General features: G+C 64.1%; 106 protein-coding genes, 2 tRNA genes and 6 pseudogenes (2 of these 114 cut by a window edge). 51 read left to right on the top strand and 63 right to left on the bottom strand.

What is annotated here, in order from left to right:
* Window positions 1-100: the 3' end of a THUMP domain-containing class I SAM-dependent RNA methyltransferase gene (locus A7A09_RS03705; protein WP_106690142.1), read on the top strand. Its footprint begins 1,007 nt before the window's first position; only the last 100 of its 1,107 coding nucleotides appear in the window; its start codon lies off the left edge, out of view; it ends in the stop codon at window positions 98-100.
* Window positions 101-212: 112 nt separating this feature from the next.
* On the opposite strand, the gene A7A09_RS03710 is transcribed toward A7A09_RS03705, so the two are convergent.
* From A7A09_RS03710 to A7A09_RS03740, 7 genes and pseudogenes are all read right to left on the bottom strand, one after another.
* The gene (locus tag A7A09_RS03710; protein ID WP_106690143.1) at window positions 213-1,280 is read right to left on the bottom strand and encodes a 2'-deoxycytidine 5'-triphosphate deaminase; all 1,068 of its coding nucleotides are present in this window, start codon (window positions 1,278-1,280) and stop codon (window positions 213-215) included.
* Between the two features lie 69 nt (window positions 1,281-1,349).
* Window positions 1,350-1,427 (bottom strand) — tRNA-Pro (locus tag A7A09_RS03715).
* A 90-nt stretch (window positions 1,428-1,517) separates the two neighbouring features.
* Window positions 1,518-2,138, bottom strand: a complete 621-nt coding sequence (locus A7A09_RS03720; protein WP_106690144.1) for a MerR family transcriptional regulator — start codon at window positions 2,136-2,138, stop codon at window positions 1,518-1,520.
* A 16-nt stretch (window positions 2,139-2,154) separates the two neighbouring features.
* Entirely contained in the window at window positions 2,155-2,457 is a 303-nt protein-coding gene (gene ihfA / locus A7A09_RS03725; protein ID WP_106690145.1) for an integration host factor subunit alpha, read from the bottom strand.
* Between the two features lie 48 nt (window positions 2,458-2,505).
* The gene (locus A7A09_RS03730; protein ID WP_366465386.1) at window positions 2,506-3,654 is read right to left on the bottom strand and encodes a type 2 periplasmic-binding domain-containing protein; all 1,149 of its coding nucleotides are present in this window, start codon (window positions 3,652-3,654) and stop codon (window positions 2,506-2,508) included.
* 39 nt (window positions 3,655-3,693) lie between these two features.
* Window positions 3,694-5,018, bottom strand: a pseudogene (locus tag A7A09_RS03735) (TRAP transporter large permease).
* Window positions 5,008-5,529 (bottom strand): TRAP transporter small permease subunit, encoded by a 522-nt coding sequence (locus tag A7A09_RS03740; protein WP_245999123.1) that lies wholly within the window; start codon window positions 5,527-5,529, stop codon window positions 5,008-5,010. The pseudogene A7A09_RS03735 and the gene A7A09_RS03740 overlap by 11 nt, the downstream one beginning before the upstream one ends.
* 162 nt (window positions 5,530-5,691) lie before the next feature.
* Between A7A09_RS03740 and A7A09_RS03745 the strand changes: the two genes are divergently transcribed.
* Window positions 5,692-5,970, top strand: a complete 279-nt coding sequence (locus A7A09_RS03745; RefSeq protein WP_106690147.1) for a DksA/TraR family C4-type zinc finger protein — start codon at window positions 5,692-5,694, stop codon at window positions 5,968-5,970.
* A 74-nt stretch (window positions 5,971-6,044) separates the two neighbouring features.
* Here A7A09_RS03745 and A7A09_RS03750 read toward each other — a convergent pair whose 3' ends face one another.
* The 4 genes from A7A09_RS03750 to A7A09_RS03765 form a co-directional block, all read right to left on the bottom strand.
* Complete coding sequence (locus tag A7A09_RS03750) at window positions 6,045-7,019, bottom strand: beta-ketoacyl-ACP synthase III (protein ID WP_106690148.1); 975 nt, start codon at window positions 7,017-7,019, stop codon at window positions 6,045-6,047.
* Complete coding sequence (gene plsX, locus A7A09_RS03755; protein ID WP_106690149.1) at window positions 7,016-8,125, bottom strand: phosphate acyltransferase PlsX; 1,110 nt, start codon at window positions 8,123-8,125, stop codon at window positions 7,016-7,018. Before plsX ends, A7A09_RS03750 begins: the two co-directional genes overlap by 4 nt.
* Window positions 8,126-8,147: 22 nt before the next feature.
* Window positions 8,148-8,354, bottom strand: a complete 207-nt coding sequence (gene rpmF / locus A7A09_RS03760; RefSeq protein WP_106690150.1) for a 50S ribosomal protein L32 — start codon at window positions 8,352-8,354, stop codon at window positions 8,148-8,150.
* 239 nt (window positions 8,355-8,593) lie between these two features.
* Window positions 8,594-9,124 carry a YceD family protein gene (locus tag A7A09_RS03765; RefSeq protein WP_106690431.1) on the bottom strand — a complete coding sequence of 177 codons (531 nt, stop codon included), beginning with the start codon at window positions 9,122-9,124 and terminating at the stop codon, window positions 8,594-8,596.
* A gap of 160 nt (window positions 9,125-9,284) precedes the next feature.
* Between A7A09_RS03765 and A7A09_RS21985 the strand changes: the two genes are divergently transcribed.
* The 4 genes from A7A09_RS21985 (at window position 9,285) to A7A09_RS03785 (ending at window position 13,072) form a co-directional block, all read left to right on the top strand.
* The gene (locus A7A09_RS21985) at window positions 9,285-9,542 is read left to right on the top strand and encodes an outer membrane protein assembly factor BamE (RefSeq protein ID WP_366465390.1); all 258 of its coding nucleotides are present in this window, start codon (window positions 9,285-9,287) and stop codon (window positions 9,540-9,542) included.
* Window positions 9,543-9,952: 410 nt separating this feature from the next.
* Window positions 9,953-10,690: an SseB family protein gene (locus tag A7A09_RS03775; RefSeq protein ID WP_106690151.1), complete on the top strand. Its 738-nt coding sequence runs from the start codon at window positions 9,953-9,955 to the stop codon at window positions 10,688-10,690.
* 48 nt (window positions 10,691-10,738) lie between these two features.
* Window positions 10,739-11,431 (top strand): CDP-alcohol phosphatidyltransferase family protein, encoded by a 693-nt coding sequence (locus A7A09_RS03780; RefSeq protein ID WP_106690152.1) that lies wholly within the window; start codon window positions 10,739-10,741, stop codon window positions 11,429-11,431.
* A 171-nt stretch (window positions 11,432-11,602) separates the two neighbouring features.
* Window positions 11,603-13,072 carry an ABC transporter substrate-binding protein gene (locus tag A7A09_RS03785; RefSeq protein ID WP_106690153.1) on the top strand — a complete coding sequence of 490 codons (1,470 nt, stop codon included), beginning with the start codon at window positions 11,603-11,605 and terminating at the stop codon, window positions 13,070-13,072.
* A gap of 81 nt (window positions 13,073-13,153) precedes the next feature.
* Here A7A09_RS03785 and A7A09_RS03790 read toward each other — a convergent pair whose 3' ends face one another.
* Window positions 13,154-14,707 (bottom strand): alanine/glycine:cation symporter family protein, encoded by a 1,554-nt coding sequence (locus tag A7A09_RS03790; protein WP_106690154.1) that lies wholly within the window; start codon window positions 14,705-14,707, stop codon window positions 13,154-13,156.
* A gap of 19 nt (window positions 14,708-14,726) precedes the next feature.
* Window positions 14,727-15,161 (bottom strand): universal stress protein, encoded by a 435-nt coding sequence (locus A7A09_RS03795; protein ID WP_106690155.1) that lies wholly within the window; start codon window positions 15,159-15,161, stop codon window positions 14,727-14,729.
* A 400-nt stretch (window positions 15,162-15,561) separates the two neighbouring features.
* Between A7A09_RS03795 and A7A09_RS03800 the strand changes: the two genes are divergently transcribed.
* Entirely contained in the window at window positions 15,562-17,124 is a 1,563-nt protein-coding gene (locus tag A7A09_RS03800) for a 2-isopropylmalate synthase (protein ID WP_106690432.1), read from the top strand.
* A gap of 44 nt (window positions 17,125-17,168) precedes the next feature.
* On the opposite strand, the gene A7A09_RS03805 is transcribed toward A7A09_RS03800, so the two are convergent.
* Complete coding sequence (locus A7A09_RS03805; RefSeq protein WP_106690156.1) at window positions 17,169-18,005, bottom strand: glycosyltransferase; 837 nt, start codon at window positions 18,003-18,005, stop codon at window positions 17,169-17,171.
* A 318-nt stretch (window positions 18,006-18,323) separates the two neighbouring features.
* Between A7A09_RS03805 and A7A09_RS03810 the strand changes: the two genes are divergently transcribed.
* From A7A09_RS03810 to A7A09_RS03835, 6 genes are read left to right on the top strand one after another with little or no spacing between them, the layout of a single operon-like run.
* The gene (locus A7A09_RS03810) at window positions 18,324-19,358 is read left to right on the top strand and encodes a rod shape-determining protein (protein ID WP_076523121.1); all 1,035 of its coding nucleotides are present in this window, start codon (window positions 18,324-18,326) and stop codon (window positions 19,356-19,358) included.
* Between the two features lie 23 nt (window positions 19,359-19,381).
* On the top strand, window positions 19,382-20,326 hold the full coding sequence (mreC, locus tag A7A09_RS03815; protein ID WP_106690157.1) for a rod shape-determining protein MreC: 945 nt from the start codon (window positions 19,382-19,384) through the stop codon (window positions 20,324-20,326).
* A gap of 8 nt (window positions 20,327-20,334) precedes the next feature.
* On the top strand, window positions 20,335-20,862 hold the full coding sequence (locus A7A09_RS03820) for a rod shape-determining protein MreD (protein WP_106690433.1): 528 nt from the start codon (window positions 20,335-20,337) through the stop codon (window positions 20,860-20,862).
* Window positions 20,859-22,805, top strand: coding sequence for a penicillin-binding protein 2 (gene mrdA / locus A7A09_RS03825; RefSeq protein WP_106690158.1), 1,947 nt, complete (start codon window positions 20,859-20,861; stop codon window positions 22,803-22,805). Before A7A09_RS03820 ends, mrdA begins: the two co-directional genes overlap by 4 nt.
* 12 nt (window positions 22,806-22,817) lie before the next feature.
* Window positions 22,818-23,957, top strand: coding sequence for a rod shape-determining protein RodA (gene rodA, locus A7A09_RS03830; RefSeq protein WP_106690159.1), 1,140 nt, complete (start codon window positions 22,818-22,820; stop codon window positions 23,955-23,957).
* A 4-nt stretch (window positions 23,958-23,961) separates the two neighbouring features.
* Window positions 23,962-24,870 carry a 2-hydroxyacid dehydrogenase gene (locus A7A09_RS03835; RefSeq protein ID WP_106690160.1) on the top strand — a complete coding sequence of 303 codons (909 nt, stop codon included), beginning with the start codon at window positions 23,962-23,964 and terminating at the stop codon, window positions 24,868-24,870.
* 13 nt (window positions 24,871-24,883) lie between these two features.
* Here the strand turns inward: A7A09_RS03835 and A7A09_RS03840 are convergent, their stop codons facing one another.
* From A7A09_RS03840 to folK, 4 genes are all read right to left on the bottom strand, one after another.
* Window positions 24,884-25,585, bottom strand: a complete 702-nt coding sequence (locus A7A09_RS03840; RefSeq protein WP_245999124.1) for a DUF2062 domain-containing protein — start codon at window positions 25,583-25,585, stop codon at window positions 24,884-24,886.
* A gap of 67 nt (window positions 25,586-25,652) precedes the next feature.
* On the bottom strand, window positions 25,653-27,767 hold the full coding sequence (locus A7A09_RS03845; RefSeq protein WP_106690161.1) for a RelA/SpoT family protein: 2,115 nt from the start codon (window positions 27,765-27,767) through the stop codon (window positions 25,653-25,655).
* Between the two features lie 28 nt (window positions 27,768-27,795).
* On the bottom strand, window positions 27,796-28,152 hold the full coding sequence (gene rpoZ, locus A7A09_RS03850) for a DNA-directed RNA polymerase subunit omega (RefSeq protein ID WP_076523109.1): 357 nt from the start codon (window positions 28,150-28,152) through the stop codon (window positions 27,796-27,798).
* 71 nt (window positions 28,153-28,223) lie between these two features.
* Complete coding sequence (folK, locus tag A7A09_RS03855; RefSeq protein ID WP_106690162.1) at window positions 28,224-28,823, bottom strand: 2-amino-4-hydroxy-6-hydroxymethyldihydropteridine diphosphokinase; 600 nt, start codon at window positions 28,821-28,823, stop codon at window positions 28,224-28,226.
* 116 nt (window positions 28,824-28,939) lie between these two features.
* On the opposite strand from folK, the gene A7A09_RS03860 reads away from it, so the two are divergent.
* Complete coding sequence (locus tag A7A09_RS03860) at window positions 28,940-29,500, top strand: LabA-like NYN domain-containing protein (protein ID WP_106690163.1); 561 nt, start codon at window positions 28,940-28,942, stop codon at window positions 29,498-29,500.
* 65 nt (window positions 29,501-29,565) lie between these two features.
* Window positions 29,566-30,723 carry an MFS transporter gene (locus tag A7A09_RS03865; RefSeq protein ID WP_281277374.1) on the top strand — a complete coding sequence of 386 codons (1,158 nt, stop codon included), beginning with the start codon at window positions 29,566-29,568 and terminating at the stop codon, window positions 30,721-30,723.
* 1 nt (window position 30,724) lies between these two features.
* Here the strand turns inward: A7A09_RS03865 and A7A09_RS03870 are convergent, their stop codons facing one another.
* Both A7A09_RS03870 and A7A09_RS03875 read right to left on the bottom strand, forming a co-directional pair.
* Entirely contained in the window at window positions 30,725-32,095 is a 1,371-nt protein-coding gene (locus A7A09_RS03870; RefSeq protein WP_106690165.1) for a DEAD/DEAH box helicase, read from the bottom strand.
* Window positions 32,096-32,484: 389 nt separating this feature from the next.
* Window positions 32,485-33,870 carry a dipeptidase gene (locus tag A7A09_RS03875; RefSeq protein ID WP_106690166.1) on the bottom strand — a complete coding sequence of 462 codons (1,386 nt, stop codon included), beginning with the start codon at window positions 33,868-33,870 and terminating at the stop codon, window positions 32,485-32,487.
* A gap of 164 nt (window positions 33,871-34,034) precedes the next feature.
* On the opposite strand from A7A09_RS03875, the gene hemA reads away from it, so the two are divergent.
* Window positions 34,035-35,264, top strand: a complete 1,230-nt coding sequence (gene hemA / locus A7A09_RS03880; protein WP_106690434.1) for a 5-aminolevulinate synthase — start codon at window positions 34,035-34,037, stop codon at window positions 35,262-35,264.
* A 154-nt stretch (window positions 35,265-35,418) separates the two neighbouring features.
* Window positions 35,419-36,657, top strand: coding sequence for a helix-turn-helix domain-containing protein (locus A7A09_RS03885; protein ID WP_436277778.1), 1,239 nt, complete (start codon window positions 35,419-35,421; stop codon window positions 36,655-36,657).
* A 64-nt stretch (window positions 36,658-36,721) separates the two neighbouring features.
* On the opposite strand, the gene A7A09_RS03890 is transcribed toward A7A09_RS03885, so the two are convergent.
* On the bottom strand, window positions 36,722-37,771 hold the full coding sequence (locus A7A09_RS03890; protein WP_106690435.1) for a dipeptidase: 1,050 nt from the start codon (window positions 37,769-37,771) through the stop codon (window positions 36,722-36,724).
* Between the two features lie 134 nt (window positions 37,772-37,905).
* On the opposite strand from A7A09_RS03890, the gene A7A09_RS03895 reads away from it, so the two are divergent.
* The gene (locus tag A7A09_RS03895) at window positions 37,906-38,229 is read left to right on the top strand and encodes an antibiotic biosynthesis monooxygenase family protein (protein WP_106690168.1); all 324 of its coding nucleotides are present in this window, start codon (window positions 37,906-37,908) and stop codon (window positions 38,227-38,229) included.
* A 78-nt stretch (window positions 38,230-38,307) separates the two neighbouring features.
* Window positions 38,308-38,943 (top strand): ParA family partition ATPase, encoded by a 636-nt coding sequence (parA, locus tag A7A09_RS03900; protein ID WP_106690169.1) that lies wholly within the window; start codon window positions 38,308-38,310, stop codon window positions 38,941-38,943.
* A gap of 106 nt (window positions 38,944-39,049) precedes the next feature.
* Here the strand turns inward: parA and A7A09_RS03905 are convergent, their stop codons facing one another.
* The 7 genes and pseudogenes from A7A09_RS03905 to A7A09_RS03935 form a co-directional block, all read right to left on the bottom strand.
* A complete protein-coding gene (locus A7A09_RS03905) occupies window positions 39,050-40,021 on the bottom strand; it encodes an ABC transporter substrate-binding protein (RefSeq protein ID WP_436277779.1) in 972 nt (323 codons plus the stop codon).
* Window positions 40,022-40,060: 39 nt separating this feature from the next.
* The gene (locus A7A09_RS03910; protein ID WP_106690171.1) at window positions 40,061-40,906 is read right to left on the bottom strand and encodes an ABC transporter permease; all 846 of its coding nucleotides are present in this window, start codon (window positions 40,904-40,906) and stop codon (window positions 40,061-40,063) included.
* A pseudogene (locus A7A09_RS03915) lies at window positions 40,903-41,765 on the bottom strand (ABC transporter permease). Before A7A09_RS03915 ends, A7A09_RS03910 begins: the two are co-directional and overlap by 4 nt.
* Window positions 41,766-41,795: 30 nt before the next feature.
* Complete coding sequence (locus tag A7A09_RS03920; RefSeq protein WP_106690172.1) at window positions 41,796-42,578, bottom strand: ABC transporter ATP-binding protein; 783 nt, start codon at window positions 42,576-42,578, stop codon at window positions 41,796-41,798.
* Window positions 42,575-43,273, bottom strand: a complete 699-nt coding sequence (locus A7A09_RS03925; RefSeq protein ID WP_106690173.1) for an SDR family oxidoreductase — start codon at window positions 43,271-43,273, stop codon at window positions 42,575-42,577. Before A7A09_RS03925 ends, A7A09_RS03920 begins: the two co-directional genes overlap by 4 nt.
* A 1-nt stretch (window position 43,274) precedes the next feature.
* Window positions 43,275-44,726, bottom strand: coding sequence for a dihydropyrimidinase (gene hydA / locus A7A09_RS03930; RefSeq protein ID WP_106690174.1), 1,452 nt, complete (start codon window positions 44,724-44,726; stop codon window positions 43,275-43,277).
* 75 nt (window positions 44,727-44,801) lie between these two features.
* Window positions 44,802-46,067, bottom strand: coding sequence for a Zn-dependent hydrolase (locus A7A09_RS03935; RefSeq protein WP_106690175.1), 1,266 nt, complete (start codon window positions 46,065-46,067; stop codon window positions 44,802-44,804).
* Between the two features lie 190 nt (window positions 46,068-46,257).
* On the opposite strand from A7A09_RS03935, the gene A7A09_RS03940 reads away from it, so the two are divergent.
* On the top strand, window positions 46,258-46,902 hold the full coding sequence (locus tag A7A09_RS03940; protein WP_245999125.1) for a TetR family transcriptional regulator C-terminal domain-containing protein: 645 nt from the start codon (window positions 46,258-46,260) through the stop codon (window positions 46,900-46,902).
* Window positions 46,903-47,227: 325 nt separating this feature from the next.
* On the opposite strand, the gene A7A09_RS03945 is transcribed toward A7A09_RS03940, so the two are convergent.
* A tRNA-Glu gene (locus A7A09_RS03945) sits at window positions 47,228-47,302 on the bottom strand.
* A gap of 114 nt (window positions 47,303-47,416) precedes the next feature.
* Entirely contained in the window at window positions 47,417-48,367 is a 951-nt protein-coding gene (locus A7A09_RS03950; RefSeq protein ID WP_170167009.1) for an AEC family transporter, read from the bottom strand.
* Window positions 48,368-48,452: 85 nt separating this feature from the next.
* Between A7A09_RS03950 and gatC the strand changes: the two genes are divergently transcribed.
* The 11 genes and pseudogenes from gatC to pgi all read left to right on the top strand — a co-directional run bounded on the left by gatC (window position 48,453) and on the right by pgi (window position 58,494).
* Entirely contained in the window at window positions 48,453-48,740 is a 288-nt protein-coding gene (gatC, locus tag A7A09_RS03955) for an Asp-tRNA(Asn)/Glu-tRNA(Gln) amidotransferase subunit GatC (protein WP_106690177.1), read from the top strand.
* Window positions 48,737-50,221: an Asp-tRNA(Asn)/Glu-tRNA(Gln) amidotransferase subunit GatA gene (gene gatA, locus A7A09_RS03960; RefSeq protein WP_106690178.1), complete on the top strand. Its 1,485-nt coding sequence runs from the start codon at window positions 48,737-48,739 to the stop codon at window positions 50,219-50,221. The genes gatC and gatA overlap by 4 nt, the downstream gene beginning before the upstream one ends.
* 35 nt (window positions 50,222-50,256) lie before the next feature.
* Window positions 50,257-50,838, top strand: a complete 582-nt coding sequence (locus tag A7A09_RS03965; RefSeq protein ID WP_106690179.1) for a hypothetical protein — start codon at window positions 50,257-50,259, stop codon at window positions 50,836-50,838.
* Window positions 50,802-51,500 carry an N-acetylmuramoyl-L-alanine amidase gene (locus A7A09_RS03970; RefSeq protein WP_106690180.1) on the top strand — a complete coding sequence of 233 codons (699 nt, stop codon included), beginning with the start codon at window positions 50,802-50,804 and terminating at the stop codon, window positions 51,498-51,500. The genes A7A09_RS03965 and A7A09_RS03970 overlap by 37 nt, the downstream gene beginning before the upstream one ends.
* Entirely contained in the window at window positions 51,490-51,918 is a 429-nt protein-coding gene (locus A7A09_RS03975) for a GFA family protein (RefSeq protein WP_106690181.1), read from the top strand. The genes A7A09_RS03970 and A7A09_RS03975 overlap by 11 nt, the downstream gene beginning before the upstream one ends.
* Window positions 51,919-52,081: 163 nt before the next feature.
* Window positions 52,082-52,891 (top strand): sulfite exporter TauE/SafE family protein, encoded by an 810-nt coding sequence (locus tag A7A09_RS03980; protein WP_106690182.1) that lies wholly within the window; start codon window positions 52,082-52,084, stop codon window positions 52,889-52,891.
* 59 nt (window positions 52,892-52,950) lie between these two features.
* Window positions 52,951-54,147, top strand: coding sequence for an RSP_2647 family RNA methyltransferase (locus A7A09_RS03985; RefSeq protein ID WP_106690183.1), 1,197 nt, complete (start codon window positions 52,951-52,953; stop codon window positions 54,145-54,147).
* The gene (locus A7A09_RS03990) at window positions 54,144-54,683 is read left to right on the top strand and encodes an RSP_2648 family PIN domain-containing protein (protein ID WP_106690184.1); all 540 of its coding nucleotides are present in this window, start codon (window positions 54,144-54,146) and stop codon (window positions 54,681-54,683) included. The genes A7A09_RS03985 and A7A09_RS03990 overlap by 4 nt, the downstream gene beginning before the upstream one ends.
* A gap of 60 nt (window positions 54,684-54,743) precedes the next feature.
* Window positions 54,744-56,194, top strand: a pseudogene (gene zwf / locus A7A09_RS03995) (glucose-6-phosphate dehydrogenase).
* Window positions 56,195-56,196: 2 nt separating this feature from the next.
* Window positions 56,197-56,868, top strand: a complete 672-nt coding sequence (gene pgl, locus A7A09_RS04000) for a 6-phosphogluconolactonase (protein WP_106690185.1) — start codon at window positions 56,197-56,199, stop codon at window positions 56,866-56,868.
* A gap of 15 nt (window positions 56,869-56,883) precedes the next feature.
* Window positions 56,884-58,494, top strand: a complete 1,611-nt coding sequence (gene pgi / locus A7A09_RS04005; RefSeq protein ID WP_106690186.1) for a glucose-6-phosphate isomerase — start codon at window positions 56,884-56,886, stop codon at window positions 58,492-58,494.
* 18 nt (window positions 58,495-58,512) lie between these two features.
* Here the strand turns inward: pgi and A7A09_RS04010 are convergent, their stop codons facing one another.
* Complete coding sequence (locus A7A09_RS04010; protein ID WP_106690187.1) at window positions 58,513-59,307, bottom strand: bifunctional sulfate adenylyltransferase/adenylylsulfate kinase; 795 nt, start codon at window positions 59,305-59,307, stop codon at window positions 58,513-58,515.
* Between the two features lie 298 nt (window positions 59,308-59,605).
* Here A7A09_RS04010 and A7A09_RS04015 point away from each other — a divergent pair, with 298 nt between their 5' ends.
* On the top strand, window positions 59,606-60,505 hold the full coding sequence (locus A7A09_RS04015) for a LysR substrate-binding domain-containing protein (RefSeq protein WP_106690188.1): 900 nt from the start codon (window positions 59,606-59,608) through the stop codon (window positions 60,503-60,505).
* A 28-nt stretch (window positions 60,506-60,533) separates the two neighbouring features.
* Here the strand turns inward: A7A09_RS04015 and trxB are convergent, their stop codons facing one another.
* Window positions 60,534-61,526 carry a thioredoxin-disulfide reductase gene (trxB, locus tag A7A09_RS04020; protein WP_106690189.1) on the bottom strand — a complete coding sequence of 331 codons (993 nt, stop codon included), beginning with the start codon at window positions 61,524-61,526 and terminating at the stop codon, window positions 60,534-60,536.
* Between the two features lie 147 nt (window positions 61,527-61,673).
* Here trxB and A7A09_RS04025 point away from each other — a divergent pair, with 147 nt between their 5' ends.
* Complete coding sequence (locus A7A09_RS04025) at window positions 61,674-62,174, top strand: Lrp/AsnC family transcriptional regulator (RefSeq protein ID WP_106690190.1); 501 nt, start codon at window positions 61,674-61,676, stop codon at window positions 62,172-62,174.
* A gap of 81 nt (window positions 62,175-62,255) precedes the next feature.
* Here the strand turns inward: A7A09_RS04025 and ftsY are convergent, their stop codons facing one another.
* Window positions 62,256-63,338 (bottom strand): signal recognition particle-docking protein FtsY, encoded by a 1,083-nt coding sequence (gene ftsY, locus A7A09_RS04030; RefSeq protein ID WP_106690191.1) that lies wholly within the window; start codon window positions 63,336-63,338, stop codon window positions 62,256-62,258.
* 214 nt (window positions 63,339-63,552) lie between these two features.
* Here ftsY and xth point away from each other — a divergent pair, with 214 nt between their 5' ends.
* Entirely contained in the window at window positions 63,553-64,338 is a 786-nt protein-coding gene (xth, locus tag A7A09_RS04035; protein WP_106690192.1) for an exodeoxyribonuclease III, read from the top strand.
* Window positions 64,339-64,435: 97 nt separating this feature from the next.
* On the opposite strand, the gene A7A09_RS04040 is transcribed toward xth, so the two are convergent.
* Window positions 64,436-65,323, bottom strand: a complete 888-nt coding sequence (locus tag A7A09_RS04040; RefSeq protein WP_106690193.1) for a cation diffusion facilitator family transporter — start codon at window positions 65,321-65,323, stop codon at window positions 64,436-64,438.
* 233 nt (window positions 65,324-65,556) lie between these two features.
* On the opposite strand from A7A09_RS04040, the gene A7A09_RS04045 reads away from it, so the two are divergent.
* On the top strand, window positions 65,557-66,705 hold the full coding sequence (locus A7A09_RS04045) for a choline transporter (protein ID WP_106690194.1): 1,149 nt from the start codon (window positions 65,557-65,559) through the stop codon (window positions 66,703-66,705).
* 56 nt (window positions 66,706-66,761) lie between these two features.
* On the opposite strand, the gene A7A09_RS04050 is transcribed toward A7A09_RS04045, so the two are convergent.
* The 3 genes and pseudogenes from A7A09_RS04050 to A7A09_RS04055 all read right to left on the bottom strand — a co-directional run bounded on the left by A7A09_RS04050 (window position 66,762) and on the right by A7A09_RS04055 (window position 69,077).
* Window positions 66,762-67,085: a hypothetical protein gene (locus A7A09_RS04050; RefSeq protein WP_106690195.1), complete on the bottom strand. Its 324-nt coding sequence runs from the start codon at window positions 67,083-67,085 to the stop codon at window positions 66,762-66,764.
* The gene (locus A7A09_RS21770) at window positions 67,085-67,213 is read right to left on the bottom strand and encodes a hypothetical protein (RefSeq protein ID WP_281277375.1); all 129 of its coding nucleotides are present in this window, start codon (window positions 67,211-67,213) and stop codon (window positions 67,085-67,087) included. The genes A7A09_RS04050 and A7A09_RS21770 overlap by 1 nt, the downstream gene beginning before the upstream one ends.
* Window positions 67,210-69,077 (bottom strand): annotated as a pseudogene (locus A7A09_RS04055) (extracellular solute-binding protein). Before A7A09_RS04055 ends, A7A09_RS21770 begins: the two are co-directional and overlap by 4 nt.
* A gap of 401 nt (window positions 69,078-69,478) precedes the next feature.
* Here A7A09_RS04055 and A7A09_RS04060 point away from each other — a divergent pair.
* A complete protein-coding gene (locus tag A7A09_RS04060; protein ID WP_106690196.1) occupies window positions 69,479-70,261 on the top strand; it encodes a 3-hydroxybutyrate dehydrogenase in 783 nt (260 codons plus the stop codon).
* Window positions 70,262-70,490: 229 nt separating this feature from the next.
* Here the strand turns inward: A7A09_RS04060 and A7A09_RS04065 are convergent, their stop codons facing one another.
* Entirely contained in the window at window positions 70,491-71,693 is a 1,203-nt protein-coding gene (locus tag A7A09_RS04065; protein ID WP_106690197.1) for a pyridoxal phosphate-dependent aminotransferase, read from the bottom strand.
* A 94-nt stretch (window positions 71,694-71,787) separates the two neighbouring features.
* Here A7A09_RS04065 and A7A09_RS04070 point away from each other — a divergent pair, with 94 nt between their 5' ends.
* Window positions 71,788-72,093 (top strand): FAD assembly factor SdhE, encoded by a 306-nt coding sequence (locus A7A09_RS04070; protein WP_366465409.1) that lies wholly within the window; start codon window positions 71,788-71,790, stop codon window positions 72,091-72,093.
* A 166-nt stretch (window positions 72,094-72,259) separates the two neighbouring features.
* Window positions 72,260-72,745 carry a MarR family winged helix-turn-helix transcriptional regulator gene (locus tag A7A09_RS04075; protein WP_106690438.1) on the top strand — a complete coding sequence of 162 codons (486 nt, stop codon included), beginning with the start codon at window positions 72,260-72,262 and terminating at the stop codon, window positions 72,743-72,745.
* Between the two features lie 49 nt (window positions 72,746-72,794).
* On the opposite strand, the gene A7A09_RS04080 is transcribed toward A7A09_RS04075, so the two are convergent.
* Window positions 72,795-73,223 (bottom strand): VOC family protein, encoded by a 429-nt coding sequence (locus A7A09_RS04080; RefSeq protein ID WP_106690198.1) that lies wholly within the window; start codon window positions 73,221-73,223, stop codon window positions 72,795-72,797.
* Between the two features lie 147 nt (window positions 73,224-73,370).
* On the opposite strand from A7A09_RS04080, the gene thyX reads away from it, so the two are divergent.
* Window positions 73,371-74,282, top strand: coding sequence for an FAD-dependent thymidylate synthase (thyX, locus tag A7A09_RS04085; protein ID WP_106690199.1), 912 nt, complete (start codon window positions 73,371-73,373; stop codon window positions 74,280-74,282).
* A gap of 39 nt (window positions 74,283-74,321) precedes the next feature.
* Here thyX and A7A09_RS04090 read toward each other — a convergent pair whose 3' ends face one another.
* The 3 genes from A7A09_RS04090 to A7A09_RS04100 are packed head-to-tail and all read right to left on the bottom strand — an operon-like array spanning window position 74,322 to window position 76,640.
* A complete protein-coding gene (locus tag A7A09_RS04090; protein WP_106690200.1) occupies window positions 74,322-75,617 on the bottom strand; it encodes a sensor histidine kinase in 1,296 nt (431 codons plus the stop codon).
* Window positions 75,617-76,279 (bottom strand): response regulator transcription factor, encoded by a 663-nt coding sequence (locus tag A7A09_RS04095; protein WP_106690201.1) that lies wholly within the window; start codon window positions 76,277-76,279, stop codon window positions 75,617-75,619. Before A7A09_RS04095 ends, A7A09_RS04090 begins: the two co-directional genes overlap by 1 nt.
* A 7-nt stretch (window positions 76,280-76,286) precedes the next feature.
* Window positions 76,287-76,640: a PepSY domain-containing protein gene (locus A7A09_RS04100; protein ID WP_106690202.1), complete on the bottom strand. Its 354-nt coding sequence runs from the start codon at window positions 76,638-76,640 to the stop codon at window positions 76,287-76,289.
* A 133-nt stretch (window positions 76,641-76,773) separates the two neighbouring features.
* On the opposite strand from A7A09_RS04100, the gene A7A09_RS04105 reads away from it, so the two are divergent.
* Window positions 76,774-77,592: a hypothetical protein gene (locus tag A7A09_RS04105; protein ID WP_106690203.1), complete on the top strand. Its 819-nt coding sequence runs from the start codon at window positions 76,774-76,776 to the stop codon at window positions 77,590-77,592.
* 128 nt (window positions 77,593-77,720) lie between these two features.
* Here A7A09_RS04105 and A7A09_RS04110 read toward each other — a convergent pair whose 3' ends face one another.
* Window positions 77,721-78,893 carry a pyridoxal-phosphate-dependent aminotransferase family protein gene (locus A7A09_RS04110; RefSeq protein ID WP_106690204.1) on the bottom strand — a complete coding sequence of 391 codons (1,173 nt, stop codon included), beginning with the start codon at window positions 78,891-78,893 and terminating at the stop codon, window positions 77,721-77,723.
* A gap of 291 nt (window positions 78,894-79,184) precedes the next feature.
* Here A7A09_RS04110 and A7A09_RS04120 point away from each other — a divergent pair, with 291 nt between their 5' ends.
* The 3 genes from A7A09_RS04120 to dinB are packed head-to-tail and all read left to right on the top strand — an operon-like array spanning window position 79,185 to window position 82,659.
* The gene (locus A7A09_RS04120) at window positions 79,185-80,831 is read left to right on the top strand and encodes an ABC transporter ATP-binding protein (protein WP_106690206.1); all 1,647 of its coding nucleotides are present in this window, start codon (window positions 79,185-79,187) and stop codon (window positions 80,829-80,831) included.
* Entirely contained in the window at window positions 80,828-81,547 is a 720-nt protein-coding gene (gene ygfZ, locus A7A09_RS04125; protein WP_106690207.1) for a CAF17-like 4Fe-4S cluster assembly/insertion protein YgfZ, read from the top strand. Before A7A09_RS04120 ends, ygfZ begins: the two co-directional genes overlap by 4 nt.
* Window positions 81,544-82,659 (top strand): DNA polymerase IV, encoded by a 1,116-nt coding sequence (dinB, locus tag A7A09_RS04130; RefSeq protein WP_106690208.1) that lies wholly within the window; start codon window positions 81,544-81,546, stop codon window positions 82,657-82,659. Before ygfZ ends, dinB begins: the two co-directional genes overlap by 4 nt.
* A 235-nt stretch (window positions 82,660-82,894) precedes the next feature.
* Here the strand turns inward: dinB and A7A09_RS04135 are convergent, their stop codons facing one another.
* The 5 genes from A7A09_RS04135 to secA all read right to left on the bottom strand — a co-directional run bounded on the left by A7A09_RS04135 (window position 82,895) and on the right by secA (window position 90,357).
* Entirely contained in the window at window positions 82,895-83,812 is a 918-nt protein-coding gene (locus A7A09_RS04135; RefSeq protein ID WP_281277377.1) for a short-chain fatty acid transporter, read from the bottom strand.
* Window positions 83,767-84,207 (bottom strand): TIGR00366 family protein, encoded by a 441-nt coding sequence (locus A7A09_RS21775; protein WP_281277378.1) that lies wholly within the window; start codon window positions 84,205-84,207, stop codon window positions 83,767-83,769. The genes A7A09_RS04135 and A7A09_RS21775 overlap by 46 nt, the downstream gene beginning before the upstream one ends.
* An 82-nt stretch (window positions 84,208-84,289) precedes the next feature.
* Window positions 84,290-85,618: an HlyD family type I secretion periplasmic adaptor subunit gene (locus A7A09_RS04140; RefSeq protein WP_106690209.1), complete on the bottom strand. Its 1,329-nt coding sequence runs from the start codon at window positions 85,616-85,618 to the stop codon at window positions 84,290-84,292.
* The gene (locus A7A09_RS04145; protein WP_106690210.1) at window positions 85,615-87,366 is read right to left on the bottom strand and encodes a type I secretion system permease/ATPase; all 1,752 of its coding nucleotides are present in this window, start codon (window positions 87,364-87,366) and stop codon (window positions 85,615-85,617) included. The genes A7A09_RS04140 and A7A09_RS04145 overlap by 4 nt, the downstream gene beginning before the upstream one ends.
* A 273-nt stretch (window positions 87,367-87,639) precedes the next feature.
* A complete protein-coding gene (gene secA, locus A7A09_RS04150; protein ID WP_106690211.1) occupies window positions 87,640-90,357 on the bottom strand; it encodes a preprotein translocase subunit SecA in 2,718 nt (905 codons plus the stop codon).
* A gap of 205 nt (window positions 90,358-90,562) precedes the next feature.
* Here secA and A7A09_RS04155 point away from each other — a divergent pair, with 205 nt between their 5' ends.
* From A7A09_RS04155 to A7A09_RS21780, 4 genes are all read left to right on the top strand, one after another.
* Window positions 90,563-91,408, top strand: a complete 846-nt coding sequence (locus A7A09_RS04155; protein ID WP_106690212.1) for a peptidylprolyl isomerase — start codon at window positions 90,563-90,565, stop codon at window positions 91,406-91,408.
* Window positions 91,409-91,410: 2 nt separating this feature from the next.
* Entirely contained in the window at window positions 91,411-92,664 is a 1,254-nt protein-coding gene (gene argJ / locus A7A09_RS04160) for a bifunctional glutamate N-acetyltransferase/amino-acid acetyltransferase ArgJ (protein WP_106690213.1), read from the top strand.
* Window positions 92,664-93,062: a (deoxy)nucleoside triphosphate pyrophosphohydrolase gene (locus A7A09_RS04165; RefSeq protein ID WP_106690214.1), complete on the top strand. Its 399-nt coding sequence runs from the start codon at window positions 92,664-92,666 to the stop codon at window positions 93,060-93,062. The genes argJ and A7A09_RS04165 overlap by 1 nt, the downstream gene beginning before the upstream one ends.
* Window positions 93,063-93,168: 106 nt before the next feature.
* Window positions 93,169-93,297: a hypothetical protein gene (locus A7A09_RS21780; protein WP_281277379.1), complete on the top strand. Its 129-nt coding sequence runs from the start codon at window positions 93,169-93,171 to the stop codon at window positions 93,295-93,297.
* A gap of 88 nt (window positions 93,298-93,385) precedes the next feature.
* Here the strand turns inward: A7A09_RS21780 and infB are convergent, their stop codons facing one another.
* The 5 genes and pseudogenes from infB to pip form a co-directional block, all read right to left on the bottom strand.
* A complete protein-coding gene (gene infB / locus A7A09_RS04170; RefSeq protein WP_106690439.1) occupies window positions 93,386-95,956 on the bottom strand; it encodes a translation initiation factor IF-2 in 2,571 nt (856 codons plus the stop codon).
* A gap of 8 nt (window positions 95,957-95,964) precedes the next feature.
* Window positions 95,965-96,585 (bottom strand): RNA-binding protein, encoded by a 621-nt coding sequence (locus tag A7A09_RS04175; RefSeq protein WP_106690215.1) that lies wholly within the window; start codon window positions 96,583-96,585, stop codon window positions 95,965-95,967.
* Between the two features lie 22 nt (window positions 96,586-96,607).
* Window positions 96,608-98,226: pseudogene (gene nusA, locus A7A09_RS04180) on the bottom strand (transcription termination factor NusA).
* Complete coding sequence (gene rimP / locus A7A09_RS04185; protein WP_106690216.1) at window positions 98,226-98,849, bottom strand: ribosome maturation factor RimP; 624 nt, start codon at window positions 98,847-98,849, stop codon at window positions 98,226-98,228. Before rimP ends, nusA begins: the two are co-directional and overlap by 1 nt.
* Before the next feature lie 145 nt (window positions 98,850-98,994).
* Entirely contained in the window at window positions 98,995-99,990 is a 996-nt protein-coding gene (gene pip / locus A7A09_RS04190; protein ID WP_106690217.1) for a prolyl aminopeptidase, read from the bottom strand.
* A 47-nt stretch (window positions 99,991-100,037) separates the two neighbouring features.
* Between pip and ubiG the strand changes: the two genes are divergently transcribed.
* Window positions 100,038-100,772, top strand: coding sequence for a bifunctional 2-polyprenyl-6-hydroxyphenol methylase/3-demethylubiquinol 3-O-methyltransferase UbiG (gene ubiG, locus A7A09_RS04195; RefSeq protein ID WP_106690218.1), 735 nt, complete (start codon window positions 100,038-100,040; stop codon window positions 100,770-100,772).
* On the opposite strand, the gene A7A09_RS04200 is transcribed toward ubiG, so the two are convergent.
* The 4 genes and pseudogenes from A7A09_RS04200 to A7A09_RS04215 form a co-directional block, all read right to left on the bottom strand.
* Window positions 100,769-101,239 carry a MarR family winged helix-turn-helix transcriptional regulator gene (locus A7A09_RS04200; RefSeq protein WP_106690219.1) on the bottom strand — a complete coding sequence of 157 codons (471 nt, stop codon included), beginning with the start codon at window positions 101,237-101,239 and terminating at the stop codon, window positions 100,769-100,771. The two genes, ubiG and A7A09_RS04200, sit on opposite strands and share 4 nt — an antisense overlap.
* Window positions 101,240-101,243: 4 nt before the next feature.
* Window positions 101,244-102,085: pseudogene (locus A7A09_RS04205) on the bottom strand (carbon-nitrogen hydrolase family protein).
* Window positions 102,086-102,105: 20 nt separating this feature from the next.
* Window positions 102,106-102,381 carry a glutaredoxin 3 gene (gene grxC / locus A7A09_RS04210; RefSeq protein WP_106690220.1) on the bottom strand — a complete coding sequence of 92 codons (276 nt, stop codon included), beginning with the start codon at window positions 102,379-102,381 and terminating at the stop codon, window positions 102,106-102,108.
* A gap of 31 nt (window positions 102,382-102,412) precedes the next feature.
* The gene (locus A7A09_RS04215) at window positions 102,413-103,213 is read right to left on the bottom strand and encodes a ComF family protein (RefSeq protein ID WP_106690440.1); all 801 of its coding nucleotides are present in this window, start codon (window positions 103,211-103,213) and stop codon (window positions 102,413-102,415) included.
* Window positions 103,214-103,298: 85 nt separating this feature from the next.
* Between A7A09_RS04215 and A7A09_RS04220 the strand changes: the two genes are divergently transcribed.
* Together A7A09_RS04220 and hemH are read left to right on the top strand one after the other, a co-directional pair.
* The gene (locus A7A09_RS04220) at window positions 103,299-104,063 is read left to right on the top strand and encodes a methyltransferase domain-containing protein (protein WP_245999129.1); all 765 of its coding nucleotides are present in this window, start codon (window positions 103,299-103,301) and stop codon (window positions 104,061-104,063) included.
* Window positions 104,060-105,088 carry a ferrochelatase gene (hemH, locus tag A7A09_RS04225; RefSeq protein WP_106690222.1) on the top strand — a complete coding sequence of 343 codons (1,029 nt, stop codon included), beginning with the start codon at window positions 104,060-104,062 and terminating at the stop codon, window positions 105,086-105,088. Before A7A09_RS04220 ends, hemH begins: the two co-directional genes overlap by 4 nt.
* Here hemH and A7A09_RS04230 read toward each other — a convergent pair.
* Window positions 105,085-105,978, bottom strand: a complete 894-nt coding sequence (locus A7A09_RS04230; RefSeq protein WP_106690223.1) for a DMT family transporter — start codon at window positions 105,976-105,978, stop codon at window positions 105,085-105,087. The two genes, hemH and A7A09_RS04230, sit on opposite strands and share 4 nt — an antisense overlap.
* Window positions 105,979-106,087: 109 nt before the next feature.
* Window positions 106,088-106,744, bottom strand: a complete 657-nt coding sequence (locus A7A09_RS04235; RefSeq protein WP_436277775.1) for a L,D-transpeptidase — start codon at window positions 106,742-106,744, stop codon at window positions 106,088-106,090.
* A 215-nt stretch (window positions 106,745-106,959) separates the two neighbouring features.
* On the opposite strand from A7A09_RS04235, the gene dalA reads away from it, so the two are divergent.
* Complete coding sequence (gene dalA, locus A7A09_RS04240) at window positions 106,960-107,475, top strand: divisome-associated lipoprotein DalA (RefSeq protein WP_106690225.1); 516 nt, start codon at window positions 106,960-106,962, stop codon at window positions 107,473-107,475.
* A gap of 84 nt (window positions 107,476-107,559) precedes the next feature.
* Here the strand turns inward: dalA and A7A09_RS04245 are convergent, their stop codons facing one another.
* The 4 genes from A7A09_RS04245 to A7A09_RS04260 form a co-directional block, all read right to left on the bottom strand.
* Window positions 107,560-108,075, bottom strand: a complete 516-nt coding sequence (locus A7A09_RS04245) for a L,D-transpeptidase family protein (protein ID WP_106690226.1) — start codon at window positions 108,073-108,075, stop codon at window positions 107,560-107,562.
* A 61-nt stretch (window positions 108,076-108,136) separates the two neighbouring features.
* Window positions 108,137-109,360 carry a class I SAM-dependent RNA methyltransferase gene (locus A7A09_RS04250; protein ID WP_106690227.1) on the bottom strand — a complete coding sequence of 408 codons (1,224 nt, stop codon included), beginning with the start codon at window positions 109,358-109,360 and terminating at the stop codon, window positions 108,137-108,139.
* On the bottom strand, window positions 109,357-111,201 hold the full coding sequence (locus A7A09_RS04255; RefSeq protein ID WP_106690228.1) for an ABC transporter ATP-binding protein: 1,845 nt from the start codon (window positions 111,199-111,201) through the stop codon (window positions 109,357-109,359). Before A7A09_RS04255 ends, A7A09_RS04250 begins: the two co-directional genes overlap by 4 nt.
* On the bottom strand, window positions 111,198-111,917 hold the 3' portion of the coding sequence (locus A7A09_RS04260) for a CCA tRNA nucleotidyltransferase (RefSeq protein ID WP_106690229.1). 450 nt of this gene lie beyond the right edge of the window; the window shows 720 of its 1,170 coding nt (coding positions 451-1,170); its start codon lies off the right edge, out of view — the gene reads right to left on this strand; the stop codon is at window positions 111,198-111,200. The genes A7A09_RS04255 and A7A09_RS04260 overlap by 4 nt, the downstream gene beginning before the upstream one ends.

Raw genomic sequence — 111,917 nt, forward strand, 5'->3', positions numbered from 1 at the left:
GGGCCTTGCCAAGGCAACCGGGCTGGCCTGGCAAGCGCCGGGGCCGATCGTGGCGCATGGCGGGCTGAAGATCCGGTTGTGGCAGACGGGGCCGCTATAGATCGTTTGCGTCCCGCGAAGGCCGGGGCTCTGCCCCGCCGCCGTTCCGGCGACTCCCCGGGATATTTGCATGAAGAAGAAATATGGCTCGGTTGAGCGTATCGCCCGAAGCTTCAGCGGAATTGCTTGGCCAGTTTCAGGCCCTGGCCCTGGTAGTTCGACTTGATTCCCGCCCCGTAAAGCCGTTCGGGGCGTGCGGCCATGCGTTCATAGACCAGCCGGCCCACAACCTGTCCATGTTCGAGCACGAAGGGGGCTTCGTGGCAACGGACTTCGAGCACGCCACGGGCGCCCGCGCCGGTGCTGCCGATGCCGAATCCGGGATCGAAGAAACCCGCGTAATGAACACGGAACTCGCCCACCATGGCCAGGTAAGGCGCCATCTCGGCGGCGTAATCGGCGGGGATCGCCACCGATTCGCGGCTGACCAGGATATAGAAGGCGCCGGGATCGAGGATCAGCCGGCCTTCCGAGCTGCGCAATTCGTCCCAGAACTCGGCCGAGGGATATTCGCCGATCCGGTCCAGATCGATCACGCCGCTATGCGGGCGGGCGCGGTAGCCGACCAGATCGCCCTGACCGGGCCGCAGATCGACCGAGAAGCCAAGCCCCTGATCGATCAGCGCCTTGTCGCCCGTCAGCGGCTCGCGCGCGTTCAACTCGCGCAGTTCCGTGTCGCTCAGCACCGCCTGGCCGCGCCGCAGCCGAAGCTGGTTCAGGCGCATGCCGGGACGGACAAGGACCGAGAAGGAGCGCGGGCAGATCTCGGCATAGAGCGGGCCGTCATAGCCTTCGGGCAGGCGGTCGAACTCGGTGCCGTCATCGCTGACCAGCCGGGTCAGCAGGTCCAGCCTCCCGGTCGAGGATTTCGCATTCGCCACCGCCGTCAGGCCCGCGGGAAGGCGCAGCCTTTCCATCAGCGGAACCAGGTAGACGCAGCCGCGTTCAAGCACCGCGCCGCTGCTCAGATCCATCTGGTGCATTTGCAGATCGGCCAGCCGATCTGCGATGCGATTGCCCTTGCCGGCCAGGAAGCTGGCGCGCAGGCGATAGGCCGTGTCGCCAAGGCGCAGGTCGAGGCTGGCGGGCTGGATCTGTTCCGGGATGATCCGGGGCTCGGCTGCGATCACGCCTGATTCGATCAGGCGGCGGATTTCGCTGTCAGGCAGAACACCGTTCATGACTCTCCCCGAAAATCTGCGGTGGATATGGAAACGCCCACCCCGGTGAAGGGGTGGGCGGTTTCGGAATGGTCGGGCCGGCGAGATTCGAACTCGCGGCCTTCCGCCCCCCAGACGGACGCGCTAACCAGGCTGCGCCACGGCCCGACGCCGGCCATATAGAGCGAAGAAAGAGGGCTGCACAAGGGCTGCGACGGGGAAATTTTCACCAATTCGCCATGAAGGATGCGAAAGCTGTCAGTAATGCCGCATGATGGCATCGCGAAGCCGCTTGCATTGCCGATATGCCGCAACGGTCAGGCGGTCCGCGCGACGCAGCCGGGTAGCCGTGCTGACCAGGCGGGTCAACCAGATGCCGTCCCGATCGTCGGAAGCGGCCACGAGATCCGGAAAGAGCGGCAGGGCCGGGGCCTCGCCATCGGGTTTCTGCTTGCGCGGGCGTGCCCCGGAACGCCGATTGGCCATTTTTCGTGGCTCCTCTCTGGCAAGCCGGTCCGGTTTGGAGGGGGCGGGGTCTGGCATGTCACCGGCCGGAGAGGCGGTGATTTCCGGCGTGGCCGGGATTTGCAGGGCGTCGCCGCCCAAACGCGCTGTTCCGCGGGCGCGGACGCTTTCGCCGCGGTCGCGGGCCAGAATTTTCTTGGCGCCGCGGATCGTCAGCCCTTCCTCTCGCAATATCTCGCACAGTCCGGCGGCGAGTTGCACATCCTCGGGCCGGTAATAGCGCCTGCCATCCGGGCGTTTCATCGGCTTGAGCTGGGAGAATTGCGTTTCCCAATAGCGCAGCACATGCGGGGCAACCCCGATCATCTTGGCGACCTCGCCAATGGATCGAAATGCATCGGCCCGCTTCTTCATCTGTCAGCAGCCATCCTCAGCGCTTGTTGCCGGCGGATACGCGATCCTTCATCAGATGCGAAGGCCGGAAGGAGAGAACCCTGCGCGGGGTAATCGGGACTTCCTCGCCCGTCTTCGGATTCCGGCCGATCCGCTCATTCTTGTCGCGGATGCTGAATGTGCCGAAGGATGAAATCTTCACCTGCTCACCGCGCACGAGCGCATCGGAGATATGGTCAAGCACCGATTCGACCAACTGAGCAGATTCATGCCGGGATAGTCCGACATCCCTGAAAACCGCTTCGGCCAGATCCATCCGAGTCAGCGTTTTGTCACCCATGATCTTCCCTCTTTTATCGCATCAGGATGGTTTGCTTTGTCTGACCTGTCAATGCAATGGGCGGAGAAATCGTTCCCCGCCCGTGACTTGTCGCTGTGATTTGCGCGAATTACTGCGCACATTCCTCGAGTTTGGCCAGATCGGGGCCTTGTGGCGTGCGGCCGAGATTGAACGGCGCCGATGCGTCGCGCCAGGTCGCGTAATCCTGCAGATAGGAGATCTGGCTGGCATAGACCTTGGCCGAGAGCGGGTTCTCGCAGGCGACCTCTTCGATGGTTTCATTCGCCATCTTCTGGATCTGCTCAAGCGCGGCATCATCCAGCCGGTTGATCTCGGTCCCGGCTTCCTTGAACTGGGCAAAGGCCTCGGTCGCGCGTTTCTCGGTGAAGGAGAGGCTCCACAGCAGGTTGCTTCCGCCGCGATCTTGAGCTTGTTCTGGGTGTCCTCGTCAAGCGCGTCCCATGCGCCCTTGTTGATCATCACCCCGAAGACGGATGAGGACTGGTGCCAGCCCGGCGTCGACCAGTATTTCGTTACCTGCTGGAAGCCGCCCGAGAAATCGACATTCGGGGTCGAGAATTCGGCGCCATCGATCACGCCGCGTTCCAGCGACTGGTAGATCTCGCCGCCGGCCATGCTGACCTGGTTGCCGCCCAGCTTTTCAAGCAGCTTGCCCTGTTCCAGCCCCGAGAGGCGGAGGCGCAGCCCGTTCAGATCCTCGATGGTCTTCACCGGCTTGTCGACGGTGCGGAAACCCGATTCGTTATTGGTCACGCCATAGGGCAGGTAGACCATGCCGAATTTGCCATAGACCTCGTTATAGAGATCGGCGCCGCCCCATTCCTGGATCCAGTTCACGTAATCCACGGCGTTGAACAGGCTGGCGGTCGTGGACAGCGGGGAAAACGCGCTGTCGCGCCCGGCCCAATAGCCCGGCCAGTCGCCTCCGGCCTGGACCGTGCCCGATTCGACCGCGCCGAACACCTCGCCCGCGGGCACCAGGCTGCCGCCATCGTAGAACTCGATCGTCAGCTTGTCGTCATCGACAAGCTGATCCACCAGTTCGACCCAGTGCTTGTCGATCTCGATCAGTTCCAGGCTGGACGGCCAGGTCGTGGTCATCGTCCAGTTCTCGGCCATGGCCGGCGCAGCAGTGGCCAGCGCGAGCGCGGCGGTTGTCGTCAATCGCTTCAACATCGTTACCTCCTTGTTGATCCTGGTTGGTTGTCTCGGGAATCAGCCGCCATACAGGCTGGTCGGCAACCAGGTTACCATTCCCGGGAATATGATGATCATGGCGCAGATCAGGATGATCAGCCCGATAAAGGGAAGCACGCCCTTGATGATATCGCCCGTCGTCACCTCGGGCGGAGCGATGGCCCGCATGTAGAACAGCGCATATCCGAATGGCGGCGACAGGAAGCTGGTTTGCAGCACCACCGCCATCAGCACCACGAACCAGAGCGGATCGATGCCCATCTCGCTGACCAGCGGCAGGAAGATCGGGAAGGACAGCAGGACGATCCCCGTCCAGTCGAGGAACATGCCAAGGATGAAGACCGCGACCAGCATCACTGCGACCAGCATGTAGGGATCGCTCGCCAGCCCGCGAATCACGTCCTGGCTGGCGCGCAATCCGCCGGTGATGTTGAACACCCCGGTGAATGCCGTCGCGCCGATGACGATGAACAGGATCATGGCCGAGGTCCGTCCGGTCTCCAGCAGCGCCGAATAGAAGGTCTTCCATTCGAAGCGCCCGCGCAGGATGACGATTGCCAGCGCGCAGAGCGTGCCGATGGCGCTGGCCTCGGTTGCGGTGGCGATGCCGGCCAGGAGCGAGCCCAGGATCCCGAGGATCAGCAGCAGTGGAGGCACCGCCTCGACGATGAGCATCCGCCACATGGCGCCACGGCTGATCTGTTCCGCCTCGGCGATGGCAGGGGCCCAGTCCGGCCTGATCCGGGCGATGATGGCGACATAGATCGCGTAGAGCAGGCCGAGCACCATGCCGGGGACCATGGCACCTGCGAAAAGCTGCCCCACCGACAGGCCCGGCGCATAGGAGGACATCAGGATCAGCATGATCGAGGGCGGGATCAGGATCCCCAGACAGCCCGAGGCCGCGATCAGCCCCGTCGCCAGCTTGCGGTCATAGCCATATTGCAGCATCGGGCGCAGCGCCATCATCCCCATCACTGTGATCGAGGCACCGATGATGCCGGTCGTTGCCGCCAGCAGGATCGAGATGAATACCACGCGAGCCCCAGCCCGCCGGTCACCCGCGCCATCAGGTGGCGCAGCGCCTCGAACATCTTGTCGGTCACACCGCTGTCGGACAGGAAGCGCGCCATCAGCACGAAGAGCGGGATGGCAATCAGGACGTAATTGTCCAGCACATCGCCGAAGATCCGGTTGATGACGATGCCAAGCACCATCGGTTTGCCTGCGATCACCGCGCCAAGCACGGCGGTTCCGCCCAGCACGAGCGCCAGCGGGTGTCCCATGAACAGGCCAAGCAAGAGCAGGCCCGACATGATCAGCGCAATCGATTCACCTGACATCCAGCGGCTCCATGGGTTCCAGGTGGTCGGTCTTGTTCAGCACCAGTTTCAGGAATTCGCTGATCCCCTGGATCAGCAGCAGGACGGCGGCCACGAACATCGCGATCTTCAACGGATAGACCGGCAGTTGCACCGCCCCATAGGTCACCTCGCGCTGCCCATATGAGGTCATGGCGAAATCCCAGCTGCGGCGGGCAAAGACCCAGGCAAAGGGAAAGAAGAAGATCACGTAGCCCGCCGCCTCGACCCATCGGCGCGCATTGCGCCCGAGCCGGGAGGTGAGCAGATCGACCCGCACATGCGCCTGGTGACGCAGGGCGTAACCCCCGAGCATGATGAAATAGAAGCCATAAAGCTGCTTGGTCAGATCAAAGGCCCACCGGGTCGGCTCGCCATAGAAATTCCGCATGAAGACGTCGTAGATTATGATGGCCGCAAACAAGATCGCGACGACGGATATGATCCGGCCGACGACCTCGTTGATGCCGTCGATCATCCGAATGATCGGCAAGATATGGACCCTCCCAAAAGGTCGGCGGCGCCCTCGGCGCCTGAATTCGGGCTTCAGTCTTCGCCAATGCCGCGCGGGGTGTCAACCGAAAGCAGGGCAGGGTCATGCAATTGAAACATCTGGCAAGCCTGCCTATCTTCGAGGGGCCGAAAGGAGAGGATCATGGCCGGAGGATGGGCCCGCGACGACGCGGTGAACGAACAGATCGAGATCAGCACCGCCGAGGCCATTGCCCGCGCGAAAGCGCGCGCCGCCCGTCCCGAGGGCGCGGCCCCTTCCGCCGAATTCTGCGCCGAATGCGACGAGCCGATCCCGCAAGCCCGGCGCGAGGCCATTCCGGGCGTGCAACTTTGCGTCACCTGCCAATCCGGCCGCGACAAGTCCCGCCGCCCCGCAGCAGGGATCAATCGCCGCGCCAGCAAGGATTCCCTGCTGAAATAACGGCCTGCAGATTCTTCTTCATGCAAATATCCCGGGGGAGCCCCGTCAGGGGCGGGGGCAGAGCCCCCTGGGGATTACCAGCGCAGAACCGCCGAACCCCAGCTCAATCCGCCACCGATGGCCTCGGTCACCAGGACATCGCCCGGCTTGAAGCGGCCCTCGCCATCCGCCACCGACAGCGCCAGCGGGATCGAGGCTGCCGAGGTATTGCCGTGATCGGCGACGGTGAGGACGACTTTCTCCATCGGCAGGCCCATCTTTTGCGCCGTGGCCGAGATGATACGCAGATTCGCCTGGTGCGGCACCAGCCAATCGACCTCGTCGGGGGTGAGCCCGGCCTTGTCCAGCGCCGCATGCGCGGTCTTGGCCAGCTTCTCGACGGAGTGGCGGAAGACCAGGTTGCCCTGCATGCGCAACTGCCCCGCCGTGCCGGTGGTTGAAACGCCGCCATCGACATAAAGCAATTCGCGATACTTGCCATCGCTGTTCAGATCGCAGGCCAGGATCCCGCGATCGCTATTGTCGCCCTTGCCCTCCCGCGCTTCCAGCACCACTGCGCCGGCGCCGTCGCCGAAGAGCACGCAGGTGCTCCGGTCGGTCCAGTCCATGATGCGCGAGAATGTCTCGGCCCCGATCACGAGGATTCGCTCGGCCTGGCCAGATCGGATCATCGCGTCGGCATTGGCCAGCGCAAAGACGAAACCGGCGCAGACGGCCTGGATGTCAAAGGCGAAGCCGCGGGTCATCCCCAGTCCGGATTGCACCATGGTCGCGGCAGCGGGAAAGGTGAAATCCGGCGTCGAGGTCGCCAGGACGATGCCGTCGATATCATCCGGCTGCAGTCCGGCCTTTTCCAGCGCGGCGCGGGCGGCTTGTATCCCCAGATCGCTGGTCGTCTGGCCTTCGGCCGCGAAATGCCGCCGCTCGATCCCGGTGCGGGCCCTGATCCACTCGTCCGAGGTGTCCAGCTTGTCCTCGAACCAGCTGTTTTCGACCACGCGTTCGGGCAGGTAATGCCCCGTTCCGGTAATGATTGCACGTCGGGTCACGATGCGGCTCCTTCTGATTCTGTGCCAGAGGGCAGCGTGGCGGCGCTTTGTGCAACGCGGGCGGCCAAGCGGTCCTGAAAGCCGGATTTCGTCAATTGAAAGGCAAGCTTGATCGCTGCCGATACACCCGTCGCATCGGCCGAGCCATGCGACTTGATGACCGTGCCGTTGAGGCCCAGGAATATCCCGCCATTGACGCGGCGCGGATCGATCCGTTTCTGCAGGCGCTTGAGCGAGGTCATGGCCAGCAGCGCCGCGAATTTTGACATGATCGAATTGGCGAAGGCTTGTCTCAGGAATTCACCGACCAGCTTGGCAGTGCCTTCGCCGGTCTTCAAGGCGATATTGCCGGTGAACCCGTCGGTCACGATCACATCGACGCGCGAAGAGGGCAGGTCGCCGCCCTCGACGAAGCCGACATAGCGAAAGTTCCCGGCCTCGGCGGCTGCTGATATCAGCTCATTGGCCTGTTTCAGCTCGGCCCGGCCCTTGTGCTCTTCGGTGCCCACGTTCAGCAACCCTATCCGCGGCTCGGCGATATCCATGCCGTTGCGCGCATAGGACGCGCCCATCAGCGCATATTGCAGCAGATCCGGCGCATCGGCCCGGATATCCGCACCCACATCCAGCATGATATTGAAGCCGCCGGGGTTCTTCGAGGGCCACAGGCAGGCGATGGCGGGACGGTTCACGCCCGGCAACTTGCGCAGCCGCAGCATCGACAGGGCCATGAGCGCGCCGGTATTGCCGCAGGAAACCGCGGCCCCGGCTTCTCCGGTCTTGACCGATTCGATGGCCGACCACATCGAGGTGCCATTGCCCTTGCGGACGATCTGGCTCGGCTTGTCCTCCATCGTGACCACGCCCGTCATGTGGCGAATGTCACAACGTCCGGACAATTCCTTACGGCGTGCGATAAGGCGGCGAAGCTGGGCTTCGTCGCCATGCACGACAAACCGGATCTCGGGGTTTTTCGCGGCACTCTCCGCCATCCCGGCGACAACGACCGAGGGACCGCGGTCGCCTCCCATCGCGTCAACCGAAATCACCACGCTGCCCCCGTTTTCAGGGGCGCGCGGCACCGGACTGGTCGGATCGGTGGTCATCAGGTGGCGATGCCGGCCCCGATCAGGCCGCGTCGTCGTCGAGATCGATTTCGTTCGCCTGCGCGACAACTTCGCGGTCGGCGTAGTGACCGCAAGACGGGCACACGTGATGCGGGCGCTTCAACTCGCCGCAATTCGGGCATTCATTCGGGTTCCCGGCGACCAGGGCATCATGCGCACGACGCATGTTGCGCTTGGAACGGGTAACGCGGTTCTGAGGGACAGCCATGTCACAACCTCGGTTAGCTGGGTGCGGTAGCCTTGCGGCATATGCACCATGTGTTTTGAATTCGCAAATGAACCGCGCAGATACGCCATGACGGTCGCGCCCGCAAGCCCTTGCGGCGGTGCCATGGCCGGAAATGTGCCCTGTTCACCACTCGGACCATGGATCGTGGCCCGAAACACCGGGTCGCACAAGGTGATTCTGTTACAAGTTCACGATGCGCGGCCGGTGAGACGGCGCGATCACTTCTGATTCCCGTCATCCTTCAGCAGCTTGTCCAGATCGGCGAAGGGGCGGCGGGTATCGGATTCGGCCACATCTTCGGCGATTTCCGGCATTTCTGCACCTTCGGCACGCGGATAGTCGGGCAGGGCCAGTGCCAGTTCCTCGATCATGACCGCAGTCAGGTCGATGAACTGGCCCAGGGGTTCAAGGCTCTCGTCGGGCATTTCGATCTCTTCGCCCTCGGGCGGGCGGATATGCGGGGAATAATGGCGCTGCACCTCTTCGGTGAGATTGGTCTTTACCGGTTTCAGCGTGATCACGCAGGATTGCACGACCCGGGCGGTGAGCCGCCCCCGCAGGATCCAGGCGTCACCGCCCTCGGCGCGCAAATCGCCCTGCAATTCCAGCTTGGGCAGGCCCTGCAGCCCCAGTTCCCCGGCAATGGCGGCACGGGTTTGCGCGTCCGGGCGCAGGGCAAACGGAGTGGGTGCGCGCGGATTCAGATGCGCCACGCGCAGGCGTTGCGGATGGGAGTCTGGGGCGGTCATCATCGGGCCTCTGGCGGTCTGTCGGCGGAGTTTCGGCTTTTCTGCCGCATGACAGGGTAGCGCAACCCCCGACCGCCGATGGATATTCTTGAGCGCCGGGTGCGAGTTTGCTAAGCCGGTCGGGCCGCGTCAACAGTCCGAGCAGAGGGATAACATTTTCATGGCCGCAATTCGGCAGGTGCTGATCCTGGTCCTGGTGACCATTCTCGGGCTTGCAGCCTGTTCTCCAGTCTATCGCAATCACGGCTTCGTGCCGCCGGATACCGATCTGGCGCAGGTCGTGGTGGGCGAAACCACCATGGACCAGATCCCGGTATTGATCGGGCGTCCCTCGGCGCAGGGGCTTCTGACCGGGTCGGGCTGGTATTACGTCGCTCGCGCTGGCGCCATTACGGCCCCACGGAGCCGCAAGAGGTAAGCCGCGAGGTTGTCGCGATTTCCTTTGATCCCCAGGGTGTTGTCAGTAATGTCGAACGGTTCGGGCTGGAGCGTGGGCGGGTCGTTACCCTGTCGCGCCGGGTCACCGATACCAGCGTGACCGAGATTTCGCTGATCGGGCAGATCCTTGGCAACCTGGGCAATTTCCAGGCCGGCGACTTCATCGATTAAGCCAATGCCCGGCATCGTTGCGCAACGATGCCGGGCGTCGCATCGGCCTTGCGATTCCCCGGCAAATGGCCGGGGTTTCGCCTGCGCACCCCATGCTCCGCTTGCCCGCGTTGTGCGAGGCTGTCGCCGCGATCTTTGTAGCCTGGGCGATTGCCTTCGGATTGCACCGCGACGCGCCGCCGGTTAGGGCAGGGCGGTAATCCGCCGAGAGTTCCGTTCATGACCGCGCTAGACGATCTTGCCGCCATTGCCTTTCACGACGCCGATTCCGCGCAGCGGGCGCGCATGCTCTCGCGCCTGGCCGATACCGAGCTCTCCGTCGCGCTGGTCGCGGAACCCGAGGGCGACCGGATCGAGCTGCGAATCTTTCCGCTCGATGGCGGGCCCGTCGCACTGGCCTGCGATGGCGAGGACCGGCTGGCCGGGTTCTTCGGCGCGCCGGTGGCCTATGCGGCCATGCCGGGGCGGGTCCTGGCCGGGTTGCTGCGACAGGAGGGCGTGGGGCTGCTGGTCAATCCGGGCCATCCCTCCGAGATGCTGCTGGATGCCGGGATGCTGGACTGGTTGACCGGGGTCCTGTCGGCCGCCCCCGAAACCGCCGAGGCGCGGCTGCGACTGACCGCTCCTTCCCCGGCCACGATCGAGGCGCTGGCCGAACCCCTGGCCGCGCGGCTGGCCGATATGCGTGGATTGATCACCGGCGCGGCGCTGGCGGGGGTGCGGGGCGAGGACGGCCCCAAGGCACATCTGTTGCTGATCGCCGGGGCCGAGGCCGGGCATCAGCCCGCCATCGCCAAGGCGCTGGCCGAGGCGCTTGCCTTCCTGCCGCCGCAACCGGGGGGCGTGGATATCAGCTTTTCGGATGCCGCCCCGCCGCCCGCCGCCCTGCGATTCGAACTTTCCCCGCCCGAGCCGTCACCTGCCGAGCGGGCGAAAGCCCCGCCGCGCCTGCGCTGATCCATCTACATAGTTGCGCGGCCCTCATCGACCTGCCAGAAAAGGCGAATGCATTTGCGTCACAAGGCCCTGTCCGTCCATCTTCTGACCGCGACCGGAGCGGTCCTGTCCATGCTGGCCATGCTGGCGGCGGCCGAAAGGGAATGGTCGCTGATGTTCCTGTGGCTGGTCCTCGCTTTCGCCGTGGATGGCATCGATGGCCCGCTGGCCCGCCGATACGAGGTCAAGACCAACTGGCCCGCCTATGACGGCGTGCTGATGGACCTGATCATCGATTACCTGACCTATGTGTTCATCCCGGCCTTCGCGCTGTTTCAGTCTGGATTGCTCTCGGGCTGGACCGGCTGGTTCTCGATCATCGTGATCACCTATGGAAGTGTCGTATATTTCGCCGATACGCGAATGAAAACGAACGATAATTCCTTTGCGGGATTCCCGGGTTGCTGGAACATGGTGGTGCTGGTTCTCTTCGCGGTCAAGCCGCATTGGCTGGTAATCCTGGTCATCGTCGTGCTGCTGACCGTCGCCATGTTCACCAATATCAAGTTCATCCATCCGGTCCGCACCGAAAGATGGCGGGCGATCTCGCTTCCGGTGGCGATCCTTTGGGTGATCTTCGCGGCCCGCGCCGCATGGGTCGATTTCCACCCGGCAAGCTGGGCGATCTGGGGACTTGTCCTGACCTCGATCTGGCTCTTGCTGGCAGGCCCGCTTCAGCAATTGCTGCCCGAGCGCAGGTAAGGTCCCGGGAACGGGCCTCCCGCCTCTTCTTCTTCACGCAAATATCCCGCGGGGGTCCGGGGGTGCGAAACCCCCGGCTGCCGCGGGACGCAGACCCGGCACCGCCCCAAATATCTTGCCTGCACGCCCGATCCATCCGATGATCCCGCCAATGCAAGGATCGGGGGACATATGCTTGATTTGCTGAAATCATCCGTGGCGGCGCTGGCGCTGATGGCCGGAGGGGCCGCCGCGCAGGACGCGATCACCTTGGGAATGGTGCTGGAGCCGCCCAATCTCGACCCGACCGGCGGGGCCGCCGCCGCGATCGACGAGGTGGTCTATGCCAATCTCTTCGAGGGGCTGACGCGTTTCGGCCCCGATGGCAGCATCCTGCCCGCGCTGGCGTCAAGCTGGGACGTGGAAGAGGACGGCCGGGTCTATGTCTTTCACCTGCGGGACGGCGTGACATTCCATGACGGGGCGGAGTTCACCGCCGAGGACGTGGTCTTCACGCTGGACCGGGCGCGGGCCGAGGATTCGACCAATGCGCAGAAAGTGCTCTTCGAGGGAATCGAGAGCGTCGAGGCGGTGGATCCGCTGACCGTTCGGGTCACGCTGACCGCGCCGGACGGGAACTTTCCCTTCAAGATGGCCTGGGGTGACGCGGTGATGGTCGACGAGGCCAGCGTCGCCGACCTGGCCACCAAACCTGTCGGCACCGGCCCGTTCAAGTTCGACGAATGGGCGCAAGGCGACCGGGTCGAGCTGTCGGCCTTCGACGGCTATTGGGGCGAGAAACCGGCGCTGAAGCGGGCGACATTCCGCTTCATCAGCGATCCGACCGCGGCTTTCGCGGCGATGATGGCAGGGGATATCGATGCTTTCCCGAATTTCCCGACGCTTGAAACCTTGCCGCAGCTTCAGGCCGATCCGCGCTTCAAGGTGATCGTCGGCACCACCGAGGGCGAGACGATCCTGGCGATGAACAATGCCCAGCCTCCGCTGGACGATGTCAGGATCCGGCAGGCCATCGCCCATGCGATCAACCGGCAGGACATCATCGACGGGGCGATGTTCGGCTATGGCACGCCGATCGGCAGCCATTTCGCGCCGCATCATCCCGATTACGTCGATCAGACCGCGAAATCCGCCCATGACCCCGAGGCCGCGAAAGCCTTGCTGGAAGAGGCGGGGGCGGATCAGGTCAAGTTGCGCCTCGCCCTGCCGCCGACTCCTTATGCGCGCCGCGGGGGAGAGATCGTGGCGGCGCAGCTGCGCGAGGTGGGGATCGAGACCGAGATCACCAACATGGAATGGGCGCAATGGCTGGAAAGCGTCTTCAAGGGCGGCGATTTCGACCTGACCGTGATCAGCCATACCGAGCCCCTGGACATCGATATCTATGCCCGGCCGGATTACTATTTCCACTATGCCAAGCCGGAATTCGTCGCGCTGATGGACGAGTTGCAGGCGGCGACCGATCCGGAACAGCGCAGCGCGCTTTACGTCAAGGCACAAGAGATGATCGCCGATGATTACGTCAACGCCTTCCTGTTCCAGCTTGCCCGGGCCGGAGTGGCGAATGCGAAGATCGAGGGTCTGTGGGAGAACGCGCCCACCCAGGCCAATGACCTGACCGGGGTGCGTTGGGTGGAATAGGCCCCGGCGGAAGAGGATGAACCAAACAGAACGGGCGGGCACCGCGATGGGCCCGCCCGTTCCTGTTTCATGAATGGCAGGTCAGGCGAATTTCGTGATCTCGCCCGAGCGCAGCCGTGACACGTAGCTTGTCAGTTCCGCCTTGACGATCGGCATCAGGAAATACAGCGCGATGATATTCACCACCGCCATCGCGAAGATCGCCGCATCCGAGAAGTCGAGGACCGAGCCCAGCTGGATCGTCGCGCCGAGGAAGACGAAGAAGCAGAACAGCAGCTTGTAGATCATCTCCTTGGTCCGCCCTTCGCCGAACAGGTAGGTCCAGGCTTTCAGGCCGTAATAGCTCCAGGAGATCATCGTCGAGAAGGCAAACAGCACCACCGCGATGACCAGCACATAGCGGAACCAGCTGAAACTGCTGCTGAAGGCCGCCGATGTCAGTGCGACACCGCTGCTGCCGTCCAGCGTCTTGATCGCCTCGCCGGCTTCGTCCAGCACGAACAGGCCGGTTGCCGGATCGGTGACCAGTTGCCCGGTGATGACGATGACCAGCGCGGTCATGGTGCAGACGACCACGGTGTCGATGAAGGGTTCGAGCAGCGAGACGAAACCCTCGGTGATCGGCTCCTTGGTGCGCACCGCCGAATGGGCGATGGCGGCCGAGCCGACACCGGCCTCGTTCGAGAAGGCGGCGCGGCGGAAGCCCTGGATCAGCGCGCCGATGGCGCCGCCGGCGATCCCGCTTTCGGTGAAGGCGCCAGAGAAGATCTGGCCGAAGGCGGTTCCGATCATGTTGAGATTCATCAGGATGATGATGAGCGCCGTGCCGACATAAAGGACACCCATGAAGGGCACGACCTTCTCGGTCACGCTGGCGATGGATTTCAGGCCGCCGATGATGACCAGGAAGACGATCCCGGCGAAGATCACCCCGGTGATCCAGCCCGGATACTCCCCGATGACATTGGAAAGCTGCGCATGGGCCTGGTTCGACTGGAACATGTTCCCGCCGCCCCAGGAACCGAGGATACAGAAGATCGCGAACATGACCCCAAGGAACTTGCCACCGGGCAGCCCGCGCTCGGCAAAGCCCTTGGTCATGTAATACATCGGCCCGCCCGAGACGGTGCCGTCTTCGTATTCGTTGCGGTATTTCACACCAAGCGTGCATTCGGTGAATTTCGACGCCATGCCGAGCAGACCGGCAAGGATCATCCAGAATGTCGCCCCGGGTCCGCCGATGCCCACGGCAACCGCCACGCCGGCGATATTGCCAAGGCCGACCGTGCCCGACAGGGCCGTGGCAAGCGCCTGGAAATGGCTGACCTCGCCCGCATCATTCGGGTCGGAATAGTCGCCTTTTACCAATGCGATGGCATGGGGAACCATCTTGAATTGCACAAAGCCGAAATAGATCGTGAATACGAGCGCCCCGATCACCAGCCAGCCGACGATCCACGGGAAGTCGTAACCGAAGATATTGAATGTATAGAAGATGATATTGACGAACCATCCGGTCGCATAGCCGAAATACTGGTCGAATACCGCGTCGATGCCCTGAGCCAGGGCCGGAGCCGCGCCAAGCAGCGTGACCCCGATTACTGCGGCGAGCATATGCGTTGCACGAGAAGTCATGATGGATACTCCTTGGCGTTCAGGGCACGATGGTGACCGGCACCGGCGCGACCTGCGCCAATGTGCCCGCAACCGAACCGAAGATGCGCGATGACAGGCCCGAATGGCCCATCCGTCCGATCATGATCAGCGCCGCGTTCTCGTCCTTGGTGATCTGGACAAGCGTCTCGGCGATATGACCGTATTTCAGCACCGCCGTGACGGACACACCCGCCGCCTCGACCTTGGCCACCACCGGCGCAAGGATCGCCGTTTCGGCCCGGCTCAATTCTTCGTTGCGGCGTTTATGCCGCTCTTCCAACTCGTTCGGGGTCAGGAAGCTGTAAGGGGACCATTCCAGCACATGGGCGACGACGATACTGTCGCCCTGCGCCTTGGCCCGGCCGGTCGCGAATTCCAGCGCGCGATGCGCGGCCTCGCTGCCGTCAAAGCCGACGACGATTTTTCGTGACATGTTTCCCTCCTTGATAGTGTTTATCATTATCGTTGATGGGTCGAGGATAGGCATGGCGGGGCCAGTGGGGCCAGCAAAAATATGACAAATGCGTAAAGTTACATGCCCATCCCGCCGCCCGTTGCCTGAAAACAGGCGGATTTTCCCGCTGTTTCCGGGCTTTGCCGGGGGCGAATGCGATTTTCCTCTTTTCAAGCCGGGTCATGGGCGGCATATTCCGCCTCATGACTCGGATGCGACATATCGCCACCGCCACCACCGCGCCTTTCGGCGCGCTTCTGGCCGTGAATCTCCGTGGTCTGCTTCTTCTTACGCTGCGCTGAGCGGGTCTTCCGGGCCGCCGCTCAGCAAGGTCAGTGCCCGGGCACCCCTTGAATTCAAGCGTATGAAAGACGACCAGATGACCGACCAGAACCGCGTATACATCTTTGACACCACCCTGCGCGACGGCGAGCAATCGCCCGGCGCCACGATGAGCCATGCCGAAAAGCTGGAAATCGCCCAGATGCTGGACGAGATGAATGTGGATATCATCGAGGCAGGCTTCCCCATCGCCTCCGAGGGCGATTTCGCCGCCGTGAGCGAGATCGCCAGGCAAGCGAAGAACAGCGTGATCTGCGGGCTCGCCCGCGCCCAGATCCCGGATATCGACCGCTGCTGGGAGGCGGTCAGGCACGCGAAACAGCCGCGCATCCATACCTTCATCGGCACCTCGCCGCTGCATCGCGCGATCCCCAACCTGGACATGGACCAGATGGCCGAGCGGATCGAGCAGACCGTGACCCATGCCCGCAACCTGTGCGACAACGTGCAATGGTCGCCGATGGACGCGACAAGGACCGAGCATGATTACCTGTGCCGGGTGGTCGAGATCGCCATCAGATGCGGGGCGAGCACGATCAATATCCCCGACACCGTGGGCTATACCGCGCCGCGCGAAAGCGCCAATCTGATCCGCATGCTGCTGGAGCGCGTGCCGGGTGCCGACGAGGTGATTTTCGCCACCCATTGCCATAACGACCTTGGCATGGCGACGGCGAATTCGCTGGCCGCGGTCGAGGCGGGTGCGCGGCAGATCGAGTGCACGATCAACGGTCTGGGCGAGCGCGCGGGCAATACCGCGCTGGAAGAGGTGGTGATGGCGATGCGGGTGCGCAACGACATCATGCCGTTCAGCACCGGAATCGACACCACCAGGATCATGGGGCTGTCGCGCCGGGTCGCTCAGGTCTCGGGTTTCGCGGTGCAGTTCAACAAGGCCATCGTCGGCAAGAACGCCTTCCTGCATGAATCCGGCATCCACCAGGACGGCGTGCTGAAGAATGTCGAGACATTCGAGATCATGAAGCCCGCCGATATCGGACTGAACGAGAACAATATCGCCATGGGCAAGCATTCCGGCCGTGCCGCCCTGCGCGCCAAGCTGGCCGATCTGGGCTACGAGGTCGGGGATAACCAGCTCAAGGATATCTTCGTGCGGTTCAAGGCCCTGGCCGACCGCAAGAAGGAGGTCTATGACGATGACATCGTCGCGCTGGTCCAGGATGCCGCCGCCAATACCGGCGATGACCATCTGCAGGTCAAGCATCTGCGCGTGGTTTGCGGCAGCGACGGCCAGTCGGCGGACCTGACCATGATCGTGGGCGGCGAGGAGAAATCCGTGCATTCCACCGGCGATGGCCCCGTGGATGCCTGCTTCAACGCGGTGAGGGAGATCTTCCCGCATGACGCGGAACTGCAGCTTTACCAGGTCCACGCTGTGACCGAGGGCACGGATGCCCAGGCCACGGTCAGCGTCCGGATGGAGGAGGAGGGCCGGATCGTCACCGGCCAGTCATCGGATACCGACACGATCCTCGCCTCGGTCAAGGCTTATGTCGGGGCGCTGAACCGGCTGATCGTGCGGCGCGAAAAGACCGGCAAGGACAGCGACTCGAAACAGATCAGCATGTATTCGCATTGAGCATATGCGATCGGCCGGAACCCGCATGACCGGGTTCCGGCCTTCTAGCTTTCGGACCGGCGCAGCCGTGACCAGTCGAATTCGGACAGGAAGGGGAAATGCTGCTTCAGGTCGTGCCTGAACTGCGTCTCCTCGACCTGTTCATAGCCCCAGGGGATCTCGGGTATGCCATCTGTCGCCGTGTCGCCGCTGTCCCATCGCAGGACCAGATGCCCCATGATCGACAGGTCGGTGAAGGCCGGCATGCGCTGCGGCAGGCTGAAATGGTTCAGCGCGAAGATCGATTTGCTGCCCAGTTGCAGTCTCGCCGCGGCGCCTGCTCCGGTGAAGCCGCGATGGGTCTGCCAGAAACTCGGCGCTGCGCCCTCGTAGGTGATGACGCTCAGACCGCGCGGAAAGCCGATCGCCACCCGTGGCAGTTCCGCCAGCATCCTGCCATGCGAACGCAGCTTCTCTATATAGCGCCGGCCCACCGCGTCGTCGTCATCCAGCCGGAATTGCAGCGCAGGGGCCCCATGGGTCCGGCTGAGATCGTCCAGCAAGGGCGCGAGCGCCCGATTCGTGTCCGTTTCGTCCGAAACCATCAGCCGAGCCTGCGGAACCTTGTCGCAAAGCTGAGCCAGCCGGTGTTTCCATTCGTCGGGAAGGCTGTCCGAGGTCAGGATGACGAAATCGAAATCCTGGTCGGTCTGACCCGCGATCGATGCGAGGGTGATATGTTCCAGCGTGAAGAGCCGCTGCCGAAGCCGCTTCGGATCGAACAGCATCCTCGCACGCCCGGCCAGCATCCCGGCATCGGTCGCGTCGGGGCGCTGCATGCCCATCCAATCGCCCCGTCCCAGAAAGGCGAAACGGCAGAACCCGACGATTCTGTTACTCATGCAATAGCTTCCTCGACAACCCCGTGGTTTCGGGCGATGCAATACCCTCGCGGGCGGACCCGGTCGATATGGTTTCAGAAATTAACCATTTCTTGATCATTTTCATGCTGATTGCGTCTCGTCACTTGGCGGCGCAGGATATGGTTCAGTTTACTGGCCGATGCCTGCGAAGACATGTAACTGGGGCTTTCGTCAACGGTGTTAGCCTTCTATATGGGGCAACGCCTTTTCTTACGAAGCGATTCCGCAGGGACAGGCGCTCAAGAGACGGCAAAATGGGGCAGGGCCGGGACCAACCGGCGCGAAAGGAATACAGGAATGGCATTCGGGGGATTGTTTTCGACCGATATCGCAATCGACCTTGGGACGGCGAATACGCTGATCTATGTCAAGGGCAAGGGGATCATCCTGAACGAGCCTTCGGTCGTGTCCTATCACGTCAAGGACGGCAAGCGGCAGGTGCTGGCCGTGGGCGAGGATGCGAAACTGATGCTGGGCCGCACGCCTGGCAGCATCGAGGCGATCCGGCCGATGCGCGAGGGAGTCATCGCCGATTTCGACAGCGCCGAGCAGATGATCAAGCATTTCATCAAGAAGGTGTTCAAGCGCACCACCTTCTCGAAGCCCAAGATCATCGTCTGCGTGCCGCATGGCGCGACCCCGGTGGAAAAGCGGGCGATCCGGCAATCGGTCCTGTCGGCAGGCGCGCGCAAGGCCGGGCTGATCGCCGAGCCCATCGCGGCGGCCATCGGTGCGGGCATGCCGATCACCGAGCCGACCGGCAGCATGGTCGTCGATATCGGCGGCGGCACGACCGAGGTGGCGGTGCTGTCCCTGGGCGATGTGGTCTATGCGCGCTCGGTCCGGATTGGCGGCGACCGGATGGACGAGGCGATCATCAACTACCTGCGCCGCAACCAGAACCTGCTGATCGGTGATTCGACGGCCGAGCGGATCAAGACCTCCATCGGCACCGCGAGGATGCCCGATGACGGGCGCGGGGCGACGCTGATGGTGCGTGGTCGCGATTTGTTGAACGGCATTCCCAAGGAGATCGAGATCTCTCAGGCGATGATCGCCGAGGCGCTGACCGAGCCGATGCAGGCGATCTGCGAGGCGGTGATGGTCGCGCTGGAGGCGACGCCCCCGGACCTGGCCGCCGATATCGTCGATCGCGGCGTGATCCTGACCGGCGGCGGCGCCATGCTGGGCGAGCTGGATCTCGCGCTGCGCGAACAGACCGGCCTGTCGATCAGCCTTGCCGACCAGCCGATGAGCTGCGTGGCGCTCGGCACGGGCAAGGCGCTGGAATACGAGAAACAGCTCCGTCATGTGATAGATTACGAAAGCTGAGACCAACCGCGCGGAGGCGCTGAATGGCGCGCAAGGGACCAGATTTCGCCACGCCGATCCGCCGAGTCCTGATCGGGCTTATGGCGATTGCGCTGGTCGGGCTGTTCCTGTTCTGGCGGATCGACAGCCCGCGGGCCGAAAAGATGCGCACGGCGGTGATCGACCGGGTCGTGCCCAGTTTCGAATGGGCCATGGCGCCGGTCACGCAGATCAGCGAGATGATTGCCGGGTTCCAGTCCTACGCCAGGCTATACGAACAGAACCAGGAACTTCGCCGCGAATTGCGCAAGGCCGCGGAATGGAAGGAAGCGGCTGTCCGGCTGCAGGAGGAAAACTCCAAGCTCTCGGCCCTGAACGAGGTTCGCATCGATCCGGAACTGACCAGCGTGACCGGCGTGGTCATGGTGGATTCGGGCTCGGCCTTTCGCCAATCGGTATTGCTGAATGTCGGCTCGCGCGATGGCATCGTCGATGGCTGGGCGACGATGGACGGGCTGGGGCTGGTGGGGCGTATCTCGGGCGTGGGGGAACGGACCAGCCGTGTCGTCCTGCTGACCGATCCCTCGTCACGCATCCCCGTCACCATCCAGCCCTCGGGCATCCGTGCCCTGCTGACCGGCGATAACAGCCCCTATCCCCTGCTGGATTTCATCGAGAATCCCGACAATGTGCGCGCCGGGGACCGTGCCGTGACCTCTGGCGATGGCGGTGTCTTCCCGTCCGGCCTGCTTGTCGGGCATGTCGCCCAGGGTGCGGATGGCCGCACCAGGCTGCGGCTGGCGGCGGATTACGGCAGGCTGGAATTCCTGCGCGTGATGCGTTCGCACCCGGCAGAGCAATTGACCGATGCCGGAGCGCTGATCGCGCCCGGGACGGAAGAACCCGATCTGATCGGCCCGCTGATGCCCGAAAGCCTGCTTGAAGGCGGTCTCGGGACCGGGGACCTTGTCGACGGACCATCGCGGTGATCGGGAACATGCCAAGACAGGTCCTTATCGGCACGGGCATTTTCGTCTTGTGCCAGGTCGCGATCCTGTTCGGGCGCTTGCTGCCTCTTTCGACCGGAAATATCAGCCGGCCCGGCCCGGATCTGGCGCTTTGCCTCCTGCTTGCCTGGATGTTGCGCAGACCCGATCAGCTTGCCGCCCCGGTGATCGCCGCCTTGTTCCTGCTGGAGGATATCCTGCTGCTTCGCCCGCCGGGACTCTGGACGGTCTGTGTATTGATTGCCAGCGAGTTCGCACGTAGCCGCGAGGGCCGTTGGCGCGATCAGCCGTTTATGGTTGAATGGTTTCGGGTCTCGATCCTGATGGGGGCAATGATGCTGGGCTATCGCGTGGTGCAGATCGTCTTCCTGCTGCCCGTTCCGGCGCTTGGGAACGTGGCCTTGCAATATATCTCGACGGTTGGCTTCTATCCGCTGGTGGTTCTGGCCGCGCGCTGGCTGATCGGGTTGCGCCGTGTCAGCGCGGCGGAGGCCGAGATGATGAGATACAGCCGATGAGAAAATCGCCGCGTGACATCCAGGAGAGCAGCCGCCGGTTGGGACGGCGGGGGCTGATGCTTGGCGGTATCCAGTTGGGCGTGGCGATGACCCTGGGGCTGCGGCTGCGTTCGATGCAGCTTGAGCAGGCCGACCAGTACCGGATGCTGTCGGATGGCAATTCGATCAAGATCCGCCTTCTGCCTCCGGCCCGTGGGCTGATCCATGACCGCAAGGGCGCATTGATCGCGGGAAACGAACAGAATTACCGCGTTACCCTGACCCGTGAAGAGGCGGGCGGTGACGTCGAATCGGTGCTGCGCCGCCTGTCGCGGCTGATCCCGATCAATGATGCGCGCATGGAAGAATTGCTGGCGGAGTTTTCCAGGCGCAGCGCGATCACCCCCATCGTGCTTGCCGACAGGCTGAGCTGGGAACAGTTCAGCTCGATCGCGGTCAACGCGCCCGCCTTGCCCGGCGTAACCCCGGAATCGGGGCTTTCGCGGGTCTATCCGCGAAGCTTCGATCTGGCGCATGTGCTTGGCTATGTCGGGCCGGTTTCGGATTACGACCTGTCCAAGATCGAGAATCCCGACCCGGTCCTGATGCTGCCGGAATTCCAGCTTGGCAAGGTCGGCGTCGAAGCCAAGATGGAAGCCGAGCTGCGCGGCACGGCCGGTCAGCGGCGGGTCGAGGTCAACAGCGCCGGACGCGAGATGCGCGAACTCAGCCGGAAAGAGGGGCAGCAGGGCGCCACGGTGCAACTGACCATCGATGCGGGGCTGCAGAACTACGCCGCGCAGCGGATGGGCGTGGAAAGCGCCGCCGCCGTCGTGCTGGATGTCCAGACCGGGGAGGTGCTCTGCTCCTGTTCGACACCCAGTTTCGATCCGAACAAATTCGTGCGCGGCATTTCCAGCACCGATTACCGGTCGCTGATGGAGCATGATCACCGGCCACTGGCCGACAAGACGGTCCAGGGGGTTTACCCGCCCGGTTCGACCTTCAAGCTGGTTACCTTGATGGCCGGTCTCGAAGCGGGGGTCGTCAATGGCGGTTCCAGCTTCTTCTGCCCCGGCTATGTCGAGGTGGGTGGCCGGCGCTTTCATTGCTGGCGGCGGGGCGGTCATGGCCATATGGATGCGCTGCACAGTCTCGAACAGAGTTGCGACGTCTATTATTACGAACTGGCGCAGCGTGTCGGGATCGACCGTATCGCGGAGATGGCGCGCAAGCTGGGGATCGGCGTGCGCCACGAATTGCCGATGTCGGCGGTCGCCCAGGGCATCGCGCCCGACCGCGCCTGGAAACGCGAAAGATATGATCAGCCATGGCAGATCGGCGACAGCCTGAACGCTTCGATCGGGCAGGGATTCGTCCTCGCATCGCCGATGCAGCTTGCGGTGATGACCGCGCGGGTCGCCTCGGGCCGGGTGATCGAGCCGCGGCTGGTGCGCGCCATCGATGGCGTGCCGCAAACCGGCGCGGAGTTTCCGGATCTGGGTTTCAACCCCCGGAACCTGCAGCAGGTCCGGGCGGGGATGGACGCGGTCATGAATTCCGCGCGCGGCACCGCCCGCGGCGCGCGTATCATTGCCGAGGAATGGCGCATGGCGGGCAAGACCGGCACAAGCCAGGTGCGCAACATCACCGCGGCCGAACGCGCCCGCGGCGTCGTCTCGAACGAGCAGCTTCCATGGGAGCGCCGCGACCACGCGCTCTTCGTCTGTTTCGCGCCTTACGAGGCGCCCCGCTACGCCGTATCGGTCGTGGTCGAGCATGGCGGCGGCGGCTCGAAGGTCGCCGCGCCGATTGCCCGCGACATCCTGCTTTATGCGCTGGCGGGCGGGCTGCCGCCCCTGACTGCCGTGCCCGAGGAGCAACGCGCCGAGATGGAGGCCCGCCACAACGCGATGCAGCTTTATACCCCGGAGCCACCCAAGCCCGGCCGGTCCCAGGCCTGAGAGGCGAAGAGCATGGCTTATCTCGATTACCAGGTCGCGCAGACACCCACCGGCTGGCGGAAGATCCTGTATCTGAACTGGCCGCTGGTCTTTCTGCTATCGGCTGTCGCCTGCTACGGCTTCGTCATGCTGTATTCGGTGGCTGGCGGGAATGCCGAGGCATGGGCCGAGCCGCAGATGTATCGCTTCATCATCGGGCTGATCGCGATGATCTCGCTTGCATTCGTGCCGATGTGGTTCTGGCGCGGGGTGTCGGCATTCAGCTATGTGCTGTGCCTGCTGCTGCTGGTCGCGGTCGAGCTGATCGGCGATGTCGGCATGGGGGCACAGCGCTGGATCGATATCGGCCCGGTCCAGATCCAGCCCTCGGAATTGATGAAGATCGCCCTCGTGCTGGTACTGGCGGCCTATTACGACTGGCTCGATCCCAGGAGGATCTCGCATCCGCTCTGGGTCCTGATCCCGGTGATCCTGATCCTGACCCCGACCGGGCTGGTTCTGATGCAGCCCGATCTCGGAACCTCGATCATGCTGATTGCCGGAGGGGCGATCGTGATGTTCGCGGCCGGGGTGTCGCTGTGGTATTTCGGTGCCGTGATCCTGCTGGCGGTAGCGCTTGTCACGACGGTGCTGGAAAGCCGCGGCACCGAGTGGCAGTTGCTCAAGGATTACCAGTTCCGGCGGATCGATACCTTCCTGGATCCTTCCGTCGATCCCCTTGGGGCGGGCTACAATATCACGCAGGCGCAGATCGCCCTGGGCTCGGGTGGCTGGTCGGGCAGGGGCTTCATGCAGGGCACGCAATCGCGGCTGAACTTCCTGCCCGAGAAACACACGGATTTCATCTTCACCGTTCTGGCCGAGGAATTCGGTTTCATCGGGGCCGGTTCGCTGCTGGTGCTCTATACGCTGATCATCGGCTTCTGCCTGTTCTCGGCGCTTGGCAATCGCGACCGTTTCGGTTCGCTGCTGACCATCGGCATCGGCGGTACCTTCTTCGTCTATTTCGCGATCAACATGGGCATGGTCATGGGCATGCTGCCGGTGGTCGGCTCGCCCCTGCCTCTGGTCAGCTATGGCGGGACCGCTATGATGATCCTGATGATGGGATTCGGCATGGTCCAGTCCGCGCATGTCCACAGACCGAGGTAAGCAGATGCAAGTCCTGTTCGCCGCGCCCGCATCCATGTGGGAGGAATGGTCGGAACCCCTTGTCGCGGCCTGCCCCGAGATGCGATTGTCGCGCGACGGCGATCCGGCCGGATTCGATGCGATCATCTATGCGCCGGGCGGCGAGATCGAGGACCTGTCCCCCTATCGCAACGCCCGCCTTGTCCAGAGCCTCTGGGCCGGGGTCGAGCGCATCGTCGGCAATCCCACTCTGACACAGCCCCTGGCGCGCATGGTCGATCCGGGGCTGGCGCGGGGCATGGCGGAATATTGCACCGGCTGGACGATGCGCGGGCATCTGGAGATGGACCGCTATGCGCAGGACGGAACCTGGCGCAATGGCCAGATCCCGCCCCTGGCACCGGAGCGCCACGTAACCATCCTGGGCATGGGAGAGCTTGGCCGCGCCACCGCCGGGATGCTTTCTGGGATTGGCTTTTCCGTGACTGGCTGGAGCGCGTCGGGAAGACCGGTCGAGGGGATCGAGACCCTCGGCGCCACTGATCTGGACCGGGCCCTGGAGCGGGCCGAAATCCTCGTGACCCTGTTGCCCGACACGGCGGCGACGCGCGGTCTGATGGATGCCGACCGGCTTGCCCGCCTGCCGAAAGGCGCTTGGCTCATCAATCCCGGCAGGGGAACCCTGCTCGATGACGACGCATTGATCGGATCGCTCGATGCCGGGCATCTGGGACATGCCGTGCTGGATGTGTTCCGGACCGAGCCTCTGCCTGCCGATCATCCCTTCTGGAGCCATCCCCGGATCACCGTCACGCCACATATCGCCGCCGACACCCGCCCCGAGACCGCTTCCCTCGTGGTGGCCGAGAATTTGCGCCGCGCCATGTCCGGGCGCCCGATCCTGAATCTCGTGGATCGCGAGAAAGGTTACTGAGCCCCGTTCTTCTTCACGCCAATATCCCGGGGGGAGTCCGCAGGACGGGGGGCAGCGCCCCCCTTTTCATTGCTCCCGGTGACGGCCATGCCCTGCGCAAGGCTGTTGGCCCGCACGCGCGCGATCCGTTCGGCCATCTTCTTTTCCCGGCGCGGTGATAGGCGCGGATCACCGGAACGGTCAGGTAATGCGCGGCGATGCTCACGGCAAGCCCGATGAGGACCCCGCCGACGACATAGGGCCAATAGACCTGGTAAAGAAAATTGCCCAGATATTGCCAATGGACCTCCGCCGGGCCGAAGAGGGACCGGATATTATGCCAGAGCTCGGCGCTGGCCTGGGCGAATTCCCCGAAGATGAGCTGCGGCGACAGGTGGCCGCCAAGCCCCAGGATCTGGCGGCCGAGGCTGACGGACAGGACCGCGATGAAGGGGAAGGTGAGCGGGTTGCCGATGAAGGTCGCGAGAAGCGCGGCAAGGATATTGCCGCCGATCAGCCATGCGATCGCTGCCGCGCTTGCGAAATGCAGGCCGAAAAGCGGCGTGAAGGACACGAAGACGCCCGCCGCCACCCCGCGCCCGATGCGATGGGGATGATCGGGCAGGCGGCGCAGGCGGTGCAGCACATAGGTCCCCGCCCGGCGCCAGCCGCCGCGAGGATAGAACATGTCGCTGGCCATCTGGCCGTAACTGCGCGGTTTGCGGCGTTTGAACACCTTGCCTTCCGATCCCTGCCTTCGTCTCTGCCTCGCCCCGCCTTATAGGGAAACCGTGACGGATATCTTACGGTTTCAGCGCCGGGTCGCGGATACGAGCCACCTGGGCCACGTCGCTCTCGGCCTCCAATGCGGTCAGCAGCGCGTGCAGATGCTCGTAGTGACGCAACTCGACCTCGATCGCGATGCGGTAGAAATCCGGCTTGCGGTCGAGGAACTCGAGATCCGAGATATTCGCTCCATGCTGCCCGATCAAGGTGCAGATGCGGCCAAGGATGCCGGCATCATGTCGGATGGTCAGGTGCAGCATGGTCGAATAGGCGGGCGGATGGCGCCCCTCGCGCCAGCGCAGATCGACCCAACGGTCCAGGTTGTCCTCGAACTCGGCAAGCACCGGGCAGTCAATCGCGTGGATCACCACCCCGCGGCCCCGATAGGTGATCCCGACGATCCGTTCGCCGGGCAGGGGGCTGCAACAGGGGGCGCGGGTGAAATTCTGATCGGCGTCCAGTCCCGCGATGGGGCGGCGCCCGTCCAGCTCGTCCGAAGTGTCGGCAAGATCGGGATAGAGAACCTCGAGCACCTCCTTGGCGGAGTTCTCGGCGCTGCCGATCCGGGCCAGAAGCTCTTCGGCATTGTCCAGCCCCATCTGCTTGGCCGCGATCAGCAATGCCTTGTCGGTGGGCTTGCGGCCGACATGCTCGAAGCTGACCCGCACCAATTCGCGCCCCAAGCGCATGAAACGGTCGCGATCCTCCTGCCGCAGCGAGCGCCGGATGGCGGCCTTGGCGCGGCCCGTCACCACCACGTCCAGCCATGTCGCCTGCGGACGCTGCCCCGAGGCGGCGATGATCTCGACCGATTGTCCGTTCTTGAGCCGCGTCCAGAGCGGCACGCGGATGCCATCGACCTTCGCGCCGACACAGGAATGGCCCAGCCTGGTATGGATCGCATAGGCGAAATCGATCGGCGTCGCGCCGCGCGGCAACTGGATCACGTCGCCTTTCGGGGAAAAGCAGAAGACCTGGTCCTGATACATCTCGAGTTTGACATTCTCGAGGAAATCGTCGTGATCCTCGCCCTGGAAATGATCGGTCAGGGTCTCGATCCATTCGGCGGGATCGGCGGCGAAAGGGTTCTTGGCCCGGACCCCGTCGCGATAGGCCCAATGCGCGGCAACGCCCGCCTCGGCGACCTCATGCATCTGGCGGGTGCGGATCTGGACCTCGACCCGCTTGCCGTCGCGGCCCGAAACCGTGGTGTGGATCGAACGGTAACCATTCGATTTCGGCTGACTGATATAGTCCTTGAACCGTCCCGGCACCGCCCGCCAGCGGTGATGGATGAGCCCGAGGGCGCGGTAGCAATCGCCCTCGTTGCGGGTGATGATCCGGAAACCGTAGATATCCGAGAGGCGCGAGAAGGCGAGCTGCTTTTCCTGCATCTTGCGCCAGACCGAAAAGGGCTTTTTCGCGCGCCCGAAGACATCCGCCTCCAACCCCTCGCGTTCCAGCTCGGTGCGGATATCGGCGGTGATCTGGCTGATGACATCGCCGGATTCGCGCTGCAGGCTGACGAAACGGCGGATGATCGAGTTGCGGGCCTCGGGATTGATGACCTTGAAGGCCAGATCCTCCAGCTCTTCGCGCATCCATTGCATCCCCATGCGCCCGGCCAGCGGCGCATAGATATCCATCGTCTCGCGCGCCTTCTGAAGCTGCTTTTCAGGCTTCATCGAGCGGATCGTGCGCATATTGTGCAGCCGGTCGGCCAGCTTGACCAGGATCACCCGAAGATCGCGCGACATGGCCATGAAAAGCTTGCGGAAATTTTCCGCCTGCTTGGATTGGGTCGAACTGAGTTGCAGATTGGTCAGCTTGGTCACGCCATCGACCAGCTCGGCAATCTCGTGGCCGAACATCGCCTCGACCTCGGGCATGGTCGAGCGCGTATCCTCAACCGTGTCATGGAGCAGGGCGGTGGCGATGGTCGCATCGTCCAGCCGCATCTCGGTCAGGATGGCGGCGACGGCGATGGGATGGGTGAAATAAGGCTCGCCCGATTGGCGAAACTGCCCCTCATGCATCCGCATGCCATATTCATAGGCATCGCGGATCAGCCCCAGGTTGCTGCGCGGGTTGTAATTGCGGATCAGCGCAATGAGGTCTTCGACGTCGATCATACTTGACGAAGACCCCCGTAAAAACCGATCAGCTGCGCTGGCTGGCTTCCAGCATCATGCGCAGCATGCGCTCTTCGGATTCCTCGTCGGCGGGCTTGGGGCGATCGACCTCGGCCCCCAGGAGCAACGCCATCGCGTCTTCCTCGGGCTCGTCAACCTCGATCTGGGTCTGGCTGGCCTCGATCATCCGCTCGCGCAGATCGTCCACAGGCTGGGTCTCGTCGGCGATTTCACGCAGCGAGACAACGGGGTTCTTGTCATTGTCGCGATCAACCGTGGGCGCGCTGCCCGCCGCAATCTCTCGCGCGCGATGCGAGGCCAGCATCACCAGATCAAAACGATTGGGAACCTTGTCGACGCAGTCTTCGACCGTTACGCGGGCCATTCTTCACCTGTAGAGTTGCGAATCGGAATTCTGGAACGAAACAGGATAACTGGAGATCATCATGGGAAATGTCAAGGTAATACCGGCATTTCCCGCATCGCGAAGGGGGTCATTCCCCGGGTCGCCCTGTCCGGGAGAGCGGCCAGCATCTGCGCGACGCTCTGCCCGGTGAGCGGATGGATCCAATCCGCCGCGATTTCGGCCAGGGGAGCCAGGACAAAGCCGCGATCCTGCAGCCTCGGATGCGGCAGGATCAGGGTTTCGGGCGTGTCGGTCAACTGGCGTGCGGGAGGAAGAGCCATCCAGTGCTGTTGGGTTTCCCGGTCCGGCAGGACAAGATCGCCATATCCGATCAGGTCGAGATCCAGCACCCGCGAAGACCAGCGCCCGGTCCCGCGATCCCGGCCGAAATCCGCCTCGATGTCATGCAGCAGGGCCAGCAGTTCCGGCGCCGGCAATGCCGTACGCAGGGTCAGGGCCGCGTTCACATAATCGGGACCGGAGCCGGCCGGCATTGCGGGAGTTCTCCAAAAACGGCTAAACGTGGTTATTGTAGTATTCTGGTTTTCGTGCAGAATGCTCGCCGCCGAGCGAAGCGTTTCACCCACGTCAGCAGCGGCAGAGGGCAGGTTTGCGCCCAAGGCGATTAGTGCGAGTTTATTTTGGATCATGTGAACCTGCTGAAAAACTCAAGTCGTAGGATCGCGACGGTTCGCTTGCCAGGGCATTTCTCTGGCCGGCAGCTTTCGCCGATTCACTCAGTAACGTCTCATTGAAGGCAATTGGAATGTTTTACAAAGACGACAGGTTGGCGATTTTCATCGATGGGGCCAATCTTTATGCAGCAGCCAAATCCTTGGGTTTCGACATAGATTACAAGCTTCTGCGTCAAGAGTTCGACCGTCGCGGCAAGTTGATGCGCGCCTATTATTACACGGCACTCATCGAAGGAGAGGAATATTCCCCCATTCGCCCCCTCGTCGATTGGCTCCATTACAACGGATATTGCGTCGTAACCAAACCCGCGAAGGAATATACCGATAGCATGGGGCGCCGCAAGGTCAAGGGCAACATGGATATAGAGTTGACGGTCAATGCCATGGAATTGGCGCCGCGTCTCGATCATGCCGTGCTGTTTTCGGGCGACGGGGATTTCCGCCCGCTGATCGAAGCCCTGCAACGCCGTGGGGTGCGGGTTTCGGTGGTTTCTACGATTCGATCCCAACCCCCCATGATTGCAGATGAATTGCGCCGCCAGGCCGATAATTTCATCGAGCTTGACGCGTTGCGTGACATCATTGGCCGCCCTCCGCGCGAGATGACGCAGCAAACCCAGGACGAGGACTGAGCGCGCCGGTCGCAGAAGCCGCCGCCTCGGGACGGTGGAGGGCGCTGGCACTGCTGAGCGCAGGCGTGGTCGGTGCCATGACCTGCTGGTTCTCGGCCACTGCCGTGGTGCCCGAACTGACCCGGGATTGGTTATTGAACCCGAGTCAGGCAGGCTGGCTGACAAATGGCGTGCAGATCGGGTTCGTGTCAGGGGCGCTGATTTCGTCGCTGGTCAACCTGCCCGATCTCATGCGGCTGACACGGCTGATCGCGATTTCGGCCCTGGTTGCGGCATCCGCCAATGCCGTTCTGCTATTCGATCCGGGCTGGCCCGTCGCGGTCATCGCCCGCGTCGTGACCGGCATGGCGCTGGCCGGGATATATCCGCCCGCGATGAAGCTGATGGCCACCTGGTTCCGGCGCGGGCGCGGCCTGGCGATGGGGGCGTTGATCGGAGCGCTCACCTTCGGATCCTCGATGCCGCACCTGTTCCGCGCGGTCAGCGATGGGTTGGACTGGCGGCTGGTCGTCAGCCTGGCCAGCCTTGGCGCCGTCTTGTCGGCGGCGATCTTCGGCCTGCTGATCAGGGAAGGCCCTTATGCGTTCGCCCGTGCCGTATTCGACCCAAGGCGGGCATTGACGATCTTTCGCGACCGCGGCGTGCTCCTGGCCAATCTGGCTATTTTGGCCATATGTGGGAGCTTTACGCCATGTGGGCATGGTCTGACCTTCGCGACGGTGGCGGAACAGGGTGGGGTGGGACCTTTCGCCTCTCCTTCGCTTTTCGCGTTCATCGTCGTCGCCTCGGGCGCGGCTGGCTGTATCCTGGGCGGATTGCTCTCGGATCGCATCGGACGCTGCCTGACGACAGCCGGGATGATGGCGGTATCAGGAGCCTGCGCTTTGCTGATCGGCTTTGCCTTCGACGGTCCCGAATGGCTTCTGGCACTGATCGCGGTAATCTGGGGCGTCACGATTGCCGGAGACAGCGCCCAGTTCTCGACCGCCGTCACCGAGCTTGCCGATCCGCGCTTCATCGGCACGGCGCTGACATTGCAGGTCAGCATCGGCTTTGCGCTGACCGTGCTGACCATCTGGATCATGCCCCATATCGCCGCCGCGCTTGGCGGCTGGCGATGGGCTTTCCTCGTTCTGCTTCCCGGTCCCGTCATCGGGGCCTGGGCAATGCTGCGCTTGCGCAAATTGCCCGAGGCCGCGCGACTGGCCGGGGGGCGAGGCTGAATCAGCCTCTCGCCTGCTGGCCTTTCGGCTGACGCGACGGGCGGCGCGAGGGCCGTTTGTGAGCACCGCCATTGCCGCCGGGCCGGCCCCGGTTGCGCGAACTGCGCTCGGCCGAAGGAGGCGCTGCGGGCACCTCGCCGCCGATCACCGGGATCGGCGATTTCATCGCGCGCTCGATTGCCCTGAGTTCCCCCAGTTCCGCCGGGGCACAGAAGGCGACGGCGCGGCCATCGCGACCCGCGCGGGCGGTGCGGCCGATCCGGTGGACATAGTTCTCGGGCACGTTCGGCAGGTCGTAGTTATAGACATGCGCGACCTCGGGGATATCCAGCCCGCGCGCCGCGACATCCGTGGCGACAAGGACCTGCGTCTCTCCCTTGCGGAAGGCCTGCAGGGCGCGTTCGCGCTGGCCCTGGCTCTTGTTGCCGTGGATCGCGGCGACCGCGAAGCCCCATTTGTCCAGCAGCTTGGCCAGCTTGTCCGAACCATGCTTGGTGCGGCCGAAGACCATCGCCATCTCACCCGGATGTTTCGACAGATACTCGGCCAGCAGCGTGGCCTTGTCGCCCTGGCTGACGAAATGCACGCCCTGCTCGATCTTTTCCGCAGCCTTGCCCGGAGGGCTCACGGCGACGCGGACCGGATCGCTCAGATAGGTGTCTGCCAGTTCCGACATCAGCTTGGGCATGGTGGCCGAGAACAGCAATGTCTGGCGCTTGGGCGGCAGCATCTTGGCGATCCTGCGCAGCGTATGGATAAAGCCGATATCCAGCATCTGGTCGGCTTCGTCCAGCACCAGGTAGGTCGTCGCCTCAAGCGAGATCGCGCGCCGCTCGATCAGGTCGATCAGGCGGCCCGGCGTGGCGATCAGCACATCGACCCCGCGCGAGAGCCGCTCGGTCTGGACATTGATCGAGGCGCCGCCGACGACACGGAAACTGCGGATCGGCGTGCCCTCGGCATAGGCGTCGATATTCTGGGCGATCTGCGTGGCTAGTTCGCGGGTGGGGGCGAGGATCAGCGCGCGGCAGGTCTTGGGATCGGGTTTCTTGCCGAACTTGATCAGCCGGGTCAGCATCGGCAGGCCGAAGGCGGCAGTCTTGCCGGTGCCGGTCTGGGCCAGTCCCAGCACATCGCGGCCTTCCACGACTGCGGGAATGCCCTCGGCCTGGATCGGCGTGGGCCGGGTCAGGCCCATGGCCGCGATATTGGCATTGATGCGGGGATCGATGCCCATCTCGGCGAAAGGCCCGGTCGGCAGCGGATCGCGCGCAGGGGCGCGGCGGCCCTCGTTCGGAGCGGCGTGATTCTGGGGGGTGCGGGGTTTGCCTTTGCCGCCGCGCGACGGGCGGCGGGAATTTGTATTTTCCATCAAGATACTTTCGTCCCCCGCATCCCCCGTATCGGACGCAAGGGCAGGAGCCGCGCCCCGGGAAGGGGGCAGCAAACACAGGGATGCGGACGCGATACGAGGATGCCCGCAAGCCTCCCCGCGTGAATGGGAAACTGAATGATTTGTCGCGCCTTGGGCGAAATCTCGCGGCTGCTCACGCGGCAACGGGCGGCGACCCGTGGCAGATGGCCTCTGGCGGGCAATAAGTCAAGACAAATCGTCGAGCGCGTCTTTCCCGCATCCTGCAATGGCGGGGGCGTGCGCCGCCCCGTCGCCGGGTGGTTCTCGAACCAGTGGCGCACCACCCGACAACCCCCGGCGGGATATTTGCGTGAAGAAGAAAGCCGCGCGATGGGCGGTGCCTTCGCTTATCGCAGGCTTGCCAGGATCCGGGCCCATGAGCGTGCGCCCCTGGCAAAGCTTTCCACGTTGTATTTCTCGTTCGGCGAATGGATCCGGTCATCGTCGCGGCCAAAGCCGATCAGCATCGAATCCATGCCGAGGATTTCCTTGAAGTCGCCCGCGATCGGGATCGAGCCGCCCGCGCCGATAAAGGCCGCCTCGCGCCCCCATTCCTCGGTCAATGCCTGCTTGGCGGCGGCGAAGGCCGGATCGGAGACATCCATGACGCTGGCCGGGCCGCCGCCATGTTCGTGAAACTCGACGCGGCAATCGGCAGGCACGAAACGTCGGATATGGGCGCGGAAGGCGTCGCGGATCTTCTGCGGATCCTGCGTGCCGGTCAGGCGGAAGCTGACCTTGGCGCGGGCTTCGGCGGGCAGGACGGTCTTGAAGCCTTCGCCCGCATAGCCGCCGGCGATGCCGTTGATCTCGGCGGTGGGGCGGTTCCAGACCATTTCCAGCGGCGTGCAGCCCTTTTCGCCGATGGGTTCGGACAGCCCGACCCGGCCCAGGAAATCCGCCGCGTCGAAACCGAGCGCCTGCCAGTCGCGGGCCAGATCCTCGTCCAGGTCCTCGACCCCGTCATAGAAACCGGGCAGCACCACCCGCCCGTCGCCATCCTTCAGCGCCCCGAGCGCTTGCGCCAGGATCATGACCGGATTGGCCGCCAGCCCGCCGAAACTGCCGGAATGCAAGTCGCGGTCGGCGGCGCGGATGATCACCTCTTCACCGACCAATCCGCGAAGCTGCGTCGTGATCGCGGGGCGGCCATCGGCATAAAGCCCGGTATCGCAGATCATCGCCAGCGAGGCGCGCAGATCCTCGGCATGCTCGCTCAGGAAAGGCTGCAGCGACGGCGATCCCGATTCCTCTTCGCCCTCGAACAGCAGGACCAGGTCCGAGGGCAGGCTGCCATGCACCGCTTTCCAAGCCCGGAAGGCCTCGACAAAGGTCATGAGCTGGCCCTTGTCATCCGAGGCGCCGCGGCCGCGGATCACCTTGCCATCATCGGTTTCCTGGATCTCGGGCTCGAATGGCGGGCGGTCCCACAATTCCAGCGGATCGACCGGCTGCACGTCGTAATGGCCATAGAACAGCAATGGGCGGGCATCGCCGGGGGCCGAGTGGGCCACGACCATCGGATGTCCCGGCGTGTCATGGATTTTTGCCTCGAAACCAAGGCTTTCCAGTTCACTGCACAGCCATTTCGCGGCATCGCGAACATCGCCGCGATGGGCCGGGTCGGTCGAGATGGACGGAATGCGCAGGAATTCAAGCAGCCGCGTCAGCGCCGCATCCTGCCCGGCATCAAGCTGCGCCAGGATTTCGTCGAGCCTTGTTTGATCCGTCATTCCCTCATCCTTTCCGACTGAAACACTTTGGTTTTCGCCCTGTCCTTTGGTCGTGCTGCGACAATTTTGACCTGTCTTTTTCGGCGCATGGCATGTAACAACGATAGGCGCGCGAGATCGGAAGAATGATCGCACCCAGCAGGCAAAGCAAGGGAACGCCAGACATGAATTATGATGCGGCTCTGGATCAGGCCATCGGACAGCTTCACGAGGAAGGCCGTTACCGGACCTTCATCGATATCGAGCGTGCGAAGGGCCGGTTCCCGCAGGCGATCTGGACGCGCCCCGATGGGGAAAAGCAGGAAATCACCGTCTGGTGCGGCAATGATTATCTGGGCATGGGCCAGCATCCGGTGGTCCTGTCGGCCATGCATGAGGCGCTGGATTCTACCGGTGCCGGTTCCGGCGGGACGCGCAATATCTCGGGCACGACGGTCTATCACAAGCAGTTGGAGACCGAGCTGGCCGATCTGCACCAGAAAGAGGCCGCGCTGGTGTTTTCCAGCGCATATATCGCCAATGACGCGACGCTTTCGACGCTGCCCAAGCTGTTTCCCGGTCTGATCATCTATTCCGACGCGCTGAACCACGCCTCGATGATCGAGGGGATCAAGCGCAATGGCGGCGCCAAGCGCATCTTCCGCCATAACGACCTGGCCCATCTGCGCGAATTGCTGGAAGCCGATGATCCCGCCGCGCCCAAGCTGATCGCCTTCGAGTCGATCTATTCGATGGATGGCGATTTCGGCCCGATCAAGGAGATCTGCGATCTGGCCGATGAGTTCAACGCGCTGACCTATCTGGACGAGGTTCATGCGGTCGGCATGTATGGCCCACGCGGCGGTGGCGTGTCCGAGCGTGACCGGCTGACCGACCGGATCGACATCATCAATGGCACCCTGGGCAAGGCCTTTGGCGTGTTCGGCGGCTATATCGCCGCCTCGGCCCGGATGTGCGACGCGGTCCGTTCCTATGCGCCGGGATTCATCTTTACCACCTCGCTGCCGCCGGCGGTCGCGGCGGGGGCGGCGGTCTCGATTCGCTTCCTCAAGGGCGAAAATGGGCAGGAATTGCGCGATGCGCAGCAGCTTCATGCCCGGATACTTAAAATGCGCCTTAAATCGCTCGGGATGCCGATCATCGACCATGGCAGCCATATCGTGCCCGTCCATGTCGGCCATCCGGTGCATTGCAAATCGCTGTCGGATTTGTTGCTGCGCGACCATAACATCTATGTACAGCCTATAAATTTCCCGACCGTGCCGCGCGGGACCGAGCGTTTGCGCTTTACGCCTTCGCCCGTTCACGATCCCAAGAAGATCGACAAGCTCGTGCGCGCCATGGACGCATTGTGGTCGCATTGCGCCCTGAATCGCAATGATTTGACCGCCTGACGATATCAACAGGTGAACTGCTCTCGCCGCCGTGATAATATGCTCGTGCGTACAAGTGAGCGCCGTATTGATTCGAGCGGCGTGTTAATCGTGTGATGAGGCAGAGAGCATGAATAAACTGCGGGCGGAAAGTCCGGCAGATGAGAAATCACAGATGGAGGAAATCGGGTATTTCCTCGACGATGATACGCGCCTTGGCGATATCATGCGCGGTGAAAGGGCCACCTTGGGGAAATCGCTGCTGGATGTGCAGCGGGAACTGAGGATCCGTGCCTCCTATGTCGCCGCGATCGAGAATTGCGATATCAGCGCCTTCGACGCGCCCAGCTTCATCGCGGGTTACGTGCGTTCCTACGCCCGTTACCTGCATATGGATCCGGACTGGACCTTCCGCCGCTTCTGTCTTGAATCCGGATTCCAGCCGACGCATGGCATGGCGCCGATGGCATCCGGACCCAAGCCGACGCGACGGCCATCGGATCCGGCCGAGGCCCTGGCGAATCCCCATGCGCTGTTCATTCCCCAGCAGCAGAGCTTCTGGTCCGATATAGAGCCCAGGGCGATCGGCTCGATCCTCGTTCTGGCGGTGCTGGTCTGCGGTTTGGCTTATGGCGGATGGACGGTGCTTCAGGAAATCCAGCGCGTGACGCTGACCCCGGGCGAGGATTCGCCGAGCATCACGGCATCGCTCGATCCGACGCAGGGCGCGAGCCTGCCGGGACCTGCGCTGTCTCCGACGGACGCGGCGACATTGGTGCGGGATCTGCCTCAGCCCGAGGTTCTCGATCGCGTCTATCGCCCCCAGATTCTCGAAGCGCCCGTGCTGAATTCGCGGGATGGACCGATCGCCGCGATCGATCCCAATCTGTCCAGCTCTTTCGAGGCCGCCGAAGCGACCCTGTCAAGCGGGCAGGAAAACGAGATTGCCCTGCCATCACCGGGCGGCGCCAACACTGTCCTGGCGCAGGCGATGCAGTATGGCCCGCAAATGCCGCAGGAACAGGCGGCGGTGCGGACCGTTGCGCCGGATGCACCGGAACTGCAATTGCTGGCCGCGCGCCCCGCATGGGTCCGGGTGACCTCGGCGGATGGCACGGTCCTGCTTGAAAAGATCATGGATGCGGGTGAGCGGTTCACCCTGCCCAAGCTGGAAGAGCCGTCGATTTTGCGGACCGGCAATTCCGGAGCGGTGTATTTCGCGGTGAATGGCCGGACCTATGGTCCCGCCGCGCCGGGGCCGCAGGTGGTCAAGAATATCGAATTGTCACCTGCCAACCTGACCTCGAAATTCGCCGTTGCCGATCTCGAGGCCGATCCGGAACTGGCCGAGATGGTTGCCGTCGCGCAGGCGGATACCGGCGGGATCGTGCAGGAGCCGCCGGCGAGCGAGTAGCGGATTCAGATATATCCACCTTGCAAGCGACCCATCACGGGTCGCTTTCCTTTTGCGGAAACCGTCACCCTCCCCAGGTTTTCTCAAGCAGGCCGATCCAGTTTTCGCTGGCGATTTTTCTTGTAAGATCATCTCCATATCCATAGTTCTTCATGGTCTGGATGAGGTTCGGCAGGGCCGATGCATCGGCCAGGTCCCGCGGCATCAGCGCTCCGTCGAAATCGGAGCCAAGGGCAACGCCGTCCTCGCCCAGGATGTCCAGCAGGTGGTCGAGATGCCGCAGCATGACGTCGAGGTTTTCCAGTGGCAGGCGCTTGCCGTCCTCGCGAAGGAAACTCGAGGCATAGTTCAGCCCGACCAGCCCGCCGCTATCTGCGATGACCCGCAACTGCCGGTCGGTCAGGTTACGGGCACTGGGGCAGATGGCATGCGCACAGCTATGGCTGGCGACCAGCGGGGCGTCGGACAGTTTCGCGATATCGTCGAACCCGGCCTCGTTCAGATGCGACAGATCCAGCATGATCCGCAGCTGATTGCATTCGCGAACCAACGCCTTGCCCGCCGCCGTCAACCCCTCCCCGGTATCGGGCGAGGAGGGAAAGGCGAAGGGCACGCCATGACCATAGGCCGTGGGGCGTGACCAGACCGGCCCGAGCGAGCGCAACCCTGCCGCGTGCCAAAGATGCAGCGCATCCATGTCGCGGATCGCCTCGGCCCCTTCCATATGCATGATCGCGGCAATGCGGCCCTCGGCCACCGTCCGGCGCAGTCCTGCCGCGCTGGTCACGACATCCAGCGTGCCGGTCCGTTCCAATGCGCGCAATGCGGCTGCTTGCTCGAAAGCATGGGGCAGGGCGCTGTCATGGGGAATTTCATCGGGCAATGGCATGGCAAAGGGCGGGTTCTGCATCAGCACCACGGCCTCTTCGTCATTCGGCCCGTGTAGCGAGGGAATCCAGATCGCGAAGAACCCACCGATCAATCCGCCCGCCTTGCTGCGCGGCAGGTCCAGATGACCGGTGCCGTCACCCTCCAGCCATATCCGCGGGCCGTTCTCTCCTGCGGCCACCACGCGTTGGATAAAATCGTTATGGCCATCGAAAACCGGGATCATCGCCTGCTCCTTTACCATCATGTCGGACAGACCATGCACCTTGCCGTCAGCCTCGGCAATGCCCGGATAGATGCTTTGCGCCGGAGGGAATTCGGCCTAGGCTGAAACCAGGTATAGCCAGAGGGAGACCAGCCATGCCCGATATCAGCCCCGATTTCGACGGCCAGACCGTCATCTGCACCTTCGAGGTGACGCCCGGCAGCGCCCATGACGTGCTGGAGATGCTCAGCGACGCATGGGAGCATGTCATCAGCCGCCAGCCGGGGTTCGTTTCCGGCGCGATCCATCTGAACGACGCGCAGACCCGCATCGCCACCTATTCGCAATGGCGCGACCGCAAGGATTACCAGGCGATGCTGCGAACCGACGAGATGCGCCGCCGCAACCGCGACATTCACACCATGTGCAAAAGTTTCGAGCCGGTCATGTATGAATTGCAGTCAGTCTTCCGAAGCTGATGCTGCGGTTGCAAAAAACCCGTGCAATCGCGGAAACGGGCGGCTAACCTGCCCTAAATTCGCCGTGAAGGAGCTTTGATGTCAGGCAGGATCATCACTGTGGCCCAGCAGAAGGGCGGCTCGGGCAAGACCACCCTCGCGGTCAACCTGGCCGTCAGCCTGCATCGCCTCGGGCATTCGGTGGCCTTGGTCGATACCGATCCGCAGGGCAGCATGGGGCGCTGGTTCATCGAGAGGATGGAGACGCGGGGCGAAGACGAGGCCCTGGATTTCTCGACCTCCTCGGCCTGGGGCGCCAGCTATGAATCCGAGAAGCTGAAGAAACGCTTCGATTACGTGATCGTCGATACGCCGCCCAAGATCGACAGCGATTTGCGCCCGGCCCTGCGCGTGGCCGATCTGGTGATCGTGCCGGTGGCGACCAGCCATGTCGATCTCTGGGCGACCGAGGGCGTGCTGGATCTGGCGCGGCGCGAGAAATCCCCGGTGATGGTGGTGCTGAACCGGGTCCGGTCGAATACCCGGCTGGCGGTTGAGGTGGCCGAAAAGGCCGCTGAATTGGGCGCGACGGTGGCCGCGACGCAGATCGCGAACCGCGTCGGCTATGCCGAAACCCTGGGGCTGGGGCTTGGCGTGATGGAACATTCCCGCAATGGCGCGGCCCGCGACGAAATGGATGCGCTGACGGCCGAGGTTCTGGCGGCGATGGCGTAACCCTCCACCGACGCCCGGTCAGACCCGCCTTCGCCCCTTCTTCTTCATGCAAATATCCCACGGGGGTCCGGGGGTGTGAAACCCCCGGCTGTCGCGGGACGCCCGCCTATTCTGCCAGCGCCTTGTCGGTGATGGCATGGCTCCATGCGCCCTCCGGCGCTTTCGAGATCACCGGATCTGATCCACCCGCCAGCAATATATCGACCGTGCGCTGGTAATCGGCCTCGTCCAGCGCGCCGTTCGATCCGGCGGTCAGCTTGGCGATCTCGGTCATCATGCGGGTCTGGTGCTCGATGGTCTGGGCGCCGGTCTCGTCGTTTTCCAGCACGATCTCGGCGGCTTCTTCGGGGTTCTCCTCGGCATATTTCCAGCCCTTCATGCTGGCGCGGACGAATTTCTCAAGGTCGGCGACCTTGGCCTCGTCCTCCAGCGTGCTTTCCAGCACATAGAGCCCGTCCTCCAGCGTGGCGACCCCCTGATCCTCGTATTTGAAGGTCACCAGGTCCTCGGGCGCGATACCGGCATCGATCACCTGCCAATATTCGTTATAGGTCATGGTGCTGATGCAGGCCGCCTGTTTCTGCAGCAGCGGATCGACATTGAAACCCTGTTTCAGCACGGTGACGCCATCCGTGCCGCCCTCGGTCGAAAGGCCGAGCGTGTGCATCCAGCTCAGGAACGGGTATTCGTTGCCCGCGAACCAGACGCCCAGGGTCTTGCCTGCGAAATCGGTCTTGGGATCGGTGATTCCGCTTTCCTTCAGGCAGGTCAGCATCATCCCCGAGGATTTGAAGGGCTGGGCGATATTGACCAGCGGCAGCCCCTTTTCGCGGGCGGCGAGCGCGGCAGGCATCCATTCGACGATCACATCCGCGCCGCCCCCGGCCAGCACCTGTGTCGGAGCGATATCCGGCCCGCCGGCCTTGATCGTGACGTCAAGCCCCTCTTCCTCGTAGAAGCCCTTGTCCTTGGCCACGTAATAGCCGCCGAACTGCGCCTGCGTGACCCATTTCAATTGCAGGGTCAGTTCCTGCGCATCGGCCGCGCCCGCGAATGCGAGGGCGGCACAGCCAAGCATCAATCTTTTTATCATTCTCACTCTCCTGTTGGGGGGCGTTCAGCCCCGTTGACCGCGCTGCGACGGGTGCCAGAACGTCACCTTCTTTTCGATCAGCGCCACGATACCATAGAACAGGGAACCGGCGATTGCCGCCACAAGGATCTCGGCCCAGACCAGCGGCAGGTCCAGCCGCCCTACCGCGGTCGAGATGCGGAACCCCATGCCCCTGGTCGGGCTGCCGAAGAATTCCGCGACGATGGCGCCGATCAGCGCCAGCGTGGTGGTGATCTTGAGCCCGTTGAACAGGAAGGGCATGGCGGCGGGCAGGCGCAGCTTCCACAGCGATTGGGCGTAGGGCGCGGCCCATGTCGCCATCTGGTCGCGCTGCATCTGGTCGGTGGCGGCGAGCCCCGCGACCATGTTCACGAGGATCGGAAAGAACACCATCACCACGACGACCGCCGCTTTGGATTGCCAGTCGAAGCCGAACCACATCACCAGGATGGGGGCGATGCCGACAATGGGCAGGGCGGCGACGAAATTGCCGATGGGCAGTAGCCCGCGTTGCAAAAACGGGCTGCGATCGATGGCGATGGCGGTCAGGATCGCAGCCGCGCCACCCAGGAGCCAGCCGGTCAGCGCGCCCTTGACGATGGTCTGGACGAAATCCGCCCAGAGGATCGCGGTATTGGCCGCGAAGCTGGCCGCGATCTGTGTCGGCGGGGGCAGGATGACCGGCGGGATCGCGTAAATCCGCACGATCATCTCCCACAGCACCACGATGGTCAGGCCGAAGATCACCGCGACAAGGAGCCTCGTCGAGCGGGTGCCGAACCGCGCCAGCCAGCTGTTGAGCCCCCATGCCCCCAGCCAGACCGCCAGGATGGACAGCGCCCCGGTCATCGCGCCAGCCCCATGCGCCGCAGCATGACGGATTCGATCCGGCCCACCGCGATCACCAGCGCCGCCGCCAGCGCCGCCGCCGCGAACAGCGCCGCCCAGATCTGCACCGTCTGCCCGTAATAGCTGCCCGAGAGCAGCCTTGCCCCCAGACCCGCGCTGCGCCTGCGGGCAGTTCGCCCACGATGGTGCCGACAAGCGCGGCGGCAATGCCGACCTTCAGGCTGGCAAACAGGTAGGGCAGGGACGAGGGCAGCCGCAGCCGCCAGAAGACCTGCGGGCGAGAGGCGCTCCATGATCGCATCAGGTCAAGCTGCATCCCGTCGGGCGTGCGCAATCCCTTGACCATGCCGACCAGCACCGGGAAAAAGGACAGCCAGGCCGCGATGATCGCCTTGGGCAAGAGCCCGGTGATCCCGGCGCTGGCAAAGACCACGATCACCATCGGCGCGATGGCCAGGATCGGCACGGTCTGGCTGGCCACCGCCCAGGGCATCACCGACTGGTCCATCGCCCGGTTATGCACGATCCCCATCGCCAGCAGGATCCCCGCTAGACTGCCGATGACAAAGCCCGTCAGCGTGGCCGAGAGCGTGACCCAGCCATGCCAGACAAGGCTGCGCTTCGAGGTAATCTTCTGCCCCGCGATCCCCTCCCACAACCCGGCGGCGACCTGATGCGGGGCGGGCAGAACCGGACGCTCCTGCGTCAGGGTCTGTATCACCAGATCCCCCGCTGAAAGCTCGGTCTCAGCCCGCGCGGCCTGATCCCTGGCCCAAGCCGAGTTCATGCCGATGGCGGCGACATACCAGATCGCGACAATCGCCAGAAGGACGGTCAGGATGGGCAGAACGTTTCTCATCCGGCGGTTCTCCCGGCGCTGATAACGCGGCTATACATCATCGCCATGCCCCTCGCGCAGTCCCTCGCGCACCTCATGCGCCAGCGCGATGAATTCCGGCGTGTCGCGGATATCCAGCGGGCGCTCGGCGGGCAGGGGGCTGTCGATGACACGGGTGATCCGCCCCGGCCGCGGAGACATCACCACGATCCTCGTGGACAGGTAGACCGCCTCGGGAATGGAATGGGTGACGAAGCCGATGGTCTTGCCGGTCTTGCGCCACAATTCCAGCAGGGCCTCGTTCAGCCGGTCGCGAACGATCTCGTCCAGCGCGCCGAAGGGCTCGTCCATCAGCAGGATATCGGCGTCGAAGGCCAGCGCCCGGGCGATGCTGGCCCGCTGCTGCATCCCGCCCGAGAGCTGCCACGGGAACTTGCCGCCGAAACCCGCAAGATCGACCAGTTCCAGCACCCGTTGCACGCGTTCCGTCCGGTCCGCCTTGCCGAAACCCATGATCTCCAGCGGCAGCGAGATGTTTCCGGCAATCGTCCGCCACGGATACAGGCCCGGCGCCTGGAAAACATAGCCATAGGCGCGCGCGCGCCGCGCCTCGTCCGGACTCATTCCGTTCACGCTCAGCCTGCCCGAGGTCGGGTTTTCTAGGGCGGCGATGGTGCGCAGGAAGGTTGTCTTGCCGCAGCCCGAGGGGCCGATGAAGCTGACGAATTCGCCCGCCTTGATGCTCAGATCGACATCCTTCAACGCATGAACCGGGCCGTCGGCGGTCTGGAAGGTCAGGTCCACCGATTGCGCATGGATGACAGGGGCATTCATATCGATCTCGTCAGCCCCCCGTCCACGCAGATATTCTGTCCGGTGATATATGCGCCGCCCCCTGACACCAGAAAGGCGACCGTCGCGGCAATCTCGGTTTCATGGCCGTAGCGTCCCATCGGAATCCGCGCCCGAAATTCGTCCTTTTCGGGAAGACTGTCGATAAAACCCGGCAACACGTTATTGATGCGGATGTTTTCGGCGGCGTGCTGATCGGCATAGAGCTTGGTAAACGAGGCCAGACCCGCCCGCATGACGCTTGAAGTCGGGAACGCGGGATCGGGCTCGAAGGTCGAAAAGCTGGTCAGATTGACGATCGCACCGCCTTTCTGCGCCTGCATATGTGGAGTTACAAGGCGGATGGGCCGGACTGCACTGAGGAAATAGACCTCCATTCCCTCGTGCCAGTCATCGTCGCTGAGACCGGTGATCGGTCCGCGCGGGCCATGTCCGGCCGAGTTCACAAGAACGTCGATGCGGCCCCACCGCTCCATCGCACCATCGACCAGTTTCGAGAGGTCACCATCCGATCGGTTCGAGCCGGTTACCCCAAGCCCGCCAAGCTCTTTCGCGAGGGCCTCGCCCTTGCCGGAAGACGACAATATCCCGACGGCAAACCCGTCCGATGCAAGCCGCCGGGCGGCGGCCGCGCCCATGCCGCTTCCTCCGGCCGTGATCAATGCGACCTTGGTCATGTCACACCCCGCTCGCCGGAATGCCCGAGCGCTCGACCGGCCTAGGCGCGGTCAACTCCTTCCACTTGCTCAGCGCCCTGTTGACCTGTCCGCGAGGCTCGCGGGCGACGAATTCCCCATGCCCCTCGCGGCTGTCCAACGCACCCTCGCGGACCGCCACCACACCGCGTGTCAACGTATAGCGCGGCAGACCCTTGACCTTCTGCCCTTCGAACACGTTGTAATCGATGGCGGATTGCTGGTTGCCCGCGCTGATGGTCTTTTCCGCCTCCGGGTCCCAGACCACCAGATCGGCATCCGCGCCGACCAGCACCGCACCCTTGCGGGGATAGAGGTTCAGGATCTTGGCGATATTGGTCGAGGTCACGGCCACGAATTCGTTCGGCGTCAGCCGCCCCGTCCCGACCCCATGCGTCCACAGCATCGGCATCCGGTCCTCCAGCCCGCCGGTGCCGTTCGGGATCTTGGTGAAATCTCCGACCCCGTAGCGCTTCTGCTCGGTGGTGAAGGCGCAGTGATCGGTCGCCACCACCGACAGGCTGCCCGATTGCAGCCCGGCCCAGAGACTGTCCTGGTGCAGCTTGTTGCGGAAGGGCGGAGACATGACCCGCCGCGCGGCATGATCCCAATCGGGGTTGAAATATTCGCTCTCGTCCAGCGTCAGGTGCTGGATCAACGGCTCTCCCCAGACCCGCTTGCCCTGCTGTTTCGCGCGCCGGATCGCTTCGTGGCTGTCCTCGCAGCTCACATGCACGACATAAAGCGGCACCCCGGCCATATCGGCCACCATGATCGCCCGGTTCGTCGCCTCACCCTCGACCTGCGGCGGCCGGGAATAGGCATGCGCCTCGGGTCCGGTATTGCCCTCGGCCAGCAGGCGGGCCGACAATTCCGCCACCACGTCGCCATTCTCGGCATGGACCAGCGCGATCCCGCCCAAATCGCCGACCCTACGGAAACTGGCGAAGAGTTCGTCGTCATTCACCATCAGCGCGCCCTTGTAGGCCATGAAATGCTTGAAACTGGTGATGCCGCGCTTGACCACCGCCTCCATCTCGTCGAAGACCTGCTCTCCCCACCAGGTGACGGCCATGTGATAGCTGTAGTCGCAATGCGCCCGCCCGGACTTGTTGTCCCACATCTTCAGCGCATCCAGTAGCCCCTGACCAGGGGAGGGCAGGGCGAAATCCACTACCATCGTGGTCCCGCCGGCCAGCGCCGCGCGGGTTCCGCTTTCGAAATCATCGGCGGAATAGGTGCCCATGAAGGGCATCTCCAGATGCGTATGCGGATCGATCCCGCCTGGCATGACAAGGCAGCCGGTGGCGTCCAGCACCTCGTCGCTCGTCAAGCCCTCACCGATCGCCGCGATCCTGCCGCCCTCGATCAGCACATCCGCCTTGTAGGTCAAATCCGCCGTCACGACGGTTCCGTTCCGAATGACCGTGCTCATCGCGTAGCCCCTTCTTCTTCAGAAAAATATCCTCTGGGGGTCCGGGGGGCGAAGCGCCCCCGGCCTCCGCGCGCGTCAGCGCGCAATCTCCGCCGCCTCCAGCACCGCGTGCAGCAGCACGTCGGCCCCGGCCGAGGCCCATTCCGGGCTGATCTCTTCGGCCTCGTTATGGCTCAGCCCGTCCACGCAGGGGCACATGATCATCACCGTCGGTGCCACCCGGTTGATCCAGCAGGCGTCATGCCCGGCGCCCGAGACGATATCCATATGGCTGTAGCCCAAGCGATCGGCCGCGTCGCGCAGCATCCCGGCCAGCTTCGGGTCGAATGTCACCGGATCGAAATGCCCGACCGGCTCGATCTCGATCCCCAGTCCCAATTCGCTTGCGATCTCCGGTGCCTCGGCCTCCAGCCGCGCGCGCATTGCGTTCAGCTTGTCCAGATCCGGAGAGCGGAAATCGACGGTGAAGACCGCACGGCCGGGGATCACGTTGCGCGAATTGGGATAGACATTGGCCTGGCCGACCGCGCCCACGGCATTGGGCTGGTGATCCATGGCGATGCGATGCACCGCCTCGATGATCCGGGACATGCCCAGTCCTGCATTTACCCGCATCTTCATCGGCGTGGAGCCGGTATGCGCGTCCTTGCCGGTCAGCGTCACCTGCAGCCACCACAGGCCCTGCCCATGCGTGACCACGCCGATCTGCGTGTTCTCGGCCTCCAGTATCGGGCCCTGTTCGATATGGTATTCGAACATCGCGTGGATCTTGCGTTCGCCCGGGGCCTCGTCGCCGCGCCAGCCGATCCGGTCCAGCTCGTCGCCGAAGCGCTTGCCCTCGGCATCCTCGCGGCTATTGGCGTATTCCTCGTCATGCATCCCGGCGAATACGCCCGAGGCCAGCATGGCGGGCGCGAAACGGGTGCCCTCCTCGTTGGTCCAGTTGACCACCACGATGGGACGGCGGGTCGAGATACCCATGTCGCGGATCGAGCGGATCACCTCCAGCCCCGACAGCACGCCCAGCACACCGTCATATTTCCCGCCGGTGGGCTGGGTGTCCAAGTGACTGCCGATATAGACCGGATCCAGTGCCGGCTCGGTCCCCTCGTGGCGCATGAACATGTTGCCCATCCGGTCAACGCCCATCGACATCCCGGCCTCTTCGCACCAGCCCTGGAACAGGCTGCGGCCTTCGGCATCGGCATCGGTCAGGGTCTGGCGGTTATTGCCGCCCGCCACGCCGGGGCCGATCTTGGCCATTTCCATGATGCTGTCCCATAAGCGGTCGCCATCGATCTTCATGTTCGCGGCTGGAACAGCCCCGTTCGGGTCCGCCATGTGTTTTCCTTCCTGTCTGATCGCCCCGTCTTGCCGCGAGGTCGAATGGATGGGTCTGGCGCCTCCGGGCATCGCGCACGAGGAGTGTTGCCAATTATTGACCAAAGAGTCAGGATCAGGCTAGCACGGGGCCTTGTGCAGTCAAGCACCGTTATTGCCATCTTGGCGTCGCAGGGTTTCCTGCCCAATAATGAGACAGAACAACGAAGGGCAGGCGATGGGCGAGCAGGATGATCGCGGGTTGACCAGAATTCAGCGCCGCAACAGGGAACTGATCCTTGAAGGCGCGCTGACGGTATTCTCCAATAGCGGCTTTCGCGGCGCGACGATCGACCAGATCGCGGGCGAGGCGGGTCTGTCCAAGCCCAACGTGCTGTATTATTTCGCCTCCAAGGATGAAATCCACAAGACCCTGTTGACCACGCTGCTGGACATGTGGCTGGCCCCCCTGAGCAATATCGATCCCGAAGGGGAGCCCTTGCAGGAGGTGCTGGATTATGTCGCGGCAAAACTGCGCATGTCCCGGCAATACCCGCGTGAAAGCCGGCTTTTCGCCTATGAGATCCTGCGTGGCGCGCCCCATCTGACCGAGATCCTGGGTGGGCGGTTGCGCGGGACGGTCGAGGATGCGGTGGCGATCCTGCAGGACTGGATGCAGTCGGGGCGGCTGCGGAATGTCGAGCCACATCACCTGATATTCTCGATCTGGTCCATGACCCAGCATTACGCCGATTTCGAAGTGCAGGTTCGCGCCGTGCTGGGGAAGGGGCATGACCCGTTCAGCGAGGCGCAGGAATTCCTGGACGATCTGTATCGCCGGCTTCTCTCGCCCTGATCGGGACCGTCATTCCGGATGGCGGACGCTCGGGGAAGGGTGACCGGGAGCGATTCGCCGAAACCCCGACGATCTTCCGAACCATGGGCATCAACCCTGTCCTCCCTATGGCGGCCATTGACGTTGAACCAATCCCCCTGAGGCTGCTGCGCGTCATCAGATCGAAATGTGCGAAGATGTCATCAAGGCTGCCGCCGCCTGCGCCTTGACCGAACAGGGTGGAATCTCCTGGATTTGATTGCATCCAGGCGCAACACATGATCGCAGGCATAAAGGCCGATAGCCTTCTGGTCTGTGAGTGAAATTCAATGAAATCAAGCTTTAGTGGCAGCCCGTAGGGGAATCGAACCCCTCTTTCCAGGTTGAAAACCTGGCGTCCTAACCGATAGACGAACGGGCCACTTTCTGTCGCTGCCAAGGCTGTCCCGGCGGCGTGGAGCGGTGTTTAGGCGAGCATCCTGCCGGGTGCAAGGGAAAAAACTCAGCCCATCGGCAAATTTTTCGCGGCCCGGGGTCAGGCGATCAGATGGCTGACCAGGATCAGCCACAGGGACAGTGTCAGGGCTGAGAGAACCGTTTGCCATGTGAACATGTCGGCGTAAAAATCCGCGTCGCCGCCCATCTGGCGTGCAAGGATGAAGCCGACCGAAGCCGCAGGGGCCGCCGTCAGCAGCACGCCCGAGGCGATCTGATCGGCGGGCAGGCCGAAGATCAGCGCGGCTGCCAGGAACAATATCGGGCACATCACCAGCCGCATGGCGACGCCGATCCACATCGCCGGGTCGCTTTGCCACAGGCGCTTGATCTCGATCCCCGCGCCGACCGACAGCAATCCCACCGCCAAGGCCCCCTGACCCAGCCAGTCGAGCGGCGCCAGCACCCAACCGGGCAGATCCGCGCCCGACATGTTCAGGGCCAGCCCGGTCAGGCAGCCGAGAACCAGCGGGTTGCGTGCGATCTCGCGCGTGATTCGGCGCCAGGTCTGGCGACGGTCGGAGACCTGTCGGCTCTGATCGTTCTCGGGCGGAAACAGGGTCAGCATGACAATCGAGGAAATGTTGAAGACGGGAATCAGGAAGGCCATGGCCACGGCCAGGTCGCTCAGTGCCTCCGGGCCAAGGCCATTCGCCGCAACTGCCAGCACCAGCAGCGAATTGAAGCGCATGGACCCCTGGAACATCGAGGTAAAGCGCGGGTTCGTCAGTTTCAGCGCGCCACGGCTCAGGATCGCGGCCAATGCGGTCGCGGCGAAGGCCACGGCCAGGGCGAAAACATAGCTGCCAAGCGATCCCAGGGACAATTCCGAGCGATAGATCGAGGTGATCAGGATCGCCGGGAACAGCAGCCGGAAGCCGAGTTGCTCGACCCCCGGCCAGTTCGCGGGTGCGATGATCCGAAAGCGTCGTGCGAGATGCCCTAACGCGACAAGGGCAATGACCGGCAGGATCGCTAGGGCGGCTTGCATGCGGCTCTCCGTGGATAGCTTTGCGGGGACTTCTTGCAGCCCCGCGCACAGACTTGTAAACCGCCGGGTAACGAAAGGGAAAGCCATGTCGATCACCGAAAACGAGGCCCGCAAGGTCGCGCATCTGGCGCGGATCGCGGTCGAGGACGAGGCGCTGCCTGCGCTCGCACGAGAGCTGAGCGGCATTCTGCAATTCATGGAGCAGTTGAACGAGGTCGATGTCGAGGGTGTCGAACCGATGACCGGCGTCACCCCGATGCGTCTCAAGCGGCGCGAGGATGTCGTGACCACGGGCGGGATGCCCGGGCAGATCCTGTCGAACGCACCCGATGCGCGCGAGGGCTTCTTTGCTGTGCCGAAGGTGGTGGAATGAGCGATCTGAACAGGCTGACCATTGCCGAGGCCGGCGCCGCGCTGCGCAAGGGCGAGGTGACCTCGCTTGAGCTGACCGATGCCTGCCTTGCCGCGATCGAGGGGGCAGGGGCGCTGAACGCGGTTGTCCATGGCACCCCCGACAAGGCGCGCGAGATGGCGCGGGCGGCGGATGCGCGAATCAAGTCGGGTGACGCCACGCCGATGACCGGGATCCCGCTTGGCATCAAGGATGTGTTCTGCGTCAAGGGCGTGCCCTCGCAGGCCGCCAGCCGGATTCTCGACGGGTTCAAGCCCGAATATGAATCGACCGTGACCCAGAACCTGTGGGATGCGGGCGCTGTCATGCTGGGCAAGCTGAACATGGATGAATTCGCCATGGGCTCGGCCAATGAGAACAGCTGCTATGGCCGCGCGGTGAACCCGTGGAAGGCGGCGGATGGGCGCGAATTGACACCGGGCGGTTCCTCGGGCGGGTCGGCGGCGGCGGTTGCGGCGGATCTGTGCATCGCGGCGACCGGCACCGATACCGGCGGCTCGATCCGCCAGCCTGCGGCCTTTACCGGCACGGTCGGCATGCGTCCGACCTATGGCCGGGTCAGCCGTTGGGGGGTGATCGCCTATGCCTCCAGCCTCGATCAGGCCGGGCCGATGACCAAGACGGTCCGCGACGCGGCGATCATGCTGGGCGCCATGGCTTCGGTCGATGAAAAGGATTCGACCAGCGCCGACATTCCGGTGCCGGATTTCGAGGCGGCGCTGACCGGCGATATCCGCGGCAAGAAGATCGGCATTCCGCGCGAATACCGCGTGGATGGCATGCCCGCCGAGATCGACCAGCTGTGGCAGAAGGGCGCGGACATGCTGCGCGATGCCGGGGCCGAGATCGTCGATATCAGCCTGCCGCATACGAAATACGCGCTGCCTGCCTATTACGTGATCGCGCCCGCCGAGGCGTCCTCGAACCTCGCCCGCTACGATGGCGTGCGCTACGGGCGGCGCGCGAAACTGGGTCAGGGCGACGGCATCACCGAGATGTATGAAAAGACCCGCGCCGAGGGTTTCGGCCCCGAGGTGCAGCGCCGGATCATGATCGGCACCTATGTCCTGTCGGCGGGTTTCTACGACGCCTATTACAACCGCGCCCGCAAGGTGCGCGCGCTGATCAAGCGCGATTTCGACGAGGCCTATGCGCAGGGAATCGACTCGATCCTCGCGCCCGCCACGCCCTCGGCGGCCTTCCCCCTGGGGGCGATGGACCAGGCTGATCCGGTGCAGATGTATCTCAACGACGTCTTTACCGTGACGCTGAACCTTGCCGGTCTGCCGGGGATCTCGGTTCCCGTGGGGCTGGACAAGCAGGGCTTGCCGCTTGGATTGCAGCTGATCGGACGGGCCTTCGAAGAGGGTGAACTGCTCAACCAGGCGCTTGTTCTTGAACAGGCGGCGGGATTTGTGGCCAAGCCCGAACGCTGGTGGTAGGTTGCGGGCGACAACGGATATCTGACGGAGGCGAAATGCGCGGCTGGTTGATGATTTCGGTGCTGGCGCTTGCCGGCTGTGGCGAGCATCGGGGCTGGAACCCGAATTATCAGTTCGGCGCGGGGCCCTATGGCGAATATCGCGCCGAGAGGGAGGCCGCGCTGGTCTCGGGCAGTGAATCGCCGCAGGTGATCCCCGTCGCCCGTCCCGCCAAGGCGCCGACGGCAGAGGCGATCGCCGGGCAATCGCCGGTGCCGGCACCGGCGACGATGGGGGTTCGCTCGGGGGGCCGGGCCAGCGGGAACGCGCCGGTCCAGATCGTGCCGGACACGATGCTGCCCAAGACCCAAGCCGGCCCCTATCCGGGCTCGACCCCGGTCCTGGTGCGCTACGCCTTCGAGGCAAATCATCAACCGGGCACCGCGACCTATCCCCGCAGCGCTGGTTCGCAGGCACAGGCCACCCGCGCCTGCGCGGCCTATGCTTCGGCAGATGCCGCCCAGACCGCCTTCCTCGCCGCCGGAGGACCGCAGAGCGATCCGCGCGGAATGGATCCCGATGGTGACGGTTTCGTTTGCGGATGGGATCCCGCGCCCTTTCGCAAATCGCAGCTTTGACAGGCAACCCCTATCCAAGCCCCAATCACGGCGACAGGCGCGGCTATCGCCCTGAATTGATCGTGTTGCATTATACCGGCATGGATGATGCGCATTCGGCCCGTGCCCGCCTTTGCGACGTGCGGGCAGAGGTCAGCGCGCATTGGCTGATCGGCGAGGATGGCGGCATCGAGGCGCTGGTGCCCGAAGACCGCCGCGCATGGCATGCCGGGGCGGGGGCGTGGCAGGGGCGCGGGGACGTGAATTCCCGCAGTATCGGGATCGAGCTTGCCAATCCCGGAGACCGCCCCTTTGCAGCCCGCCAGATGGACGCGCTGACCGATTTGCTGCGCGGGATCATGGCGCGCTGGCGGATCGGCCCCGAAGCAGTGATCGGCCATTCCGACCTAGCCCCGGGGCGCAAGATCGATCCCGGCCCACGCTTCGACTGGCAACGTCTTGCCCGCGCGGGGCTTGCTCTCTGGCCCGATGACGGCCCCGACCGCCCCTTGGCCGAAAGCCTCGACGCCATCGGCTATCCCGAGGGCGACGCGCAAACCCGGCTTGCTGCCTTCCGCCTGCGTTTCCGACCATGGGGACAGGGACCAGAGACGGCGGAGGATCGTCGCCGTGCCGCCGGGGCGGCTGAACTCTACAAGAGGGAGCGGCAGGATGCCGGTTGATTTCGACATGATCGAGGCGCGGGCCGCCTGCCATTGCGGCGCCGTCCGGCTGCATCTGCGCTTTACGGATGGGCTGCATAGCGCCCGGCGCTGCGATTGCAGCCTTTGCCGGATGCGCGGTGCGGTGGCCGTCAGCGTGCCGCTTGATGGCTTGACCGTTCTTTCGGGCCGGGACGCGCTCAGCCTGTATCAATTCGGTTCCCATGTGGCAGAGCATTATTTCTGCCGCCACTGCGGCATCTATACCCATCATCGCCGCCGCTCGAACCCAAATGAATACGGCGTCAATGCCGCTTGCATCGAGGGCGTGAGCCCCTTTGACTTCGCATCGGTGGAGGTACTGAACGGCCGCAGCCACCCCAATGATGGCGGTGGTGGCGGAGTCGTCGGCACGCTTCATTACCGTCCCGCCGAATAACACCGCCATCCCGATCCGCATCGCAAAGCCGGTGCGAAAATACCTCATTCTCCGCGCCTGCGCATGGCGACGTGGTCGTAATCTCGGGAAATCACCCGAATACGACCAATGAACAGCCCTGTCCCCTCTGGCATAGCTCCGGCGGGCGGGTTATGGCGCGCGCATGACGCATTATCTCTTTTCCGCCCTTGTCCTTGCGACCACCGGAGCCTTTGCCGGCATATTGGCCGGCCTGCTGGGAATCGGAGGCGGGATCGTGCTGGTGCCGGCCTTCCTGCTGCTGTTCACGCAGGCGGGTTTCGGCGGGCCGGATGTGATGCAGCTTTCGCTCGCGACCTCTCTGGCGACGATCATCGTCACCTCGGCGCGTTCGGTCATGGCGCATCATCGCAAGGGGGCGGTGGACTGGCAGATCCTGCGAAGCTGGGCCGCAGGGATCGGTATCGGCGCGCTGGTCGGGGTGCTGACGGTCGGCGCGCTGCGGACGCAGGCGCTGCAACTTATCTTTGCCGGGCTGGTCATCGTCATCGCCAGCTACATGGCGATCTCGCGCAGCCATTGGCGGCTGGCCAGCGAGATGCCGGGCGGCTGGCGCCGTATCGTGATCTCGCCGCTGGTTGGCTTCTTCTCGGTGCTGCTGGGGATCGGCGGCGGCAGTATCGGCGTACCGCTGATGACGCTGCATGGCCGTTCGATCCACCGGGCGGTTGCGACGGCGGCGGGTTTCGGCATCCTGATCGCGGTGCCATCTGTCGTGGCCTTCCTGTTCCTGCCGGTGTCCAACGCGCCGCCGATGACCATCGGCTCGGTCAATCTGCCGGTTTTCCTGATCACCATCGCCATGACGCTGATCACCGCACCGATCGGGGCCAATCTCGCGCATCGCACCGACGCGCAGAGGCTCAAGCGGTATTTCGCGGTTTTCCTGCTGCTGGTCGCCCTGAACATGCTGCGAAAGACTTTGATGGGGTAAAGCCCTGTCTTGTGCCTGTCCGGGCATCGTGCCAGATCACCGGCGAAAGGATTTTTGCCATGAGCGATCTGCCCGTTATCCGTCTGCGCCCGAAATCGAAGCCGCAGGCCATCCGTCACGGCTTTCCCTGGATTTTCGCGGATGAGGTGGTGCTGGACCGCCGCACGCGCGCCTTGCCCGCAGGCGGTTTCGCCGTGCTTGAGGATGCCGAACGCCGTCCGATGGCGCTGGTGACGGTGAATCCGGTTTCCAAGATCATCGCGCGGGTGATGGATGCCGATCCGGCGGCGCGGATCGATGGCGAGTGGCTGCGGGTCCGGCTGGCCCGCGCCCTGGCGATGCGCGAGCGGCTTTATGACGCGCCCTTCTACCGGCTGGTCCATGCCGAGGCGGACGGGTTTCCGGGGCTGGTCGTCGATCGCTTCGGCGATTCCGCCGTGATCCAGCCCAACGCGGCATGGGCCGATGGCATGGCGGGCGAGATCGCCGAGGCGCTGGCGGATGTTGCCGGCGTGGAGACGGTGATCCTGAACGGGCAGGGGCGGGCGCGCGGATTGGAAGGGCTGGACGAACGGACCGAGATCCTGCGCGGCGCGGCCCCTGACGCGCCGGTGCAGGTTGTGATGAACGGCGCGGTCTACATGGCCGACCTGTTGGGTGGGCAGAAGACCGGGCTTTTCTATGACCAGCGCCCGAACCACGCATTCGCGCAACGTCTGGCACAGGGGGCCGAGGTGCTGGACGTCTTCAGCCATGTCGGCGGCTTCGGGCTTGCGGCGCTGGCGGCGGGAGCCTCCCGCGCGACCTGCGTCGATGGCAGCGCCGCCGCGCTGGAACTGGCCGAGGCGGGGGCGCGGGCCATGGGTGTGTCAGACCGTCTGGAGACCCGGCAATCGGACGCTTTCAAGGCGATGGAGGCGCTGGCCGAAGAGGGCCGCCGTTTCGACCTGGTGATCTGCGATCCACCTGCCTTCGCGCCCTCGAAACAGGCGCTGGAGGCGGGGCTGCGCGCCTATGAGCGGGTGGCCAAGCTGGCCGCCCCGCTGGTCGCGCCCGGGGGCTATCTGGGCCTATGCAGTTGCAGCCATGCCGCAGACCTGACCCAGTTTCGCAATGCCAGTGCGCGCGGGATCGGTCGCGGCGGGCGGCGCGGCGTGCTGATCCATAGCGGACAGGCCGGTCCCGACCACCCGACATTGCCGCAACTGGCCGAGACCGGCTATCTCAAGGCGCTGTTCTTCCGGCTGGACGGATGAAGGCGGTTCTGGACGCCAATGTGCTGTTTCCCACCATCCTGCGCGAGATCCTGGGTGACCTGGCCACGGCGGGGCTTTACCAACCGCTCTGGTCGGCGCGGATACTGGCCGAGTGGCGCCATGCCGCGGCCCGCCTTGGCCCCGAGCAAGAGGCCGTGGCAGGGGCCGAGATCGCGCTTCTGACCCGGCGGTTCCCCGATGCCGCCATGCCCGATGACGGCACCCGCGCCATCGATCTGAATCTGCCCGATCCTGCAGACCGCCACGTGATCGAGGCCGCGCTGGCAGGCGGTGCCGCGCTGGTGGTGACGGCGAATCTGCGCGATTTTCCGCGTCCTGTCATGGCGGGGTTGGGATTGCGTGCGATCCATCCCGATGCGTTCCTGCTGGACCTGCATCGCCGCGACGCGGCAAGTGTTGCGCTGGCCGTAGAGACCGCCCGCGATAAGGCGGCAAGGATGGGAGGCGACATGACCGTCACCGAAATGCTCAAACGCAGCCGCCTGCCGCGGCTTGCCAAGCTGCTGAGAGGTTGAAACGAGTTGCTGTTAACGCTAACAAGAGATATGGCGAAAGCCGGTGATAAGGAGGACAGCATGGTCTCGCGCGTCATTCCGGTCGAAGATTTCGACCTCGTGATATTCGGAGCAACCGGTGATCTCGCGCATCGCAAGATCCTGCCGGGATTGTTCCGCCGCTTTGTTGCGGGGCAGATCCCCGAAACCTCTCGCATCATCGGCGCGGCGCGGACCGATCAGGACGATGACGCTTTCCGGGCCGAGACCGCCAAGGCGATCGCCGAATTCGCCGGCGTCAAGAAGAACGATCCGAACCTGGCCAGGTTCCTGGAGCTTCTGGCTATACCGCGATCGACGCCAAGGGCGAGGGCGGCTGGAAGGCGCTCAAGGCGCGGATGCGCAAGGGCGCGGTCCATGCCTTCTATTTCTCGGTCGCGCCGTCGCTGTTCGGGGATATCGCCGAACGCCTGCACGGCCATGGCATCACCGACAGCCAAAGCCGCATCGTGGTGGAAAAGCCCTTTGGCCGTGACCTGGAATCGGCCCGTGCGCTGAACACCATGCTGGCGCAGCATTTCCAGGAACAGCAAATCTATCGCATCGATCATTACCTGGGCAAGGAGACGGTCCAGAACCTGATGGCGGTGCGTTTTGCCAATATCCTGTTCGAGCCGCTGTGGAACGCGCAGTTCATCGACCATGTCCAGATCACCGTGGCCGAGACCGTCGGCGTCGCGGGGCGGGGCAGCTATTACGACAAGTCCGGCGCCATCCGGGACATGGTGCAGAACCACATGATGCAGCTTTTGTGCCTCATCGCGATGGAGCCGCCATACCATTTCGATCCGAACGCGGTGCGCGACGAGAAGCTCAAGGTCATCCGCGCGCTGGAGCCGGTCGAGGACAGCGACATCGTGCGCGGCCAGTATCAGCCCGACGGCAAGGAGCCGGGTTACCTTGAGGATGCCGAGAATCCTGATTCCCGGACCGAAAGCTATGTCGCCATGAAGGTGCGGATCTCGAACTGGCGCTGGCAGGGGACGCCCTTCTACCTGCGCACCGGCAAGAAGCTGCGTGCCCGCACCTCCGAGATCGCCATCACCTTCAAGGAGCCGCCGCATTCGATCTTTGACGATACCGGCGCGCCCCGTGCCAACGAGCTTGTCATCCGGCTGCAACCGAACGAAGGTATGAATCTCAAGGTGATGATCAAGGAGCCGGGGCCGGGGGGCATGCGATTGGTCCAGGTGCCGCTGGACATGTCCTTCGCGGATGCCCTGGGATCGGAGGGGGCCGATATACCCGACGCCTATGAACGGCTGATCATGGATGTGATCCGGGGCAACCAGACCCTGTTCATGCGCGGCGACGAGGTCGAGGCCGCGTGGGCATGGACCGATCCGATCATCAGCGCATGGGAGGATGCCAAGCGGCGTCCCGAACCCTATGATGCCGGTTCCTCGGGCCCGGAAGAGGCGCTGCGCCTGATGCATCGCGACAATCGCCGATGGAGGGAGATTCGCGCATGAGTATGGATTTCAAGGAATATCCCGACCGCGAGATGCTGGCCCTGTCGCTGGCCGACCGGATCTCCTCGCAGCTTGGGCAGCATCTGCGCTCTGCCGATACGGCCAGTCTCTGCGTTCCGGGCGGCACCTCTCCGGTGCAGGTTTTCGACACGCTCAGCGGGGCCGATCTGGACTGGGACCGGGTGACGGTGTTTTTGGGCGACGAACGGTGGGTCGATGGCGAGCACAAGCGCTCGAACAGCCGGTTGCTGCGCCGTCACCTGCTGCGCGACCGGGCGGCGGCGGCCAATTACATCGACCTTTATACCGGCGATGCGCAGCCCGAGGATGCGACGGAGGGGCTGGCAGAGGCTTTGGCACCGCATCTGCCGGTGACCGTGGCGCTTCTGGGCATGGGGAACGACATGCATACCGCCAGCCTCTTTCCCGGCGGCGACCGGTTGGCCGAGGCGCTGGCGAATGACGCGCCACCGCTGATGGCGATCCGTGCCGATGGGGCGGAGGAGCCGCGCATTACCCTGACGCGCCCGATCCTGTCGCAGGCGATCCATATCCACCTGCTGATCATGGGTCCCGAAAAGCGCGAGGCATTGGAACAGGCGCAGAAACTTGATCCCATCGAGGCGCCGATCCGCGCCTTTCTGGATGCCGCGACCGTGCATTGGGCGGAATAAGAGGACCGACGACACATGAACGATATCTGGACCCGGCTGAAAACCCATCGCGATGCACAGGGCGAGGGGCGTATCTCTGATCTTTTCGACGCTGATCCCGCCCGCGCCACGGCATTCTGCACCGAAGCCGGCGGGCTGGTGTTTGACTGGTCCAAGACGATGATCGATGCGGGCGCGCGCGATCTGCTGATCGAGTTGGCGCAGGGCGCGCAGGTCGAGGCGCGGCGCGAGGCGATGTTCTCGGGCGAGAAGATCAACGATACCGAGGGCAGGGCGGTGCTGCATACGGCGCTGCGCAACCTGGATGGCGATGTCCGCGTGGACGGGCAGGAGGTGATGTCCGGCGTTCGCGAAACGCATGAGCGCATGAAGGCTTTCGCCCGCGATGTCCGCTCGGGCGCTTATCAGGGGCAGGGCGGCAGGATCACCGATGTCGTGAATATCGGCATCGGCGGCTCGGATCTCGGGCCCTATATGGCGACATTGGCGCTGGCACCCTATCATGACGGGCCGCGCACGCATTTTGTCAGCAATGTCGATGGCGCCGATATTGCCGATACGCTGAAGGGGCTCGACCCGGCGACGACACTGGTGATCGTGGCCTCCAAGACCTTCACCACCATCGAGACGATGACCAATGCCCGCACCGCCCGCGACTGGATGGCGGCGACGGTCGCCGAGCCTGCGGCGCAATTCGCGGCGCTGTCCTCTGCGCTCGACAAGACGGCGGATTTCGGGATCGATGCCAGCCGGGTCTTCGGCTTCGAGGATTGGGTCGGTGGGCGTTACTCGGTCTGGGGGCCGATCGGGCTGTCGGTCATGCTGGCCGTGGGGGCTGATCGTTTCGATGAATTCCTGGCCGGTGGCGCCGCGATGGACGCGCATTTCCGCACCGCCCCGCTGGAGCGGAACCTGCCGGTGCTGCTGGCGCTGACCGGCATCTGGCATCACCAGATCTGCGGCTACCCGACCCGCGCCGTACTGCCCTATGACAACCGGTTGCTGCGCCTGCCCGCTTACCTGCAACAGCTTGAAATGGAATCCAACGGCAAGCGCGTGGCGATGGATGGCAGTGACCTGACCCTGCCCTCCGGGCCGGTGGTCTGGGGGGAGCCGGGCACCAACGGCCAGCATGCATTCTATCAACTGATCCATCAGGGCACGATGCCGGTGCCATGCGAATTCATCCTCGCCGTACGCGGGCACGAGGATGAGCTGGCCCATCATCACATCCTGCTGGCCGCGAACTGCCTTGCCCAATCCGAGGCGCTGATGCGTGGCCGCAGCCTTGACGAGGCGCGGGCGCTGATGGCCGCCAGGGGGCTGGAAGGGGCCGAGCTGGACCGGCAGGCGCGGCATCGCGTCTTCCCCGGCAACCGGCCTTCGACGACTTTGCTGATCGGGCAGTTGACGCCGTTTGCCCTGGGGCAGATCGTTGCGCTCTACGAGCATCGGGTCTTTGTCGAAGGGGTCATTCTGGGCATCAACAGTTTCGACCAATGGGGCGTGGAACTGGGCAAGGAACTGGCGTTGAAGGTCGAGCCCCTGCTGAACGGACAGGCCGCACCCGGCCATGACGCCTCGACCGAGAACCTCGCGAGCCGGTTCCGGCAGATGCGCGGATAGGCAAGGCGGGGGCGAATCTCAGCGGGACAGGAGAATCAGCCCCGCCTCCTCCAGCGCCTGCCGTGTTGGCGGATCGTCGTCGGCGAAGACATGGGTCGCACCGTAATTCCGGGCAACCAATGCCTGCAGGATCGATATTTGCGGCCCCGGTTCCCGCATGGGCAGATCGATCGGCGCGATGCAGGTATCTGCACGCCCGGCGATCATGCTTTCGCAGCGTTGCAGCATCCCGGCGCGCTCCGATGCCGGGATTTGCCCGATCAGCGGCATCAGCATCAGCGCCATCCCGTTTTCGGGTCCCGGCAGCGTTTCGATATCATGCAACGCCGCTACGCGATCCCAGCCATTCGCCCGGAACAGGCTACGCATATGATTGGGTGCCGTCCCGGCCCCGGCAGGGGGACGCAACCCCTTGACCTTGCCGCCAAGGCAATTGGTGCCCGTATCGGTCCCGGCTGCCCAGTGATCGGTGACCGACATGATCGCCAGCAAATCCCCCCGGTCGTCCTGCAGCCCAATATCGTCGCCCGGTTCGATCCTCGCGGCGAATCCCTCATCCACCCGCAACGTGAGGGGCAGCGGCCAGCAGGCCCCCGAGGTCAGCCGCATCTCCTGCGAAACGCTCTCGCAATCGGCCTGTGTCAGGAAGCCCTTGAGCGGGAAGAAACCGCCATTCATCAGCAGTTCCAGGTCGCGGATCTGCCGGGCGCTCAGGGTCCAGCCGGGCAGTTTCGCCCCCTCATCGGCCAGTTTCTCGGCGGCCTCGGGCGAGACGAACAATTCGGGGATCGGGATCTGGTTCAGCTTGGTCATGGGCAAACCTTGTAACGGATGCCCTGCCCGTAACCTTCTGCCGCTTCAGGATCAACCGCGACAATCGGCGGAGCATTCAGCCGCCGACCATCGCGGCAGGGGCAGGTCATCCAGTTCCTCCAGGCTCATTCTCTGGATTTCGGGTTGGTCCAGCGGTTCGCGGACCGGCGAATACGGGGCCAGCGCAGCGTCGGAGCGGCGCAGTAACAGGCGGAATAGATTTAGCATGGTCTGAATATACTAGAATGATTGTCCAGCACCTATTGAGATTGAGCGGATGATCTTTTAGATTTTCTAAATGAATCCACTGAACCGCATCCCGCTCACCGGCCTGCGCGCCATCGAGGCGGTTGCCCGTCTTGGCAGCCTCTCGGCCGCTGCCGAGGAGCTTGGCGTGACTCCCGGTGCGCTGAGCCAGCGGATCAGCCGCACGGAAGCGCAGCTTGGCCAACCGGTCTTTGACCGCACCGGCAGCGGGCTGCGTTTGAACGCGCTTGGCCGGGACATGGGGCTTCGCCTCTCGCGGGGCATGGCCGAGTTGTCCGCCGCAGCGATGCTGGCGGATCCGGGGCAGGACGATCTGCTGAATGTCTCGGTCGCACCGCTCTTCGCCAGCCGCTGGCTGATCTGGCGCCTGCCGGGCTTTACCGCCGCCCATCCCGCCATCCGCATCCGGTTGGAGCCGGTCAGCCGCATGGTGACACCCGGAATCGACGGGGTGGATGTCGGGCTGCGGGTCGGGCGCGGCGACTGGCCGGGATTGAAGGCCGAGAAGCTTCTGGAACAGCGCGTGATGCCGGTCTGTGCGCCCACATTGGCCGAACGCATCCACCAGCCCGCCGATCTGCTGCGGCTGCCGATCCTGCGCGAGAATGACCTGCTGGCCGGCTGGCAGGAATGGCTGGCGCCACATGGGGTTGATGCGCGGGCAATCCCGGATGGCCCGACATTCACCGATGGCGGGTTGTGCCTGGACGCCGCGATCTCGGGGCAAGGCCTGTTCATGGCCTGGGAAACGCTGGCCTCGGACGCATTATCCCGAGGTCAGCTTGTCACCCCGCTGCCCGGTCGCTCGGATACCGGGGACAGCTATTGGTTCGTCACCGCATCCGGGGCCCGTCGCAAACCCGCCATCGCCCGGTTCCGTGACTGGCTACGCAACGAACTGGCTATGACAGCGCGTGACTGGCCAAGCTGATTGTCGCCCTCGCCCATAGGGGCCGCGTTTATTCCGCCGGGGTCTTTTCCGGCTCGGACCGGACGGATTCCGTCGCAGCCTCTTCCTGCGCGGCCAGCCAATGCTCGGCGTCCAGTGCCGCCATGCAGCCCATTCCGGCGCTGGTGACCGCCTGGCGATAGAAATGATCGGTCAGGTCGCCCGCCGCGAAGACACCGGGAACCGAGCTGCGGGTGCTGCCCGGTTCGACCTTCACATAGCCGCCATGATGCAATTCGAGCTGATCCTTGACCAACTCGCTGGCAGGCGCATGGCCGATCGCCACGAAAATGCCGTCGGCAGGCAGTTCGCGCGTCCCGTCATCCTTGGTCGAACGCAGCACCGCGCCGGTCACGCCCAGGGGATCATCGGCGCCTTTCACCTCGATCAGTTCGTGATCCCAGATGATCTCGACCTTGGGGTTCTTGAACAGGCGGTTTTGCAGGATCTTCTCGGCTCGCAGGCTGTCGCGGCGATGCACCAGCGTGACCTTCGAGGCGAATTTGGTCAGGAACAGCGCCTCTTCGACCGCGGTATTGCCGCCGCCGATCACCAGCACCTCGCGGTTGCGATAGAAGAATCCGTCGCAGGTGGCGCAGGCGCTGACGCCGAAGCCCTTGAACTTCTCTTCCGAGGGCAGGCCCAGCCAGCGCGCCTGCGCACCTGTCGCCAGGATCACCGCATCCGCCGTGACCCGCCGCCCGCTGTCGCATTCCGCGACGAATGGCCGCTGCCCCAGATCCAGCCGTGTCACCATGTCGGTGACGACATCGGCGCCCATGGCGCGGGCATGCTCTTCCATTTTCACCATCAGATCGGGGCCCTGGATCTCGGTCTCGCCCGGCCAGTTCTCGACCTCGGTGGTGATGGTCAGCTGCCCGCCGGGCTGCAACCCCTGGATCAGCATCGGCTCCAGCATCGCCCGCGCACCGTAAACGGCAGCGGTATAGCCCGCCGGACCCGAGCCGACGATCAGGAGTTTGGTATGGGTGCTGTCGGTCATCTTGCGCCTCGATCTTGATTGTCGTGCCTAGGTAATGGCCCCGGCGTCCCGGCGCAATGGCTGCGCGATATGCAGAAACAATGTTGCGCAATGGCGGGGCGCATTGTAGTTTCCGGCAATCAAAAATGAACAGGGAAGAAGGCCAGCATGACCGGCACGAAACTGGACGAGATCGACCGTAAAATCCTGGCCGAGCTGCAGGCGGACGGCCGGATGACGAATGTCGAGCTTGCGCGCCGCGTCGGCATTTCCGCCCCTCCCTGCCTGCGCCGGGTCCGCTCGCTTGAGGAGATGGGCTTCATCCGCGGCTATCACGCCGATATCGACGCACGGGAACTGGGCTTCGAGGTGCAGGTCTTTGCGATGGTGCGTCTTGCCTCGCAATCCGAGCGTGATCTCTCGGCCTTCGAGGCGCTGGTGCAGGGCTGGCCGCTGGTCCGCGAATGTCACATGCTGAATGGCGAGATCGACTTCATCCTGAAATGCGTGTCCCCCGACCTGTCGAGTTTCCAGCGCTTCCTGACAGACCAGTTGACCGCCGCGCCGAACGTGGCGAGCGTCAAGACCTCGCTAGTCATTCGCGGCGCCAAGGACGAGCCCTCGGTCCCCTTCGAAATCGTCGAGGAACGGGTGCGGCAGGCAAGCTGAAAGGGCCAGTCCGAAACCTGCCGGGGCTTTCCGGTAATCAGAACATGACCAGTGACCGCGCATATGCGCGGTGCGGTGGAGCTACAGCCCCACCAGAGCGCGGGCGAATTCCCCGGGATCGAAGGCATCGAGATCGTCGATCTGCTCGCCCACCCCGATCGCGTGGATCGGCAGCCCGAAGCGGTCCGCCAGCGCCACCAGCACGCCGCCGCGCGCGGTTCCGTCCAGCTTGGTCATCACCAGTCCCGACACATCGGCCAGCTTCTGGAAGGTTTCCACCTGGTTGAGCGCATTCTGCCCGGTGGTCGCGTCCAGGACCAGCAAGGTGTTATGCGGCGCTTCCGGGTCCTTCTTGCGGATCACCCGGACGATCTTGGCCAGTTCCTCCATCAGGTCCTGACGGTTCTGCAAGCGCCCCGCCGTGTCGATCATCAGCAGATCGGCGCCATCCGCCTCGGCCCGGGTCATGGCGTCGAAGGCGAGGCTCGCCGGGTCCGATCCCTGTGCCGCCACCATCACCGGCACCCCGGCCCGCTGCCCCCAGATCTGCAATTGCTCGACCGCCGCCGCCCGGAACGTATCCCCGGCGGCGATGACGACCGATTTGCCCGCCGCACGGAACTGGCTGGCCAGCTTGCCGATGGTGGTAGTCTTGCCCGCCCCGTTGACGCCCACGACCAGCACGACCTGCGGCTTCTTGGGGTAAAGCGGCAAGGGGCGTGCCACCGGAGTCATGATCCGGGTGATCTCGGTGGCCAGCAGTTCCTTCAACTCGGTGGCCGATACGCGCCGTCCCATCCGCCCCTCGGCGATATTGGCGCTGACCCGCAGCGCGGTATCGACGCCAAGATCGGCCTGCACCAGCATATCCTCGAGATCTTCCAGCATCTCGTCGTCAAGCGCCCGGCGCGGCTCATCCGCCCGCGCCTCTCCGCGCCCGAACAGGCGGCCCACCAGCCCCCCCCCGGCCGGCTGCTGTGCAGCTACTGCGGGCGCCTCCGCTTGTCGCGGTACGGTTTCCGGTTCAGGCTCCGGCCGCGCCGCCGCCTCGGGTTCCGGGGCCGGTGTCGCGGGCGTGCCTTCCCCGACGATATCGTCCAACCCTTCCCCGATCTTCGAGGAAGAGCGGGTCAGCCGCTCACGCAGTTTCGAGAAAAACGACATATCCGCATCCTTTCCGTCCGCCTGAACCTATTCGCTCATGAAAGCGAGGGAAAGGCCGGGTCAGCAAATCGACCGCCCCGGATCTTCTTCTCATGAAAATATCCTCGGGGGAATCCGACCCGAAGGGACGGGTGGGGGCGGACAGCCCCCTTTGAGGCGTTCCTGCTCGGCATCGCCGCTTGCCATTCCCACCCGGCCCGATCAAGATGCCGGCATGAAAATCGCATCTTTCAATATCAATGGCATCAAGGCACGGATCGCGGCGCTGACCGACTGGCTGAACGCGGCCGAGGCCGATGTCGTGGTCCTGCAAGAGATCAAGTCCCTGGACGAGACCTTTCCGCGCGCCCATTTCGAGGATCTGGGCTGGAATGTCGAAACCCATGGGCAAAAGGGCTTCAACGGCGTCGCCATCCTGTCGAAACTGCCGATCGAGGACGTGATGCGCGGCCTGCCCGGCGATGAAAGCGACGAGCAGGCGCGCTATATCGAGGCGACCGTTACCGGCGAACGGGCAGTGCGGATCGCGGGGCTGTATCTGCCCAATGGCAACCCGGTGCCGGGACCGAAATACGATTACAAGCTGGCTTGGATGGAGCGTTTGCGGATACGTGCCGCCGAATTGCTGGCCGGTGAAATGCCGGTGGTGATGCTGGGCGATTACAATATCATCCCCGAGCCGCGCGATGCCGCAAACCCCGGCAAATGGGTGGATGACGCACTGTTCCTGCCGCAAAGCCGGGCGGCGATGCGGGCAATCCAGTGGCAGGGCTGGACCGATGCGATCCGCATCCGCGATCCGTGGTCCACGCGGGGACCTTTCACCTTCTGGGACTTCCAGGGCGGCGCGTGGAACAAGGATGACGGCATCCGCATCGATCACCTGCTGCTGTCTCCGCAGGCCGCCGATCTGCTGGTCGAGACCGGGGTGGATCGCGAAGCCCGCGCAGCCGAGAAACCGAGCGATCACGTGCCGGTCTGGCTGCGGCTGGCGGCCTGAATATCCACGTGTTCACGTTGATCTGCCGGGCGCGTCCGGCAGATCGTGATTTCGCCCGATCCCCGAATGCCTGAACCTCGCCCGGAGTCGGACCCCGCTACAGGACCAGAACGCCGGAATGCTTGGCCATATGTTCCGGCTCGACATGGATGGTGATCTGCGCCTCGGGCAGTTTCGCATGCAGGGATTGCTCGATCCGGTCGCAGATCCCATGGGCCTCGTCCACGGTGGTCTGGCCGTTCACGACAAGATGGAAATCGATGAATGTCACGCGCCCGGCATGGCGGGTGCGCAGGTCATGGGCCTCGATTGCCCCGGTCGCGCGGTCCGAGATGACGGCGCGGATCAGATCCAGCGTCTCGTCGGACACCGCTTCGTCCATCAATCCGCTGAGCGAAGAGGCGGTCAGCTTCCAGCCCGACCACAGGATATTCAGCCCGACCAGTCCCGCCAGCAGCGGATCCAGCACCGTCCAGCCGGTGACGACCGCAAGCGCGACACCAAGCAGCACCGCAGCCGAGGTGATCACATCGGTCAGCAGATGCCTGCCATCGGCGACCAGGGCCGGGGATTTCAGCTTTCCTCCGCGCAAGATCAGCACCCGGCACCAGAGCGCATTCATCACACCGGCCAGGGCATTGATCGCCATGCCGGTGAAGGGGGTGTCGAGCTCTGGCGGGTTCCGAAAGCCCAGCCATGCCTCGCGCATGATCAGCAATGCGGCGAGGATGATCATGACGCCCTCCAGCACCGCGCTGAAGAATTCCGCCTTGTGATGGCCATAGGGATGGCCGGCATCGGCGGGGCGGGCGGCGACGCGGATGGCGATCAGGGCAGCGATGGCGGTTGCCACATTGACCGTGCTTTCCAGCGCGTCCGACAAGAGCGCGACCGAGCCGGTCAGCCACCATGCCAGCAGTTTCAGGGCCAGGACGACAAGGCCCACGACGATGCTGCCCACGGCGATTTTCAGAACATTTGTCACTGCGACCCGTCCGCTCGCTTACCGTCCTTCACATGTCGATGCAGGCTTTGTCAGATCATCCGGAATTGCTCAACCTGAAATGAACACTTTATTTTGATTGACTGAACAATCAAAATAAGGCAAATACACGATCAATTGATCCTGCGGCGCATGCAAGCGCCGCGCGCTGGCGGTCCGATCCCCGGATACGCCGGTTCCTGCCAAGACGATTGTTCCGCAGAGAAGAGGTTCACATGACGCCAATCATCACCATCGCCTATCTCAGCGTGCTGGCATGCGCGCTATTCGTCCTGATCCGCTGGCCCCATGTCCGATGCACGGGGGAAACCCCGGTGGGGATCTTCACGCTGATCGCGCTGTTGTTCACGGCGGGACTGGACATGGGGCTGGTGATGCTGCCGCTCAACGAATTCCCGGTCTACGAGGAAGAGGCGGCCTTCGGCTTCACCAATGCCCTGGCGGTCGAGTTCGGCATGTGGGGACCGCTGGTCTGGCTGATGTATTTCGTCGCCACCTTCTATTTCGTGGCCATCGAGCCGCGGCTGAAACTGTTCGAAATCCCCGCCGTCAAATGGATCTACAACCTGACGGTCATCGCGACCTGTTCCTTTACCTGCTACCTGTTCATGCAGAACCTGCCCAGCTATGCGCAGGGAATGCCGCAATGGGAAATCTGGGCGCTGGCCATCGGAGTGATCGCCTTCTCGGTCATTTCCAGCGGCGACATGCGGGTCATGAAATGGCTGGCGATTACCTCGACCTATGGTTTCGGCATCCTCGCATTCACCGCGCTGGCGGTCATCAGCATTGCCTATAGCAGGGTGGGTCTGGGCGATTTCTTTGCCAATATCGGCCTGCTGATGGATTACTTCGCCCATCTGCCGCGCTTCGCGATGCCGATCGCGGATTATCACGAATTCTACCTGTTCTGGTGGTTCGCCTGGAGCATCATGATCGGCCAGTTCGTAGCCCGTTTCGTCGGAGGATTGCCGGCCTGGCAACTGGCGGTCGCGATGGTCCTTTTGCCCGCGCTTCCCCTCGGCCTGTGGTTTTGCGTGCTCTTTGTCTACCACCAGGGGCAGATCGCGATCCCCGGTTGGCTCAACTGGTTCATGATCTTCGTCGGCATCGTCTTCGTCGTGAACTCGCTCGACAGCCTGATCCGGCTCTATTCCGCCAATCTGGGCTGGTCGCGCGAGGCACTGGGTTCGCGGGTCTATTACCCGATGCATTTCTTCCTGCAACTCTTGCTGGTGATCGCCTATTTCTTCACGCCCTTCGAGATCCAGTGGGTCGGGCTGATCGTCGCCGGCCTCTATGCCGCGATCTATGTGCTGATCATCCAGCGGATGGGGGCATTGTCCAGGATCGGCGCGCGCTGACACGTGCCCTTCGCCGCAGTAAGCAGGGCCGGGATCGATCAGATCCCGGTCAATTCCTATTCGTCCCTGTCGTCGCCGAAATGGGCGTCATCGTCATATTCATCCTCGCCCTCGTTCACGTATTTCGAACTGAGCGCGATGGAGTGGTTGTCGTGGATCGGGTCCATGACGATGTCCGAGGGAATCTCTCCCCTCAGCCATTCCCGCAATTCCTCGCGAATTTCCGCGACCTCCTGTCCGGTCGCTTCGGCCAGGTAGGCGATGAAGGCGCGCTGGTCGCCGTCGATCTCGTCCAGGTCGGCCTCGTCGACCTCGGGCCATTTATCCGTGATAGCTTCATAGAACGCGGACCAGTTTTCCTGAACGTGATGCCATTTCATCAATAGCCCCCTCCTAAGAAGCCTTGACCCCATCGGGCGACGCCCGTGATATCCTCGCCTACACCCGCGACGCTATTGCAGCCGGCCAGCAATCCGCAGGCCAGCGTGATGATTATGACTGCTCTCATTCCTGTTTCTCCTGCCACCATGTTTCGGGCATGAACCCCGGCCAATCGCCGTAAAGTGGTTTTTGATCAGGATACAACAGGTTGGAGGAATGAGCCAGACGCGAGATGGGGGGATAGCTGACCGGGATCACGTAGCGGCCTGCCGTCAACACCCGGTCGAGCGCGCGCACGGCGGCGTTGAAATCCTCGGGGCCGTCCGCGTTGAGCATTTCCTCGATCATCGCCTCGGCGGCGGGGCTGTTCATGCCCATCCAGTTGCGGCTGCCGGGCTGCGTCACCCCGTCATGTCCCCAATACAGCATCTGTTCATTGCCGGGAGAGAGCGACAGTGCGCGTTCATACCATGCCATGTCGAACTGGTAGTTGTTGGTGCGCTGCACGAATTGCGCGGAATCCAGCATGGTCACGCGCGCCCTGATGCCCAGGTTGCGCAGCGCCTCTATGTAGATATCGACAATCTGCTGCATTTCCGAGGCGTTGCGCATGGAACTGCCCGACTGGTTCAGCAGGATCTCGAAGCCGAAGGCGCGGCCATCGGCATTTCGCAGGACGCCATCCTGTACCGTCCAGCCCGCATCGGCCAGCAATTGCAGGGCCTTGCGCAGCCCGGTCCGGTCAAGCGCCGGCGACCGCCCTCGGGCAGGGCATAACCCTCCAGCGTGCCGGGAGGGAGGTCTTCGGCATATGGTTCCAGCAACTCCCGCACACGCCCCTCGGCGGGGCCGAGATGCATGGCGAGCGTGGAATTGGCGAAATAAGAGGTGATCCGGGGCTCTCGGTTGCCGTTCAATGCGTTATTGATGAACTGGAAATTGAACGCCTCGATCATCGCCTGCCGCACGCGCCAATCGGCGAAGACCGGCTTGCGGCTGTTCATCACCAGCCCCATGATCCCCGACGGACGCTTATGCGGGATCTCGGATTTGACGATCTTGCTCTCGGCCACCAGCGGAAAATCGAACTCGGTTTCCCATTTCAGCGGCGACAATTCACGCCAGACATCGATTTCCCCGGCCTTGAATGCCTCGAACATGGCATTCGAATCGCCAAAATAGTCGAATCGGATCTCGTCGAAATTATAAAGACCGCGATTCAGCGGCAGATCCTTGCCCCAATAGTCGGGATTACGCCGGAAACTGATCGTCCGGCCGGGATCGACCCGGTCGATCACATAGGGGGCCGAGCCGATGGGGATTTCCAGCCCGGGACGGCTGAAATCCTTGTCCTCCCATTGCGCCTTCTTCAGGATCGGGCGCATCCCCATCAACAGGGCCAGTTCGCGATCGGGTTCCTTGAAGGCGAAACGGATGCTGCGCTCTCCGGTCTGTTTCATGCTGGCGACCTTGGACCATGCGCCGAGATAGCGGGGATGGCCTTTCGTGCCCAGGGTCTCGTAGGACCAGATCACATCCTCGATGGTCACGGGGGAGCCATCGGAAAACCGTGCCTCGGGGCGCAGGGTGAACTCGACCCAACTGCGATCCGGGGCGGTTTCGACGGATTCGGCCAGCAGGCCGTAGAGGCTGAACGGCTCGTCGATCGAGCGATACATCAGCGTTTCGGTCACAAGTCCCGGCTGAAACAGGATCGGCCAGACGGGATTTCCCTTCAGCACCCACGGTTTCAGCGAGTCGAAGGAGCCGGGTTCGGCCAGGCGAATCGTGCCGCCTTTCGGCGCCTCGGGATTCGCGTAGGGCAGGTGGGAGAAGCCCTTGGGGAGGGCGGGTTCTCCATACATTGCAATGCCATGAGCGGGCTCTGCAAGGCTTGCCAGCGGCATTGATGCAACACCCGAAACGAAGAGCGCGGCAGCCAGGAAGGCACGTCTCGTCGCGCAATTGTTAAGGATTTTGTAGATTCGCATTGCCGCTCGCCTCGTCATTCTTGCTTTGACTGTGATTTCAACAGGCTTGCCGGTGACGCGTCAATGCCGGGACAAACTTCGGTGTTGGACTCGGAGGCCGACTCGCGTATAAATAACTCACTGCTCGATAGGTTTCTTGCCTGTATGAAACCTGCCTCATGACTTGCGCCCGCCTTGTGCGGGCGCTTTTTTTATGGGCCCGGCAAGGGCTGGACGCCGCTTCAGCAGGGCTGCTGGCGACCAAACATCCCGGCCGCGGAAGGGTTCCCTTCATGGACATGACCGCAACTCATTGTGATCGGCGAATGGATCGCCGCCGGGCACGAATGGTCGTTTCCGGCTGCAGGCGATAACCGGAGCGGTTAGGATGTCGGCAGGTAAAACGCAAGTTCGAGGACGTGATGTTTGAAAAATTCCTGACGGGCAAGACGGCGGTGGTGACGGGCTCGAATTCCGGCATCGGGCTGGGCGTGGCCCATCAATTGGCCAAGGCGGGTGCCGATATGGTGCTGAACAGCTTTACCGACCGTGACGAGGATCACGCGCTGGCCGAGGAAATGGCACGCGAGCACGGCGTGAAGGTGCGTTACATCAAGGCCGACATGTCCAAGGCGGATGAATGCCGGGCCTTGGTTGAACAGGCCGGGGCCTGCGATATCCTGGTGAACAATGCCGGTATCCAGCATGTCGCGCCGATCCCGGAATTCCCGGTCGAAAAATGGGATGCGATCATCGCCATCAACATGAGCTCGGCCTTTCACACCACGGCGGCGGCCCTGCCGCTGATGCGTAAGGCGGGATGGGGGCGGATCGTCAATATCGCCTCGGCCCACGGCCTGACGGCGAGCCCGTTCAAATCGGCCTATGTCGCCGCCAAGCACGGGGTCGTCGGCCTGACCAAGGTGACCGGGCTGGAAACCGCGCAGGAAAGGATCACCTGTAACGCGATTTGCCCCGGCTATGTCCTGACCCCGCTGGTCGAGGCGCAGATTCCCGACACGATGAAGGAATACGGCATGAACCGCGAGGACGTGATCAAGAAGGTGATGCTGGAACGCCAGCCCTCGAAGGAATTCGCCACCGTCGAGGAGATCGGCGACACCACCGTCTTCCTGTGCAGCGACGCGGCGGCGCAAATCACCGGCACGACGATCAGCGTCGATGGCGGCTGGACGGCGCTGTGACATGAGGATGCGGGGCTTCCGGCGCTGGCTTGACCGCTGGTCGAAACGGCGGGCCGAGAAGAACCGCAGGTTCAAGATCCCCTGCCACCTGGACGTGAAGAAGGCGGGTTCGGACAAACCGTCCGATGGACAAAAGCAGTGAGTGAACGCCGCCCCTTGTGGGGCGGCGTGCCTGCGGCGCGGATATTTGGATGAAGAAGAAGCGGCCGGCCGAGCCCTCGGGCAGCCGTCAGGCGCAGCTTTCGCAGAAGCGGCGGATGCGGGCGGTGGCTTCGGTCAATTGCTCGTCGCTGGTCGCGTAAGAGATGCGGAAATGCGGGCTGAGGCCGAAGGCCGCGCCGAAGACCACGGCGACGCCGGTTTCTTCCAGCAATGCATTGGCAAAGGCTTCGTCGCTGTCGAGCCGGGTCCCGGCCGCAGAGATCTTGCCCAGCAACCCCTTGATGGAGGGATAGACATAGAAGGCGCCCTGCGGGGTCGGGCAATCGATGCCGGGGCAGGCGTTCAGCCCCTCCACAACCAGGTCGCGGCGGCGCTGGAATGCCTCGCGGCTGGTCGAGATGTAATCCTGCGGACCGGTCAGGGCGGCTTCGGCGGCATATTGGCTGATCGAGCAGGGATTCGAGGTCGATTGCGATTGCAGCTTGGCCATCGCCTTGATCAGCGGCTCGGGTCCTGCGCCGTAGCCGATGCGCCAGCCGGTCATGGCATAGGCCTTGCTGACGCCGTTCATGGTCAGGACGCGGGTCTTCAGGCGCGGCTCGACCTGGGCCGGGGTGGTGAATTCGAAATCGTCGAAGACGAGATGCTCGTAGATGTCGTCGCTCAGCACCCAGATGTCGGGATGGCGCAGCAGCAGGTCGGTCAGCGCCCGCATCTGGTCGCGGCCATAGCCCGCCCCGGAGGGGTTCGAGGGCGAGTTCAGGATCAGCCATTTCGTGCGCGGCGTGATCGCGGCTTCCAGCGCCTGCGGGGTGAGACGGAAACCCGTCTCGATACCGCAGGGGACGATGACCGGCGTGCCCCCCGCCAGCAGCACCATGTCCGGATAACTGACCCAATAGGGCGCGGGAATGATCACCTCGTCGCCGGGATTAAGCGTGGCCATCAGCGCGTTGAACAGGATCTGCTTGCCGCCGGTGCCGACGCTGATTTGCGACGGCGCGTAATCCAGCCCGTTCTCGCGGGCGAATTTCTCGCAGATGGCGCGTTTCAGCGAGGGCGTGCCGTCCACCGCAGTATAGCGCGTATGCCCGGCATCGATCGCCGCCTTCCCCGCCTGCCGGATATGTTCCGGCGTGTCGAAATCGGGCTCTCCGGCAGAGAGGCCGATGATGTCGCGGCCCTCGGCGCGCAATTCCGCGGCGCGCGTGGTCATGGCGATGGTGGGGGAGGGTTTCACCCGTGCGAGCGTATCGGAAAGAAAGCCCATTCTGCTGGTCCTGCCGGTTTGAACTTGGTCCTGTCATGGCATAGGTTGTTTGCCGCCGGGCCACAAGCATCGGCGGAACGGCAAGGAGAGCAGGATGATGACAGAGGCCGAAAGCCACGAGACCCGGTTGCGGCGGTTGCGGATGCGCAGCTGGCGGCGCGGCATGAAGGAGATGGACCTGATCCTCGGCCCGTTCTCGGACGGTGCCCTGGCGGAACTGGACGATGGCGAATTCGGCATCTACGAGGCGCTGCTGGCGGAAAACGACCAGGACCTGTATCGCTGGATCACGGCCCGGTTGAGCGGGCAGGGGGGCGAGGCAGGGCCCGCCGGTTTCGGATCACTGCTCGACAGGATCGCGGCGCATGCGGCCGGGCGGTTCGCCGCACCGGGCGGATAACCTGCCGGGGCAGGTCCCGAGCCTGAAAATGGATCATATTTTCAGTTTCTGCGGCGATTTAACCGAAGATTCGCTTTTCCGGACCATCCTTGGGTCAATCGAGACGCAAGACAGGACATATCCGGCCATGCTTTCCCGTGTGCCACAGGCTCGGATCGCCTCGAATATGGGCGAAGTTTCCGACAAGGCTTCGGAAAATGCCGAGGCCTATATGCAGACCCTGCAACTGCTGGAGCGGTTGCACCGGCGCCTGCTGGATCTGATCAAGGATGAATTCGAACGCTTGGGCCGGCAGGACCTGACGCCGGTTCAGGCGCTTATCCTGTATAATCTTGGCGAGGACGAGGTCAGCGCGGGCGAGTTGCGCTCGCGCGGCATGTATCAGGGTTCGAATGTCAGCTATAATCTGAAAAAGCTGGTGACGATGGGGTATATCCATCACGAGCGATGCGATCTGGACCGGCGCTCGGTCCGGATCCGGCTGACGGATGAGGGGCTCAGGATACGCCATATTATGCGCGAGATGTTCATCCGCCATGCCGAAGGACTGCATCAGTCGGGTATCCTGAGCGAACCGCCCCTGGTCAGGGTCAACCAGCAATTCCGCCATATCGACGCCTTCTGGGCCGAGCGGATACGCTATATCTATTGACCCGTATCGATTGACTCCGGGGCGGCTCGCCCCGGCATGGAAAAGATGCTTACCAGTGGCCGGTATTCTCCATGCTGGCCCAGGGTTCGGCGGGTGCCAAGGCTTCCCCTTCCTGCAACAATTCGATCGAGATATTGTCGGGACTGCGCACGAAGGCCATATGCCCGTCGCGCGGTGGGCGGTTGATGGTCACGCCAGCATCCTGCAGCTTCTGGCACATCTCGTAGATATTGCCGACGCGATAGGCGAGATGGCCGAAATGACGGCTGTCCGATGGCAGGCCCTCGTCTCCGTCCCAGTTATAGGTCAGTTCGACCGGGCAGTCCTCTTGGCCCGGAGGAGCCATGAAGATCAGCGAGAAACGGCCCTTGTCATTGTCGATGCGGCGGGTCTCCTCCAGCCCCAGAAGGCGGAAAAATTCCATCGTCTTATCGAGATCCTTCACCCGGACCATGGTGTGCAGATAGCGGATATTCATTGCGGGTCTCCTTGCTGGAATGCCGTTCGGGCGACAGATTGGCATGTGGCGCCGCGACAGGCAATGCGGTGGCCTGCGCGCAATTCGGTTGAACGACTCGCCTGCGGATGGCACAAGATGATGTGTCAGAACGAGAGATGAACCACCATGAATACGCCAGTCACCCCCGAACAGCAGGCCGAGATCGACAATCTGCGCCAATCCCCGCGCCAGACCCTGCGGGTGATTTCCGAGGGGATGGAGCAGCATCTCTATACTGCCCATCCGGTGCTGGATCACGGTTTCGTCCGGGTGGTGGATTACATGGGCGACGACGCGGCGATCTGCCAGGCGGCGCGGGTCTCTTACGGGCGGGGCACGAAATCGGTGCAGAATGACGAGGGGCTGATCCGCTACCTGATGCGGCACTGGCACTCGACCCCGTTCGAGATGTGCGAGGTCAAGCTTCACGTCAAGCTGCCGGTTTTCGTCGCACGCCAGTGGATTCGCCATCGCACCGCCAATGTGAACGAATATTCGGCCCGCTACTCGATCCTTGACCGCGAATTCTACATCCCCGCACCCGAGCATCTGGCCGCGCAATCGGCCAGCAACAACCAGGGCCGGGGCGAAGTTCTGCAGGGGCAGGAGGCGGCACGGGTGCTGGACCTGCTGCGCGAGGACGCGATGCGCAGCTATGACCATTACGAGGCGATGCTGAGCCAGGACGGTCAGCAGGGGCTGGCGCGGGAACTGGCGCGGATGAACCTGCCGGCCAATATCTATACCCAGTGGTATTGGAAGGTCGATCTGCACAACCTGCTGCATTTCCTGCGCCTGCGCGCCGATGCCCATGCGCAATATGAAATCCGCGCCTATGCCGATGCGCTATGCGGGATCGTCGCGGATTGGGTTCCAGCCGCCTTTGCCGCCTTCCGCGATTACCGGATGGACGCGGTCAGCCTGTCGTCGCAGGCCGTCGCGGTGCTGAAACGGCGGCTGGCGGGCGAGACGGTGACGCAGGAGCAATCGGGGATGAGCGCCCGCGAATGGCGCGAATTCGTGGAAATCTGGGGATAAGCCATTCCCGGAGGCGCCCGCCCGTCTGCCGCGCGGGCGTCACCCCGGCAGGCGCAGGATCGCCGCCAACCCGCCAAGACGGGCGCGTTCCAGCCGCAATTCCCCGCCATGCAGCGCCGCCAGGTCGGCGACGATGGCAAGGCCAAGGCCAGAGCCCGAGGGGCCGTGCTCATCCAGCCTCGCACCCCGGATCAGGGCGCGCGGGGCATCGGTCTCGGCCATGCCGGGGCCGTCATCCTCGATGCGGATATCCAGATGGTCTTCTGCCGGGGTGACGCTTATATCCACGTGGCTTTTCCCCCATTTGACGGCATTTTCCGTCAGGTTGCCGATCATCTCTTCCAGATCCTGCCTCTCGCCCGCGAAACCCGCATCTTCCGGACAATCTGTCCGCACTGTCATGCCCTTGTCCTGAACCGGCCAGCGCAGCACCAGAAGGATGTCCTCGATGACCGGGCGGACCGGGACGCGCTGACCCAACGTCCGGGGACCGGCCGAGCGGGCCCGGCGCAGATGCCATCCGATCAGCCGGTCCATCCGGGTAATCAATGCCTGGCCATGATGATCGCCCGGCAGTTCATTGGCCAGCGCGGAGAGGGGCGTCTTGAGCGAATGGGCAAGATTGCCCAGATGCTGGCGCGAGCGGGCCAGCAGATCGGCGTTCTGGTCGAGGCTTGCGTTGATCTCGCTCGTCAGTGGGCGCAGCTCGCTCACATCGGGCAGGGTGAGGCGGTGGGCCCGGCCCGCCCGCACCTCCGCAAGATCCGCCCGCAACCGGTCGAGGCTGTGCAGCCCCACCGTCACCTGCAGAAGGCTGGCCGCGGCAAGTCCCAGCCCCAGAATTGCGAGCGAGATCGCGAGGGGTCGGACAATCTGGCGCAGGCTGTCATTGATCTGCGCTTGCGGGGCGGTGACCGTGATGGCGATCCGCGATGCGCTGTCCGGGATCGTCACTTCGCGCCGGAGAACCCGCAATTCCGCCCCATCCGCGCCGATGCCATGACCTCCGGCGAAATCGCCCGCCGGTCCGTCCAGCCGTCCGTCCAACAGCGAATCCGAGCGCGCAACGACCTGGTTTTCCGCCGTGACCTGCCAATACCAGCCGCTGAGTGGCAGCAGGAAACGCGGATCTGATGGGGCATCGTCAAGCTCGACCCGGCTGTCATCAACCTCGAGCGAAGCGGTCAGAGCATCGGCGATGGCTGCTGCCTCGGCATCGAAACGGTCGGTCACGAACCGCTCCAGCAGATGCGAAATGAACAGGAAGGCCGCCAGCAGGGCCACACTCAGCCACACCGCCGCCAGGATCAGGAGCCGTCCCCGGATCGATCGCATCAGGCGGTGGCCCGCAGGATATAGCCCTCGCCGCGCCGGGTCTCGATCACGCCTTCGCCGATCTTCCTGCGCAGCCGTCCGATGACCACCTCTATGGATTTGAAATCGCGGTCGGTATCGGCCTCGTAAAGATGCTCGCTAAGCTCGGTGCGGCTGACGATGCGGTTCTTGTGATGGATCAGGTAACTGAGGATGCGGGTCTCGAAGGCGGTCAGTTTCAGCGCCATCCCGTCACGGGTGATCAGCCCGAGCTGGCTGTCCAGCCGCAATGGCCCGGCCTCGATCACCGGGCGGGCATGGCCTGCGGCGCGGCGGATCAGGGTCTGGGCGCGCAGCACCACCTCGTCGAGGCGAAAGGGTTTGACGGCATAATCATCGGCCCCGGCCCGGAAGCCCGCAACCTTGTCGGTCCAGTCGCCCCGCGCCGTCAGGATCAGCACCGGCATCCCGATCCCCTGGTCGCGCCAGCGGGTCAGCACCTCGATCCCTGGCATTCCCGGCAGGCCCAGATCCAGCACCGCCACGTCATAGCTTTCCGTCGCGCCCAGATATTCGCCCTCTGCGCCGTCCATGGCCAGATCGGTGACAAAGCCCGCATCGCGCATGGCCGTGGCAAGCTGTTCGGACAAGGCCGGGTCATCCTCGACGATCAAGGCTCGCATGATTTCCTCATTGCTTGTTTCCGACCGGTTTGCGCGCCTCTATCTGGCCGCGCCCCGCGATTTCCATAAACCGCCCCGTCCGGGCGTCCAGGCGGATATTCAGCAGGTTGCTTTGGGGCGTGATCAGCCGGATCTCATATATGAGCTGAGCCTCCAAGCGCCGCTCGAAAGGATGCGGGGGCACGATATTCGCCGCGATGATTCGGCCCCGGTAACGGTTCGTGACCGATTCCGCGATCTCGTGCAGGGGCAGGGGGCGGAACGCGCTGATCGCCGCCTCCGATCGGGGCGCGATATCCTGCCCGGCAACCGGAAGAGGCAGCAATAGCAGGGAAGCAAGGATCGGGGCGAGACGGTGCATGCCGCCATTATGACGAATTCCAGCCAAACGAAAACCAAATGGCTCATTGGCGATTCATTCGGCACGTGGCGGTTAGAGATGATTCGTCCGGTGGCGGAATTGCCGCCGATCGAGAAGAATGAAAGGATGTTTCATGAGCAGAGATAAATTCCTGGGTGCCACGGCCATTATCGCCGTGATCGCGAGCATCGGTGGCGGCGCCATGGCCCAGACAGGGGCGCAGGGCGATCAGCGCCCGGCCAACTCGTCCTCTGGTGCCGCGCAGCCCGCCTTGCCGGCGGAACTCGAGGCGCTGAACCTGGAAAACATCGAATCCCGGATCAAGCGTGGCGGTTTCCGCGAGATCGAAGGCAGAACCGGTGATGGCACCGAGATCGAGGCGCGGGTCGATAACTCGGGAAAACTGATCGGGGTCGAGGCCGATGACGGCCCGTTACCGCAGACGCTGATCGATTCGCTCTTGCCGCAATCGATCCGCAGCAACGAGATGATCGGACAATTCGCGGTGATCGAGGAGATCGGCTCACGCCGCGAGATGCTTGGCGTGAAGGGCGAGGATGCCCAGGGCGAGGAGATCTTCGCCCTGTTCGATCAGGACGGCCGCCTGCTGCGCTTTGGCCGCGACGACGATGACAGGCGGCCGGACGGCAAGAGAATGCATCGCGAGGGGCGTCATTGGGGACCCGATCACGGTGACGGAGCGCGGGAAAAGCATATGCGCCGGATGGCTCCCGGTCCCGATGGGGCTCACGGTGGTCCCCGGAGGATGCCCGCTCCGGAATTCGAGCCTTCCGAGGTCAACAGGCAGTTGTCGGACGCCGGCTATGGCGAGTTCGGTTTCCTGCACATGGACGGGCCGCGCATCCTGCTGGAAGCGACCAATCCGCAGGGAGAGCCGGTGACGCTGGAACTGGATCCGAAGGGCGAAATCATCCGCGAGACCGCGCGATAAGCGATGCAATGAGAGGCCGGGGGCGCTGCCCCCGGACCCCCGGGATATTTGCATGAAGAAGAAGGGGGGCGTGGAGCCGCCATGTCACGCGCCCCCCGGTATTGCCTGGACCGTTTCGGGCTACCGCATCAGGCGCGGGCCGCGATGACCTTGGCGGCGGCTTCGAGCGCGCCGGGACCGTGGGGGATGGAGAGGGCGGTCATTCCCGCCTCCATCGCGCCAAGCGCGGCCATGACCATGGCGGCATTGCAATAGCCCATATGTGCGATACGCAGCGCGTTGTCGGGATCCTTCGCCCCGAGCCCGACGCCAAGGGTGACGCCGGTCCTGGTGGTGACCCAGTCCCGCAGGGCATCGGCCCGGGGCAGCGACAGCGCCGTGACGGAATGCGCGCGCCCCGCCGGATCGGCCACGGTCAGCCGGATGCCGGGATTTCCCGCGCCCCAGGCCTCGACTGCGGCCCAGACCGTTTCGGCCAGGGCTGCATGACGCGCCCAGACTGTCTCCAGCCCTTCCTCGTCCAGAAGCATGCACAGTGCCTCTTCCAGGGCGAAAAGCTGCGGAACCGGCGGCGTGCCGTTCCAGAAGCGCCAGGGGGCCTCGGCCCCGGCCCGCAGATGCCAGTCCCAGACAGGGGTGGTCAGCGGGGTGCGCCCCCGCGCCGCCGCCCGGTCCGAGAACCAGAGGAACGCCGTCCCCGGCTGGCACATCAGCCCTTTCTGGCTGGCCGAGATCAGCACATCGACGCCCCAGTCATCCATATGCATCGGCGAACATCCCAATGAGGCGATGGCATCGACGACCAGCAATGCCGGATGATCCTGCATTGCCGCACGGATGGCGGGAATATCGGCGGCGGCGGAACTGGCGGTATCGGTCTGGCAGACCATCACCGCGCGGATCAGCCCGTCGCGATCCTCGGCCAGCCTTGCCGCCAGGCGCTCCGGATCGGCCGGCGCATTGTCGAAATCCATGATCTCGACCGCCACGCCCATCTCGGATATCTGGGCGGCCCAGGATGCGCCGAAATGCCCCGAGACCAGCAGCAATGCCCGCTCGCCCGGCGCAAACATATTGGCTGCCGCAGCCTCCCACCCGGTATGGCCATTGCCGATATAGGGGGCGAGATTCGCCTTCGTTCCCGCCAGCCGCTTCAACTGGTCCATCACGTGCTGGTTCAGCTTTGGCAGTTCCTCCCCGTAGATGTCGGGAGAAGCGCGATGTGCCGCGCGCAGCACGCGGTCCGGGGTGGGCGAGGGGCCGGGAATGGCGATGACGGGATGCCCAAGGGCCAGGCTCATGATGGCGTTCCTTCACAAACTGCAAAATCGGTATGCCTCTTGCCGCCCGTCGTCAACTGGCAAGCCTCGCCGGACTCGCGGCTTGCCCGCGACTGCCGGGACGGGCTATGGCGGTAGGGAGGTCTCCGGCCCGGCTACGGCGGGCCGGAGACCTCCCGGTTCTGCCAAGGAGAAGATCATTCCCGTGACACAATCCGCCACCCAGGAGCTTCCGTCGCGCCGCCTGTTCGCGAGGCTCTGGAAGAATTACCTTCACCAGCATCGCGGTTCCATGGCCCTGGCCTTTGCCTGATGACGGTCGAAGGCTCGACGCTGGCGCTGATCTCATGGATGCTGAAGCCGCTTTTCGACCGGGTCTTCGTCGGCAAGGAGGCCGATGCGCTCTGGTGGGTCGGCGGCGCGATCTTCTCGATCTTCCTGCTGCGCGCACTGACCCTGATCGCCAGCCGGTCCTTGCTGAAACGTATTTCGTTGAACATCTCGACCGAGATGCAGCGCGACATGCTGGCGCATATCCTGACGCTGGATGGCCGGTTTTTCCGGGACAATTCCCCCGGTGCGCTGATCGAGCGTATCCAGGGCGATACGATTGCCGTGCAGGGGGTATGGGCGACCATCATCACCGGCGCCACGCGCGACGTGATCTCGCTGATCGGGCTGTTCGCGGTCGCCGTCACCATCGATCCGGCCTGGACGGTGGCGGCGCTGATCGGGATCCCGCTGCTGGTCGCGCCCGCCGCGCTGATCCAGCGCTATATCCGCCGCAAGATGCGGCAATCCCGCGCCAATGCCAGCCTGCGCGCGACACGGCTGGACGAGATCCTGCACGGCATCGCCTCGATCCGGCTGAACCGGGCCGAGGGGGCGCAGACACGGCGCTTTGGCGAGATCATCGGGCGTATCCGGCGTGCCGAGATCAAGGTTGCCGCGACCAGCGTGCTGATGCCCGCGCTGACCGATATCGTGACCGGGATCGGCTTCGTGGCGGTGCTGGCGCTTGGCGGCAGCCAGGTGATGGAGGGCACCCGCAGCGTCGGCGATTTCATGTCCTTCTTCACGGCGCTGGCGCTGGCCTTCCAGCCGATGCGGCGCCTAGGCGGAACGGCGGGCAACTGGCAGACCGCCGCCGCGAGCCTTGAGCGGATTTACCAGATACTGGACACGCATCCCACCATCCTGTCCGGCCCGCGCCGCGAGGCGCCCGCCGACACCTCGATCGAACTGGACGATGTGCGGCTGTCCTATGACGGCCAGCAGGTGCTTCACGGGCTGAGTTTTCGCGCCGAGGCCGGGCAGACCACCGCCCTTGTGGGGCCGTCCGGGGCCGGAAAGTCCACCGTCTTCAACCTGCTCACCCGGATGGTCGATCCCGATGGCGGGCGTGTCCTGCTGGGAGGGGTTCCGGTCGCCGAATACGATCTTGAAACGCTTCGCGACCAGTTTTCGACCGTGTCGCAAGAGGCGGCGCTATTCGACGAAAGCTTGCGCGACAATATCCTGATGGGACGGCCCGATGCCGATGAGACCGCGCTCAGGCAGGCATTGGAGGCTGCGCATGTCTCGGAATTCACCGACGGGCTGAACCAGGGGCTGGACAGCGCGGCGGGTCCGCGCGGCTCATCCCTGTCGGGGGGGCAGCGTCAGCGTGTCGCCATTGCCCGGGCCGTGCTGCGCGATGCCCCGATCCTGCTTCTGGACGAGGCCACCAGTGCGCTGGATTCCGCCAGCGAGCGGCTGGTGCAGGATTCGCTGGACCGGCTTTCCAAGGGGCGCACCACGCTGGTCATCGCGCACAGGCTCTCGACCATCCGCAATGCCGACAAGATCGTGGTGATCGACGCGGGCAGGGTTGTCGAACAGGGAAGTCATGACCAGTTGATGAGCAAGGGCGGCAGCTATGCCAGCCTTGTCGCAATGCAATTCGGAGAACCCTCATGACGCGCCAGATCATCCGGATCACCGGAGAGGACCGGGTGGATTTCCTGCAAGGTCTCGTGACCAATGATGTCACCCGGGCGCCCTGCTGGGCGGCGCTTCTGACGCCGCAGGGCAAGTATCTGGCGGATTTCCTGGTGGTGCCGCAGGGCGACGCGCTGCTGATCGATATCCATGCCGATCTGGCCGAGGATCTGATCCGCCGTCTGACGCTTTACAAGCTGCGCTCGAAGGTCGCGCTCGAACCTGTCGCCATGACCGTCGCGCGCGGGACCGGCCCGGCCCCGGAAGGCGCGGTCTCCGATCCCCGGCACGAGGCGCTCGGCTGGCGTCTTTACGGCGGCACGGGCGATGATGGCAGCGATTGGAACGCGATCCGGGTGGCCCATACGATTCCCGAGACGCTGATCGAACTGATCCCGAATGAAACCTATATCCTCGAAGCCGGGTTCGAGCGCCTGCATGGCGTCGATTTCCGCAAGGGCTGCTATGTCGGGCAAGAGGTCACCGCGCGGATGAAGCACAAGACCGAGCTGCGCAAGGGCCTGACGACCCTGCGGATCGAGGGCGAGGCTCCGGTCGGCACGCCGATCACCCGCGAGGGGCGCGAGGTCGGGACATTGTTCACCCAAGCGAACGGGCGCGGCATCGCCCATATCCGCTTCGACCGCGCGGGCGAGGGGATGGAGGCGGGCGCGGCCCGTGTCTTCGCCGAATGACGGACGGGGCCGAAGCGCCCCATGATGCCGGGCCCGAACGGGTCCGCAAGATCATCCATATCGACATGGATGCCTTCTATGCCTCGGTCGAGCAGCGCGATCACCCGGAACTGCGCGGCAAGCCCGTCGCGGTGGGCGGAGCGGCGCTGCGCGGCGTGGTGGCAGCGGCCAGTTACGAGGCGCGGGCCTATGGGGTGCGTTCGGCCATGCCTTCGGTCACGGCAAAGCGGCTCTGCCCGGACCTGATCTTCGTGCGCCACCGCTTTGACGTCTACCGCGCGGTCAGCGCCCAGATCCGCGATATTTTCCACGATTACACGCCGCTGGTGGAACCCCTGTCGCTGGACGAGGCCTATCTGGACATGACCGACCATCTTTGGCCCGGCCAGACCGCCACTCAGGTTGCCCGCGAGATCCGGGCGCGCATTCGCGAGACGACCGGACTAACCGCCAGCGCGGGCGTAAGCTATAACAAGTTCCTGGCGAAGCTGGCCTCGGACCAGAACAAGCCCGATGGTCTTTGCGTCATCCCTCCCGGGCGCGGTGCCGATTTCGTGCTGACCCTGCCGGTCGGAAAATTCCACGGCATTGGCCCGGCCACGGCGGCAAAGATGCAGGCGATGGGCATCCATACCGGCGCCGATCTGCATGCGCAGGAACTGGATTTCCTGACCCGGCGTTTCGGCAAATCGGGGCGGTATTACTGGAATATCTCGCGCGGGATCGATCACCGCCGGGTCAGCCCCGACCGCATCCGCAAATCCGTGGGGGCCGAGAACACCTATTTCACCGACCTGATGACGCTGGAAGAGGCGCATGACGCCCTCGCGCCGCTGGCGGAGAAGGTCTGGCGACAAGTTTCCAGGAACGAACTGCAGGGCCGGACCGTGACAGTCAAGGTCAAGTTTTCGGATTTCAAGCAGGTCACCCGCGCCCGAACCCTGCCGCATGCCGTGGAAACCGAGGCAGAGATGCTCGCGCTCTCCCGGGACCTGGCCGCGACCGTGCTGCCCGACCCGCGCGGCGCCCGCCTGCTGGGCATCACCCTGTCGGGCTTTGAGCAGGACGAGAGCCGCGACGATGCCCAGCTCGACTTGTTCGAGGATCGCTAAAGTATTGCCAGCAAAAGTGGATACCGGTCTTGCGTCCGGAAATGCGCAGTAGAAACGCTGTAGGACCGGGACGGACGATCGGCCTGCCGTCTAGCTCTCTTCTTCACGCAAATATCCTGCGGGGGGTTGCCGGCCGGTCGCGCCACTGGTTCGAGAGACCTGCCGGCAACGGGGGCGCAAAGCCCCCCGGCCATCGCGGGACGCATCCTCCGATAGGTTTGACCATTCCACACGGTTACAGCAGATAAAGCAGCGCCCCGATGATGATCCCGGTGATCAGCAGTTGCACGACGCAGAACCCCATGATGTCGCGTGCTTTCAGCCCGGCGATGCCCAGCATCGGCAGGGCCCAGAAGGGCTGCAGCAGGTTGGTCCAGGCATCGCCCCATGCGACTCCCATCACGACGCGCGGGATATCGGCGCCCAGGGCCTCGGCTGCAGGCAGCATGACCGGTGCCTGCACCGCCCATTGCCCGCCGCCCGAGGGGACGAAGATATTGACGATCCCGGCGCTGATGAAACTCCAGAACGGCAATGTCTGCGCGGTCGAGATCGACACGAACCATTCCGACAGGTTCGCGGCCAGCCCGCTATCGGTCATGATCGCCATGATGCCGGCATAGAAGGGGAACTGGATCACGATCCCGGCGCCACCGCGCACGCCTTCGTCCAGCGCGCCCAGCAGGCTGCGGGCCGTGCCGTGGCAGAGGATGCCGAGGAACAGGAACAGGAAATTCACCACGTTCAGGTTGATGCCGCCGCCACCCGCGAAATAGAAGCCCAGCCAGATCAGCCCGGGCACCCCGATCAGCCACATCAGGACGGGGCTGTTCTCCAGCCGCTCCGCCGGGGTTGCATCGGGGGGCAGGCGGCGGGACGGGGCGCCGCCGTCCAGCTTCGCCGGATCGATCAGCACCTGCTCATGTTCCAGCGGCATCATCAGCCGGTTGACCAGTGGCACCGTGATGACCAGTGCCAGGACGATCAGCAGATTCCAGGCCGAGAAAATCGTCCCCGATGTCGGGATCACCCCGATCTGCTCGGCGGTGAAATGCCCCTCGGTCGCGATGGTCAGCGGGATCGAGCCCGACAGCCCGCCATGCCAGATCACGAATCCGGAATAGGCCGCGGCCACCAGCAGCCGGTAATCCACCCGGATCTGCGCGCCAGCTCCTTGGCGAAGATCGCACCCACGACAAGGCCGAACCCCCAGTTCAGCCAGCTTGCCGCCAGCGACACGAGCGTGACAAGGATGATGGCCGAGCCCCGCGATGTCGCCAGCCCCGCGATGGCCGCCAGCAGCCGCCTGACCGGCGGTGAACTGGCCAGGATGAATCCGGTCACCAGGACCAGCAGCATCTGCATGGCGAATTGCAGCAAGGCCCAGAAACCGTTGCCCCACATCTCGACCAGTGCGACCGGGGATGTGCCCTGCGTGACGATGGCCGCCAGGGCGGCCAGCAGGGTCAGGACGATGACGAAGATGAAGGCATCGGGCAGCCAGCGCTCCATAAGACGGGTGGCTGGCCGGGAAAGGGCTCTGAGCATTGGCAATCTCCTCCGGAATTGATGACCGGAGGGTGAGATGGCAGGGACGAAAAGACAACCCGTCCCTTGCATTATATGCAGGTCAACTTTCCCGGAATGCGCGGTTGAAGTAATCCATCAGCGGTTTCAGCAGATAGGCCATGGGGCTGCGCTCGCCGGTCTGGATATAGACTTCGACCGGCATGCCGGGGATCAGGGCCAATTCGCCCAGCTTGTCCAGTTCCTCGGGCGGGATGGTGACCTCGGCGCGGTAATAGGGCGCGCGGGTCGCCTCGTCGATCAGCGCATCGGCCGAGACCCGCAGCAGCCTGCCGCTGATCTCGGGCGTGGTCCGCGACGAGAAGGCGGCAAAGCGCAGCGCCACGGGCTGGCCGGGCCGCAACTCGTCGACATTGATCGTGGCGATGCGCGCACCGATCACCAGCGGCCGGTCCTGCGGCACGATATACATCAGCGGATCGGCGGCCCGGATGACCGAACGTGGCGTGGTGACCTTCAGGTCATAGACGATGCCGCCCGCGGGCGCGCGCAATTCCAGCCGATCGATCTGTTCGATCAGGCTGCGGCGGCGCTCGGCCAGTTCCAGTTCGCGGTAACCAAGGTCGCGTAACTCGGTCTCGGCCTCCTCGCGGCGTTGGGCGGTCATCCGCAGGCGCTGCACGTCCAGCTCGGTCTGGCGCGTTTCGGCCGCGGCGCGATTGGCCTGCAACTCGCCGATCTGGCCGTTGATCCGCGCCGCCTCGCGCCGCAGGGCCAGCACGCGGGAGGCCTGAGCCAGGCCGCGATCCAGCAGCGATTGCTGGTCGGTCAATTCCTGCCCGATCAACTCGCGCTGCTCGGCCAGGGCGGCAAGCTGGGCATCGATACCGGTGACCTGCGAGTTCACCTGCTGGGATTGCTTCGCCAATTGCTCCAGCGATTGGTGAAGCGTGTCGCGGCGGGCGGTGAACAGGCTTTCCTGGCCCGCGACCAGCTTGGCCAGCTTGGGATCCTGGCCGGCGCTTTCCAGCAATTCATCCGGAAAATCGGGCGCCTCGGCATCGGCACGCTCGGCCTCCAGCCGGCCCCGGCGGGCGAGGATCTCGAAATACTGGCCCTCGACGATGGCCAGTTCGGTCATCAGCAGCGTGCCGTCCAGCCGCAGCAGGACCTGCCCGGCGGCCACGGTTTCGCCCTCTTCGACCGGGATTTCCTCGACCACGCCGCCATCGGGATGCTGAACGACCTGCCGCTGCTGCTGCACCTCGACCTGTCCTGGTGCGACCACAGCACCGGCGATGCGGCTCTGGAAGGCCCAGACCCCGAAGCCGCCGAACAGCAGGATGATCGCGAAAATCCCGAGCATCAGGGAGCCCCGGACCGACCACCGCTCTGGCTGGGCGCGGTGCCGGGATCGGTCCTGTCCGTTCATGCCACGCCTCCCCGGTCGCCGGCCTTCCGGGCATTGAGGATCTGGGCCGAATTCTGCACCATCTCCTTGAGCACGGCGTCACGCGGGCCGAGAGCGCGGCGGGTGCCCTGTTCCAGCACCATCAGGAACTCGCATTCGGTGATCGCCGCCGGGCGATGGGCCATGATGATCACCGCCCCGCCCTGGGCCTTGATCCGCCGGATCGCCTGGTTCAGCGCCTCGGAGCCCTGGTTGTCGAGATTGGAATTCGGCTCGTCCAGGACCAGCAGCACCGGGTCGGGATAGAGCGCGCGGGCAAGGCCTATGCGCTGCACCTGGCCGCCCGACAGCCGCCCGCCGGTCTGGCTGATCCTTGTGTCATAGCCGTCCGGCAGATCGAGGATCATCTGATGCGCCGCCGCCGCCTTGGCCGCGTTCACCACCCGCGCGGGATCGGGATCGGGCGCAAGGCGGGCGATATTCTCGGCGATGGTGCCGTCGAACAGCGTCACCTGCTGGGGCAGATAGCCGATCAGGCTGCCCAGCACATCCGGCTGATACTGGTCCAGCGGAGCGCTTCCAAGGCGGATCGAGCCGGTTGCCAGCGGCCAGGCCCCGATCAGGGCCCGCGCCAGGGTCGATTTTCCGGCCCCCGAAGGCCCGATCACGCCAAGCGCCTGCCCGGGTTCAAGCCCGAAGCTGACGCCACGCAACGCCGGCCTGTCCTGACCGGGAGCCACCACGCTGACCTGCCGCGCCTCGATCCGTGCGGTTGGCCGGGGCAGCGGAGTCTGCGGCGTTTCGGGAGGATGCTTGCTCAGCAGCCGGGCGAGGCGTTCGCGCCCGTCCTGTGCCGCCTGGACCAGGGCCCATCCGCCGACCAGCTGCTCGACCGGGGCGAGGGCGCGGCCCATCATGATCGAGGCGGCGATCATCGCGCCGGGCGTCAGTTCCTCGCGCAGGACCAGCCAGGCCCCCGCCGCCAGCATCGCGCTTTGCAGAAATAGCCGGAAACTGCGGGAGAACACGGTGAAACCGGCGGAAAGATCGGCGCCGCGCACGGCCTGGTCCTGGGCCTCGCCTCGCAGTTTCCGCCAGCGGGCAAAACTCGCCCCGCGCATGCCGAGCGCGCCGATCACCTCCCCCTCGTTATGGTAGAGATCGGACATCCGCTGCGCCTGGTTCGAGGCGATTGCCGATTCCCGCAGCGGCGCCTTGGAGAAAATCCGGTTGGCGATGGTCGAGACGACCAGGATCACCCCGCCGATCGTGGCCACGACCCCCAGCAGGGGATGAAAGATATAGACCGCCGCCAGGAAGACCGGCGCCCATGGCAGGTCGAAGATCGCCAGCAGCACGGGAGAGCCCATGAAGCGCTGCATCGCGTCCAGATCGCGCATGCCGCTGGCCGTCGCGGCGGGATCGTTGCCCGCCATGGCGCCTTCGCGCAGCGCCGCATCAAAGACCCGGGGCTCCATCCGGTCCTGGAACCGGGCCGCGATGCGCTGCGACACCCGGTTGCGGGCCAGGTCGATGATGCCCATGAACAGGAACAGGAAGACGACCAGGACGAACAGGGCCGTCAGCGTCTCGACCGAGCGCGAGCCAAGCACCCGGTCATAGACCTGCAGCATGAACAGCGGCCCGGTCAGCATCAGCAGGTTGACGGCAGCCGAGAATATCCCGACCGCGACCAGCAGGGAAAACCCGGGCGAGCTGGCGCGGCGCAGCTCGCCTTGGCCGTCATGGGGGCCGGAATGCCTGCTCATCCGCATGTTTCACTCATGACAAGGTGGTTCTATCCGTATCAATACAGACGCAGGCAGATGCCGCAATCCCATTTGAGGTGCCGGGAGGGCGGCAGCGCCTATGATATGTTCTGGGTCCGAAAGATTAGGAATGTCTTACGCTTTCCGGGAACATTGGGCATTTACCGGAAAGACCGGGGCGATCACCGATCCGGTGATCGCCCCGGTTTCCATGATTGTCATTGCGGCAGGTTGCCGCTCAACCGAACGGGCCCGCAGTAGCGGAACACCGGGTCAGATCGCGCCGTGGCAGTATTTGAACTTCTTGCCGGAACCGCAGGGGCAGGGATCGTTGCGCGACGGATCGCCCCATGTCGAGGGATCGCTTTCGTCGAAACCCTGGACCAGCGGCTCGGGCTTGTCCTCGTCATCCGAGGATTGCGATTCAGAGCCATGCTCCATCGTCAGATGCTCCTGCCGCGCCTTCTGCTGCGCGGCCATCTGGCTCAGCATTTCCTCGCGCTCGGCCTCGGTCAGCGGGCGGATTTGCGCAAGGCGCTGCGTCACGTCGCCACGCAGCCCGTCGAGCAGGCTCTCGAACAGCTGGAAGCCCTCGGTCTTGTATTCCGACAGCGGATCGCGCTGCGCATAGCCGCGGAAGCCCACGACCGAGCGCAGATGCTCCAGCGTCAGCAGATGGTCGCGCCATTTCTGGTCGATCATTTGCAAGAGCACCTGCTTCTCGATCATCCGCATGTTCTCTTCGCCGAATGCCTGGGCTTTCTCGGTCATGTAGGTATCGGTCGTATCGGTGATGCGCTCGCGCATCGCCTCCTGATCGACGCCCTCTTCCTCGGCCCATTCGGCAATCGGCAGGTTCATGTTCAGACCGTCGCGGACAGCGGTCTTGAGCCCCTCCGTATCCCATTGATCGGCATAGGTCTTGGGGGGCATGTGCTGATCGATCAGATCCTCGATCACCTGGTGGCGCATATCGGCGGCGATCTCGCCGACCTCGTCGCTATCCATGATCTCGCGCCGCTGACCAAAGATCGCCTTGCGCTGGTCGTTCATCACGTCGTCGAATTTCAGCAATTGCTTGCGGATGTCGAAATTGCGTCCCTCGACCTTCGCCTGTGCGCGTTCCAGCGACTTGTTGACCCAGGGATGAATGATCGCCTCGCCCTCTTTCATGCCGAGGCCCGACAGCACCCGGTCCAGCCGCTCCGAGCCGAAGATCCGCATCAGGTCGTCTTCCAGTGACAGGAAGAACAGCGAGCGGCCCGGATCGCCCTGACGGCCCGAGCGGCCGCGAAGCTGGTTGTCGATACGGCGGCTCTCATGGCGTTCGGTGCCCAGCACGAACAGCCCGCCGGCATCCAGAACCTTCTGCTTGTCGGCGGCGTGTTCGGCCTCGATCCGTTCGCGCAGCTCGTCGGGATTGGCCTCCGGATCGGCCTTCAGCGCCTCCATCACCTTCATCTCGACATTGCCGCCAAGCTGGATGTCGGTGCCGCGGCCGGCCATGTTGGTGGCGATGGTAACGGCGCCCGGCTTGCCCGCATCGGCGACGATCTGCGCCTCGGCCTCGTGCTGGCGTGCGTTCAACACGTTGTGAGGGATGCCATCGCGCGTCAGCAGCGCCGAGAGCATCTCGGATTTCTCGATGCTGGTCGTGCCGACAAGCGTCGGCTGGCCCTTGGCGTGGGCCTCCTTGATGGCCTCGATCACGGCGGCGTATTTCTCACCCGCCGTGCGATAGACGCGGTCATGCTCGTCGAGACGCTGGATGGGGCGGTTGGTCGGAACCTCGACCACGCCCAGCTTGTAGATCTCGGCGAATTCGTCGGCCTCGGTCGAGGCGGTGCCGGTCATCCCCGCCAGTTTGTCGTAAAGCCGGAAATAGTTCTGGAAGGTCACGCTGGCCAGCGTCACGTTCTCGGGCTGGATATCCACGCCCTCCTTGGCCTCGATGGCCTGATGCAGCCCGTCCGACAGGCGGCGCCCCTTCATCATCCGGCCGGTGAACTCGTCGATCAGCACCACCTCGCCGTCACGGACCATGTAATGCTGGTCCTTGAGGAACAGCTTATGCGCCCGCAATGCCTGGCTGGCATGGTGGACGATGGTGGTCGATTCGGGATCGTAGAGCGTCTGGCCCTCGGGCAGCACGCCATCCTCGGACAGCTTTTGCTCAAGGAACTCGTTGCCCTCTTCGGTGAAGGTGGCGTTGCGGGCCTTTTCGTCCAGCTTGAAATGCTCTTCGGTCAGAAGCGGGACATATTTGTCCAGCACCTTGTAAAGCTCGGACCGGTCCTGAGAGGGACCCGAGATGATCAGCGGTGTCCGCGCCTCGTCGATCAGGATCGAGTCGACCTCGTCCACGATGGCGAAGTTATGGCCGCGCTGGACCATTTCCTCGACGCTGCCCTTCATGTTGTCGCGCAGATAGTCGAAGCCCAGCTCGTTATTGGTGGCATAGGTGACGTCTGCCGCGTAAGCCTCGCGCTTCTCGGCCTCCTGCTGGAAGGGATAGACGACGCCGGTGGTCATGCCGAGCTGCGCATAGACCTTGCTCATCCATTCGGCATCGCGCTTGGCGAGGTAGTCGTTGACCGTGACGATATGCACGCCCTTGCCGGTCAGCGCGTTCAGATAGGCGGGGAAGGTGGCGACCAGCGTCTTGCCCTCGCCGGTCTTCATCTCGGCGATATTGCCCTGATGCATGAAGATCCCGCCCATGAGCTGCACATCGAAGGCCCGCAGGCCGAGCGCGCGCTTGGCACCCTCGCGGCAATTTGCGAATGCCTCGGGCAGGATCGCGTCGAGCGGCTCGCCCGCCTGCACCCTTTGCTGGAATTCGCGGGTCTTCTCGACCAGCCCTTCATCGGACAATGCCTTGAACTCGTCTTCCAACGCGTTGATCCGGGCGACCAGAGAGCGGGTCGATTTCACCTTGCGGTCATTCGGCGTACCAAAGACCTTCTTCGCCAGAGTTCCGATGCCGAGCATGTTACCTTCACAGTCACGTTGTTGGGAAAGGCTGTTACGAATGGGCCACTTGCCCGTACCTGCCGCATTGCCGTATCAGGGGCCTGAACGAAACGCGGCGGCGGCGCCTTCCACGGTTGCGTGGGATGTATGCCCGGCTTGCCTGACTGTCAACGCTGGCCCTTCCCCGCTCGGGGATTCGGGTGTGACTAACAAAGGAAATTTCATGCTGAAACCTTCGATTCTGGCCGCTTTCGTGATCGCGGCGCCGATGATGGTGCCCGCCACCCTGATGGCCGAGGAAAGCAATGCCGATACCGTCGTCGCCACCGTGAACGATCAGCCGATCACGTTGGGCCAGATGATCGTGATGAAGCAGTCGATGCAGGATCCGCAGATGGCCGAGCTGCCCGATCAGGCGGTATGGGACCTGTTGCTGGACCAGTTGATCCGCCAGACGGCGGTGGCCGAGAATGGCAAGGAGAATGCCGGTGTCCGCGCGCAGCTGGAGCTTCAGCGCCGCAATACGCTGGCCGCCGCAGCCGTGACCGAATTGTCCGGCGGCGAGCCCACGGATGAGGAAATCCAGGCTGAATATGACGAGCTTTTCGCCGATGCCGAGGCAACAACCGAATTTTCGGCCGCCCATATCCTCGTGGAAACCGAGGAGAAGGCGAAGGAGTTGAAGAAGGAACTGGATGAGGGTGCCGATTTCGGCACGCTGGCCGAAGAGAACTCGACCGGTCCGAGCGGGCCGAACAAGGGTGACCTGGGCTGGTTCGCCGCCGACCAGATGGTTCCGCCCTTTGCCGAGGCCGTGAAGGCGATGGAGCCGGGACAGGTTTCCGATCCCGTCCAGACCGATTTCGGCTGGCATATCATCAAGTTGAACGAAACCCGCGTGAAAGAGGCTCCGAAGCTGGAAGAAATCCGCGAGCAATTGGTGCAAAAGATCCGCCGCGACAAGATCGAGGCCGAGATCGAGCGTGTGTCGACCGAGGCCAAGGTCGAGAAAACCGAGGGCATCGATCCGGCGCTGCTGAACAAGGCCGAATTGCTGGAGGCTGAATAATCATGGGTGAGGCGGGGCTTCCCGTATCGCCCCTGGCACCGGCGGCGTTTCCGGACCTGCCGGTGATCGAGGGCGTCGAGTTCGCCAGCGCCGCGGCGGGGGTGAAATACCGGGGCCGCACCGATGTGACCCTGATCCGCATCGCCGAAGGCGCGCAGATTGCCGGGGCCTTCACCCGGTCGGCGACCCGCGCGGCCTGCGTGCTGGACAACCAGGCCAAGCTGGCCCGGGGCGGTTCCGCCGATGCGGGCGCGGCGATCATCGTGAATTCCGGCAATGCCAATGCCTTCACCGGCGCGCGCGGCCAGGAATCGGTCGATGCCGTGACCGGAGCCGTGGCGGCGGAGCTGGGCATTCCCGCCACGCATGTGTTCTCTTCCTCGACCGGGGTGATCGGAGAGCCGCTGCCGCATGAGCGGATCGTGGCGATCATTGGCGATCTGTCCCGCAAGCTCGATCCGGCTGGCGCGGCGGATGCCGCTCGCGCCATCATGACCACGGATACCTTTCCCAAGGGCGCCTCGGCCACTCTCGCCGGGGACGGCGGAGAGATCCGCATCACCGGCATCGCCAAGGGATCGGGCATGATCGCGCCCGATATGGCGACGATGCTGGTCTATATCTTTACCGACGCGAAAATCGCCGCGCCGCTGCTGCAAGAGGTGCTGGATTCCGGCCTTGGCGCGACGTTCAACGCGATCACCGTGGATAGCGACACTTCCACCTCGGATGCGCTGATCCTGGCGGCGACGGGTCGCAGCGCGGCGGCCGAGATCACTTCGCTGGACAGTCCGGCGGGGCAGGCTTTTGCGGGGGCGCTACAGGATGTCATGCGCGAGCTGGCGCATCTGGTGGTGCGTGACGGCGAGGGGGCGACGAAATTCGTCGAGGTCCGGGTGACCGGCGCGGCATCGGATAGCGATGCGAAAAAGGTCGCCCGCGCCATTGCCGATTCGCCATTGGTCAAGACCGCCATCGCGGGCGAGGACGCGAATTGGGGCCGCATCGTCATGGCGGTCGGCAAATCAGGGGCCGAGGCCGATCGCGACAGGCTGACCATCCGCTTTGGCGACATGATCCTGGCCGAGAATGGCTGGCGGGCCGAGAATTACGATGAAGACAGGGCCAGCGACTACATGAAGAACCAGGAATTGCTGATCGCTGTCGATCTGGGGCTGGGGCAGGGGGCGCAGACCATGTGGACCTGCGACCTGACCCATGGCTATATCGATATCAACGCCGATTACCGCTCGTGATGAAAACGGTTCTTGTCGCTGCCGTCGCGCTGATCGACACTGACGGGCGCGTGCTGCTGGCGCAGCGCCCCGAGGGCAAATCCATGGCCGGGCTGTGGGAGTTTCCGGGCGGCAAGGTCGAGCCCGGAGAGACGCCGGAAGCCGCGCTTATTCGCGAATTGCATGAAGAACTTGGGATAGACACCTGGCAATCCTGCCTCGCTCCGCTGAGTTTCGCCAGCCATGGCTACGAGGATTTCCACCTGCTGATGCCGCTATATGCATGCCGCAAATGGAATGGCGTGGCGCGTCCGCAGGAGGGGCAGAACCTGACATGGGTCCACGCGCGGGACTTGCGCAATTATCCGATGCCACCGGCCGATATTCCGCTGCTTCCGATCTTGCAGATGTGGCTTTGATACATCTTTAGGTAGAATTTCCTCCGCCTTAGATGTGATTTTAGCAATAATTCGCTTCACTCGTGGAGAATGATGGGCAATTATCGGCTTATCGAGGAGGAGTGTCATGATTCGTACAATTCAGATCGGTGGCTATATCTCGGTTCAGGGCCTGTTCGAACGGGCGACCTCGAACGGAAATGTCATCGTCCGTGTCGGCAAGCAAACCTATGAGGGCAAGCCTGTAACCAAGTAAGCTGTTATTTTTCCTGCCGGAACAGGTGTAAAAGAAAAGGGGTGCCACGATGTGGCACCCCTTTCCGATTCCGGGTCCGGGCAGCAGCCTACAGGCTGCGCTCGACCTCTTCGCGTTCGAAGATCTCGATGATATCGCCCTGGCGGATATCGTCGTAATTCTCGAAGGCCATGCCGCATTCCTGACCGGATTGTACTTCCTTGACCTCGTCCTTGAAGCGTTTCAGCGTCTTCAGCGTGCCTTCATGGATCACCACGCTATCGCGCAGAAGGCGAACACCTGCCGAGCGGCGGGCGACACCTTCGGTGACCAGGCAGCCGGCGACCTTGCCGACCCCGGTGACCTTGAAGACGTCCCTGATCTCGGCATAGCCGATGAAGTTCTCGCGAACCTCTGCCGACAGCAGGCCGGAAGCGGCCGCCTTGATGTCGTCCACCAGGTCATAGATGACCGAGTAGTAGCGAATCTCGACGCCCTTCTGGTTGGCCGAATTGCGGGCCGGGGCATTGGCACGGACGTTGAAGCCGATGACCGGGGTCTGGGACGCCTCGGCCAGGGTGATGTCCGATTCGGTGATCGCGCCGACACCGTAATGGATGACGCGCACGCGCACCTCGTCATTGCCCAGCTTTTCCAGCGCCTGGACGATCGCCTCGGCAGAGCCCTGCACATCGGCCTTCACCACCACCGGCAATTCGGCGACGCTCTCGTCAGCCTTGGCTTTCGCCATGAGCTGCTCCAGCGTGGTCGCGGCACCTGCTGCGGCGCGCTTGTCCTTGGCCTGCTGGGTCCGGTAATCGGCGATCTCGCGGGCCTGCGCCTCGGTTTCGACGACATTCAGGACATCGCCGGCTTCTGGCGTGCCGTTGAGGCCCAGGACCTCGACCGGGACGGAAGGGCCTGCCTCTTCGACGCGTTCTCCCTGGTCGTTGATGAGCGCGCGGACCTTGCCCCACTGCTCGCCGACGACGAAGATATCGCCGCGTTTCAGCGTGCCGTTCTGGATCAGCACCGTGGCAACCGGGCCGCGGCCCACGTCGAGCTGCGCTTCGATGACGGCACCCTGTGCCGCACGCTCCGGATTGGCTTTCAGTTCCAGGATCTCGGCCTGCAGCGCGATGGCTTCCAGCAATTCGTCCAGCCCCTGGCCGGAGATGGCCGAAACTTCGACATCCTGCACGTCACCCGACAGCTTTTCGACGATCACTTCCTGATGCAGCAGCGATGTGCGCACCTTGTCGGGATCGGCTTCGGGCTTGTCGATCTTGTTGATCGCGACGATCATCGGCACCTTGGCGGCCTTGGCGTGGTTGATCGCCTCGACGGTCTGCGGCATCACCGCGTCATCGGCGGCCACCACCAGCACGACGATATCGGTGACATGCGCACCGCGCGCCCGCATCGAGGTGAAGGCGGCATGGCCCGGCGTATCGAGGAAGGTCAGAACCGCACCCGATTCCGCCTTCACCTGATAGGCGCCGATATGCTGGGTGATCCCGCCGGCCTCGCCCGAGACGACATTGGCCTTGCGGATCGCATCCAGAAGCGAGGTCTTGCCGTGGTCGACATGGCCCATGATGGTGATGATCGGCGGCCGCGGACGCAGAGCCTCCGGCGCATCCTCGATCGTGTCGATGACCTGCTCCACATCCGCATCGCTGACGCGCACGGCCTTGTGACCGAATTCCTCGATCACCAGTTCGGCGGTATCGGCATCGATCGATTGGTTCATCGAGACCATCATGCCCATCTTCATCAGCGACTTGACGACATCCGCGGCGCGTTCGGCCATGCGGTTGGCCAGTTCCTGAACGACGATTGTCTCTGGCAACTGGACTTCGCGCGACTGCTTTTCAGCACGCTGCTGCTGGCCCATCGCCTTCTGGCGGGCGCGTTCCTGCTTGCGCTTCATCGCGGCCAGGCTGCGCTGCCGCCCGCCTTCGCCGTCCAGCGCCTGGTTCAGCGACAGCTTGCCCGAACGGCGATTGTCGTCGCGCACGGTCTTGCCACGGCTGTCACGCTCCGCACCGGCGCGATTGGGGCGATCGCGCTCGGATTTGCGCGGGCCGGTCGCCGAGACGCCCTTGGTCTCGGCACGGGCCGCGGCGGCCTCGATGGCGGCCTGGTCCTGCGGAGTCGTCCGCGCGGCGGCAGGCTGCTTGGCCCGTTCCTCCTTCTTCGGCGCGTCCTTCTGCTTGGCCTTTTCCTCGGCCTCGCGGGCGCGGCGCGCTTCCTCTTCGGCTTTCGCCTTCAGGGCCTCTTCGCGTTCGCGCTCTTCGCGGGCCTTTTCCTCGGCCTCGGCGCGGCGGCGCTCGCGTTCCTGCTCGCGGGCCTTTTCCTCGGCCTCGCGGGCGGCGATCTCATCCGCTTCCCGCGCCTTGGCGGCGGCGAGCGCCTTCAGGCGGCGTTCCATCTCGGCTTCGGAGATCCCCGCCGGGCGTTTCGACGGATCACCTCCACGCTTGGCGTGGACCGAGGATTTGGCCTTGTCGCCGGCACCGGCCTGGGCCGCACCGGTCTTGGGCACCATGACGCGTTTGCGCTTGGTTTCCACGACCACGCTCTTGGTGCGGCCATGGCTGAAACTCTGTTTGACCTGACCCGAGCGACCGCTGGAGCCGCCGAGGCCGAGTGTCTTCTTACCGTCTTTATCGCTCATCTGCGTCTTCATTCCTTCCCGGCGGCCGTATTGCCGCCGTCATGCCCGCGCAGACCCGTCAGTCTGCCGGCTTCCAAGATCACCTTGTCCGTCAGGCCACCCGCCGCAAGCGCGCCGTGTATGACATGATCGCGCCCGAAGGACAAACCCAATTCTGAGGCGGTGAGGCAACCGAACCAGCGGCCACCCGTTGGTGTCCACAGCTTGCCCTTCCCGCGTTCCGAGCCATCGCTGGCCTGCAAGAGCACACGCGCCCTGCCTTCGGCCAGCCAGCCCTTAACCTTTTCGAACCCCGCCACCGCCTTGCCGGATTTCCGGGCCAGCGAAACCAGTTCCACGACCCGCCGTGCAAGGGCGGTTTCAACCATTCCGGCCAATTCGCCGGGCGCCTTCACCTGCGCCTTGGCCGCACGCGAGAACAATCCCTTGGCCACGGCCTTCTCGATCGCGGCGCGGTCGGCGCTTATCCAGATGCCGCGGCCGGGCAGCTTTTCAGCCAGGTCGGGCACCACCAGGCCGTCCGGCCCGACGACGAAACGGATCAACCCCCGCTTGGGCTGCACCTCGCCGGTGACGATACAGCGCCGTTCGGGCTGTTCGTGCGTCTTGTCCCGTCCGCCCCGGCTCACGGCCTTGCCAGATCCGGGGCGGTCAGGCCCCGGCCTCCTCGGGGGTTTCGGGCTCGTCTTCTTCTTCGGCTGCTGGCTCCAGTTCGGCGGGATCGACCCAGCCAAGGCTGACACGGGCCGTCATGACCATATTCTGCGCTTCTTCCAGCGACACGTCAAAGGGCTCCAGAAGGCCCTCGTCCTTGACGCGCTGGCCGTCCACGGTGGTCCAGCCACCGGCCAGTTCCCAATCGGCGCAGGTCGCGAAGTCCTCAAGCGTCTTGATGCCGTCCTTCGCCAGCGCCTCGATCATCTGGGGAGTGAGCCCCTCGAATTCAACCAGCGAATCCTCGACCCCGAGCGCGCGGGCATTTTCCATCGCGGCCTTGTTGCGGGCCTCCAGGACATCGCGGGCACGGGCCTGCAGCTCCTGGGCGGTGCCTTCGTCCACGCCCTCGATGCTCAGCAACTCGTCCTGCTCGACATAGGCGACCTCTTCCAGATCGGTGAAGCCTTCGGCGACCAGGAGCTGGGCAAAGAACTCGTCCAGGTCCAGCGCATCCATGAACAGCTTGGTGCGGGCGTTGAACTCGGCCTGACGGCGCTTGGATTCCTCTTCCTCGGTGAGAATGTCGATATCGAGCCCGGTCAACTGGCTGGCTAGGCGCACGTTCTGGCCGCGGCGGCCGATGGCCAGCGAAAGCTGTTCATCCGGCACCACGACCTCGATGCGGCCGCCATCCTCGTCGAACACGACCTTGCTGACCTCGGCGGGCTGCAGGGCATTCACGAGGAAGGTCGCCTGGTCCTCGTTCCACGGGATGATGTCGATCTTCTCGCCCTGCAATTCGCCGACCACGGCCTGAACGCGGCTGCCGCGCATGCCGACGCAGGCGCCGACCGGGTCGATCGAGTTGTCATAGCTGATCACGGCGATCTTCGCGCGCGAGCCGGGGTCGCGGGCCACGGCCTTGATCTCGATGATATTGTCGTAGATCTCGGGCACTTCCATCTTGAACAGTTCCGCCATGAATTGCGGATCGGTGCGCGACAGGAAGATCTGCGGGCCGCGGGTTTCGCGGCGGACATCCTTGACATAGGCGCGGATGCGGTCGTTCGGGCGATAGCTTTCGCGGCCGATTTTCTCGTTGCGGCGCAGGATTGCCTCGCCACGTCCGACATCGACGATGATATTGCCGTATTCCTCGCGCTTGACGACACCGTTGATGATGGTGCCGGCGCGGTCCTTAAATTCCTCGTATTGACGGTCACGCTCGGCCTCGCGGACCCGCTGCAGGATGACCTGCTTGGCCGATTGCGCGGCGATCCGGCCCAGTTCGACCGGCGGCACCTCGTCCACGATCACGTCGCCGACCTTCGGATCGTCCAGATAGGGGCGGGCCTGTTCGACCGTCAGTTCGGCCTGGTAATTCTCGACCGCGTCATCCTCGACCACGGTGCGAACGCGGGTAAAGCTGGCATTGCCGGTCTTGCGGTCGATCTTGACCCGGATATCCATCTCGGCGCCGTAGCGCGACTTGGCGGCACGGGCGAGGCTGTCCTCCATCGCTTCGATGACCAGTTCGGGCTCGATCATCTTCTCGCGTGCGACGCCTCGGCCGTCTGCAACAGTTCCAGCTGGTTGGCAGAGGTGATCGCCATCACTTACTCCTTGCGTCATCGGCGCGGTCCGCGCCCTGTTCATCGTCGGTTTCAATCGCGTCGAAGGCGCCCTCGTCGAGATTGTCGATCTCGACCCCGGCCTCTTTCTTCTGACGCAGCATTTCACGGATAAGCTCGTCGGTCAGGACCAGCTTGGCATCCGACAGCCAGTCGAAATTCAGCCCGATGGTCTGCACTTCGCCGCCTTCTTCGATATTCAGCAGGACCTCTTCGCCCTCGACCCCGGCCAGCACGCCTTTCCAGCGCTTGCGCCCGTCGATGGGCTGGTTGGTTTCCAGCTTGGCCTCGTAGCCCTCGAATGCCTCGAAATCCTTGAGCCGGGTCAGCGGGCGGTCGATGCCGGGGCTGGACACCTCGAGATGATAGGCCTCCTCGATCGGATCCTCGACATCCAGAGTGGCGCTGACGGCGACGGAAATATCGCCGCAATCATCGACATTGATGCCGCCCTCGGGCCGGTCGGCCATGATCTGCAGGGTTGCCGTCTTGCCGCCCTGCAGCCGCACGCGCACCAGCTCGAAGCCAAGATCCTCGATCACCGGGGTGATGATCTCGGCAAGGCGCCGGTCGATGGCGGTCTTGGCGATCAGGTCGTTGGACATGACTTCCTTTCGGATACAAAAAACGGGCCGTCAGCGGGCCCGTGCGAAACTTCCGGTGGGCAGGGGGTGGAAGCCTGCACCGCTGTTGAGCTGCATATAGGACCGAATCTGCGGGATTGCAAGCGGGAGATGGTGGTGAGGCATCTCAGCCCTCCTGTCCCGCGTCGCGCCGGTCGTCATCGCGAATCGCGTCCATGATCCGCACCAGCTCCGCCGAGATCCGGGGTTCCGACAGCGCATGGCCCGAGGCGGGCACCAGCCGCAGGTCGCATTTCTCCCATCCCTGCGCCAGTTCATAGGCCGAGAGCGGCGGACAGACCATGTCATAGCGGCCCTGCACGATCACGGCGGGCAGATGCTCGATCAGGTGGCGGTCGCGCAAAAGCTGGCCTTCGTCCAGAAAGCAGCCATTGGCGAAATAGTGATTCTCCAGCCGGGCGAAGGCGCGGGCATATTCGGGCGGCGCATGGCCGGTGGCCGAGTTCTGCAGCCCGGCCAGCGCGTTTTCCCACATCAGCCAGGGCATGGCAAAGCGCCCCTGTTGCCCGAGATCGTCGGAAAAGAGACGGCGGTGATAGGCGGCGATCATGTCGTCCCGCTCCGGCTCGGGGATCGGCTCGCAGAAACGGTCCCAGAGATCGGGAAAGAATCGCCCCGCGCCGCCGCCATAGAACCAGTCGAGCTCGGTCCGCCTGCCCAGGAAGACGCCGCGCAGGATCAGCCCCGCCACATGATCTGGATGCGCCTGCGCATAGGCCAGCGCCAGCGTGGCGCCCCAACTGCCGCCAAAGAGCAGCGCGGTCTCGATTCCCAGCACCGTGCGGATCCGTTCGATGTCACGGACCAGGTCGCTGGTCGTGTTGCCCTCGACCGAGGCCGCGGGACGCGAACGTCCGCAGCCGCGCTGGTCGAACAGCACGACCCGGTAATGCCCGGGATCGAAGAATCGGCGCATATAGGGGCTGCACCCGCCGCCCGGACCGCCATGCAGGACGATGACCGGCCGGCCCTCGGGATTGCCGCATTCCTCGACATAAAGCCGATGCCCGTCGCCGGTATCGACGACGCGCCGCTCATGTGGTTCGGTCGAGCGGTAGAGGCGGCCATCCGAGGCGCCGATTTGTCCTGCCAATCTGTCCATGGACCGACTATAAGCCCAACTGCCGCAACTCGCCAGAAGGACCCGTCATGACAAGCATCGACCCGACCGAGATCGCCAAGTTCGAGGCCATGGCGGCGGAATGGTGGGATCCGAAGGGCAAGTTCAAGCCGCTGCACATGATGAACCCGGTGCGTCTTGACTATATCGTGAGCCAGATCGCCGCCGAGTTCGGCCGGGACCGGCGCGGCCTGCGGCCTTTCGAGGGCTTGCGGTTGCTTGATATCGGCTGCGGCGGCGGGCTGATCGCCGAGCCGATGGCGCGCTTGGGGGCAGAGGTCGTCGGAGCCGATGCCGCGGAAGGTAACATAACTGTTGCGAAGCTGCATGCCGAACAGCAGGGGCTGGAGATCGACTACCGCGCCACCACCGCCGAGGCGCTGACTGACGCGGGCGAGGTCTTCGACGTGGTGCTGGCGCTGGAGATCGTCGAGCATGTCGCCGATCCGGAAGCCTTCATCGCCACCTGTCACGACCTGCTGCGTCCCGGTGGCCTTGCCATCGTCTCGACCCTGAACCGCACGGCGAAGAGTTTCGGTGCCGCCATCATCGGCGCGGAATGGATCATGCGCTGGCTGCCCAAGGGCACGCATGAATGGAACCGTTTCATCAAGCCCGGGGAGTTGTCGGAAATGGCGGGTAATGCGGGGCTGGCGCCGGTCGATGCGCGGGGGATGGTGTTCAACCCGCTGACATGGGGCTGGAGCCTGTCGGACCGGGACCTGTCGGTGAATTACGCCATCGCGGCGCGCAAGCCGGGCTAGTTGTCACCCTCCAGCCTGCGGCGCAGCTCGCGCAGGACGGGCAAGGCAAGGCGGACCCGCTCGGCGCCGATGTCGCGCACGACCTCGGCGATGATCGGCATGAAGGCCGAGATGGCCGCATCGCGGGCGGCCCTTCCCGCCGGGCTGATCGATACGAACTTGCGGCGCGCGTCGTCCCAATCGGGACGGATATGGACATGACCCGCCCATTCCAGCCGGGACAGCGTATTGGTCATCGCGCCCCGGGTGACATGAAAGGCTTCGGCCAGTTGCGCGGGGGTGCGTTCCTCGTTCACATGGGCCAGCAGGTTCAGCACCGAGAAATGCGAGATCTGCATGCCGCGCGGCAGGGCATGGCTGATCAGGCTGCGTGACAGCTGATCCGCGATGAACACCTCGGCGAACAGGCTTGCGGCCAGCCGGTCACTGCTTTGATCGCGCTCGATTTCGTTCTTGGTCGTGGTCATTGCCTCAGGGGCCGTCATAGGCCCGGTCATGTGCCAGGGAAGGGATGCGGGACCGTGCCCTTTCAACTGCCATCAGGTCAAGAGAAACTATACTCACCCCCGGCGATACTCCACCATCGGCCAGCACATTGCCCCAGGGATCGACCGCAAGCGAATGGCCATGCTTTGCCGGGGCAGGCGATCGGGCGAATGCGGGGCGGGATGGGTGCCGCATTGCGCCGGCGCCAGCACGAAACAGCCCGTTTCGATGGCGCGGGCACGCAGCAATGCCTCCCAATGCGCCTTGCCGGTGGTGGGGCTGAAGGCCGAGGGGACGGTCAGGATCCGCGCCCCGGCCTTTGCCAGGTCGCGATACAGATAAGGGAAGCGCAGGTCGTAACATATCGTCATGCCGACCGGCTGCCCGGCGGCGCGCGCCAGCACCGCCCGACTGCCGGGACGATAGGCGGAGCTTTCGCGATATTGCTCGGTCTCCGAGATGGTGACATCGAACATGTGCAGCTTGTCGTAACGCGCCACGATCCCGCCTTCCGGATCGATCAGGAAACTGCGATTCACGAAACGCTCATCCTCGGGATCGTCGCCCTTCAGCGCCAGAGAGCCGATCAGCAGCCAGATCCCCGCCGCGCTCGCCTCGGCCCGCAAGGCGGACAGGGTCGGGTCCTCGGCCTCGGGTTTCAGCACGGCTGCCTGCCGCTTGCGGTCGGGGGACAGCAGGTTGGTGACCTCGGGTGTCAGCACGAATGCCGCGCCCGCCGAGGCCGCCTCGCGGATCATCGGCACCGTGGCGGCGAGATTCGCATAAGGGTCGTCGCCGGAATTGAGCTGCAGCAGGGCAACTTTCAGCGAGGCGGGTGTCGCGGTGTTCATGCGGGCGATCCCGCAAGCAACTGGTTCAGCTTTCCGTCACGCTCCAGCGCGAAGAGATCGTCGCAGCCGCCCACAAGCCTGCCGCCGATGAAGATCTGCGGCACGGTGCGGCGGCCATTGGCCCTTTGGGTCATCTCGGCGCGCAATCCGGGCTGGGCGCCCACGTCGATTTCCTCGAAGGCAAGGTTCTTGCGCTGCAGAAGCGATTTCGCCGATATGCAGAAAGGACAGGTCCGGGTGGTGTAGATCTCGATACGCGGTTGGTCGGTCATTGGCATTTCCGTTTCATGGATTTGCCTCTATCTAGGCATCCTTGACGGCGCGCGCCAGCACCGCGACCGAAACCGGCCCCGATCCCGCCGCCAGCAACGCCTCGGTCGCGGTGGCGAGGGTTGCGCCGGAAGTCATCACGTCATCGACCAGCAGCACCGGCTTGCCCGTGATTCGGGGCGCGTGGCGGGGATTGATCCCGATCGTGCCGGAGACATTGGCGAATCGATCCGCGACGCCGCGGTGATCCTGGGCAGGCGTATGCCGCCTGCGCAGCAGCAGGTCGGGCAGATGGTGTAATCCCCGCAGCTTGGCGAGATGTCGGGCGAGCAGGGCGGATTGATTGTAACGCCGCTTCAGCAAACGCCGGAAATGCAGTGGCACCGGCGCGACGATCATGTCGGGCCGGATGATCGGCGCGGCTGCCTGCAACAGCCAGGGGGCGAGGGCAGGTGCCAGGTCGGGCCGGTCGCCATGTTTCAGCGTCAGGACCAGTTCCCGTCCGGTGCCGGAATAAACAATTGCCGCCCGGCCGTGCTGCCAGGGGCGCACCACCGACAGGCAATCGTCGCATCTGGCCCCGTGTTCCTGCGCGCCATGCTCCTGCGCGCCGCGATGGCCGTCATCGGGAAGCGGCGCTCCGCAACGCGTGCAGGCAAGGCCGGAAATGAAATGCGTCTCTTGCCAGCAAGCGGGGCAAAGACCGGCCCCGGTGGGGTGCGAGGGCGGATCATCGGCCGCGCCCGCGGCGAGCTGGCCGCAGGAAAGGCATTGTGGCGGGTAAAGCATGTGCAGGACGGCTTTTACCGGACCGCCAAGCAGCCTATGTTGCATGCCCATGAGCAGTTCTTCCCCATCCCGTCCCGAACGTCCGCCCCTGACCGATCGCAACGCACTACAGCGTCAACGGCGCCGTGCAATGACCCAGGGCCATGTCGATGTATTGCACCGCATCGCGGCGGCAGAGCTCAAGGATAGGCTGTCAGAGATTAACAGGGATTTTCACGCGCCCGCCGTCGTGACCGGATTTCCCGGTTTCTGGTCGACGGAGTTTCCGCAGGCGTGCGTGGTGCCCGACGATCCGGTGCTGGATCTGACCCCGGCATCGCATGACCTGGTCATCCATGCCATGGCGCTGCATTGGGCCGACGATCCGGTCGGGCAGATCGTGCAATCGGCGCGGGCGCTGCACGAGGACGGGCTGTTCATCGCCGTCTGTTTCGGCGGCCAGACCCTGCACGAGGCCCGCGCCGCCATGGCCCAGGCCGAGGCCGAGGTCACCGGCGGGTTGTCGCCGCGCATCCTGCCAATGGGCGAGATCCGCGATATGGGCGCGCTGCTCGCGCGCGCCGGGCTGGCGCTGCCGGTGGCCGATCTGGTCAGCCAGTGCGCCAGCTATCGCGACCTGCCGCATCTGGCGCATGACCTGCGGGCCATGGGTGAGGGCAACGCGATGGCTACCCGGCTGCGCCAGCCCACCCGGCGCGAGATATTTGCCCGTGCAGGGGCGATCTATGCGCAGGCGCATCCCGACCGCGACGATCCGTCCCGTATCCAGGCGAGCTTCGATCTGGTTTTCCTGACCGGGTGGGCTCCGTCCGAAACACAGCAGAAACCCCTGCGCCCCGGCTCTGCCCGGAAAAGCCTTGCCGATGCACTGAACGAGATCAGGAACAAATCATGACGCCAGCCTATGCGCCCGCCGACCATCCCCGGATAGCCCCCGCGAAAACCGGGATCCTGATTGCCAATCTTGGCACGCCGGACGGCTATGATTACTGGTCGATGCGCCGCTACCTGAACGAGTTCCTCTCGGACCGGCGGGTGATCGACCTGCCGCGCTGGAAATGGCAGCCGATCCTGCAGGGCATCATCCTGACCAAGCGGCCCTTCAGCTCGGGCGCGAATTACAAGACGATCTGGAACGAGGAAAAGGGCGAAAGCCCGTTAATGACCATCACCCGCGACCAGGCACAGGCCTTGCGCGAACGCGCCTCCGCCGAATGGGGCGAACAGGTGATGGTCGAGTTCTGCATGCGCTACGGCAACCCCTCGACCCATGAGGTCGTGGCGCGCATGGTCGAGGCGGGCTGCCGCCGCATCCTGTTCCTGCCGCTTTATCCGCAATATGCCGGGGCGACCTCGGCCACCGCGAATGACCAGCTTTTCCGGGCCCTGATGGAGCAGAGATGGCAGCCCTCGGTCCGCACCTGCGATTCCTATTTCGACCGGGCCGATTACATCGACGCGCTGGCGGGCTCGGTCGAACGGGCGCTGGAGGGGCGCAAGCCCTCGAAACTGGTCGCCTCTTATCACGGCATGCCCAAGCGCTACCTGATGCAGGGCGATCCCTATCATTGCCAGTGCCGGAAAACCTCTCGCCTGCTGCAAGAGCGTTTGGGTTGGGAGGATGGCATCATCGACACCTCGTTCCAGTCGGTTTTCGGCCGCGAGGAATGGCTGCGCCCTTACACGGTCGAGCATGTCGCCGAACTGGCGCGGCAGGGGCATCGCGACATCGCGGTGATCTCGCCCGCCTTCGCCGCCGATTGCATCGAAACGCTGGAGGAAATCAACGGCGAGATCCGCGAGGCTTACGAGCATGCGGGCGGCGAGGGCTTCACCTATATTCCCTGCCTCAACGATGATCCGGCGCATATCGAGGTGATGATGAATGTCATCCGCGAAAATATCGGCGGGTGGGTCTAACCCACCAACCGCGGGGGGCGTGGATGGCGTGGCCCCGCAAATGTGACCAAGAGCGCGGCGGCGGTGATCGCGATCATGCCGATCAGCGCCCATCTGCCCGGCAGGTGCTGGAAGAACAGCAAATCGAATCCCGCAGCCCAGACCAGCCCGGTGAAATCGAATGGCGCGATGACCGAGACCGGCGCGCGCGCCACCGCTTCGGTCGAGGCGATATGGGCCAGGCCACCCAGCAGCCCCGCGCCGCAGAGCATCGCCAGCTGCCCCGTATCGGGCATGGTCCAGCCAAGCACCACTGTTGCCAGACCCGCCACGGCCCCCGACAGGGCAAAGTAGAAGGCAATGGTTGCGGCGCGTTCTGTCCGTGTCATGGCCTTCACATAGACCCTCAAGACGGCCATCAGTGTCGCATAGCCCAACCCGGCCGCGACTCCGATCAGAGCGCTGTCGCCCGGCATTTCGAACGCCTCGAACAGCATCAGGATCACGCCGGAAAAACCCAGCAATACGCCGATCAGGATTGGCAGCGTCAGTTTTTCCTTCAGGAACAGGGCTGCCAGCGGCAGGCTTAGCACTGGCGCGAGAAAGCCGAATGCCTGGGCGTTGGCGACCGGAAGATGGATGAGCGACAGAAAGGACAGCGCCATGGTTGCCACGCCCAGCAGCCCCCGCGTCAGATGCAGCCGGGGGCGAGAGGTTCGCAATGCCTGTGGAAAATCACCTCGCAGCCGCATGTAGACAAGGATCGGCAACATGGCGATGGCCGAGCGCCAGAAAATGATCTGCCCCAGTTCGATTCCGGTTCCGACCGCATGGATCACTGCCGACATCGCCGTGATCAGGAACACGGCCAGCAGGCGCAGGCCCACCCCGGTCAGGAAAAATTGCTTCATGCCATAACTCGCTTTCAGGGCGGTTATGGCGTTGATTTCATGGCGCGGCAATGGAGGCATGAAGAAGGGGGCCGCCGGCCCCCTCGCTCCGTTCGTTCGCCTTGCCGGTTCAGATCAGTAGCACCTGCGTGCCGATATTGGCCATGCCGAACAGTTCCTTGATATGTTCGTTATACAGGCCGATGCAGCCATTCGACGACTTGCGCCCGATCTTGCGCGTGTCATGGGTGCCGTGGATCCGGTAATACTGCCAGCTCAGCCACAGCGCATGGGTGCCAAGCGGATTGTCCGGCCCCGGCGGCACGAAATCCGGCCAGGACGGGTTGCGGGCCTTCATCTCGGGCGTCGGTGCCCATGACGGGCCCTCGACCTTCTTGATGATCTCGGTCCGGCCCAAGCGGGTCAGGTCCTTGCTGACCGGGATCGAGGAGGGGTAGACGCGGTAGACGCTTTCATCCTCGGACCAGTAATGGACAGCGCGCGAGGTGATGTCGCACAGGATCGCACCATTGGTCAGGTTGTCGAAATAGGGGCGCCAGTCCTGGGCGCGGAAGCTGGAGATATTGTGGCGCTGGTTGGCGCCGCTGTCATATTGGACCGCCCCGGCATCGGGGGTCGCGCCGTCTGCCGCACCGTTATAGATGGGCTGACCCGTATAGGGGTCAAATTGCTGCGCGAAACCGGGCGCCGCCAGGCTGGCGGCCCCGAGCGCAGCGGCCGAGCCCAGGAATGCCCGGCGATTGAAAGCTGTCATGCTCATCAGCAAATATCCTCGTTCCTCTGGCCACTCTTTCGGGGCGGCCTTACTGCTCCGACCATTGCGGATGCCGAATATATAACGTGCCCGGAGAGAGCCGCCAAATCAAACAGATGCGAGAAATGCCACGAATGAAAACCTGCCAACATCACGCATTCTTGCGTTTGAAGGCGCCACCGCCATTCGGTAAATCTGTGATCCAGAGCAGTCGAGGGACAGGATAAATGAGAAAACTCAAAGTAATTTCGGTGCTTGCGCTGATCGCATTGGCCGCATGTCAGCCGCGTATGGCCGCGCAGATCGGCCCGGATGGCCAGCCATTGCCAACCGCCTATAAGATCGACGCGCGTGAAGAGGCCCAGATTCCGGGCCGAGTGTTGCAGCAAGTCAACACTCTTCGCGCCAATATTGCCCTGAATCCACTGACATTGGACCCGCAACTGACGGCAGCGGCCCTGGCGCATTCGCGTGACATGTCCGCGCAGAACCGCGCCTGGCATTGGGGTTCGGACGGCTCGTCTCCGCTGGAACGGGTGCGGCGTCAGGGTTATTACGGACATCTTGTCGGAGAGAATATCTCGGAGACATATGAAAACGACATCCAGACGCTGAATGCATGGATGGCAGAGCGCGATACCCGCGACGTGATCATGGATCCGAAGGCAACCAGGCTGGGGGTCGCATGGTATCAGGAAGCCTCGGGCAAGATCTGGTGGACGCTCCTGACCGGCGGGAACTGATCGGGCGGGAACTGATCGGCCTGCTGCCGAAATGACAAAGCCCCGGCCGATCCGCCGGGGCTTTCGCAACTCGATTTGCCCGGTTCAGGGGCTTATCACGATCGGGACGCCGGGACGCACCATCGCGAAGATCTCTTCGATCTCCTCGTCTTTCACGGCAATGCAACCTGCTGTCCAATCCCGCCTTTTCGGTGCCAGCGCATTACCCTCCGGCCCCCAGCCATGGATGAAGATGTCTCCGCCCGGCTTGCGGCCCAGGGCCTCGGCATAGGCCGTGTCCTGCGGATCCGGATAGGATACGCCCACCGACAGGTGATAGCGGCTCCTGGGGTTGAAACGGTCGATGAAATAGATCCCTTCCGGGGTCTTTCCGTCGCCTTCGAAGCGCTTGTGTCCGACCGGCACATTGCCCAGGCCCACATCATAGGCCTTCAGCACGGTCTTGCCGCTCAGCAGGTAGAGGCGGCGCTTGCCCTTGTTGACCACGACCTGGGTCACCGGGGGGCCGCTATAGGACTTGAACTTGGAGGACGGTTTGCCACAGGCTGCCAGCAAGGCCAACAGCGAAAATGTGACCGTCCGGCGGGTTGCTCGATACATCACTGCCTCGGAATTTTATTTGTTTTATGCCCACTAAATAACATAAGCTCGGGGTTGTTGACTAGCTGCGGCGAAGCTCGGCGGCGATTTCGATATGCGGTGACCAGCGGAACTGGTCGATGACGTGAAGACGCGACAAGTTGTAGCCGCCGCTCGTCAATATTGCCGCATCCTTGGCGAAATTCACCGGATCACAGGCGACGAAAGCGATTTTCGGCACCCCCGATGCGGCGATTTCACGCGCCTGTACCTCGGCCCCGCTGCGCGGCGGGTCGATCACGATTGCGTCAAAGCGGGCCAGTTCATCCGCCAGCAGCGGACGGCGGGCAAGGTCGCGAATCTCTGTCGTGACCTGCTGAAGCCCCTGGGCATCGCGCCAGGCCGCGTCCAGCGCCTCCAGCGGTGCGGCCAGGCCTTCCACCGCATGGACTTGCGCCATTGCGGCGAGGGGCAGGGTGAAGGTGCCGCAACCGGCAAAGAGATCGGCGATCCGTTTCGCACCCCGCGTCATTTCCTGCACCGCGGTCAGAAGGGTGGCTTCGCCTTCGGCGGTCGCCTGCAGAAACGCTGCGGGCGGAGGCACGACCCGCGCGGACCCCATCGGCAATGCGGGCATGCGGCGGGTGATGGCTTCACCATCCCAGTCAAGCCTCGCCAGATCGCCCTCACCGGCAAGCGCCGCCAATGCCCGGAACAGTTCGGCATCCATTGGCTTGCCCCCGCGCACCGACAGGTCCAGACCGGCGGGGCCATGGATGACGGTCAGGGTCAGCTCGGCCGACCGGGATGCACCGGCGATAACGATCTGCCGGAACAGGGGCAGGGCCGCCATGATCGCTGGATGCAGCACGTGACAATCCTGCAGGTCGGTGATCACCTCAGAGGCGCGGGCGTGAAAGCCGACCAGCGCCCCTTTCTTCACCCGCCGCCCCGACAGGACCGCCCGGCGGCGTGATCGCGGCGGCGACACATGCATCCCCGCCACTGGCGCCTGCAGCCCATGCGCGGCCAGCGCGGCCTCCACCACCTGCGCTTTCCAGGCGGTGGTGAACCCATCCGAGGCATGCATCAATGAGCAGCCTCCGCAGGCGCGGTAATGCTTGCAGACCGGCTTTACCCGGTCGGGCGAAGGCGTCACGATCCGCGGAGAGGCGATGCGGCCATCCCGCGCCTCGCCCTCGATCTCTTCGCCGGGCAGGGTCAGGGGGGCGAGGGCGCGTCCATCCGCACCGGCCGCCACGCCATCGCCGCGCCGCCCGAGCCGCTCGATCCGCCAGAGGCTCATTCGGCCGCCTCTTCGGTGCCCAGGAAGCCGCCCGATTGCCGGTTCCAATAGCGCGCGTAGAGCCCGGCCTTCGCCAGCAATTGCCCATGCGTGCCCTGTTCGACGATCCGGCCTGCATCCATGACGATGATCCGGTCAAGCTGGGCGATGGTCGACAGGCGGTGCGCAATGGCCAGCACGGTCTTGCCCTTCATCGCGCGGGAAAGCGCGTCCTGCACCTGCGCCTCGACCTCGCTGTCCAGCGCGCTGGTTGCCTCGTCCAGCACAAGGATCGGGGCGTCCTTCACGAAAGCCCGCGCCAGTGCAATCCGCTGGCGTTGACCGCCAGACAGCTTGACGCCGCGTTCTCCCAGATGCGCCTCGTATCCCTTGCGCCCGGCGTGATCCTGAAGCCCGAGGATGAAATCATGCGCCTCGGCGGATTTGGCCGCGGCCTCGATATCCTCTTGCGTGGCGTCGGGACGGCCATACAGGATATTGTCGCGGGCCGAACGATTGAACATCGCGGTTTCCTGCGTGACCATGCCGATCTGGCGGCGCAGGCTTTCCTGGGTCACCTTGCGGATGTCGCGGCCATCGATGCGGATCGCACCGCCCTCGACATCGTAAAGCCGCAGCAGCAGGGCAACCAGCGTCGATTTCCCCGCGCCCGAGGCCCCGACAATGCCGATCTTCTCGCCGGGCCGGATATGCAGCGCGACATCCTGCAACCCGCCCAGGTCACGGCCATAGGCAAAGCTGATATCGTCGAACTCGATCCGGCCCGCCACGCGTTCCAGGTCCTCGGCATCGGGGGCATCGGTCAGCGCATGGGGCGGCGACAGGGTGCGCATGCCGTCCTCGACCTCGCCGATGCTGCCCCACATGCCCATCAGCGCCATGCTGACCCATCCGGTCATCTGGCTCAGCCGCATAGAGATGGCCCCCGAGGCGGCGATATCGCCGGGCGTGGCCAGCCCCTCGCGCCACAGCATGATCGAGCCGCCGACAAGGATTACCGGCAACAGCCCCGCGATGAACATCAGCGACAGCCGAAAGCTGCTGCTGACCACGCCGAAATCCAGTGCCCGTTCGCGGAACCCGGCCATGGCGCCAAGCGCGGCGCGGTCCTCGTGCTCGGCATGGGCGAACAGCTTGACCGTCTTGATATTGGTGATCGTATCGACGACCTGTCCGGTCACCATGGCGCGGGCCGAGGCGCGGGCGCTGGAGCGTGACCGGATCCTGGGCAGGAAAAAGCGGATCAGTCCCAGATAGGCCCCCAGCCAGACGATCAGCGCCACCGCGCCCCAGCCATCGACCGAGACCAGGAAGGCCGCAGAGCCCAGCACCGAGGCAAGCGCGAAGGCCACCACATTGACCATCTCGGTCGCCACATCGGTCACGGCGCGGGCGGTCTGCATCTGCTTTTGCGCCAGCCGCCCGGCGAAATCATTGTCAAAGAAGGTGACCGAATGCCCCATGGTCCAGCGATGCAGCCGCGACAACACCAGCGGCAGGACATTTGGCCCGACGATCACGCTGGAGGTGGCCGAGGAGATCCCGAAGATCACCGGGCGCAAGAGCAGGAAGAATCCGACGAAGGCGGCGATCAGCAAGCCATTCTGGCTCCACAGGCTGTCGGGGCTGCCGATGGCAACCGCGTCGACCACCGCGCCCAGCAGCACCGCCGCCATCACATCGGCCACCCCGCCAAGGGCCGAGGCAACGGCGGCCAGCGACAGGCCGCCCCATGCGCCCGAAAGGCACCAGCGGGCAAAGGCCAGCAAACTGTCCGGAGGGGGGCCATCCGCCGGGCGGAATGCGTCGATCAACTGTCCAAGGCGGCGGTGCAGGGTCATTCTTCCTCTCCCGCTTGCAGGGCGGCTTCGATCAGCGACGGGGTGGACAGGGTGAAATCGCTTTCGATCCACAGGGCCTCGGCGGCTTTCAGCCCGCGTCCGACCGCCGGTCCGGTCAATGGCGGTATCAGGTTCCGGGCCGAGATCGGCAATCTCGACTCGGCAGCTTGCACGACCTGTTGCCGCCAGTCTGGTGGCAATGCCATTCCCCGGCTACCTGCTAACAGGGCGTAATCCGTGCCCGCCTTGATCCCGAACCGATAACCGGCCTCGTTCAGCGACCATTTCGCGGCCATGGCCTCGGCCAGCGCGGCTTGCGCGCGGGCCTCGTCCCGCGACAGGCGCAAGGCATCGGCGCAATCCCTGCCGCCGCTCAGCGCGGCCAGACGCCGGGGCCATGCGGGGGGGAAGTCCTCGCGTGCCTCGAAGCCCACAAGTTCGGCCAGGGCACCAGTTTCCGTATCGGGCAAAAGCCGATCCAATATCCCGGTTTCAGCCATCAGCAGGATCGAGGCCACCGGATCGTCCGCCGCCAGAAGCTTCTTCATCTCGCTGCCGATCCGCTCGCGGGCGATCTGCTCCAACCCTTCCTTCAAGGCCGCGCAGGCCGCGACCGCGCCCGGATCCGCCTCGCGCCCATACCAGGCATGGAAGCGGAAGAAACGCAGGATACGCAGGTAATCCTCGCGAATGCGTTGCTCGGGATCGCCGACGAA

It is taken from the genome of Paracoccus methylarcula (genome assembly GCF_003007735.2).
Lineage (GTDB): Bacteria > Pseudomonadota > Alphaproteobacteria > Rhodobacterales > Rhodobacteraceae > Paracoccus > Paracoccus methylarcula.

Coding starts and splice junctions, on each gene's coding strand:
- A7A09_RS03965 (WP_106690179.1), top strand. CDS start 50,257: ATGCGCGGCTGGTTGATGATTTCGGTGCTGGCGCTTGCCGGCTGTGGC.
- A7A09_RS04220 (WP_245999129.1), top strand. CDS start 103,299: ATGACCCAGGGCCATGTCGATGTATTGCACCGCATCGCGGCGGCAGAG.
- A7A09_RS03780 (WP_106690152.1), top strand. CDS start 10,739: ATGCATTTGCGTCACAAGGCCCTGTCCGTCCATCTTCTGACCGCGACC.
- thyX (WP_106690199.1), top strand. CDS start 73,371: ATGAATACGCCAGTCACCCCCGAACAGCAGGCCGAGATCGACAATCTG.
- A7A09_RS03925 (WP_106690173.1), bottom strand. CDS start 43,273: ATGACCAAGGTCGCATTGATCACGGCCGGAGGAAGCGGCATGGGCGCG.
- A7A09_RS04245 (WP_106690226.1), bottom strand. CDS start 108,075: ATGTATCGAGCAACCCGCCGGACGGTCACATTTTCGCTGTTGGCCTTG.
- A7A09_RS21770 (WP_281277375.1), bottom strand. CDS start 67,213: ATGAGAGCAGTCATAATCATCACGCTGGCCTGCGGATTGCTGGCCGGC.
- infB (WP_106690439.1), bottom strand. CDS start 95,956: ATGAGCGATAAAGACGGTAAGAAGACACTCGGCCTCGGCGGCTCCAGC.
- pip (WP_106690217.1), bottom strand. CDS start 99,990: ATGGACAGATTGGCAGGACAAATCGGCGCCTCGGATGGCCGCCTCTAC.
- A7A09_RS03845 (WP_106690161.1), bottom strand. CDS start 27,767: ATGATCGACGTCGAAGACCTCATTGCGCTGATCCGCAATTACAACCCG.
- A7A09_RS21780 (WP_281277379.1), top strand. CDS start 93,169: ATGATTCGTACAATTCAGATCGGTGGCTATATCTCGGTTCAGGGCCTG.
- A7A09_RS04080 (WP_106690198.1), bottom strand. CDS start 73,223: ATGAATATCCGCTATCTGCACACCATGGTCCGGGTGAAGGATCTCGAT.
- A7A09_RS04045 (WP_106690194.1), top strand. CDS start 65,557: ATGACGCCAATCATCACCATCGCCTATCTCAGCGTGCTGGCATGCGCG.
- grxC (WP_106690220.1), bottom strand. CDS start 102,381: ATGACCGACCAACCGCGTATCGAGATCTACACCACCCGGACCTGTCCT.
- A7A09_RS03895 (WP_106690168.1), top strand. CDS start 37,906: ATGCCCGATATCAGCCCCGATTTCGACGGCCAGACCGTCATCTGCACC.
- A7A09_RS04015 (WP_106690188.1), top strand. CDS start 59,606: ATGAATCCACTGAACCGCATCCCGCTCACCGGCCTGCGCGCCATCGAG.
- A7A09_RS04155 (WP_106690212.1), top strand. CDS start 90,563: ATGCTGAAACCTTCGATTCTGGCCGCTTTCGTGATCGCGGCGCCGATG.
- ihfA (WP_106690145.1), bottom strand. CDS start 2,457: ATGGGTGACAAAACGCTGACTCGGATGGATCTGGCCGAAGCGGTTTTC.
- A7A09_RS03710 (WP_106690143.1), bottom strand. CDS start 1,280: ATGAACGGTGTTCTGCCTGACAGCGAAATCCGCCGCCTGATCGAATCA.
- hemA (WP_106690434.1), top strand. CDS start 34,035: ATGAATTATGATGCGGCTCTGGATCAGGCCATCGGACAGCTTCACGAG.
- A7A09_RS04145 (WP_106690210.1), bottom strand. CDS start 87,366: ATGAGCAGGCATTCCGGCCCCCATGACGGCCAAGGCGAGCTGCGCCGC.
- A7A09_RS03775 (WP_106690151.1), top strand. CDS start 9,953: ATGACCGCGCTAGACGATCTTGCCGCCATTGCCTTTCACGACGCCGAT.
- plsX (WP_106690149.1), bottom strand. CDS start 8,125: ATGACCACCGATCCGACCAGTCCGGTGCCGCGCGCCCCTGAAAACGGG.
- A7A09_RS03790 (WP_106690154.1), bottom strand. CDS start 14,707: ATGACTTCTCGTGCAACGCATATGCTCGCCGCAGTAATCGGGGTCACG.
- mreC (WP_106690157.1), top strand. CDS start 19,382: ATGGCGCGCAAGGGACCAGATTTCGCCACGCCGATCCGCCGAGTCCTG.
- A7A09_RS03860 (WP_106690163.1), top strand. CDS start 28,940: ATGTTTTACAAAGACGACAGGTTGGCGATTTTCATCGATGGGGCCAAT.
- A7A09_RS03980 (WP_106690182.1), top strand. CDS start 52,082: ATGACGCATTATCTCTTTTCCGCCCTTGTCCTTGCGACCACCGGAGCC.
- hemH (WP_106690222.1), top strand. CDS start 104,060: ATGACGCCAGCCTATGCGCCCGCCGACCATCCCCGGATAGCCCCCGCG.
- secA (WP_106690211.1), bottom strand. CDS start 90,357: ATGCTCGGCATCGGAACTCTGGCGAAGAAGGTCTTTGGTACGCCGAAT.
- A7A09_RS03785 (WP_106690153.1), top strand. CDS start 11,603: ATGCTTGATTTGCTGAAATCATCCGTGGCGGCGCTGGCGCTGATGGCC.
- A7A09_RS03720 (WP_106690144.1), bottom strand. CDS start 2,138: ATGAAGAAGCGGGCCGATGCATTTCGATCCATTGGCGAGGTCGCCAAG.
- A7A09_RS03730 (WP_366465386.1), bottom strand. CDS start 3,654: ATGTTGAAGCGATTGACGACAACCGCCGCGCTCGCGCTGGCCACTGCT.
- ftsY (WP_106690191.1), bottom strand. CDS start 63,338: ATGTCGTTTTTCTCGAAACTGCGTGAGCGGCTGACCCGCTCTTCCTCG.
- xth (WP_106690192.1), top strand. CDS start 63,553: ATGAAAATCGCATCTTTCAATATCAATGGCATCAAGGCACGGATCGCG.
- A7A09_RS04255 (WP_106690228.1), bottom strand. CDS start 111,201: ATGACCCTGCACCGCCGCCTTGGACAGTTGATCGACGCATTCCGCCCG.
- rpmF (WP_106690150.1), bottom strand. CDS start 8,354: ATGGCTGTCCCTCAGAACCGCGTTACCCGTTCCAAGCGCAACATGCGT.
- A7A09_RS03940 (WP_245999125.1), top strand. CDS start 46,258: ATGAGACAGAACAACGAAGGGCAGGCGATGGGCGAGCAGGATGATCGC.
- A7A09_RS04095 (WP_106690201.1), bottom strand. CDS start 76,279: ATGCGAGCCTTGATCGTCGAGGATGACCCGGCCTTGTCCGAACAGCTT.
- folK (WP_106690162.1), bottom strand. CDS start 28,823: ATGATCCAAAATAAACTCGCACTAATCGCCTTGGGCGCAAACCTGCCC.
- A7A09_RS03920 (WP_106690172.1), bottom strand. CDS start 42,578: ATGAATGCCCCTGTCATCCATGCGCAATCGGTGGACCTGACCTTCCAG.
- A7A09_RS04050 (WP_106690195.1), bottom strand. CDS start 67,085: ATGAAATGGCATCACGTTCAGGAAAACTGGTCCGCGTTCTATGAAGCT.
- A7A09_RS21775 (WP_281277378.1), bottom strand. CDS start 84,207: ATGCTCAGAGCCCTTTCCCGGCCAGCCACCCGTCTTATGGAGCGCTGG.
- A7A09_RS04065 (WP_106690197.1), bottom strand. CDS start 71,693: ATGGGCTTTCTTTCCGATACGCTCGCACGGGTGAAACCCTCCCCCACC.
- A7A09_RS03950 (WP_170167009.1), bottom strand. CDS start 48,367: ATGCAAGCCGCCCTAGCGATCCTGCCGGTCATTGCCCTTGTCGCGTTA.
- mrdA (WP_106690158.1), top strand. CDS start 20,859: ATGAGAAAATCGCCGCGTGACATCCAGGAGAGCAGCCGCCGGTTGGGA.
- rimP (WP_106690216.1), bottom strand. CDS start 98,849: ATGTCCAACGACCTGATCGCCAAGACCGCCATCGACCGGCGCCTTGCC.
- A7A09_RS03985 (WP_106690183.1), top strand. CDS start 52,951: ATGAGCGATCTGCCCGTTATCCGTCTGCGCCCGAAATCGAAGCCGCAG.
- A7A09_RS03970 (WP_106690180.1), top strand. CDS start 50,802: ATGGGATCCCGCGCCCTTTCGCAAATCGCAGCTTTGACAGGCAACCCC.
- pgl (WP_106690185.1), top strand. CDS start 56,197: ATGGATTTCAAGGAATATCCCGACCGCGAGATGCTGGCCCTGTCGCTG.
- A7A09_RS03975 (WP_106690181.1), top strand. CDS start 51,490: ATGCCGGTTGATTTCGACATGATCGAGGCGCGGGCCGCCTGCCATTGC.
- A7A09_RS04105 (WP_106690203.1), top strand. CDS start 76,774: ATGAGCAGAGATAAATTCCTGGGTGCCACGGCCATTATCGCCGTGATC.
- A7A09_RS04070 (WP_366465409.1), top strand. CDS start 71,788: ATGATGACAGAGGCCGAAAGCCACGAGACCCGGTTGCGGCGGTTGCGG.
- A7A09_RS04140 (WP_106690209.1), bottom strand. CDS start 85,618: ATGAACGGACAGGACCGATCCCGGCACCGCGCCCAGCCAGAGCGGTGG.
- ubiG (WP_106690218.1), top strand. CDS start 100,038: ATGACAAGCATCGACCCGACCGAGATCGCCAAGTTCGAGGCCATGGCG.
- A7A09_RS04215 (WP_106690440.1), bottom strand. CDS start 103,213: ATGCAACATAGGCTGCTTGGCGGTCCGGTAAAAGCCGTCCTGCACATG.
- rodA (WP_106690159.1), top strand. CDS start 22,818: ATGGCTTATCTCGATTACCAGGTCGCGCAGACACCCACCGGCTGGCGG.
- A7A09_RS03810 (WP_076523121.1), top strand. CDS start 18,324: ATGGCATTCGGGGGATTGTTTTCGACCGATATCGCAATCGACCTTGGG.
- A7A09_RS03910 (WP_106690171.1), bottom strand. CDS start 40,906: ATGACCGGGGCGCTGTCCATCCTGGCGGTCTGGCTGGGGGCATGGGGG.
- dalA (WP_106690225.1), top strand. CDS start 106,960: ATGAGAAAACTCAAAGTAATTTCGGTGCTTGCGCTGATCGCATTGGCC.
- A7A09_RS04110 (WP_106690204.1), bottom strand. CDS start 78,893: ATGAGCCTGGCCCTTGGGCATCCCGTCATCGCCATTCCCGGCCCCTCG.
- A7A09_RS03990 (WP_106690184.1), top strand. CDS start 54,144: ATGAAGGCGGTTCTGGACGCCAATGTGCTGTTTCCCACCATCCTGCGC.
- A7A09_RS03805 (WP_106690156.1), bottom strand. CDS start 18,005: ATGAGTAACAGAATCGTCGGGTTCTGCCGTTTCGCCTTTCTGGGACGG.
- A7A09_RS04025 (WP_106690190.1), top strand. CDS start 61,674: ATGACCGGCACGAAACTGGACGAGATCGACCGTAAAATCCTGGCCGAG.
- A7A09_RS03835 (WP_106690160.1), top strand. CDS start 23,962: ATGCAAGTCCTGTTCGCCGCGCCCGCATCCATGTGGGAGGAATGGTCG.
- A7A09_RS21985 (WP_366465390.1), top strand. CDS start 9,285: ATGGCCGCAATTCGGCAGGTGCTGATCCTGGTCCTGGTGACCATTCTC.
- hydA (WP_106690174.1), bottom strand. CDS start 44,726: ATGAGCACGGTCATTCGGAACGGAACCGTCGTGACGGCGGATTTGACC.
- A7A09_RS03745 (WP_106690147.1), top strand. CDS start 5,692: ATGGCCGGAGGATGGGCCCGCGACGACGCGGTGAACGAACAGATCGAG.
- A7A09_RS03875 (WP_106690166.1), bottom strand. CDS start 33,870: ATGACGGATCAAACAAGGCTCGACGAAATCCTGGCGCAGCTTGATGCC.
- A7A09_RS04060 (WP_106690196.1), top strand. CDS start 69,479: ATGTTTGAAAAATTCCTGACGGGCAAGACGGCGGTGGTGACGGGCTCG.
- A7A09_RS03935 (WP_106690175.1), bottom strand. CDS start 46,067: ATGGCGGACCCGAACGGGGCTGTTCCAGCCGCGAACATGAAGATCGAT.
- A7A09_RS04010 (WP_106690187.1), bottom strand. CDS start 59,307: ATGACCAAGCTGAACCAGATCCCGATCCCCGAATTGTTCGTCTCGCCC.
- A7A09_RS04200 (WP_106690219.1), bottom strand. CDS start 101,239: ATGACCACGACCAAGAACGAAATCGAGCGCGATCAAAGCAGTGACCGG.
- pgi (WP_106690186.1), top strand. CDS start 56,884: ATGAACGATATCTGGACCCGGCTGAAAACCCATCGCGATGCACAGGGC.
- A7A09_RS03765 (WP_106690431.1), bottom strand. CDS start 9,124: ATGACCGCCCCAGACTCCCATCCGCAACGCCTGCGCGTGGCGCATCTG.
- A7A09_RS03905 (WP_436277779.1), bottom strand. CDS start 40,021: ATGCTTGGCTGTGCCGCCCTCGCATTCGCGGGCGCGGCCGATGCGCAG.
- rpoZ (WP_076523109.1), bottom strand. CDS start 28,152: ATGGCCCGCGTAACGGTCGAAGACTGCGTCGACAAGGTTCCCAATCGT.
- A7A09_RS03890 (WP_106690435.1), bottom strand. CDS start 37,771: ATGATCCCGGTTTTCGATGGCCATAACGATTTTATCCAACGCGTGGTG.
- A7A09_RS04090 (WP_106690200.1), bottom strand. CDS start 75,617: ATGCGATCGATCCGGGGACGGCTCCTGATCCTGGCGGCGGTGTGGCTG.
- A7A09_RS03800 (WP_106690432.1), top strand. CDS start 15,562: ATGACCGACCAGAACCGCGTATACATCTTTGACACCACCCTGCGCGAC.
- A7A09_RS03795 (WP_106690155.1), bottom strand. CDS start 15,161: ATGTCACGAAAAATCGTCGTCGGCTTTGACGGCAGCGAGGCCGCGCAT.
- A7A09_RS03820 (WP_106690433.1), top strand. CDS start 20,335: ATGCCAAGACAGGTCCTTATCGGCACGGGCATTTTCGTCTTGTGCCAG.
- gatA (WP_106690178.1), top strand. CDS start 48,737: ATGAGCGATCTGAACAGGCTGACCATTGCCGAGGCCGGCGCCGCGCTG.
- gatC (WP_106690177.1), top strand. CDS start 48,453: ATGTCGATCACCGAAAACGAGGCCCGCAAGGTCGCGCATCTGGCGCGG.
- argJ (WP_106690213.1), top strand. CDS start 91,411: ATGGGTGAGGCGGGGCTTCCCGTATCGCCCCTGGCACCGGCGGCGTTT.
- A7A09_RS03870 (WP_106690165.1), bottom strand. CDS start 32,095: ATGGAAAATACAAATTCCCGCCGCCCGTCGCGCGGCGGCAAAGGCAAA.
- dinB (WP_106690208.1), top strand. CDS start 81,544: ATGACGGACGGGGCCGAAGCGCCCCATGATGCCGGGCCCGAACGGGTC.
- A7A09_RS04100 (WP_106690202.1), bottom strand. CDS start 76,640: ATGCACCGTCTCGCCCCGATCCTTGCTTCCCTGCTATTGCTGCCTCTT.
- parA (WP_106690169.1), top strand. CDS start 38,308: ATGTCAGGCAGGATCATCACTGTGGCCCAGCAGAAGGGCGGCTCGGGC.
- A7A09_RS04250 (WP_106690227.1), bottom strand. CDS start 109,360: ATGAGCCTCTGGCGGATCGAGCGGCTCGGGCGGCGCGGCGATGGCGTG.
- ygfZ (WP_106690207.1), top strand. CDS start 80,828: ATGACGCGCCAGATCATCCGGATCACCGGAGAGGACCGGGTGGATTTC.
- trxB (WP_106690189.1), bottom strand. CDS start 61,526: ATGACCGACAGCACCCATACCAAACTCCTGATCGTCGGCTCGGGTCCG.
- A7A09_RS04165 (WP_106690214.1), top strand. CDS start 92,664: ATGAAAACGGTTCTTGTCGCTGCCGTCGCGCTGATCGACACTGACGGG.
- A7A09_RS04075 (WP_106690438.1), top strand. CDS start 72,260: ATGGGCGAAGTTTCCGACAAGGCTTCGGAAAATGCCGAGGCCTATATG.
- A7A09_RS03885 (WP_436277778.1), top strand. CDS start 35,419: ATGGAGGAAATCGGGTATTTCCTCGACGATGATACGCGCCTTGGCGAT.
- A7A09_RS04230 (WP_106690223.1), bottom strand. CDS start 105,978: ATGAAGCAATTTTTCCTGACCGGGGTGGGCCTGCGCCTGCTGGCCGTG.
- A7A09_RS04120 (WP_106690206.1), top strand. CDS start 79,185: ATGACGGTCGAAGGCTCGACGCTGGCGCTGATCTCATGGATGCTGAAG.